The following is a 115,343-nucleotide window of genomic DNA, read 5'->3' on the forward strand; positions in this document are numbered from 1 at the left end:
CACGTTGTACAGGCCAGACAAAATAACGTTCAGGATAACGCTCGGCAATAATTAAATAATTTAATTGCGCCTGTTGTGACTCATCTAAAGGCGTCGCTTTTAGCTTTTGATAAGCTTGGTGACGTGCTTGCAAATAACTTTCAGAGAAAGGCCAGCTAGTAGCTTCAGTTTGCAGTTCTTGATTAGATAATAAATTATTAATTCTTTGCAGCGCTTGCTGCCCTTCCCTAAAAGTCTTGAAACCTGAAGATTGCTCAGAGCAAGCTATCAGCATCACACTTGCGACAAGTAATAATACGATCTGTCTTAGCATTTTAAAATTCCATAAAAAAAGCCCCAGAGGGGCTTTTTAATTTAAAACAACATCAATTAGATTTTTACACCGTTACGAGCGGCTTTATCTTTGATGAAGGCTGACCAGCTCTTCGCGAAACGACGCGTGCGCGGATCATCCATTGCCTTAGTGATAGCGTTGTAAGCTTGCTTGTACTTCTCTTGGTAGTAGTAAGCTTCAGCTAAATCAGAATAGATAGTTCCTTTTTTATCAGAACCTAACTCTAATGCCTTGTTCAAACGAACAACGGCTGCACTATAATTTTGCGATTGTAAAAGTAATGAACCTGCTTTGCGGTAAAGCTCTGCATCGTCATCAAATTTAGCCGCTTCTTCATAGTATTTAGCTGCTTTTTCAATATCTTTAGAACGGTGGTAATTAGATGCCACTGCGCTGATATTTTGCTTGTTACGCTTAACTTTTTCTTCGTTGATTGCCTTTTCAAGCACGACTGCTGCTTTGTAAGGAATATCATTTAACGAATAGAAGTTAGAAAGTACTTTGTATTCAACTTCGTTTTCAAAATAGCCATTTTTGTAGGCAACTTCCATGGTCGCTAGACCTTTTTTGAAGTCTTCGGTTTGTAGGTAGTATTTACCTAAACCAACCCAGGCTTTTTTGTCTTCAGGCCAAACACGAACAATCTCTTCAGCTACTTCTACCATGTTTTTGTACTGTTTAAGTTCAAAATAGGCAGCTAGCTTTAATTGGTAAGAAGCTTTTGCAGGTTCTTTTGCCAATTCAATTGCTTTGTCTGCAGCAGGAAGAACGTCTTTGTAAAGTTTTAACTCGTAGTTTGCTTGCGCAATACGTGTATAAACTTTGTCGTCTTCCTCACCTGTGAAGTCCATCCAAGCTGCATAAGCTTCTTTCGCTTTTGCATATTGCTCAGTACCCGCGTACATATCACCTAGAAGTTTTAGGCCTTGCTCTTGGTCAGCAAAGTTTAAAACGTCAGGCTTAACTGCCGCTGAGATGTGCTTAATAGCCAATTGGTACTGCTCTTTTTGAGCGTACATCTGACCTAAGTAACGATCAACTGTTGCCTTATCGAAATCATCCGAAGGATCGATTTCTTTAAGTAGTGCAATCGCTTCATCAAGCTTATCTTCATTGTACAAGTCAAACGCTTTAATAACTTTCTTACCAACGCGCTCGCCCATAACTTTAGTTTTTGCTTTTTTACGCGCTTCAATCTTCGCGTAATCTGGCGCTGCTAAAGCAGGTGCAGTGAAAGCTACACCTGATAGAGACATAAGAAGCGCAAGTGCAGTTACTTTAGATAAATTTCTCATTACTCGCCTCCTTAGTTGCCTTGGTTAAGTTTAAAGTCTAATTGTACTTGAAGACCAAATTGCTTCTGTGGTTTACCATCGATGATTTTCGGACGGTACTTCCACTTACGTAGCGCACGTTTAGCTTCGCGGTCGAAGATACGTTTTGGATCGGCGTCGATCACTTCAACATCTTCTACACCACCAACTTCATTGATAGTGAATGAAAGTTGTACCCAACCTTCTTTACCATCACGCGCTGCTTGCGTAGGGTATTTTGGTTCAATACGAACGATAGGTGTCGCGTCACCATCACGTCCAAATGCACCTGGACCACTTAGGCCACCAGCTGTGCTACCCACATCGATGCTTGGCATATTAAATGACAAACCACCAGTGTTCGGGTTGCTGTTTTCCGGCTGAGGCGGCTGCGGCTTAGGCGGCTGCTTTGGCGGTGGCGGAGGCGGAGGCGGAACACGCTTCCTCTCCTGCACCTTAGATTCAGGCGGATTCGTCATAATTTCGACTACGATCTGTTCTTTTTGTTCAGTCGCACGATCAGCTCCACCGGAGATGAGGTACGCCATGAAGTAGAACAAGCCGAAAGTAACTGCCCCACCTGCAATCAGTGAAAACAGAAAACGAATCATTACTGATCTCCAGCTATTGAAATTTTAAGGTTATCACCCGTCGCTTTGATCTGGTCCATAACTTTAACCACTACGCCGTGTTTTGCTTCTTTATCAGCTTGCAAAATCACAACTTCAGTAGGTTGTTCTGCTAATAAACTTTCAAGTTTAGCTGATACACGCTCAACGTCTACTTGTTGTTTATCAATCCAGATCGCACCGTCAGCACGGATAGCAACAAAAATGTTTGCATTTTTTTGCTTCGTAGCTGCAGCTGCTTTAGGTTTATTGACTTCGATACCAGCCTCTTTAACGAACGATGTAGTTACGATAAAGAAAATAAGCATGATAAATACGATGTCAAGCATTGGCGTCATGTCAACCGCTGCTTCTTCTTCTTCACGAAAACGTTGTTTACGTGCCATATTTAATTCTCTCTCTAGTGATGAGGCATGCTATCTACAAGTTTAGCTTTCGCCATTCTCGCTCTCGCTTCTAGACGTGAGCTAAAGAATACTCCAGATAGTGCCGCAACCATTCCAGCCATTGTTGGGATTGTTGCCATTGAAATACCTGATGCCATTAAACGTGCGTTACCTGTACCTTGAGTAGCCATGGTTTCGAAAACCGCGATCATACCCGTTACAGTACCTAGTAAGCCTATTAAAGGACAAATAGCTACCAATGTCTTAATCAACAACATACGCTGATCTAATTTTTCAGACGCTTCAGAAATCCATGCTTCACGGATTCTGTGTGCGTACCAAGACGTAGTGTCTTGGCGGGCATCCCACTGAGCTACAATGTTCTTCGTCATACGAGGAAACTCAGCTAGTAGGAACCAATAGCGCTCAATCATTAAAACCCACATAAGAAAGAGTGCTATCGCGACCACGTATAAAACCTGGCCGCCTGTGCCAACAAAATCCCTGATAGATTCCCAGATCTCCATCAGGACTAGCATTAGGCTTTCTCCTTCTCCGCGTGAGCAGCGATGATACCTGCGCTTTGCTCATCAAGGACATGTAGAACCGACTTACTACGACCCGCAACAATTGAGTGAAGTAGAATAAGTGGTAGAGCTGCAATTAGACCTAACGCTGTAGTAACAAGTGCTAGAGAGATATTACCAGCCATGATCTTCGGATCACCTGTACCGAACAATGTGATTGTTTGGAACGTAAGGATCATACCGATTACCGTACCTAGTAGACCTAGTAATGGAGCGATTGCTGCCAAGATCTTGATGATGTTGATACCAGCTTCAATGCGAGGCGTTTCACGTAAGATTGCTTCGTCAAGTTTAAGCTCAAGGTTTTCAACGTCTTGATTCTTGTTGTCAGCATAAACCTTAAGAATACGACCCAGTGGGTTGTTTGTATTCGGAGTAGAAAGGTTTTTAAGCTGGCTCTTAATCTTAGTGCTAGTAAGCGCAAGATCAATGAAACGAACGATGAAGATAAGTAGACCAACAACAAGTAATACTGTGATGATGTAACCTACTTCAGCACCTTGCTCGTAGTATTCCATTAACGATTTCTTCTGCGTGTTGATACGTAAGATCGCGCCACGAGTCGGGTCGATGTATACGCCAGCATAGTTGTCAGAAGAAGTATTTTCTAAATCGCTGATACCAGCTAGGATGTAGCTATCAGGTTGCTTACCTAGTGGTTGGATTGCTTTAGTTTCTGGTGAGTAGATTAAATAACCATCGTCAGTTACTAAGTTGAAGTTACCGATACGCGTTACTTTCTTCACAGAAGATGAACCGTCAAGACCCGCAACTTCAGTTTCGAAAGTTGAAACTTTAGCTGACTCAGTCATTTCAGTTTGAAGAGAAATCCAAAGCTCTTCAAGTTCACGTACAGTTGGAAGTTCTTTCGCAGCAGCTAGTGAGCGAAGTACTTCAGCACGTCCTGGTTTTTCAGCAGAAACAAGTGATGCTTCGATTGAACCGATTGCATCAGCAGCTGCACGACGTACAACACCGAACATCTCACCTAACGTACCTTGAGCGTTTAAAAGAGCTTGCTCTTTCTCAGCTAAAGTATTTTCGTTTTGTGCATATTCTTTAGCTAAACGATCACCACGAGCTTTTTCAGCAGCTAGGTCACTTTTAGCTTTGTTAAGTAACGCTTGCTTATCAGCACGAGCTGAAAGGAACTCTTGTTCACGTTGCTTATTTAATTTGCCTTCAGAGATACGTTCTTGCTTAACTTGCTCAAGAATTTTGTCTAAAGCATCAGTGTTTGCATGTGCATTAAGCGCGGTACCTGCAGAAACAGATAGTACTGCTGCAACAGCAAAACCTTTAAATAGTTTCTTCATTATTGATTACTCCGCGCCAAAGATTGGTAGTTTAACAAGTTCTAATGTCGCTTGTTTACGCGCCATACGAATAACTTCTTTAACAGGTTTTAGGTATTCTTCACCTAATTCTTTCCACTGTTTAGTGTTGTTATCCCACACCCACGCGTGCTTAAGGTCAAAAGACTGAGCAACGTAAGTGATACGACCTAAACGACCGAAGTCAACGTTGATGCTCTTACCGTCGATCTCAAGAGTACCTTGTGAAGCAGTTACAGCTGAGCTGTATGCAGTTTCAACAGTGTAAGCTTCAAGAACTTGGCGGAATTTTTCAGATGTAGTAACTGATGCTGACGCCATGATGTCACGAAGTCTTTCAACACGTGCTAGACGGTTTTCAAGATTGAACGGAACGTCCGCTTTGATGAATTGCTCAAGCGTATCGATCATGCGATACATCAAAGGCACAACGTTTTGTTTCGTGTTATCGATAGTTGCGATTTGACGGTCAAACGACTCGATTGAAGCATTTTGGTCAGCGACCAAACGTGCTACGTGATCGTTATAAACCTTCATTAGCTCAGTTTCGTCAACAACGCTACGGTACTCAGCGATTAGCTCTTGAGTTTGACCATATACATTGTCAATTTTAGTTTGAGACTTAACAGCAGCCTTTTGAATTTGTTGACCTGCATCTTGCACATCTTTCAAAGGATCTGCAATCACATTGCTGCTTGCAAATGCAAAAGCGCCAACCAACGCTGATGCTACAAGACTCTTTCTGATTTTAACAGACATAGTTCCCAACCAATTAAGTAATGTTACTTTTATAATTTAATTACCCCCCGAAGAGGACAACCCTGATATCTTTTAATAGATATCAACCCTCCAATAATGCTAAATGCATCAGAGTCTGTCAACTTGATGTTCGGCTTTCGTCGGAAAAATTTGGTGACTCGTCGTTGAAAGGAAAAGAACCAAAACAACGAATTAACAAAAATATAACAGAGGTGTTCATATGATACTTCTATAGCCCTTTGCTGGCGAACATTGCATTCATATTAGGTTCAACCTTAAACATAAATGTAACATTTTATGAAATCTGAAAATGCTGAAGAAAAATGAAAAAAAAATTCCGTTTATTCATCTAAAAAATCTATTTTGAAGAATTTTTATGCACTCGCCACGTGTAACCGCTCAATAAGCAGCCAAATCAGGCACTAAACACAAGAATGAGAGAGTTGAAATCTCTCACCGCTATGGGTGAGAGAGTTAAAATATTGCGCGGTCTTTTACAAGCTTGGCAAGTGAAATAATTGAATCAACTTCAAGCTTTTCAAATATTTTCGCTTTGTATGTACTTACTGTTTTGTTACTAATAAAGAGCTTTTCACCGATATCTTTGTTCGATAAGCCTTGTAGTAAATAATTCATCACCGCAAGCTCACGTTCAGTTAATAACTCGTCGATGTCTTTTTCCGAAGCGATTAAGTGCTCTTGCGGGAAGAATGTATAACCACGCAAAATCATTTCAACGGCTGAAGAGATATCTTCAAGGCTTTCTGCTTTGTTTACAAACCCCTGCGCACCAAGTTTTGCAGCTGTACGGATAATATGCTTGTCTTGCTTAGCTGATAGAAACAACACTTTACCAGTAAAACCACTACTGACGGCGCGCTTATATAAACTAAAGCCATCGGAGTCTTCTAACTCGATGTCTAAAATCGCTAGCGCTACATTATTACTTTTTAAAAACTGCAACGCTTCTTTTTGACTTGCAACAGCTTGTACTTCGTTTACTAGTGTAGACTTGGCAAGTGCCATTTTAATTGCTGTTGCCACCATTGGGTGGTCGTCTACCAAAAGTATATTGTTTCCTATGCTCATCGATTAGTAAACCTTCATTATATTTCATCAAACAAGTATAAGTTACTCAGCATTATTTCCACATGTGGATAAGTTAAGTTTAGCGGGTTATTTCTAGTTTGGTGAAAAATAACTGTAAACATTTTGCTGCTAACTTTCGAGTTCAATCAAAACTACTAACTAACATAACAGACGCTGTTATGTTTAATAAATTACATCGTTACAGCATATAATACTTTAGTTATGGAGAGTAGCTTTTAGAGCATAGATCGTGAAGTTCTAGCTTATCTTCTGATTAAATTAGTCGTTTTCAATGCCTTTGGAGGAATATAATTTCGGTACAGCTAATTAATGTTTGGTGGATATGAGTGTTGCGATTTTTTGTGAGGTAATGATGAATTTTGGTGAAACAGAAACTGTTCCACCAAAATGAGAGGTTCACATAATAAATTATGCTACTTCTACGTTCTCAGCTTCAGGGCCTTTTTGACCTTGTTTGATGCCGAAAGATACTTGTTGACCTTCGCTAAGAGTGCGGAAGCCTGTACCTGTGATAGCACTGAAGTGTACGAATACATCAGGGCCATTTTCTTGTTCAATAAAACCGAAGCCTTTAGCTTCGTTGAAGAACTTAACTTTACCAGTAACCGTGTTTGACATACCAAATTTTCCTGTAAGTCAATTATTAAAATTCAGCCATAATGGCTCTATCCTCCCTGAGTGAATGCCCAATAAACTTGGGGTAAAGTACAGGAAGAACCAATAACCTAACCGGTAACCGTACAGCCGCACATTATCCGTAAATTCAATACGCAAAAACTCAAAGCAATTTAAGACTAACACATTAAATAGTTTTTAGCTCTATTAATCGAAAATAATTTTAAGGTCAACTGCCGAAACAAAAATATATGACAGTATTATTTATAAACAATTAATAATAAATGAAAAAAAGCCCATCAAAATGATGGGCTTCTAATTTTCAAGAAAAGAGTGCTATTGCTTTAGATTATTTTACTTGCCAGTCCATTTTCGCTTCAGCTTTGATTGGCACCACTTCTGAATCACCTAGTTTATAGCTTGCTGGTACTGTCCAGCTTTCTTTAAATAGTGTAATAGTATCTTGGTTACGAGGCATACCATAGAAGTCTGGACCAAAGTGGCTTGCAAAACCTTCTAGTTTATCTAAAGCCCCCGCTTCTTCAAATGCTTCAGCATATAACTCAATCGCAGCATGTGCTGTGTAAGCACCTGCACATCCGCAAGCTGCTTCTTTTTTATCTTTGTAGTGCGGAGCAGAATCAGTACCTAAGAAGAACTTTTTACTACCACTTGTTGCAGCAGCAATCAACGCTTGTTGATGGATATTACGCTTCAAAATAGGTAAGCAGTAATAATGAGGGCGAATTCCACCCGCTAACATGTGATTACGATTATAAAGTAAGTGATGAGCAGTAATTGTTGCTGCTACATTTTCAGGTGCATTATTAACAAACTCTACCGCATCTTTTGTTGTGATGTGCTCAAGCACAATTTTTAAGTTAGGGAAATCGTTCACTACGTCCGCTAAAATTGTTTCTAGGAACACCTTCTCACGATCAAAAATATCAATAGATGAATCTGTCACTTCACCATGAACAAGCAACAACATACCCACTTCTTGCATTGCTTCAAGTACTGGGTAGATGTTTTTGATTGAAGTAACACCTGAATCTGAGTTTGTAGTCGCACCAGCTGGGTACAACTTAGCTGCAACAATTTTACCCGTTGCTTTCGCTTTTTTGATTTCTTCTGGCGTAGTTTTATCTGTCAGATAAAGCACCATTAACGGTTCAAAGTTACCCTGTGGGCCGGCAGCTTTAATTCGCTCATAGTAAGATAACGCAGTTTCTGTACAAGTTGCCGGTGGAACAAGATTAGGCATGATAATTGCGCGACCCATGTAACGGCTTGCGTCACGAACGGTATCAACGAGTTGCTCACCATCACGTAAATGAATGTGCCAATCATCAGGGCGTGTAATTGTTAGAGTTTGCATCGAATTTAAATCTGACATTGCTTGTTTCCACGGCTAAAGTTAGGGGGATAGCGTAAACTTTGAGCAAATAACCTTGCTAAATTACCCAAGTTCATATTCAGGTGCCTAGTTTACACCAGTTCCAGTTTTTTTTGAAAATAACTTTGTGGATAGTTTGATAGTAGGTTAACGTAATAAATTAATACAACATTTCGGTTACCTTTTATTCTATGCCTAAGAGTTTAGACACTGCTTTTGCACTTGAGGTCAAAACAGACCAACTACATATAATTAATCAATTTTCATCATCTGTAATGCAATTAGACACAGTTGAAGAATTATTAGAATATGTTACGTCTGAAGTGGTTAGCCGCCTAGGCTTTATTGAATGTGTAATTTACCTCGCAGATGATAAAACTCGCACCCTAAAAGAAATGGCTTCTATAGGCACAGCTGGCAGCCATGATACTTACCATATTGACCGTACAGAAATCAGCTTTGATCAAGGCATTACGGGTTATGTCGCAAGTACTGGTAAACCTTTGATGATTGCTGATGTTAGCCAAGATCCACGTTACATCGCAGATTCTCGCCCAGCTCTTTCTGAGCTTTGCGTACCATTAGTTTACAAAGAAAAAATACTGGGTGTGATTGACTGTGAGCATCCGCAAAAAGATTACTACAATGACGCGCATTTAGAGATTTTATCAACTGTCGCGCATTTATTAAGTGCCAAGATCAATCAGGTTCGCACCATAGAAAACTTACAGCAAACCGTCATGCAGTTAAACGATGCGCAAAAGCTAGAACGATCGATGCTGCAAATCGCCAATTTGACGTATCAATCAAGTGAACTAGATAGTTTTTTTGAGTCATTACACGGCATTATTACTTCTTTACTCAGGGCAGATAATTTCTTCATCGGCCTTTATGACAAGCAGCTCGATGTGCTCGATTTAGTTTATATTATTGAAGAAGGCGTGCGCTCAAATGCTCATAAAAAAATATCGAAAGAACAACTAAAAGACACTGCGTCTTATTACTTACTAAATATAGATCAGTCACTTCTTTTTACTAAAGAAGAATTTCAGCAGCACATTGATGCTGGGCATTTTAAAATGGTCGGTCGTCAGGCTGAGTCTTGGCTAGGTGTACCGTTTAAAGTGAATGAGCGTATTAGCGGTGTCATTGCCGTACAAAGCTACAGTAAAAGTTACCATTATGACGAGCATGATCGTGCCTTACTCACTTATGTTAGCCGTCAAATCAGCATGGCAATAGACCGTCAATTATCAAGGCAAGAGCTTGAGCATCGAGCTCTTCACGATGAATTAACAGGACTTGCTAATCGTTCTTTACTGATTGAGCGAATTAAACATGCAATACTTCGCCTTGCAAGAGCAAATAAGCAACATAAGCATGCCCTACTCTATTTAGACTTTGACCGCTTTAAAAGTATCAATGATTCGTTAGGCCATGAAGTTGGTGACCATTTTTTAGTTAAAATTTGTGAATTGATCTTAAGCACTATTCGTAACACCGACACCTTCGCCCGCTTAGGAGGCGATGAGTTTGCCATTTTTATGGAAAACATTACCGATAAACAACAAATAAATGATGCCCTTGAACGGATCCAGCATGTGCTCGCACAGCCCCTTGATATTGATGGACACCTTCTACAAGCATCGACTAGTATAGGTGTTGCTTTTTGTGAAAGTAGTCGCGATCAAGCGTATAAGCTATTGCAGCATGCTGATGCAGCAATGTACGAGGCGAAATCATCTGGCCGTGGTAAAGTTAAGTTTTTCAACAATACAATGCGTAAAAAACTTAAAAATCATGCCGATATAGAAAATGATTTACAGCATGGCATTGAGCATGACGACTTTGAACTTTACTACCAGCCAATTTTTACTATTCAAGACACAAGAGTTGTTGGTTTTGAGGCCCTTGTGCGCTGGCATCACCCAAGCAAAGGCTTTGTCTCGCCAAATGATTTTATTCCGGTAGCAGAAGACACAGGTCAAATTATCAACCTAGATTTACATTTACTTCAGCTTGCTGCAAAGCAAATTGCAAAGTGGACGAGTGAAGGAAAAGCATTTGGCCGAATTACCGTAAATGTGTCATCGCGTCACTTTGCTAGCCTCGATTTTGTGGAACAAATACATGCCTTATATAAGCAATATAAGTTACCTCTTGGCTCACTATGCTTAGAAATAACCGAATCTGGACTTATCGGTAATCTAGAGCTGGCGACAAAAATCATCAAGGGTCTTGAGCCTCTTGAAGTGAAACTGTGTTTAGATGACTTTGGTACAGGCTATTCCGCGCTTGGGTATTTACACCAATTACCGATTCATATAATGAAAATTGATAAAAGTTTCATTGACCATTTAAACAAAGCGCACAACCCCTTAGTCGATGCTATTTTATCGTTAGCGCAATCATTAAAGCTCGATGTAGTCGCAGAAGGAATTGAAACGGAAAAACAATTGGCTATTTTAAAGCAAACTCAATGTAAATTTGGCCAAGGCTTTTTAAAAGCAAAGCCTATGCCCGCTAGTGAAGCAGAAAAAGTGATAGCAAACGGCCTGTAACTAAGTATAAAAAAGCCTTGCGAATGCAAGGCTTGGCTCTATTAAATATTAGGAACGTTTACAGCTCCCCAGGAGCGAAGTTATCCACAGCTATCGCTTTTTTGCGCAGCTCATTGGCTTTGTTCATTCGCTCAGCAACGGTTTCGTTAATCAAGTTTTTCTCTGCCGCTACGACTATTGCATCCTCAAGTTCAAGGTTTTTAGCAATAGTGCCTTCTTTTTGCCATTTACGAAGCTGCTTAAAGTCATCGTGGGTATCAATCATGGCTAGAAAGGCATTTTCCATCACCCCTGTACCGGCATTTTCATCAACATAACAAAGGTGAGTTAATCTGTCTCTGAAAACACCTGGCTTGCTCATGTGCTCACACATAGTTTGTGCTAACTCGTCACTTGGGCGGTGATAATGATTACCTACCGGGAACACAATGCGTTTCAGTAAGAAATTAATAACAGGATTAGAGAAGTTTTTAAAGAAACCATCGAATGCCTGACCTATGCAAAATAACGAATGCTCAACAGCATATTGTACAAATGATAAATCAGCTTGTTGGCGGCCTTCATCTTCGTAGCGTTTCAGTACACATGAAGCTAAATATAAGTGACTAAGCACATCACCTAGGCGCGCCGAAATCATCTCTTTACGTTTTAACTCACCGCCTAAAACCAGCATAGCAACATCAGTACAAAACGCTAAGCCACGACTCATGCGGCTTAATTGTTTGTAATACACAGCTGTTGCACCAGATACCGGCGCTTTTGCGAAGTAACTACGTGTTAACCCGTGTACAAACGCCATACCTGCGTTGCTACCAGCAAACAAAATATGTTGCAGTAGTAATGAGTCAAACTCTTTTAAAGCAACATCATGATCTTCCATTGCAGCCGCTTCCATTTCTTTAAGAACAAAAGGATGGCAACGCGTAGCACCTTGACCAAAAATCATCAAATTACGAGTGAGAATGTTTGCACCTTCTACAGTAATCGACACCGGGATCCCCATATAGCCATGAGCTAAATAGTTATTTGGGCCCACTTGGATCCCTTTACCTGAGTGAATATCCATAGCGTCATTCATAACAGTACGACCCATTTCTGTCATATGATATTTTGCAATTGCAGTAACCACAGACGGACTCAACTTCATATCAATCGCGCCTGCAGTCATTAGTCTTGCAGACTCTAAGGTGTAAGTTAAACCACCTATGCGCGCAAGAGCCTCTTGCACTCCTTCGAATTGTCCAATTGAAACACCAAATTGTTGACGCACAGTTGCATAGGCTGATGTCATTCTTGAAGCCAAGTGGCCTGTTGCTGTACTAAGCGCAGGTAACGAAATACCTCGGCCTGCACTTAAACACTCAACTAACATGCGCCAACCTCTACCTGCGCCTTTTTCGCCACCAATGATCCAATCAAGTGGAATAAACACATCTTTACCGTAAGTTGTGCCATTCATAAATGCCATATTCAACGGGTAATGACGCTCACCTGTCTGTACACCTTCGTGATCAGTAGGAATTAGCGCACATGTAATGCCAAGCTCTGTTTTATCACCTAATAAGCCGTCAGGATCGTACATTTTAAATGCAAGACCCAGCACTGTAGCAATTGGCGCAAGCGTGATGTAGCGTTTTGACCAGTTAAGTTTTAAGCCAATCACTTCTTCACCGTTATGCATGCCCTTACAAACTACACCAGTATCAGGAATACTACCCGCATCAGAACCCGCCTCAGGGCCCGTTAAAGCAAAACAAGGCACATCATCACCTTTCGCTAGGCTTGGTAACCAACGCTCTTGTTGCTCGGTAGTACCATAATGAAGCAGTAATTCGCCTGGGCCTAAGCTATTTGGCACCATGACGGTCACCGCAGCGGTTAAGCTCTTAGTGGCAATTTTCGATACGATGGTTGAATTAGCTATGGCTGAAAACTCACGGCCACCAAATTTTTCAGGAATAATTAACGCAAAGAAACCTTCTTTTTTTAGGTAGTCCCACACTTCTTTTGGTAGGTCTTTATCTTTTTGCACGATTTGATAGTCATCAAGCATAGCTAACAAGGTTTCGACTTGCTCGCTCATAAATGCGCGTTCTTTTTCGCTAAGTTCGGGTTTAGGGAAACGATGCAGCTTTTGCCAATCAGGGTTACCGCTGAATAATTCACCATCCCACCAAACATCACCTGCTTCCATGGCTTCACGCTCTGTTTGCGATAATGGCGGCAAAACTTTTTTAAACATACTAAACGTAGGTCGTGTAACAAGATTGATGCGAATGTCTTTCACAGCAAAAATTACAATCACAGCAACTAGTAACAGAATGATTACGGTCGTCATTGTGCAATCCTTTTATTTTATTTAACTGCTTCAAGTATGACTGATCGTGCCATAAATACAACGTAAGCAGCTCTTACTAAGGTTGTTTTTAGCGATGCTGTTTGTTGTTTACTAAGACACTGCTATTATGCATGTGCAATAAATAACAATAAACTTCTAGGGAACGTTATGAAAAAGACTCCATTTAAGCTCAGTATGAGCGCACTTATGGTAGCGAGTGCTCTTGCACTTACTGGCTGTAATGATGACGCTGCGAGTACTAAAACGACAACGACTGAAGTCCAAACAAGTCAAGTAACCGCACAAGATGCCGCTAAATTTATCGCCGATACTGAAAAAGAATTAAGTGCGCTTTATTTAGAAGCAAGCCGCGCTGAGTGGATTTATGCCAACTTCATCACCTATGATACTGCTGAGCTATCTGCTGAAGTTAATCGCAAAATGACCGAAGCCGTTGTACGCCTTGCTAATGAAGCTGCAAAATTTGATAGTTTAGAACTTGATTACGATGCACGCCGTAAACTTGATAAGCTAAAACTAGCGCTCACTTTACCTGCACCACAAGATGCTGAAAAAACAGCAAAACTCTCGCAGTTAGTTGCTGAGTTAGGTGGTATATATGGTAAAGGTAAATACTGTAAAGAAGATGGTAGCTGTTTAAGCCTTGGCGAAATGACCGCTAAAATGGCAACGAGCCGTGATTACAATGAATTGCTTGATTTATGGCAAGGTTGGCGTCAGGTTTCAAAACCAATGCGCCCACTATATGAACAACAAGTTGCTTTAACCAATGAAGGCGCAAAAGAGCTAGGTTATGCGGATACAGGTGCTATGTGGCGTAGTAAATACGACATGCCAGCCGATGATTTTGCAAAAGAACTCGACCGCATTTGGGGCCAAGTTAAACCGCTTTATGACTCATTACATTGTCATGTTCGTGCCAAGCTAGGTGAAAAGTATGGAGAAGATAAAGTACCTCAAGACCAACCTATCCCAGCACACCTTTTAGGTAATATGTGGGCACAGACTTGGGGTAACATTTACGATGTTGTCGCACCTGAAAATGCCGATCCTGGTTATGACGTAACAGAGCTATTAGCTGAGCACGATTACGACGAACTTAAAATGGTACGTGGTGCTGAGAAGTTCTTTACATCGATGGGCTTTGCGCCACTGCCAGATACTTTCTATGAACGCTCACTGTTTACTAAACCACAAGACCGTGACGTGCAGTGTCATGCTTCAGCATGGGATATTGATAGCAAAGATGACCTGCGTATTAAGATGTGTATTCAACGTACAGGTGAAGAATTCTCTGTTATTCACCACGAGCTAGGCCATAACTTCTATCAACGTGCATACAAAAATCAGCCTGTTTACTATCAAGAGAGTGCGAACGATGGTTTCCACGAAGCGATTGGTGACACCATTGCGCTTTCGGTTACACCGGGTTATTTAAAAGAAATTGGTTTATTAGACGAAGTGCCTGATGAGTCAAAAGATATTGGCCTACTAATGAAAATGGCATTAGACAAAGTAGCATTTATCCCATTTGGTTTATTAGTAGACCAATGGCGCTGGAAAGTTTTCTCAGGTGAAGTAACGCCAGAGAACTACAACAAAGCGTGGTGGGAATTACGTGAAAAATACCAAGGTGTACAAGCGCCTATCGCACGTAGCGAAGCAGACTTCGATCCGGGTGCAAAATATCACGTACCAGGTAACACGCCTTACACGCGTTATTTCTTAGCACACATTTTACAATTCGACTTCCACAGAAGTTTATGTGAAATTGCTGGTAACAAAGAAGCGATACACCGCTGCTCAGTTTACAACTCTGCTGAGGCGGGTGAAAAACTAAATGCGATGTTAGAAATGGGTTCAAGCCGCCCATGGCAAGAAGCTCTTGCGACGATCACTGGTAAAGAAAAAATGGATGCAACAGCAATCTTAGATTACTTTGCACCGTTACAAAAATACCTTGATGAGCAAAATGAAGGCCGCCAGTGCGGTTGGTAATGATAAAAACGAAAAAGCCCGCATAATGCGGGCTTTTTTATGTCATCAAATTAATGATTAAAACTGTAAGCTTACGTTTGCAAAGTATGCATCGTAATCTGAGTCATCCCAGTTGTTTGCATAACCTGCTTTTAAGCCAACGTTTTTGTTAAAGAAGTGCTGTGCACCAAAGCTGTAGTCATCTTCTTTATTAAAGGTTACAAAAGCTGATGTTGCTTTAGAGAAGTAGTAGTTTGAACCTAGTTCCCAAGAGCTACCGCTATCGTCTGTATCTAAGATTGTACCTTCAATTGTTAGGTAGTTACCTTGTTTAAGATCCATGAAGTATTTCGCATTTACTGCACGGTAATCAAACTCGTCGTCAGCTGTGAAAGTAAAACCTAAGTAATCAGTGCTGTTAAGCTGATGATTGTACTTAAGGTCAAACATTACTGTGTTATCACCGTCTTCTACGTCAATAAATGTCGCTTTAAGAAGAAGGTTAGGATTAAAGAAGTAACCTGCAGACACGTTGAATAAATCAGTATCTGAACCGTAATCGTAGTTGCTGTAACCTGCACCGATTACGAAATCTTGTACGAAGTATTCACCACCGATGTTAGTCACATCACCAAAGTCATCATCAGCGTACGAACCAAACACGTTGGTTGTTCTGTTGATGTATTCAAACTGGTCGTATGGACCCATTGTTTTCTTTGGTGCGAAGTAATATGTTGAATCAACACTTACTGTGTCGTTGCCATCGGTGTCCATGTACCCTAAATGGCTGATTGATTGGTAACTATCCGCAGCAGTCGCGGCAGTTGACAGAAGCATACTCGAAATAATAACTGCTAACTTTTTCATAAACAGATTTCCCTATTAACATTGTTTCATTGCTGTTGAAAACTAGCCTGATGGCTAAGTTGGGCACATGCTAACGTGAGAAAACTGAATGAGAACTTAACTAAGCATTTGTTTTTACTTGATTAATTGTAATAAAGTGTCGGCAAATGTAAAGAAAAAGTTGGCCGAAACTTTCGCCTCTGAGCCAACTTTCAAAGAAAAAATAAAGTGTGTCAGTACCTTATAAAGCAAACTGGCTTATAATTCTATAAACCTCATTAATGTTATCTCCTGCTTTAAAGTCTTTACTAATTGGTGTTGGATCTGAACCAACCCAAATTTTCAGTTCAGCATCTAGGTCAAAATGCCCGGCACTTTCTTTACTAAACTTAGTAATTTTTGAGTAAGCAATGCTCAACATTTCAACTTTTGAACCAGTAACACCTTGTTTATCAATGATAATCAATCTTTTATTTGTAAAGATGAACATATCACGAATGACTTTATAGGCTCTTTGTACTGTTTCACCATCAATCAGGGTATTGGCAAGCAGTTCTTCTAAATCGTCGTTATCAACTTCACTTGCGTTACCCATTAATCCACTTAATAGCCCCATAACTAGCTCTCCTTATGAAAGATTTGGTTTTCGAGTGTGTGACCATTCACCAGTTGACGATACTGCCAACCTTGTTGATAACAAAAGTGTAGAAGATTGATATCAAAAGGCTCGGCTGTTTTCTCAAACTCGATCACATATTCTTTTGCTTGGCTCATATAAACATGATGTACGTGGGCAAGGCCAGCAAGCTTTGCTTCTACATCATCATATTGTTGATTCAACTGTAGCGTAATAAAGTGTTTGTTATCTTGAGTGCTTGAACGGGCTTGATGTTCACTTAAAATACCTTTATCAAGGTGTAACACCTGAGAACATAAACGCTCAAGCTCAGTCAAGTCATGGGAGCTTAAAATAAATGTTGCTTCGTTACTTAAAGAACTTACCAGCTCTCTCACCTCACGAGCATGAATTGGGTCAAGGCCCGCAGTTGCTTCATCAAGCATCACTATTTCTGGTGAACCAATCAAGGCTTGTGCAATCGTCACTCGCTTACGCATACCATGAGAAAGGTCATCTGGTCGCTGCTTAGCCACTTCTGACAAACCAACGAGCTCTAAAACACGAGCCGTTTCTTTTTTACGAACCGCACCACTTAGCCCTTGTAATTGACCATAAAAGTTAAGTTGATGCGCAATACTAAAGCGAGGATCAAGCTGTGCATCTTGTGGTAATGCCGTTAGCTTACCAAATAACTCCGCACTCCCTGGGGTATGTCCCATTACCGATAATTTGCCTGAACTAGGTAAAATATAGCCGCATAACAAGCTAAATAAGGTCGTTTTACCCGCACCATTTGGACCAACCAGCGCCACTGGAGCCCCTTTATTTATTTCAAAGCTGACGTTATCTAGCGCTCGTTTAGCCCCATAGTTTTTTGACAAACCTTGTGCTTGAATTAAAACGGTCATAGTGAGCTCCTCGAAAAAATTCGTTCACCAGCAATCAATAACACTGCAGTTTGTAAGAGTGGTAAACCAAGAGCAAGTGTTACGCCGGCACGTTGACCAGCCATTAAATCAAGTTGATAGCCCGGAAATATGTAATTTAAAACCTCAAATGCAGGCCATTGCCATGTTAGTAAGCCAATCACAATATTACCGCCAGCAAAGAACAAAATAGCCAATACAAATGCAAGCCGCGATGAACGAGCAAAGGTATTCAAAAAGCTCATTAGGGCAATAAAAGGCATAACCGCAACAAGCAAATAAAATAACAACATAAAGCTTCGCGATAAGCCAGAAAGCAGCAAACTTGGCTCACGATAACCGAGCATTGCAACCGTTGCCATCAAAGTAACAAACAACAGTGCCGCTAAAATTAATAGCTGTCCTAAAAAGCGGCCAATGATAATTTCTGAGCGAGTGGCTCTAAGTGATAAAAAGCGTAACGTACCTCGTTGTCTGTCGCCCACTGTCTGGTCACTACATAAAAACAAACAAAAGCTTGGGAAACTAAATAAAGCAATCAGCCAATAAACGGCCAGTTCAGATTCAGGCCAATCAAGTAATTTACTGATGCCAATGGCGCCAAATGCCTGCCTAGCAAAGTCGGCAAAATCAGGTGAGCTAATCAAGGTCACAGATTGGGCAATGGGATAGCGTAAAATAAGTAGCCAACAAATGGCAAAAGCGGCAACCGCCAACAAACCACGCTTGGTCAAAAATAGTCGTACCAGCTCAAATTGGGCAATTTGTGCAAGACGTTTAGGATGTAACTGCGTCACTCATAATCCTTAATGAATTTTATTATTAGAATTACACTAAGTTGAAACAGCTTGAATTACCAGAAAAAAAAGACCCGACTAGCAGGTCTTATGTAACAAAGTATAAACTTTAACCTAGAGGTGGCTTTCGTACACAGCCAGTGCTTGATCAAGGTCGGCTAGTAAATCAGCCACATCTTCAAGACCAATGTGTAGCCTTATCACTGGGCCCTGCGACCAACCAGTTTCAGAGCGAAGACCTTTCATGCTCAAGTTTGCCGTGACTAAGCTCTCATAACCGCCCCATGAAAAGCCCATTTTAAAATGGTGCAGGCTATCTAAAAAGGCATCAATCGCTTGTTGATTACCCTGCTTCATTACAAATGAAAATAAGCCGTTACTGCCATCAAAGTCTCGTTTGAAGAACTCATGACCAGGGCACGTTGCAAAGGCTGGATGGCGAATATGATCAACCAAAGGGTGTGTTTCAAGCCATTTAGCCACTTCTATGGCTGCTTGTTCATGTTGTTTTAAACGCACAGCCATAGTACGCAGACCACGTAGCGCTAAATAGGCATCATCTGCAGAGGTACATTGACCAAGTAGGTATGAATTTTCTCGAAGTGTTGGCCAATACTTTTTGTTGGCAACAGCAACACCCATCATCACATCTGAGTGACCAACAATGTATTTTGTAGCCGCTTGAATACTAATATCAACGCCATGCTCGAGCGGTCTAAAATGCAGACCATTACCCCAAGTGTTATCTAGCATGGTCATAACACCGCACTCATTTGCTTTAGCAACCATCGCTGGGACATCTTGCACTTCCATGGTGATTGAGCCAGGTGATTCTAAAAACAATACACGGGTGTTATCTTTAATAAGCTCACTAATCCCTGCGCCGATCCCCGGCGGGTAATAGGTTGTTTCAATCCCTAAGCCAGCAAGTATTTTGTCACAAAAATCACGGGTAGGTTCATAAGCTGTATCCACCATTAAAATATGATCACCCGTTTTCACAAACGATAGCAAGGCATTACTGATTGCAGCCGCACCTGATGGGTAAAGCGCACAACCCTCACCACCTTCAAGCTCTGCAATTGCTTCTTGCAGAGCAAAATGCGTCGTCGTACCGCGACGGCCATAAAATAAAGTTTTATCGCCACGTTTCTTCGCCGCTGCTTTTAAGTCGGCAACTGAGTCAAATACCACAGTTGATGCACGTTGTACGACAGGGTTCACAACCCCTTGTGTATACGCTTTTTTACGCCCTGCAGAGACGATTTGGGTATTTTTATTTGTCTTTGTCATAATTTGTCCAAGCTGTGCTTTACAGGTTGCGCCAGTGCTCAACCAAAAATCGAGAAATAGAATCTTGTCGGGTTAGTTTAAGATGACTACCCTGCTCATGCCATTGGCCGAATTCATTAAGTTCAGCACGGCTAAACCATCTTGCATCGTCTAACTCGTCTTTATCTACCTGAATATCTTCTGAGACCGCTGTGGCCATAAAGCCAAACATAATTGATGATGGAAATGGCCAGGGCTGTGAAGCTATATATTGAATATCTGTAACAGCAACACCCGCTTCTTCCATTACTTCACGGGCAACGGCTTGCTCTAGTGTTTCACCTGGGTCAACAAAACCTGCAAGTGTTGAAAAAACACCCTCAGGCCAGCTTGCTTGACGGCCCAGCAGGCAACGCTCTATTCCGTCTGAAAAAGTTTTCGTAACGATCATAATAACGGCAGGATCGGTTCGCGGAAAAGTTTGATGCTGACAAGTTTGGTTTTCACATAAACGCGAATGCCCAGCTTCAACCATATTATTTTCATGACCACAACGACCACAAAAACGGTGCGTTGCGTGCCAAAAACACAAGCCTCTTGCCAGTGCTGCAATTGAGCCTTGTTTAAGCTCAACTTGTGGGCCCAACTTGCGAATATCAACAAACTCAGCGCCGTTGAGCATTGGCTCAATAAGTGAGTCTGGTTCATGGCTGACATCTAATGCAAAATGAGCCACATCATCGTCGTCTAACCCCAATAAAATGCCTTTTGATAAATCGAGATGATCCACTTGAGATAAGCGTAAATAACACACTTCAGGACTGTCTTTAACAAATAAACTTTGATTGTTATTGACTAATAACCAGCGACTCTGAGAATTCATTTGAGCCTTTAGCCACTTAGGATCTTTGCGGCGATTTGATGCACGATCCAATGGCATTTGAGAGTAATTCAGCATGGCGTTCCTTGAAAATAGTTTACTTAGTAAAACTACCATAAGCGGATGATAAACCCAATTTATTACAGGCATAAAAAAAGCCCAACAGGGCTTTTTTATTCTCTCTCACAATTTTACAAGGTCGCTAGATGCGCTTGTAGTTTTTGGTTCTCAGCTTCAATATGCCGATAGAACTCTAAATCTTCTAATTTACTCGCTGCTGCTTTATCAATGATGATTACGGCATCTTTATGAAGTTGCAGTGCTGAGGCTGGGCATTTAGCCATTAACGGACCTTCAACCATGGCGTGAACGGCATCTGCTTTACTTGCACCGGTTGCTAAAAGTACCACTTTTTTAGCTTCTAAAATGGTGCCAATACCCATAGTGATTGATAAATGTGGTTGATATTCGCCTTCGGCAAAAAATCGTGCATTGTCTTCAATTGTCGCTTTCGTAAGTGTTTTAACACGCGTGCGTGATGTCAAACCTGAAGATGGTTCGTTAAAACCAATATGACCATTACGGCCAATACCAAGTAGCTGTATATCAATACCACCAGCTGCTGCGATTTTTTGTTCGTATTCAGTACAAGCAACAAGCGGGTTTACTGCATCACCCGGCGGTACATGGGTGTTCTGTTTGTCGATATCAACATGGTTAAACAGCTGCTCATTCATAAAGTAGCGGTAACTTTGTGGATGTTCGCCAGTTAAGCCTAAGTATTCGTCTAAGTTAAATGTTGTCGCTTGGCTAAACGAAATATCGCCTGCTTTATTTTTTTCGATCAGTTGTTGATACAAGGCAACGGGTGTTGAACCTGTAGCAAGGCCAAGCACTGATGCTGGTTTTTTTAGTAATTGTTTAGCAAAGATGTTGGCACCATAAGCTGCAACTTGGGCTGCATCATCAAGAATCACTATTTGCATATCGATTAGCTCTAATTATAAGTTGGAAAAAAATGGGACCTAAAACCCAACCCCACGTGCAATCGAGCTGGGTTTTAGATCAAACCACTGCCAGGATACGATGCAGTAGCTATAACCATTATGACAACGCTGTCATTATCACTTCTAGTTTTACCTTTGTAAAGTAAAAGTGAATAAAAAATTACTCTTTTTGTTAGTGTTTAATAATTATCAAACACTAACAAAGATCTTACGGCGATACATCCAATGCAATACCAGCATTTGTACTGCTAATAACGCAATCACCGCCATCAGGGGTTGCCATACCTCTGGCACAGCTCGAACCACACCACCAAAAACGCTTTGGCTTACATAACCCCAATTCACAAGACTTGAGGCTAAGTAAATAATAATTGAGTTTGCACCTATGATCACAAAAGGATACGCGGCGCGCTGGCCCGGCAGAATATCAACCAGTGCATAAAATACGGCTAGCAACATGGCACTCCAACCAACCGTTACAAGCACAAATGAACTGCTCCAAAGCTCTTTATTTACTGGGAACTGTAAGTCCCATAACCAACCTAAACAGACACTTACAATCCCTGCAGCAAACAATAATGCGGTCATTTTCCACTCGCCAATTTGCTGAGCACGGGCGACTAATTGACCTGCAAACACGCCCATTAAAGCATTGACAATCGCTGGGATATTCGACAATACACCTTCTGGGTCTACCACACGGTTTTGATAACTAATACCTGGCAGTAAGTGTGCATCAAACCATGCATTCCAACTCCCTGCTGCTGAAAGGTCACCAGCACTGCCGCCTGGCACAGGCACAAAACAAAGCAGTAACCAATAGCCCACTAAAATAGTCGCTGCGGTTATAATTTGCGTTCGTAAACTGGTGTGCCAAACCAACATAGCACAGAAGAACCATGCAATGGCGATTCGCCCAAGTACACTGGCATAGCGAATTTCATCCAAAGCCATTGGCATTCCAGTGCCCCAGCCGTGGTTATACAAAATACCTAATAAACACAATAGTAAAAGGCGTTTTCCCGCCTTACGGTAATAAACTTTGCGTTCCTCAAAAGGCAAATGGTCAATGCGTTTCGGGGCTAGCCCCATCGCCACACCCGATAAGAAGATAAATAATGGGAAAATCAGATCGTAAAATGTGAAGCCATGCCAGACGCTATGTACTGTATGTGCTTCAAAAACTTTCCAGCCAGTCCAGCCTGTTAAAACGAATAGCGCTGCGAATAGTGACTGTCCGCCTAATATCCAAAACATATCCATGCCACGCAATGCATCCAGCGATGCCAAACGTTTTCTTGTTGGTTGTGTTGTTGTCATTGTTTACCTTTAATACAAAAAGCCCCGCGATACTTCGGCGGGGATTTTTCCAGGGAAGTTCTTACAAAGCCTTACCAGCTATATATGTCGCTTTTACATATTGATTATCATCTAGCACAACAAAATCAGCATCAAACCCGCTCAGCAAGCGACCTTTTTTATGTAAACCTAAATATTGTGCAGGATAAAGTGATGCCATACGTAAGCTCTCAGCAAGGCTAACATCCAATGTATTCACTGTGTTGCGCACCGCACTTGCCATATCAAGTACGCTGCCTGCTAATTCACCGGTAGTTGAATTTAATCGATCGCCAGTACGAATGACTTTACGACCATCAAAGAAATCAAACTCCATATCGTCAGTACCCACAGGTGGCATTGCATCTGTGACTAACATAATTTTTCCGCGCTGCTTGGTGCGAATTGCTAATTTTGCTGATGATGGGTGTACATGATGACCATCAACAATTAAGCCGCACCAGCTGTTATCATCCCAAAGTGCTGCACCAACAACACCCGGTTCTCGTGATGTAAATGCTGACATAGCATTAAATAAGTGGGTGAATCCATCAGCACCAGCAGCAAGTGCTGCATTGGTAGTCGCAAAGTCCGCATTAGTGTGGCCAATAGATACTTTTACGCCACACTCAACTAAGCGAGCGATATCATCAGCACTAACATTCTCAGGTGCCAAGGTAACGATTTTAATGCCTAGATCTTGGCGTGCATAAATTGCAAATTCTTGCTCTGTGATTGGACGAATGAATTGCTCGCTGTGGGTACCTTTTTTAGGAAAGGAAAGATGTGGCCCTTCAAAGTGCACGCCCATAACGCCCGGAACCCCTTCAGCAATTGCTTGTGCGGTTGCATCAGCGGCCTTTGCCATTACTTCTACTTTGTCGGTAATAAGCGTTGGCATAATCGCTGTTGAACCAAACTGACCATGCGCTTTGGCTATTCTATCTAAGCAATCTGGCGTTTGTTCTGCATTAAAAAATGCCCCGCCACCGCCATTAACTTGAACATCAATAAAACCTGGGGTAACTAAACCTGTTAATTCAACAGCATCAGCATGTGCTTCAACACGTTTAAAGACACCATTGTCGACGCTAAAATACACATCTGATAAAAATTCTTCACCGGTAAACAATTTACTCGCATGATAAATCGTCATTACAAACCTACCTCTTGACTTTGTTCTAGTACAGATTGCTGAGCAAAATAAACAGCGCCCATTTCAGGTGGTTGAATAGGTGTCTCAACTCGTTTAGCAATATCTTCTGCAAGCCACTTATTCAGAGGCTCAGCTAAACCGCCAATCATAGATAAACGTGGAGGCTTATTCTCAAGTAAGCGCTGCGCTAATTTGCTCACGTAATCTGCGCCTTCTTTGACTATCGCAACGGCAACTTTGTCATTGTTATTGGCTGCTTCAAATACATAACGGGCTAATTTAGCAAAACTGCTCGAAGGCTGACCAGACATTTGCTCAACAATTGCCATCGCATTATCAGCAGCAAAATGCTCAGTGATCACTTTAGTTAAATTTGTTGATTCGCCTAGACCATCAAGGTCTAGCAAGGTCGCTTTTATTGCTTCAAGCCCCATCCATGCGCCACTGCCTTTATCTCCTAGGGCAAAACCATGACCACCAAAGTTAGTTGTACGACCATTTACACATGAAAAACCACAAGAGCCCGTGCCAGTGATAATCACCGCACCATCACTGCCTTCATGTGCACCAATGCAAGCAGTATGTAAATCAGTCGTGAGGAACATTTGTTTGAATGGATGTTCCCATTCCATAATCTTGTCATACAAGCTAGGTAGGTTAACACCCGCCAGACCTAAGCCGGCATAAAGCTGATGAACTGTATCAAGTGGTAAACCAGCATCACGAAGCGCTAATTGTGTTGAGACCATAATTGATTCGAGAGTACGTTCCAAACCATGTAATGGATTTGCAGGACCACCTAGGCCAGTTCCTAATACACCTTGTTTAACAGAGTAGATAGTTGCTCGACATTTCGTTCCGCCACCATCAATACCAATAAACAATTGGTCCTCATTCACACTCTTCGCCATCATTTAACGACCCCTAGCCTTCGTTTAGTTTTTATCTAAATCGCATTATTTTTATTATCTGAATGCGAAATTATCTCAACCTTTGTTGATTTAATGTTACACAACAAATGACAGCGTTGTCATTATATTTTTTATAAAATTTCGTATAACTTTTATATTTATTTTTAATTTGTTGAATTAAATAGCTTTATTTAATAGAAAAGAAAATTAGAAACCACATCAACGATGTCTTATAACACCTTTAATTATACTTTTTTGCATAATTTAACGCATTGTGAGTGACTATTCTTTTATTCATCATCAAGTTTAACTAATGCAAGCTTAGCCGAAATAATACTTTAGTTAAACATTTTATTTAAAATGGAATATTTTTTTCTACCTTGATAACAACAGTGAATCGTCAATACAGTGAAATTCAGCTGCGGCTTGCTTTAAAATATCGGCAGTGAGGTGCTCTGCCCCATAGACATCACACGGTAGCTGATACTTATTCGCTAAATGGCCAAGCAATAACGCAAAATCTCCATCACCCGAAAGTAATACCATTTTATCGAGCTGCTTGGCATGCTCTAGCATATCAATGGTAATGCCAACATCCCAATCGCCTTTCGCACTACCATCTCTGCGCTGAATAAAAGGTTTCAGTTTTACCTCAAAGCCAATTGCGCGCAGAATATTTTGAAACTGCGATTGCTTTTCATCTCCACGATAAATTGCATACGCAATGGCGCAATCAATTTCATAGCGTTCGCTCATCTGTGCCCAAAAGGCATTGTAATCAAAGTTTTTCTTGTAGCTTTCTTTACAGGTGTAATAAATATTTTGTACATCTACAAAGATACCGACTCTTGGCTTATCAACTGCTGACATAATTTTTCTGTTTTTAGTGATTTGTGTTCACTGTAGCATATCTAGGTTGATATTTACGAAAAAGTAACCTAAATTGGTTACATAAAACAAAGTAACCAAATTTGGTTACTTAACGCGATGTAACTAAATTAAGTTACTTAACCTAAGGGATCATAATGATTGCGGTGATCAGCGGTGATTTAATTAAATCACAAAAAATTCCACAACAAGAATACGATGCCATGCTGTATCAGCTTGATCAAAGCTTACGCTTTGTTGCCAAGCGCTTTAATGCAAGTTTTAGCATATATCGTGGCGATGCATTGCAAATACAGTTAACAGAGCCAGAGCAGGTCTGTCATGCTGCAATTTTGTTGTATTTGCAAATGAAAGCAGCCAATTACGAACTGCGACAAAGTTTGGCTATTGGCTCACTCGAGAACTCCCGTGCCGATATAAAAACAGCCACAGGCAGCGCCTATACTCTATCTGGCCGGGGGTTAGATAATATGGGCCATCAACGGCTCACTTTACAAATAGACAATCAACCCCTTGAAGAGGGTTTTTTACTCAATATTGAACTAATAGAAGTATTACTTGAAAAAATGAGTCAAAAACAAGCAAATGCATTGTTTTATTATTTAACAGCAGAACACAACAACCATGCCGAACTTGCTAAAGAACTCGCAACAAGCCGAGCCAATGTCACAAAGCTATTAAATTTGGCTCACTACCAATTAATTGAACGTTTTATACAGTACAGCCAAACCACACTCAAAGGAATGACAACATGAGTTTTTCATTACTTATCGTAAGCTTAATTTTAGCGCATTTAATTGCCGACTTTTACTGGCAACCTATGAGCTGGGTACATGACAGAAATACGCGCCACTTTCGTGCCAGTAAACTTTACTTGCACGTGCTCATCCACGGTGCTAGCTCATTTTTGGTACTATTATTTTGGGAGTTTAATTATGGCTGGCAAGCGCTTTCAAACGTCGTTATCGCCACGGCAGTGATTATGGTTACACACTATCTAATCGACCTTGCTAAATCTTACTCAAGTAAAGGTGTGGTTCCTTTTATTGTCGACCAACTTGCACATTTAGTTATCTTGTTCTTACTGGCTATATGGTTAAGCGAAAACGATGAGTTTTTTACACATAGCTGGCAATGGCTGATGCAACCGGCAACATTATGGGTGCTGTGTGGCTATTTATTAATTTTAAATCCAACAGCAGTGTTTATTCGAATGATGTTAGAGCGGATCACATCTGGCTTTAGCACCACGGGCAGTTTACCAGCTGCGGGGCAAAGTATCGGCATGCTTGAGCGGGTATTAATGCTAACATTTATCTTACTGGACCAATTTTCAGGCGTTGGCTTTTTACTTGCGGCAAAATCCGTATTCCGCTTTGGTGATTTAAGTGCCAGTAGAGATAAAAAACTGACTGAATACGTTATGCTCGGTACCTTACTCAGTGTCAGCGTGACTTTATTTATTGGTTTAGCCGTTAATTACCTTAAAGCCGTGTGACTTTGCAGACCCATAAAAAAACGCGCCAACACAGGCGCGCTTTATATTAATTAACCAATAAATTAGCTGTTATTTGAGCCATCATTCTTAGGGCGACGTCTGCGCTGAGAATTCCCCCCTACAGACTGACGCTTAGCCCATGGGCTTTGTGTTTGCTCGTCACTTGCTTTCTTGGCATTAGATTTTTTCCCAGAACCACCACGGCGTGGACCTATGCCACTGCCATTGCTATTTGGTTTTTTACTATCCGACTTAGGCTTAGAAAACGGCTGTTTGGCTTTTTTCGGCTTTTTGGGTTTAATTGGGCGTGCATCAAGCTCTCGTTCAGGCACGGGATTGCTTGGTTCAAAACCTGCTTCAGTCGCGCGTGGGATCAATTCACCAATAAAACGTTCAATACCGTAAAGATCAACTGCATCTTCAGCTGTCACAAACGAAATAGCATGACCCGATGCACCTGCTCGGCCTGTACGGCCGATACGGTGTACGTAATCTTCATAAATATTCGGTAAATCGTAGTTAACAACGTGAGGTAGCTCAACAATATCAAGACCTCGGGCAACGATATCGGTTGCCACTAGTACGCGCACTTCACCTGATTTAAAGCCTTCGAGTGCTTTAACACGAGCGCCTTGCGATTTATTTCCGTGAATGGCAGCACCCACAATATCATCGCGTTCAAGCTGCTTAACTAAACGGTTAGCACCATGTTTGGTACGACAAAATACCAATACTTGTTGCCAATCGTTAGTACGGATCAAGTGGCTAAGTAATGCTGTTTTGCGCGATTTATCTAGCGCATAAACTGATTGAGTAACCGATTTAGCGGTCGTGTTTTTTGCTGCAACTGAAATTTCAACCGGATCGTTAATTAGCCCTTTTGCAAGTTCACGAATTTCATCAGAGAAAGTCGCTGAGAACATCAGGTTTTGACGTTTAGTTGGCAGTTTAGCAATGATACGTTTGATATCATGGATAAAGCCCATATCAAGCATACGATCAGCTTCATCAAGGATCAGTACTTCTAAATCATCAAACTTAAGAGCATTTTGATTGTGTAGGTCTAATAAACGACCTGGTGTTGCCACTAAAATATCGACACCTTTGCGAAGGCGCATCATTTGCGGGTTAATTTTAACACCACCATACACTACAAATGAGCTGACATTTGAATGCTTAGCATATTGCTCAACATTTTCGCTTACTTGCAAAGCAAGCTCACGAGTTGGTGCCAATACTAATGCACGTACTTTATTGCCACCTGCTTTAGGGCCTTTTGACAAGCGCTCAATTAGCGGCAGCGTAAAACCCGCGGTTTTGCCTGTGCCAGTTTGCGCTGCGGCCATAACATCGCGACCTTCAATGATCGCAGGGATAGCTTGTGATTGAATAGGCGTTGGTGCTTCATAGCCCTTTTCTAAAACTGCATTTACTAAAGCTGGTGATAAACCTAACCCATCAAAACTCATACTATCTCTCTTTAAAAAATTCAGCCGATACGGCGAAGTGGGCGCATTATACCTAGGATAGTCAATAATGCATGGAATTATTTACAAACTAGTTCTTAATGGTGGATTTAGCAGAATAATTTTAGGTATAAAAAAAGCGGCTCTGATGCCGCTTTATCTTATTATACCCAAACCACCTTGAGGTGGTTTGGGTATAGCTAATCTTTACTTAACACCAAGTTCGCGTAAACGCTCTTGTAAATAGCTGTCTGCAGTGTAGCGCTCAGAAAGCACAACATCAGGACGCGGGTGTAAGAATAGTGGTAACGAAATACGTGATTTCGTTGACGCTTTACCCGTTGGGTTGATCACGCGGTGAATAGTTGATGGGAAGTAACCACCTGACGCTTCTTGTAGCATGTCACCAATATTGATGATCAGGTTACCAAAATCACATGGTACGTCTAACCAACCACCATCTGTTTTTTGTACTTGTAAACCGGGTTCATTCGCCGCTGGTAATACAGTTAATAAATTGATGTCACCGTGTGCTGCCGCACGGATTGCACCAGGCTCTTCATCACCAGTCATTGGTGGATAGTGAAGAATACGCAGAAGTGTTTGCTCAGAGTCAGCAATCATATCTTTAAGGTCGATAGAGAACTTAGCACGCACCTCTTCAGGTGCTTCTGCCTGAACCCAACTTAATAATGTTGCCGCAAACTCATTGGCTAAGCGATAGTACTCACGGATTTCTTCTTCTAGCTGTGCTGGAACACGGCCTTTTGGATAAACGTGGTAGTACTCTTTAATATCTTTAACGGTAAAGCCTTTTGCAACTTCTGACACTGATGGTGGGAAGTAACCATCTTGTGTTTCTTTTGAAAATAAAAACTCATGCTTTTGCTCAGAATTAAAGAATTCTTGCCAATTTTTGTAAATAGACTCAACTAATGACTGAGGTATTGGGTGGTTTTTTAATACACCGAAACCTGTGTTTCTTAGTGACTCAACAAATTGAGCGGCCGCATCGCTCGCTTTATAATCAACGGTAGGTAAATGTTGCATTGTCTTTTCCAGTGAATAAGGTTCTAGAAGTCTGTGCTAAGCATAGCATTTCTTCATTATAGCGCTTCGCGAGAATAGAGAAACACAAGCAAAAACATAAGGACTTATGTCCGCCCCTGCCTAGCTTAGCTCCTTAAGTTTGATACAGATCAACTAAGCCTTTAAGTAGTATAATGCGTACTATTACATAAACTTTGATATGGTTAATAAGACACGTTTCAACACGAAAGGATCGCTTATGTTCACAAGGCTGCAAATTTTACTTTTCAGTGCGCTCATACTCGTTACCAATCCGGTCATCTCAGCTGTGCAAGCAAACTATAAAGTCGAAAATATTAAAGATAATGTATATCGCTTTACTGCCGGCCATTATCATAGTGCTTTTATGATTGATGATAACCTTGCCTTGGTAACGGATCCTATTAATAGCGATGCCGCAAAATACTTAAAACGCTATATAAAGAAAACCTTTAACGCAGATATCAAATACATGCTATACAGCCATAGCCATGTTGACCATGCGATGGGCGGTAATGAGCTAATCGATACCAACACAACTGTCGTCGCTCATCAGTTTGCAGCTGAGGACCTTAAATTGAATAAAGTGCCTACTGCCCTGCCTGATCTTACTTTTACCGATACACTCAAAGTCGATTTAGGTGATAGCTACGTGCAGCTTAATTACTATGGGCCAAATAATGGCCGTGGTAATGTCAGTATGCGCTTTATGCCTGCCAATGTACTTTATGTTGTTGATTGGATTGTACTTGGCCGCATGCCATATAAAAATCTGATTGGTTACGATATTAACGGCATGCTGCATTCAACCAAAGCCGTGTTAAATGAACCTGCGTTTGCTGCATTTATAGGTGGCCATGCTGATACAGGCAACCGCGATGATGTTGTCTCTTACTTACACTACATTGAAGACTTACACACTGCCGTTCGCAATGGCATGTTAAAAGGTAAAAACCTTGCTACCTTACAAAAAGAAATAAGCTTGCCCCAATACAGCCATTTAAAAATGTACCAGCAATGGCTACCACTGAATATTGAGGGTGTGTATAACAACCTTGTCGAGATGGGCTATTTTAATTTTCGCAGCGATATTGATGCTCAGTTTTAACTGAGCATCAAAAACGTGCCAAAAACGTATTAAGTTCTTTACTCATACGTGCGACAAGCGCTTCTGGGCCACCATCATACATATCGTTATGGCGCGAATCTTTAAGCTTAATTTGCGTCACTGGGTATACAGCGAGTTCTTGCTGCGTAAGCAATACGTTGTCATCTGCTGGGTAATCGCTACCACGTAGTGTCAGTACAGCAATATTTTTGTTCCTTGGGGTCAGCATACGACGATGATCGAGGGTGATCAATTTAGAAACCTTAGCGGGATAAATAGCGGCATATAATGCTGCAATATCACCCCCATTTGAATGACCAAATAAAGTGAGCTGATTAAAGTCATACTCAGCATAACGCTTTGCAAGTTCTACGGCTAAAAACTCAAGGGTTTGTACACCACGGTGCCAGTTTTCCATGCGTGTGGTCATGTATGGTGGCTCAGGGTTTAAACTCGGATCGCCTTTTAACTCATGAGCAACTTCAACCGTTAAATAACCATGCTGATGGAAGGCCTGCTGGGCAAATTGATAGTCTGTATGCGCCATACCATAGCCTGCCCCAATAAACGCCACTGGGCATTTTTTCTTTATCGTGCATTTGCTATCGGCTACTGTAATGGTCACCGGAATATGGCGAGCTCGCTGTGTATCAAACAGTATCTCTGTTTGATTAGCAAAGGCTGTCTGTCCGCTAAGGGTTAACGCGAGCATTAGCGCCGCCTTTTTAATATTTAACATGCTATGACTTCTCTAATTTGAATTCTAAGCTGCGTTTAACCATCGGCCACTCACCATCAATAATTGAAAACACCACGGTGTCGCGTACACATCCATCGGCCATTATTTGGTGATTACGAAGAACCCCATCTTGTTTTGCTCCTAAGCGAGCAATGGCATTGCGCGAAGCCTGATTATGCCAATGGGTACGAAACTCAACAGCAATCACATTAAGCGTTTCAAATGCATAACTCAGCAGCAGTTTTTTACATTCAGTATTAACCCCAGTACGCTGAAAACGCTTGGCATACCAGGTATAGCCAATTTCTAAACGGCGATTTTTACTGTCAATATTACAAAAGCGAGTTGAGCCTATCACCTCATCAGTGTGTTTATCGATGACAGCAAATGGTAATGCGCGACCAAGTGACTGTTGCTCAAACGCCATAGTTAGATAATCGTCCACACGCTCTTCATTGGGCACCGAGGTAAACCACAGGTCCCAAAGCTTTCCATCTGAAGCGGCGCTTACTAAAGCATCACGGTGCTCAAGCGTTAACGGTACTAATTTAACAAATTGACCTTGCAAGGTGATGGGGCTTAAATCCATAACTTTCCTTAACTTTAATCCACCAGCTCGATGTCGAGCCCTGCTAATAAATCCAAAGCGGCATAACGTTCAAATTTGGCCTTACTGATATTGTTAGCTGTTATATCAATAGCAAAGTGACTAGCACCTATAAAATTAGCTTTACTGAGATTGGTTTGTTGAAACAAGCTGTCACGAAAATCAGTATCAGTAAAATCAGCAGAAGATAAATCTGCATGTCTAAAATCAACATCTTTGGCAAAACAGCTACGCATTTTTAAAGCTTTTAAGCTAAGCTCAAAAAAGCTGCTGTGGCTAAGCTCACAGCCAATAAAACTCACTGGAGCACGGCTAGCGAGTAGCGGCCAATCAACATCAGTAAAGCGTACACTGGTTAATTTACACTGTTTAAAGTTCACTTCTTCGAGTGAGGTGTATCTAAGCCCAAGCGCAGCTAAATTACAGTTTTTAAACTCACACTCTATAAACCGGCAGTTTTCAAACTGACTATTGCTAAAGTCACAGTCGATAAATTCACATTGCTCAAATTCGCAATGCGAAAATGTTTGGTCTTCTAGGTTTACTTCAAAGGTGTGTTCAAAATAAAGCGAGTGGCTTACGATCACGCGGTGGTCTCAATATCTTGTTTAAGCGCAAGAACTGCAATAAAAATAAGACCAAACAAGGGAATAAGCGCTAATAATCCACCAATAACGGCCACCACGATTGGTGTTGAGGTTTTACGCTTGCCTAAGTAATAGCTGATAGCGGCAAACACAGGGATTAAAATAACAATTATTTGGCCGATTAAAGTTGCATTGATATTCATTTTCTCTCCTTGAAGAACATACTAAATATTCATTTAAGCACAAAAAAACCCTAAGGCATATACCTTAGGGTTATTATTCATTAAGTCTTATAATTCAGTTTATTATGAATTATTCAGCGTCTTTCGCTACAACATTAATTGCTAGCTCAGTTAATGCATCTGCATTTGCTTTGCTTGGTGCATCTGTTAATAAACATGATGCTTGCGTTGTTTTAGGGAAAGCAATCACGTCACGAATGTTGTCAGTACCACATAACAGCATAACTAAACGGTCAAGACCAAACGCAAGACCCGCATGCGGAGGTGTACCGTACTTAAGTGCATCAAGTAAGAAACCAAACTTGTCTTGTTGCTCTTGTGCATCAATACCTAAGATTCTGAATGCTGTTTCTTGCATATCGGCATTGTGAATACGTACCGAACCACCACCAACTTCGTAGCCATTTAATACCATGTCGTATGCATCTGATAATGCTGCAGCTGGGTTTGCTTCAAGCTCTTGGGCAGAAATACCTTTCGGTGCAGTGAATGGGTGGTGAACCGCATGCAATGTACCTTCGTCGTCTTCTTCGAACATTGGGAAGTCAACAACCCATAAAGGTTTCCAGCTATCAAGATCAGTAATGCCTAAATCAACACCAATCTTAAGACGTAGTGCACCCATTGCTTCGTTTACAACGTTGCGCTTATCAGCACCGAATAAAATGATATCACCAGATTGCGCATTAGTACGCTCAAGTAATTGGTTGATCACCTCTTCGTTTAAGAATTTAGCGATTGGTGATTGCACACCTTCAACGCCCGCAGCACGGTCGTTCACTTTCATCCAAGCTAGACCTTTCGCACCATAGATACCGATGAATTTAGTGTAATCGTCGATTTGTTTACGAGAAAGCTCAGCACCGCCTGGTACAGTTAATACTGCAACACGGCCTTTTTCGTCATTAGCAGGACCTGAGAATACTTTAAACTCAACGTCTTTTACTAAATCAGCAACGTCAACAAGCTGCATTGGGTTACGTAGGTCTGGTTTATCAGAACCATATAAACGCATTGCTTCGCTGTATGGCATCACTGGGAAGTCGCCTAAGTCAACGTCTAATAATGATTGCCACATTTCTGTAATCATTTTCTCTGTCATTGCACGCACTTCATCAGAGCTCATGAATGACGTCTCTAAATCGATTTGTGTGAATTCTGGCTGACGGTCTGCACGTAAGTCTTCGTCACGGAAACATTTAACAATTTGATAGTAACGGTCAAAGCCCGACATCATTAATAATTGCTTAAATAACTGTGGCGACTGAGGTAAAGCGTAGAAGCTACCTTTATGAACACGGCTAGGTACTAAGTAGTCACGCGCACCCTCTGGTGTTGCTTTTGTTAGTACCGGTGTTTCGATATCTAAGAAACCGTTGTCATCCAAGAAACGACGCACAAAGCTGCTCGCTTTTGCACGAAGTTTGATACGGTCGCTCATTTCAAGACGACGTAAATCTAGGTAACGGTATTTTAAGCGGCGCTCTTCAGAGTTTTGCTGATTAAAATCAAGTGGTAATGGCTCTGAACGGTTGATGATAGTTAAGCTTGTGCCTAAAATTTCAACTTCACCTGTTGCCATGTCTTTATTTACTTGGCTTTCAGGGCGTGCGCGAACAACACCTTTTAACTGCACACAAAACTCTTGACGTAGTTTATTCGCAGTATCCATTAATCCTTCTACTTCAGGATCAAAAACAACTTGTACTAAACCTTCTCTGTCACGTAAATCGACGAAGATAAGGCCACCAAGGTCACGGCGTTTGTTGATCCAACCACATAGTTCAACTTCTTGATCTACGTGAGATTTATTTAGCTGTCCGCAATATATAGAGCGCATAGTATTCCTGTCAGTTAAAGACTTATAGCCGCCTGCTCTTAAGAGTTCGCTATTTTGAGAGCAAAAGCCACTATACAAAGTAATCATTTAAGGCAGAGCATTATACCCAAACCATCTCAAAATGCGAGTGCCAGCAGTGCCTGTCGGGGGCTAAATATACACCCCGACTTCTGAGCAAACATTTCTTTTGTTACACTAGGCATAACTTAAATTTATTGGTTGATTTAATGCTGTACTTAGGTTGTCCGCAGTGGTCTAGCACCGCATGGAAAGGAAATTTGCTCTCTAGCCACTGTAAAAGTGCCGACATGCTCAGTGAGTATGCGCAATGCTTTAACTCAGTTGAGGGCAACACCAGTTTTTATGCTGACCCAAGTCATGAGTCATTAGTGCGCTGGCATGATGCGGTACCCGAAGATTTTAAATTTACTTTTAAGTTTCATCGTCGTTTTAGTCACGAATTACAACTGACAAATATAAATAATGAACTTAATGCATGGCTAAACTTATTTGAGCCAATCTTTGCTAAAACGGGGCAAGTCATGTTGCAGCTACCCCGCGCCTTTGGACCAGAAGCACTGCCACTGCTTGCTAATTTTATTGCACAACTCCCCAAGCAACTTAGTTACGGTGTAGAAGTACGTCACCCAGGCTTTTTTAATAAAGATGATGCTGAAATTCGTTTAAATCAGCTATTAATTGAAAACAATATAGACCGCATCAGCATGGATACCCGCGCTTTATTTGCTGTTCCCGCCGATACCGATGCACTCATTGATGCGCAAAAGAAAAAGCCTTATTTACCTGTGCATGCCATTGCAACAGGAAATCAGCCAATGCTGCGCTTTGTGATTGCCAGTCTTGAACATGAATACAAGTCGTATTACCAGCCATGGCTGAAAAAAGTAAAGCAATGGCTTGATGAAGGAAAATCACCCTATTTGTTTTTCCATACCGCAGATAATCGCCAGTCACCACTTTTAGCAAGACAGTTTTGCCAAGATTTAGGTTACAATCACCCCGTGCTTGCGCCGTTTTTAGGTGAACGCGAAGCAAGCCAAAGCAGTTTATTTTAGCGCCCGATTTATTAGAGAAAAGATGAAAGATTACAGCCGTTATTTTCAAGGTTACCCGCCCCATATCATTGAGCAAGTGTTACAGTTATTTAAGGGTGACAGAGCTGCCAAATACCTAAAAAGCAAATACCCAGATGCACATAGCATTACCAGCGATAAAGCTTTATACAATTACGCCACTGAATTGAAAAAGCGTTACCTTAAAAATGCCCTGCCATTTGGCCGTGCCGCGTTCAAAAAACAAGGCGATATGGTCACAAATGCCTTAGGCACCCATACTTTCCGTATGCAAGGTAAAACCCGAAAACACGACCTTGCCATTAATAGCGATCTACTTCGCGCACCTGAACCACTTCTCAAAGCACTCGTCGTACACGAGCTGGCTCATTTTAAAGAAAAAGACCACAACAAAGCCTTCTATCAACTTTGCTGCCACATGGAACCGCAATACCATCAACTAGAACTGGATTTGAGAATATTCAGTGTGTTGGTAGGTGAAGGGAAAAATCCGTACTAAAGCTATCAGCTAAAAACATAAAACCTGAGGAATGAATGTTAAGCTATTGTTGTTCAAAAACACTAATAACTATCCTCCATCTCAATCAGCTAAAAACTGACGGCTGAAAGCTGACAGCTAGACTTCAATTACCTCAAACCTTTTCTGTCCTATCAGCTGACCTGACTCGGTAACCACTTTAACGACCCATTTTCCTGCAGCATTAGCAGGGAAATTCGTTTTATGGCTCCACGCTCGATAGCCCTCTTTACGACCACCAGAAATATCCAAGGCTATGCGGTCAACTTCTTTACGATTATGTACCCATACATGGAAGATTTTTTCATCTAAACCTCGAGGGGCTTTTACCGCACTAAAACTATATAAACCTTTTCCATGCAAGCTCTGCTCATTGAGCTCTGTAATTGGTGCAAGCGGTTTACGGGCTTGTTCATCAAGCTGATGCGACATGCTCATATCGGTTAAACGCAGTGCCGCAGGTGGCACAAAGCTACGTAATTGCCAAAGCCCAGCACTTAAAGCGCAAAGCAATAACACCAACAGTGGGAAACGCCACCATTTCGCATTTGGCATCAAATTGCCAAGACTTGGAATCGTTAAAATAACAGCCGTGATCAGCGCAATTTCAAAACTCTGGCTGGTCGTTAACTTTAATAAAATAGGTAAGGTAACCGACAGCACGACAAATAAAGAAAAGCTATGAAACACACTAAACCAGACACTGTGCCTTGCAAGCTTTTTGTAATAGAGGGGATCAACAACAGAAACGAACGCACAAAGTATAATTAAAGCGGTAAACGCGGCCTGACCATGGTCCCAAGTTGTCACCGCCAAGAAAAATGGTAAGGCAAAAAACAAACTTTCTTGCTGCACAACTTGCAGCGCAAAGCGCATCACGTTGGGCGACACCGCCACACCAAAACGCTCCTCGACTTTATCTCTTAGCCAGTTATCTATTAACAACCACAACCAAGTAACTAATAACAAAATAGAGATAAGCTGCGAAAACGATTCTTTTCGCTCAACAAAGACAAAACTTGCCACACCACTGCAAAAAGCCAACACAGCCATCAACCCCGGCCGCTTCTGCATCATGAAAACAAATTTAGTTATAAAGTTTTTTAAGTAATTCATGCAATCATCAAATCCATTTAAGGCTTAATGAGTAAAGCATAAATTGGATGAATGTAGGCTTTAAAAGGAGCTTTAAGTTCAGCTTTAAGCTGTAAACCAAGACTAGTTACTCAACTGCATCGATTATGAGGGGTCGTAAATAACAATTTCACTCAACCACCAGTTAAGTTCATCGTCAATTTGCCATACCTCACATGAATTCAGCTGTTTTAAAATTACCTGCCTACCAGACTGACAACTAATTGCTTTTAATACAAGATTACCATTTTCCCAAAGTGTTGCTCTTGCTATAAGGTCATTGCCTTTAATTTCAATGTATTGAGCTTTAATTGGCTCACCCAATTGAGCAGAAATAACAATCTTGAATTTTTCAGTTGTCAAAATTTTAGATTTTGAACTTCTCCAATGTTCTAATTCTTGCAGCACGATTTCCCTCAAAAAAGAATGTAAGTAATTGCTAACATGGATATATATTTTGTTCATACCAATATAGCTTAAAAGACCTTTAAGCTAATGAGTCAAAACAAATTTCCGTATAACTCTCATGTGAAATACCTAGGGTAAATTTGCCATACTCAGCTTGATTAGATTCGGTATATTCGAGCCAAAGTTGTTTTGCTTCTAACAAATCGGAAATATTATCAGTCTCTCGGACTCCATTAAGTACAACATATAAAGTCTCTGATTGAGCTTGGAATGTCACAAACACTTGAAACTCATTCCCAGTGCGTTTTAACTTCACTTCATCGACAATAATATCTTGGTATATGTGATTAAATTTCAATTCAACTGCCTATTGAGTTATTTCAGTTATTTAATTTATGTATAACGCACCAAAACATTAACTTAATAAAAGCTGCAAAACCATATTTCAAACTCCGAGTTTAGTGCCCTCAATTGAATTTTACAGTTGCAATAAGCTTAATATAAAGCACTGAGTGTTTAGCATTTTAAACACAAAAAAGCGCGGTCTGACCCGCGCCTCTATATTATCTGATGGCTGAAAGCTGATGGCTGACAGCTCAAGTCGTTGGGTTACAAACCAAGTTCTGCCATAAAATCATCATCTGCATCGTCTGCTTGTGATGATGCTTTTTGCTTTTCAGCTTTTTGTTTAGCTTCGTTCTCAATGATGTCATCTGGGTCAACGGCTTCTGAAATATCAAAGTCATGTAGCTTGATGAATTCAGTTTTATCCATTGCCAGCTCAAGATAGAAGATATTTTGCTTAGCTGTGGTGAATGTCACACGGCGTGCTTGCGGTCTATCCATGGTAGTATCAACAGAGATTTGCACCTGCTTGTTAATTGCCATCATCTTAGGTTGGTTTTGCGTGATAGAAGTATGCAGCTGGTCACGTACTTTTGAAGTAAAGTCACCAACGATTTGGTTCATCAGCTCTCCGAGTACGTTCGCCACATCATCTGATAAATGGCTTTGTGCAATTTCGTCTTCTGGCATACCCATGTTACGCATGTAATCATGGTAAATTTCCATGGCTGCTTGCGCTGTGAAGTTTGTTACCACAAGACCGGTAAAGCCACCATCGAACAATACAAAACAGCCAATATCTGGGCGCATACAGGTGCGGGTGATTTTTTGAACCATAGCAGAATAACTAATACCGTTACCACTTGCTGAAGACAGAACTCCAGTCACTGAATGACACAGAGTTGATAAGATATCTTCTGTACTGATCACTTTGCTTTTTGTCATTAAACTTCTCTTTTTTGTACTTGTTATTGATAATTCTAGCCAAGCTACTGAATTTATCACTGACTATCCAGTTAAAAATGCTAAAATAGCGGTATTATTTTTTAAAGAGACTGTTCACGTGACGCAAAAAGACAGTATTTATGCCACTGAGCAAGCGGTTAAAGACTTTAGCTTTGACCAACATGTAGTAGAAGTTTTCCCTGATATGATCCAGCGTTCGGTGCCGGGTTACGCAACCATTGTTAGCACCATAGGTAAACTGGCTGGCGAGTACGCGCAAAGTAATTCAAACCTATACGACCTAGGCTGTTCACTTGGTGCTGTAACGTTAAGTATGCGCCGTAATATTCGCACCGATAACTGTAATATTATTGCCGTCGATAACTCAGAAGCGATGGTTGAACGCTGTAAATTACATTTACAAGGTTTTCGCTCTGACGTGCCGGTCACTGTCACGCTGGGTGATATAAACGATTTAGCAATCGAGAATGCTTCTGTGGTAGCGATGAACTTTACACTACAGTTTATTCCACCTGAAAAGCGCCAAGCAGTGCTTGAAAAGATTTATGCAAATTTAAAACCTGGCGGCGTTTTGCTGCTTAGCGAAAAAATTAGAGGTGAAAATGAGCAATGCGATAATTTGCTCATTGATTTGCACCATGATTTTAAACGTCACAACGGCTATTCAGAACTGGAGATCAGCCAAAAGCGCACGGCTATCGAAAATGTCATGCGCCCTGATCATTTATCTACCCACTTAAACCGATTAAGTGAAATTGGTTTTAGCCAAACGCAAGTGTGGTATCAATGTTTTAACTTCTGCTCGATGATTGCAATCAAGTAATCATCACAACGATATAAAGAGTATTTCATGTCTCAATGGTTTAACCAATTTTACGCTGCGATTGCACAAAGCCCGCTTAGCCACTGGCTCGAAACTTTGCCTGGCCAATTAAAGCACTGGGAACTAGAAGCTAGCCACGGTGATTTACCAAAATGGCAAAAAGTGCTGAAAAACTTACCTGAGGTAAGCACAAACCATGTGAACCTTCAGGATAAAGTACAAATTGGCACCGGTGATGAGCTATCTGAAGGCCAGCAAAAACAGTTAACGCATTTATTAAAGCGCATGATGCCATGGCGTAAAGGACCATTCAGCTTACACGGTATCGAGATTGATACTGAGTGGCGCAGTGATTGGAAATGGGATCGTTTACTGCCTCATATCGAACCGTTAAAAGGCCGCACTGTGCTTGATATTGGCTGTGGCTCAGGTTATCACTTGTGGCGCATGCGCGGTGAAGGCGCTAATTTTGTAGTGGGCATTGATCCATCCGATTTGTTCTTATGCCAATTCCAAGCGATAAAGCATTATCATCAAGATGACAACGTGCACTTATTGCCGCTAGGTGTAGAAGCCCTGCCAGAGCTAAAAGCATTCGATACAGTATTTTCGATGGGTGTTTTATATCACCGTCGTTCACCTATCGACTTTTTAGCACAATTAAAAGCACAGCTTCGCCCAGGGGGTGAGTTAGTTCTTGAAACTTTGGTTGTTGAAGGTGACGAACACACAGTTTTAGTGCCAACCGACCGTTATGCGAAAATGCGTAATGTATGGTTTATCCCAAGCACCGCCGCATTAAAACTATGGATGGAGCGCGTTGGTTTTAAAGATGTGCAAGTAAAAGACTGCGCAATCACAACGCTTGAAGAACAACGCAAAACCCAGTGGATGGAAAACGAATCATTAGTCGACTTTTTAGACCCAAATGACACCAGCAAAACCATCGAAGGTTACCCAGCCCCTCTTCGCGCTATTTTAACCGCGAAAGCTTAACAAATATCAGTTACAAGGCTGAAGGGTCATTTGCTTGATACTTTAGCCTTGTAACTTGAAAGCAAAAAAAACCGGACAACTGTCCTTGTCAAGTCGGTTAAAGTGATTTTTCAACTAGCCGCGCCATTGCAATTGTTGTAAAATACGCGCGTTTCTAAGCAACCCACATGCAACTTTTTTGAGGAAAACCTGTGAGCGAACAAAAACAGTCTCTTAGCTATAAAGACGCGGGCGTAGATATCGATGCCGGTAATGCACTTGTTGAGCGTATTAAAGGCGTAGTTAAAAAAACCAGACGTCCTGAAGTAATGGGCGGTATCGGTGGTTTTGGCGCACTTTGCGAACTACCAACTGGCTATAAAGAGCCTGTACTGGTTGCTGGCACAGACGGTGTTGGTACAAAACTACGTTTAGCAATCGATCTTAAAAAGCACGACACAGTGGGTATCGACCTTGTTGCTATGTGTGTAAACGACCTTATTGTACAAGGTGCAGAGCCACTATTTTTCCTTGATTACTATGCAACTGGTAAATTAGACGTAGATACTGCGGCTGATGTTGTAACAGGTATTGGTAAAGGCTGTGAGCTTTCTGGCTGTGCATTAATCGGTGGTGAAACTGCTGAAATGCCAGGTATGTACGACGGCGAAGACTATGACATGGCTGGTTTCTGTACTGGTGTGGTAGAAAAATCAAAAATTATCGACGGTACTAAAGTTGCTGCAGGCGACCAATTAATCGCACTTGCATCAAGTGGTCCTCATTCAAACGGTTTCTCATTAATTCGTAAAGTCCTTGAAGTATCTGGCGCAGACACAAGCGCTGAACTTGAAGGCAAAGCACTTGGCGATCACCTTTTAGAGCCAACTCGCATCTACGTTAAACAATTACTTGAGCTATTCAAGCAAGTTGATGTACACGCGTTATCTCACATCACAGGTGGTGGCTTCTGGGAAAACATCCCGCGCGTACTTCCTGAGTCTGCAAAAGCAGTAATCAAAGGCGACAGCTGGGAATGGCCTGTAGTTTTCAACTGGTTACAAGAAAACGGCAACATCACAACACACGAAATGTACCGTACATTCAACTGTGGTGTAGGCATGGTATTAGTTGTTCCAGCTGACAAACTTGAGCAAAGCTTAACAATTCTTAAAGATCTTGGCGAAAATGCATGGCATATCGGTGAGATCCAAGATGCGAAAGCAGGCGAAGAGCAAGTAGAAATTTTAGGTGGTCGTGACTAATGACCCCTTGTCGTCTTGTTGTATTAATTTCTGGTAGCGGTTCTAACCTTCAAGCCATCATTGACGCGTGTGCGCGTGGTGAAATTAAGGCCGAAATCGCCGCTGTAATTAGTAATAAAGCCGACGCCTATGGCCTTGAGCGAGCAAAAAATGCAGGTATACAAACTCGTGTACTTAGCCATAAAGATTTTGACTCGCGCGAGGCCTATGATGCTGAGTTAATGGACATTATTGACAATTTTGAACCAAATCTAGTTGTATTAGCTGGTTTTATGCGTATTCTTACTCCTAGCTTAGTGCAAAAATTTAAGGGAAAAATGTTGAACATTCACCCTTCTTTGTTGCCTAAGTACCAAGGGCTGAATACCCACCAACGAGCGATAGATGCAAAAGATGACGTTCATGGTGTTAGTGTTCACTTTGTCACAGAAGAGCTAGACGGCGGTCCCGTTGTTCTTCAAGCCAAAGTTCCGGTACTCGAAAGCGATACCGCAGAGACACTCGCACAACGTGTTCATCAGCAAGAACATATAATCTATCCATTGGTGGTCAAGTGGTTCAGTGAACAACGACTCAAGATGGAAGCAGATTATGCAGTTTTTGACGAAAAGAAACTTCCTGCACACGGCGCGCACTACCCAGAATAAAAATCTAAGTGCCCTACTTGCTTGTGTGGGCACTTTATTACTTCCTACCAGTGTTTTAGCTGGCGACCTCACTCAATACCAAGCAGAATACGATGTACTTCGTAAAGGCGAAACCCATGGTAAAGCAGTCCGCGAGCTTAAAAGAGCCGCAGACGGTAATTACGTGATCACTTATCACAGTGAAATCGAATGGATGATTTTTTCGGACTCACGAAAAGAAACATCAATGTTTACTTATCATGATCACAAAATCTCTCCAGTAAGTTACACTATGGAGCGCTCGGGAACAGGGCCTGATAAAGAATACAGCTTAAAATTTGATTCAACTCAAAAGCAAGTGCAAAGCAATCAAAGTAAATACCCACTTAAAATTGATTGGTCTGATGATTTTCAAGATTCACTGTCTTATCAAGTACAAGTTCGCGAAGAACTAAAACAAGGCAAAACGCAATTATCGTATCCATTGATTGATAAAAAAGGTAATCTGCGAAATTACGACTTTGAAGTTGTGGGCACAGAAATGATTTCGCTGCCAATTGGTAATGTAGAAGCCATTAAAGTAAAACGTTTATACGATAACGATAAGCGTCAAGCGCTAGCTTGGTTTGCTCCTGAAATGGACTACATGTTAGTTCGTATGTGGAAAGGTGAAAAAGGGGTAGAACAATTTGAAGTGCAACTTAATTCATTCACTGTGACCACGCCAGTCTCGTTAACAAATGAAGAAAGTAAAGAAGCGCCCTAATAGCGCTTCATTCTTTTTTAGATTTTTTCGCCCATTTTAAACAGTGCAAACTCACCCGGTTCCATTTTTTGCCAGCGCTCGTCATTGGTGAGTGGTCTTGTCGCAATGACAGTAACCACATCATTCGGTGTGGTTTCTTTTTGAAAATCGACCACCATATCAGCATCAATTAATGTTGCTTTACCAAACGGTGCTCGACGAGTGATCCAATGTAAGTTATTGGTACAATAAGCTAAAACATAAACACCATCGGTAAGTAGCATGTTAAATACGCCTTTTTCACGCAGTGTGTGAGCAAGCTTAGCAGCATAACGAAATACAGATGCCATATTTGATGGGCGCTTAGGGTATTTTTCGCGAATTTTATCGAGCAACCAACAAAACGCTAGCTCACTGTCGGTATTACCCACTGGCCGATAATAATCTGGCTTTAAATCATGATAATTCGATAATTGCCCGTTGTGAGCATAGGTAATTTCGCGTCCCCACAACTCTCGGGTAAATGGATGAGTGTTTTCAAGACATACACGGCCACGATTACCTTGGCGAATATGACTTATCACCGAAATACTTTTTATTGGATACGCTTTAACGAGTTTAGCAATTTCTGATTGGCAACTTGGCTCTGGATCTTTAAATGTACGACAGCCTTTACCTTCATAAAAGGTGATGCCCCAGCCATCTTTATGTGGGCCAGTATTACCACCCCGCTCTAATAATCCTGAAAAACTGAAACAAATATCCGTTGGTACATTGGCCGACATGCCAAGCAACTCACACATAGAACTCTTAACCTATAAAACTAATCGAAGGAAAGGCATGATGGGCTGATCCCTGCCTGCGCTCATTGTTAAACATAGCGCTAAAGATGGCAACTGCTATGCTGAGATTTTCAGAACTATCTGAGCAATTCACAACTAATAGCTGTTTTAGCGGCGATGATTATCAGTAATTACTCAACAATTTCTAATTTGCTGTAAATCTTTTTGCACTGATAGTCATTTTTAAATGAATAAAACTCACTGAACAGACTGTTTTAATCTCTGTTCTGCTCTTGATAATTCGCTTTTCTAGCGCTACTCTAAAAGAGGTGGTCTGACCTCTATTAAGGAATAATCAATGACTCTCATATTTTTACTTGGTTTACTCGTGCTGCTTAGTATTGCGAGTTACCACAGAGCAAGCTGGAATACCTGCTTAGGTATTACCATTGCGACTTTACTTGTTGGCACATTTGCTGGCGCGTTTGGCGCAATTAGTTGGCTACTATTCTTACTTATCGCTGTGCCACTTTCTGTGACTGGCGTTCGTCAACAATACATCATTAAACCTATTTTTGCTGCTTTCAAAAAAGTAACACCGACTATGTCGGATACTGAAAAATCAGCAATCGATGCCGGTACTACGTGGTGGGAAGCGGATCTGTTTTGTGGTCGTCCTGACTGGAACAAATTACACCAATACCCAGCTCCTAAACTGACTATCGAAGAACAAGCATTTATTGATGGTCCTGTTGAAGAAGTGTGTAGTATGCTAGATGACTGGCACGCAACTCACGAACTAACTGATTTACCGCAAGATGTTTGGCAATATCTAAAAGATAATAAGTTCTTTGCCATGATCATCAAAAAAGAATACGGCGGTTTAGAGTTTTCTGCCTATGCACAATCATGTGTACTGCAAAAACTAACAAGTAAATCAACGTTGCTATCTTCTATCGTAGGTGTACCTAACTCATTAGGTCCGGGCGAATTACTTCAGCACTATGGTACTAAAGAGCAAAAAGATCATTACTTACCACGCTTAGCGAGTGGTCAAGAAATTCCATGTTTTGCGCTAACCTCACCAGAAGCAGGTTCTGACGCAAGTGCAATTCCTGATTACGGTGTTGTTTGTAAAGGTCAATGGAACGGTGAAGAAGTTGTTGGTATCAGCCTAACATGGAACAAGCGTTATATTACTCTTGCTCCTGTTGCAACTGTACTTGGCCTTGCATTTAAATTGCAAGATCCTGACGGTTTACTAGGTGATGACAAAGAACCTGGTATTACCTGTGCGCTGATCCCAACAGATACTCCGGGAGTAGAAATTGGCCGTCGTCACTTCCCGCTAAACGTACCATTCCAAAATGGTCCTACTCGCGGTAAAGATATCTTTGTACCACTTGATTACATCATTGGTGGCCCGAAAATGGCAGGTCAAGGCTGGCGTATGCTTGTTGAATGTTTATCTGTTGGTCGTGCAATCACATTGCCGTCTAACTCTACAGGTGGCATAAAAACAATCGCGCTTGCAACAGGCTCTTACAGCCGTATTCGTCGTCAATTCCGTTTACCAATTGGTCAAATGGAAGGTGTTGAAGAATCAATGGCAAAACTTGCAGGTTACGCATATAGCTCTGATGCTGCAGTTAGTATGTCTACAGGGGCTGTTGACCTTGGTGAAAAACCATCGGTTGTATCTGCAATTATTAAATACCACTTAACTGAGCAAATGCGTGAAGCGACTATTCACGGCATGGATGTTCACGGTGGTAAAGGCATCATGCTTGGTCCAAACAACTATTTAGGTCGTGGCTACCAAGGTGCGCCAATTGCGATTACCGTTGAAGGTGCAAATATCTTAACACGTAACATGATCATCTATGGTCAAGGTGCAATTCGTTGTCATCCATTTGTGTTAACTGAGCTAGGTGCTTGTGCAATTGAAGACCGCGAAGAAGCCCTTGCAGTATTCGATAAAGCGTTAATGGGTCACGTTGGCTTTACTATTTCGAACCTTGTTCGCACTAAGTGGTTAGCATTTACAAATGCACGTTTTACGAGTACGCCGTACAAAGATGAAACCGCTGAGTTTTATCGTGTTGCGTCACGTTTCAGTGCATCGTTAGCATTAATGTCAGATATCAGCATGGCGGTATTTGGTGGTTCATTAAAACGTAAAGAGCGTATCTCTGCACGTTTAGGTGACTTACTAAGCTACTTATACCTTGTATCTGCAACACTTAAACGTTACAACGACGAAGGCCGTAAAAAAGAAGATTTTGCGCTTGTTCAATGGAGCTGCCAAGATCACCTTTACCACTGCCAACGTGCACTAGCTGACTTAATTAACAACATGCCATCTGCCCCACTTCGTGCGATGCTAAAAATCATGTTATTCCCATTCGGTCGTCCAGTTCGTAAGCCTACAGATAAGCTTGAGCACAAACTTGCTCACTTATTACAAGTACCAAGCGAAACTCGTAACCGTTTAGCTAACTACATTTACCTTAAAAACGAGCCGCTTAACCTTGTGGGTCGTCAGGAGCAAACGCTTAAAGACATTCTTGAAGTTGAGCCTTTGTTTGACAAGGTATGCCGTGAAAAAGGCGTGAAACTGCCTTTCTTCCAGCTTGATAAAGTAGCGCAAATGGGCCTTGAAGCAGGTATTTTAAGCCAAGCTGAAGCCGACAAATTAGCTGCTGTTGAGAAAGCCCGTCTTGATGTTATTAACGTTGACGACTTTGACCCAGCGGACTTAGTTGCCGGTAAGGTAGCCCGCGGCGAGAGCGATAAAAAAGCAGACGCCGCTTAAGCTAGCAAAACAATTCCAATTGTTATGAAAAACCAAACCAGCGCAAATTGCGCTGGTTTTTTCGTTTAAAAACTCTCTAGCACACTCATGTACCTATTCATTTACATGATTTGTAACAAATATCGAACGGGTAAAACTTGCGTTTAGATTATGAACAGGCAACACTTTATAACGAAAAATTAACAAGGAATAATTACAATGAAACCGAGTTTTCAAATAGCAGCCGTTGCATGTGCACTTAGCCTTGCACTTGCAGGATGTTCACAATCAACCCCATCAACTAGCATCACCGAAAGCGTGCAACAAAGCCAAACTGTTAAACAGTATGATGCTGAAACTTTTTTTGATACAACCTCAATTATGGGCAGCAGCTTTTCACCTAAAGGCGATAAAATACTCGTTAGCAGTGACGAAAGCGGCATTTATAGCCTGTATGAAGTAGATATAAAAACCGCCAAAAAAACCCGCTTAACAGACTTTGAAGACAGTACTTATGCAGTGGCTTATTTCCCTCAAGATGAGCGCGTATTATTTACTAAAGACTCAGGCGGTAACGAGCGTTATCACATCTATGTTCGCGAAACAGATGGCACAGTGAAAGACCTCACCCCTGGTGAAGAAACCCGAGCAGGGTTTGCTGGCTTCACCGAAGACGGTAAACAGTTTTTTATAACCAGCAATCAGCGTGATGCTAAGTTTATGGACCTATATCGTGTTGATGCTAACAGCTATGAAGTAACACCTGTTTATCAAAATACCATGGGCCTTGATGTCGGCGCAATCAGCCCTGATGGCCGTTTTATTGCTTTATCGAAAAACAATTCGAACAAAGACAGCGATGTATTCATACTTGATACTCGTAAAAAAACTCTGAAACCAGAGCTCATTACCCGCCATGACGGCGACGCTAAATACGGCCCTGAAACATTTTCAAGAGACAGTAAATCATTGTACTACTCAACTGATGCTAAGGGTGAGTTTGCAGAAGTATGGCGTTATGATTTAACTACCGGTGAGCACAGCCCTGCCCTCAAAGATGAGTGGGATGTAAGCTTTATTTACTTCTCTAAATCTGGCCGTTACCAAGTAAGCGGTGTTAATGCTGATGCAAGCACTAAGGTGTCGATAATCGATACCACCACAGGTAAAGGTATTGCCATGCCATCACTGCCTGCTGGTAACTTACGCGGTGTAAATTTTTCAGCTGATGAAAAAACCATGGCGTTTTACCTAAATTCAGACACCTCTCCAAGCAACCTATTTGTATGGCAAGTCGGTGAGTCGAAAGCTAAACAATTAACCAATACATTAAGTGATGCAATTGATCAAAGTGACTTGGTTGAAAGCACCATCGTGCGCTTTAAAAGCTTTGATGGTTTAGAAATTCCGGGAGTTTTATACAAGCCTAAGCAAGCCAACAGCAACAACAAAGTACCTGCTTTAGTATGGGTGCATGGCGGCCCTGGTGGACAAAGCCGCACTGGATATAGTGCTATGCAGCAACATCTAGTAAATCATGGTTATGCCATTTTTGCAGTCAATAACCGAGGTAGCTCAGGTTACGGTAAAACCTTCTTCCATTTAGATGACAAAAAGCATGGCACTGACGATTTACAAGATATCGTTTACGGTAAAAAACACCTGCAAAGCCTAGATTGGGTCGATGCTGATAAAATTGGCATCATAGGGGGCAGCTATGGTGGTTTTATGACTGCTGCTGCACTTGCATTCGAACCTGAAGAGTTTAAAGTCGGCATTAATATTTTTGGTGTAACGAATTGGGTTAGAACCTTAAACTCGATTCCACCATGGTGGGAAAGCTTTAAAAAGGCGCTGTATGACGAAATGGGCGACCCCGCGACAGATGGTGAACGTCACCGTGCAATTTCGCCACTATTTCATGCTAAAAACATCACTAAGCCTTTAATGGTGATTCAAGGTGCTAACGACCCTCGCGTTTTACAAGTTGAAAGCGATGAGCTCGTTGCCGCTGTAAAAGCAAATGGTGTGCCTGTCGAATATGTATTATTCGATGATGAAGGCCATGGGTTTACTAAAAAGGAAAACCGTATAAAAGCCTCAAACGCATATCTTGAGTTTTTAAATACCTACTTAGATAAATAGCAGAATTACAAAGATTAAGAGCCGGTTTCTATACCGGCTTTTTTATGCAAAATACCTGTATAGAAGCAAAACTTAGCTATTTAGACAGTACTGTATAAAACACTGTATAGCTTTAGCGGTAAATTTCTCACCTTTTTCAACCTTCAAAACAAAACCATAACCAACTGTTTAATAACAACTAAATTATTTTAAATAAAATAAAACTGAATTATTGGTTAAAAAATAGCAAAAAAGTACTTGCGCAAAAATACTGTATAAACTACTGTATACACATACTGTATAAACAACCAGTGAGTGAAAGTTATGTTACAGCCAATTACCTTAAGAACAGTTAAAAGCTACCAACAAGATAACGACAAAGCGTCTGTTAACTTAATTCAAATTGAAGATGAAATATCAGCAACCTTTGAACTATTAAAGGTATTGCATCATTACAATAGCCAAAATGCATGGACCCTATTAATTGCTCCTGATCATGTTCCTAGTAAAGCGTTATTAGATTCGTGTTCGATTGATACCAGCAAACTGCTTGTAATAAGACAAAAGCATTTAGTTAACCTTGAGTATGTACTTAGCTCAGCATTACATAACGGTAATTTTGCTGCTGTAATCACATGGACAGATATTGTAAGCAATCATCAACTTGATTCGATGAACTTAAACCTTGAGCAGGCATCTGCTAAGTTTTATTGTTTTACAAAAAGCGCCCAATTAAACAATTTAGTACCGCAGCCACAATAGGCTTGTTAAAATAACAATTTATAGTTTTAGGTAAGTTGTTATGACATCACTCACACACTCCCTTTGTCCTTGTGGCAGCGAATTGACTTACGAGCTTTGCTGCCAACCTTTTCATACAGGTGCAAGCCAAGCTGATAACCCAGAGCAACTTATGCGTTCTCGTTTTAGTGCCTACGCGCTAAAAGATGCTAAATATGTATTTAGTACCTATGCACAAAGCCAGCAAGCCGCTAACCCGGTTCGCGAAATCAAAGATTTTGCTAATAGCTGCCGTTTTACCAAACTCAGTGTTTTAGATACTGAACATAATGATCAAGAAGGTTTTGTAGAATTTAAAGCAAATTACTTTTACCAAAACTTGTATTGTGAGTTACACGAAAAATCGCGTTTTATTAAAGAAGATGGCCTATGGCGTTACCTAGATGGTGATATAACGCCAGTTGCAGATATTAAAATTGGCCGTAATGATGAATGCCCTTGTGGTAGCGGCAAAAAATATAAAAAGTGTCACGCTCTTTAGTTATCATTAACCTGGTAAATCCAGTCTAAGGCTTGGGTAATCGTTGTTGGGAATGCTGTTGCATGGCGTGCCTGAGGGATAACAAATAAATTTGTTGTAACCAGCGCGCCGCTTTGTTTATTAATTTTAGCTGCTAATTGCCTTGCGCCCGAAACCATTTGTTCACCTTCACTTTCTTCAAGTTCTCCGATACCAATATACACTTTAGTTGTTTTGCTCGTGGGCACCACAGGTAAAGCTAAAAGGTCATGCTGCTTAAACCACACTGAAGGGCTACCTATGACATAACTAGAAAAAAGCGTAGGCTCAGTAAACAAGGTATAGGCTGCAAATAAACCACCAAGCGAGTTACCGACCAAGGTGTTTTTTTGGCTTGTTCTGTAGTGAGCATCAATATAGGGCAATACGGATTGTTTTAAATAATTGAGGTAGTTTCTTGCTCCCCCAGTCTGTCGCTGCCAATTTTTATCTTCAAATGGGGTGTAGTCATAAATACGGCTATTAAGCCCAGACATGCCTTTTTGGTATCCTATAGCAACGATAATCACCTCTTCAATGGACCCCGAATTCATCATAAAGCGACTAGCACCAGAGGCAATTGGCAAACTATAATTTGCATCTAATAGATACACCACAGGGTAGCGTTTATGACTTTGCTTTTGGTAGCTAGGTGGCAGTTTAATAGTGATTGGGTATTCGTTGTCTGAATGTTTATCTTTAAGCAAAACTGTATCAGTGCGCGGCAACGTAAACGGCTCAGCATCGCTTGAAAAGCTTATTCCGAAAACACTAATCGCTAAAAATAACAATATATAAGGCATAGTTAATCCTTTAGCCACTTCTTAATAGGTAACACCCATTCATCTTTTGGCTTATAAAATGCGCCATGTGAAAGCCCTGTATTGATGCTTATTTCTTCGAACTTGGTTACCTCATTCCTATCAATTAAAAATTGGCAAGAGCCAACCTGATCTGAACGTTCAAAGATAGAGTAAACCTTGCCGTAAGCTTTAACTGATGGGAGCTTTTTAATTAAACCAGCACAACCAGCTAAAATAATTAAGTTGATATTTGTACGTTTAAGTTCATTGGCTGCCATTATCGACAATGCCCCACCCCTTGAAAAACCAACCAAACTGATGTTTGATTCAGCAACACCGGCAGTTATTAATGCTTCAACGTCTGCCGCAAGCTTTTTCGCAAACACAAAAGGTTCAGTGCCTTTTGGTCTATGGTAAGCAATTAAATGATAGCTCTCATCTGCAAGCGCTTCTTTTACGGCAACAAAATCATAAATCCCAAAGGTTTTGTGAACAGGCTTAGGGTTATGCCCTTCTACAATAAAACCATGTGAATAAAAAACATAGTGACCATGTGGGTCAATTTCTGTCGGAAACTGGCTGTTAATAGTGCCAGCAAAAGCAGGCATAACCCAACAAGCACAGAGTAAAAATACAGTACGCAACACAGACATCCCTATGAAAAATAAAACTACCATTGTTTTAGATAATAACATTATAAAAAATAATACCTTAGCGAACAGCTCTACCCTACTACTATTAATTGAAAATAAATATCAAGTTAGTTCTCGCAAGCTATAACACTGTTAAAATAGCAAGTTTCAACTTGAGGTAAATTCATATAATTTCATAACTAAAATACAAACAATTACATGACAACGCTGTCATTTTTTTACAGAAAGGCGTATTGTAAAAAAGCGGTTAAATTAATCGCCAACTTTAGACGTCTAGACGTTGAAAAAAAGAATTCTAAGGCGTAGTATGTTCGTAATCTGAGTCAGACTCACATTTTTCATGAGATTTTTTAAAGATGATTGATATAAAACACTTAAAAACCATAGCGACCCTTAAAGAAACAGGCTCTTTGGTCAATACAGCGCGTGAGTTATTTCTAACTCAATCGGCTTTATCGCATCAAATTAAAGATCTTGAGAATAAGTTAGATTGCCAACTGTTTGAACGTAAGACACAGCCTGTGCGCTTCACACCACAAGGTATGTTACTTCTGGAGCTTGCTAACGAGGTATTACCTCGAGTTGAAGCAACGAAATGTCGCTTAAAGGAAAGCCTGAATCAGCCAATATCAAATTTACGTTTAAGTGTTGAGTGTCATGCCTGCTTTCATTGGTTGCTACCAACCATAAAAGAATTTAATAACTTTTGGCCTGATATTAAAATTGATTACGAGCGCGGCTTTAGTTACGACGCTATCCCAGATTTAATTAATGATGAATTAGATCTAGTGCTGACTTCTGATATTCGTGAACCCGATCAGCTTGAATATGCTCACCTGTTTGATTTTAAATTAAAACTAATCGTTGCACCGGATCATGAATTGGCAAAAAAAGCCTATGTCACGGCCCTTGATTTAAAGAACGAAACAATTATTTCTTACCCTATTCCGCGTGAGCGCCAAGATATCTTTAAACATTTCATTCAAAATGCACGATTTGATGGCACCCTTAAAACTGTTGACCAAGGCTTATTGATTTTCCAATTAGTGAGCGCAGGTATGGGAGTTGCTGCATTACCAGATTGGCTAGTCACCCCTTATGAAAGCCAAGGGCTTATTAAGTCTATTCCGTTAGGTGCATTAGGTCTTACACGCCCTATGTATTTAGCGATGAAAAAAAATATGAAAGATAACCCTGTTTATCGCCACTTTTTAAATACGTGTAAGCAAAATAACGGTCGCTAAAGCAAGGCAAAATAACTAACATAGCATTATCTGTCACAGACAATAGCATTGATATATGTTTGAAATTAAAAAGATCATTGGCTCATTATTAATGCCCCTGCCGTTGTTGGGGCTGCTTACTTTAGTGATGGTATTTTTAGCCATTACACATAAACGCAAAGCACTCTATTTTGGCTTTGTTAGCATTTTAACTTTAATGCTGATAAGCACGCCATTTATTGGCCAGTCATTGATAGCTACAAGCAATAACCCTGCATGGCAATTTAACCAAGCAAAACATCCTAAACTTGATAATATTGTGGTACTTGGCTGCTCAATAATGCCCAACTCGCGCCTTCAAGCAAACCACCAGTTAGGCGATTGTGCGCTTGCTCGCTTACTTGAAGGTGTTAAGCTTGCTCACCACTACCCAAATGCCATCCTCTATGTATCAGGGGGCGGTTTTGCTAATACCACCAATAGTCAACTCATGTTTGAAACAGCAAAAGCGTTAGGTATTTCTGCAACGAGAATTAAACAAAATCCCCTCGCTATGGATACCGCAGAAGAAGCGAAACGACTTGCCAAATATTTAGTCGATAGAAAAACAGCGCTTGTCACCTCAGCAAGCCATATGCCGCGAGCGAAAGACTTATTTAATGCACAAGGTGTTAATGTGATCCCAGCGGCAACCGACTTTCAAGATTTTAGTCAGTATCCAACATATAAGCAGTTTATACCTGATGACGATGTACTTGTTGCAGTGACCAGAGTTGCTCATGAGAAAATTGGCAGTGCATGGGTGAGTGTGCGCCGCTGGATTGATCCAGAGGCGCTATAGACTTAATCAGACTGGATTGTCTACATCGATAAACGTTACATTAAAACCATGCTGCTCAGCTAAAAGTTCGCCTAAGGCTTTAATGCCATAACGCTCAGTAGCATGGTGTCCTGCTGCAAAAAAGTCGATGCCTTGCTCACGTGAACTATGAATAGTCTGCTCAGAGGCTTCACCAGTAAGATAAGCATCAATACCTTGAGCAGCCGCTAAATCAATATACCCTTGTCCACCTCCTGTACACCAAGCGATGGTTTCGATTTTCTGTTCTCTAACCAAGCTAGTTAATGGTGCACGGTTAAGTACTTGAGTAATTTTATCGGAAAACTCTTCACCGCTTAACGGTGTTTTTAAACGTCCCTTTACTGGCACACTATTTGGACCTGATTCAAGCCCGCCTGTGAACTCAATATCGAGTAACTTTGCCAATTGTGCGTTATTACCAATGTCGGGGTGAATATCTAGCGGTAAATGATAGCCATATAAATTAATATCATTTTTTAAAAGTGCCGCTATACGGCGCTTTTTCATGCCCGTGATTGGCTGTGACTCCCCTTTCCAGAAATAACCATGGTGTACCAAAATAGTATCTGCATTTTGTGTAATAGCAGCATCAATCAATGCTTGACTTGCTGTGACACCCGTCACTATTTTTTTTACTTCGCTCGCACCTTCAACTTGTAAGCCATTTGGGCAAAAGTCAGCGATAGAATCAGGTTTAAGAATGTCGTTTAATAATTGAGTAAATTGTTTGCGTTGCATATAAAAATCGTCCTTCAACCCTCTATTTTGTGCAAATTTTGGCGTTTATGAGTGAAAAATGGAAGGAAAATCGCAAAAAATTGAAAAGTAAGCTGAAAATAGGTATAAATATATATTCTTAATCTGTGTTTACAACGTATAGGGTCTCTGATGAGCAAACTAGACAAAACAGAAGTGTTAAATGCCTTCGAAGCAGCATACGAAGCAGCGAATGGTAAGAAACCTGAAATCACAACAAAACCTGGTTGGTATAGCATCGACGGTGGCAAAAATATGCGCCTTGCTGATGTTGCAGCGCTGACTGAAGAGCTCACTTCTGGTAAAACAGCTGAGCCTAAAGCAGAAGAAGCACCAAAAGCACCAGCGAAAAAAACCAAAACTAAAACCGCTGCGCCGGCTAAAACAGCTAAGAAAGCATCGTTCACTGTTGTTACAGCAAACGATGATGGTTACAAAGCTGAAGAGCTTTGGATTGTTAACCTAGCTGAAAAAGACCACGATTGTCGTTTACCGCGTGGTGTTGTGTAATTTAATTACACTTAAAAATTTTAAAAACCGCTACTCGTTAGCGGTTTTTTTATGCCCATTCAACTGAATATTTAATAGCCATTGACTTAAGTAACCAAATAACACAATAAACACAGTTCCAATCAGTACGGGCATCACTAAAAAATCCCAACTTTGTAAAGATTGCATAATCAAAATTGGGTTAGCGCCTGCTGCGGGATGAATTGTATCTGTCAACATCATCAGGCTAATTGCCAACCCTGTGGCTAAAGCAATTTCAACAGGCCCTACTCCAACATAATTTACAAATACAACGCCGATTAAAGCAGTCAAAATGTGCCCGCCGATGACATTCTTCGCTTTCGCTAAAGGACTGTGCGGTACACCAAACACCAGCACCGCAGTTGCACCAAATGGCGCCATCAACCAAACACCATAATTTCCTAATTGCTGCAAATACGCTAAAACAAAAATTGCCATACAAGCAAATATGCCAGCAATAGCAGCTTTACGAAATTTATTTTCCATAACACCTCCAAAAGTAGACCGAGTTGTCTACCTCGCAAATGGTAGACAACTCGGTCTACTTCTGTCAAGCTATCATTAGTCACCCAATGAGGCTTTGTTATGGATAAACGAACACATATTATTTTGACTGCCCTGTCACTTTTTTATCAAAAAGGCATTCATAGTGTGGGAATAAACGAAATTATTAATGTGGCTGGTGTCGCCAAAAAAACCATGTACCACCATTTCGCAAGTAAAGATGAATTATTACTTGCGTGCCTTAGTGAGCGACATAACAGATTCTTAAATTGGTTAACGCATGCCACCAGCAAGCTAACCACTGTTGAAGAATTTAAAGTAGCTTTGATCAGCTGCCATGAAGCTTGGTTTAATTCTGAGGTGACTGAGTTAGGTGATTTCAATGGCTGTTTATTTATTAACACTGCAGCCGAGTTTCCTGATCCTACTAGCCCGATAAATCAAGCCTGTAAAGAACATAAAATGGCCATACAGCAGTTAATTAAACTGCGTCTGTCATCGTGTAATAACATGGAAAGTGCGCAGCTGGACACGCACAGCTACTATTTAATGACGCTCGTTGAAGGCATGATCTGCCAAGCAAAACTAATAGGAACTAAACAGTTTCCTCACTTAAAACAATAAGTAAATCATAAAAAAAGCGGCACAATGGCCGCTTTAAGTTAAACCTTCTCTTTGTTAGATTTTTTCGAAATATAACTTTTCACGTTTTTTCTCACCCACTTCGTTCATTGTTGCAGCATCAAATAAACGACCATTAATCATGGTGTAATCTATTTTATCTGTATCACGAATATTAGTTAGCGGGTTACCGTCAATAACGATTAAATCGGCAAGTTTACCCGGTTCAAGAGAACCTATATTTTTATCAAGGCCAATGTATTTAGCGGGATCTAGCGTTGCCGCACGAATTGCTTCTAGTGGCGTCATACCACCTTGAGCAAACATCCAAATCTCCCAGTGTGCAGCTAAACCTTCACGTTGACCGTGTGCTCCCAGATTGACTAAAACACCTAAGTCCTGTAGCTCTTTGGCAACACGGGCATTGTTAAAGTGATTATAGTGATGATCGGGAGCCTTAACACGACGCATTGAACGAGGTAATAGCTGATTCTTTGGTACAAACTTACTTAAACGCGGGTGATTCCACACATCAGTCTTATCGTACCAATAATTTTCACCCCAAATGCCACCGTATGCTACACCGAGTGTCGGCGTGTAACCAACATCGCTTTGTGACCAAAGCTGGCGAATATCATCGTATATATTGGCTACAGGAATTGAGTGTTCAATACCCGTATGACCATCAACCACCATGGTTAAGTTGTGCTGCAGTAATGATCCACCCTCTGGCACAACCATCATTTCAAGTTCACGGCCTGCTTCAATTACTTGCTGGCGCTGTTCACGACGCGGTTGGTTATATGATTTAACACTAAACGCGCCCACTTTCTTTAAGCGCTCAAGGTGGAACTTAGCATCTTCTAGCGAGTCAATGTGCGATGTATAACCTGGCATATTCGCACCATATAAAATGGTACCCGTAGAGAAGATACGAGGGCCGACAATCATGCCTGCTTTTTGCATTTCACTTGCAGCAAAAATCTCAGTGGTGTCGTTTGATGGATCATGAATCGTTGTCACACCTAACGCTAATCCAGCTAAGTTCTTCCAGTTTTGCTGTGGAATGATCTCATCGCTACCTTGCGAGCCATGTGCATGCGCATCAACAATACCCGGCATAATTGTTTTACCAGTCACATCAATTACTTCTGCGCCTTTAGGAATATCAACACTGTCTTTACTACCTACAGCTTTAATATGCTTACCGTCGGTAACAATAACGCCGTTTTCAATGACCTGCTCACCATTCATAGTAATAATGCGCGCGCCAGTTAACGCAAATACAGATTTAGGCTCCGCCATGGTTTTTGTAAAACCGATATTGTCGCCACTTTTAACTTTAAAATCAGTCTCAGCATTTTGGTTAATATCAAATAAACCCGCTAGGCTTGCATGATATAACTCAGGGCCCAAGCTCCAATAAAGTTTATCGCTTGTACCACTCCAACTGATATTTTCACCCGCACGAACAGAGAGCTGCTCAATTGGGAATTGGCTATCTTTCGGGCCAATATTAATGGTTTTACCACGTTCAACAAATGGCGTGACAAACACTTTAAATCGCTCTGCAAACGCTAAGTATTTACCATCTGGTGATACTCTAAACTCTGTTGCATGCTCTGATTCATAAAGTTTACGAATTTGTTTTGATTCAAGTTCAACAACGCTTAATGTTGGTTTTGGCCAAGGACTCATCACATAAATACGGTCGTTTGCTACACCAAATTGTGGTTGATAGCCTGATTTAGTGATAAGCGTTGCTTTACCGCCTTTAGCACTTACTGAGTAAATACCTGGCTCTAATGACCATGTAGGATTAAGAATACTGCCGCCTGACGCTTTACGGTAAACAACCGTTTTGCCATCTGGGCTAAATGTTGGCTCTACATATTTACCCGGCTCTTTGGTAATAGTATCGCCACGACCACTACGCGCAGATACAACACGTACTGAGCCCTGCTCATTATCATCCCATGTTGTGTAAACAATTTTCTTTCCATCACGAGAGAACTGTGGGAATAATTCAAAGTGATCGTCTTGCTTAGTTAAGCGCTTCACTTTGCCAGACTCTAAATCACGCTTATAAATATGACCTAGCGCTTCAAATATAGCCGTTTCACCATCTGGTGAAATTTGTACATTGCGCAGCATTTTCACATCAAAATTATCGCTATCGATGTTTTGTGTAAAACGCACTGCTTTTTGAATTTGCTTATTGGTTTCAACTTTAAATGGAATAGTCGAAACAGACTTATCATCGACATCTAGCTTATGGATAGTACCACCAGCCCAAAATACCAATTGTTCGTTATCTGGTGTCCAAGCGATTGTTGGATATACGCCATGAATAGCCCATGTCTCTTGCATATCGCGCTCAAGCTCGCCATACAGCTTAGTATGCTCACCGGTGTGAAGGTCATATAAGTACAAGCTTGTTTGAAAATCATCACGCTTGATGTAAGCAAGCTTTTTACCATCTGGCGAAGGTGTAGGACGAATAGCCCCGCCCATGCCATCGATAATTGTTTCAATATCGCCAGTTTCACGGTCATAGCGTTTAATTTTATAAATACCCGCTACAGAGTCTTTAGAGTAATGAAATGTTTTACCCGGCGTTGCATCATGAGAGAAATAAACATAACGCCCATCTGGCGAGAACATTGGCTCACCTAAGTCTTTTTGGTCGTTTTCGCGTGCAGTTAGCTGTACACCTTTACCACCCGCTTTATGGTATAGCCATACTTCACCTGCACCCAAAGAGCGGCTTGCAGTAAAGTGCTTACGAGCCACTAGGTAGTCTCCATCAGGGCTCCAAGCTGGGCTATTTAATAAACGAAATGTTTCATTCGTTACTGCCTTTTGGTTTTCACCATTTAAATCCATAACCCAAATGTTGTCGCCACCACCTTGGTCTGAAGTAAATGCAATGTGCTTACCATCAGGGCTAAAGCGCGGTTGCATTTGCCATGCTATATCACTGGTTAATTGCGTTGCAGTACCACCAGACATTGGCATGGTATAAATATCGCCGAGTAGGTCAAACACGACTGTTTTACCATCAGGGCTAATATCAACATTCATCCACGTGCCTTGCTCAACACTAATTTTAGCGTCTAAGAATTGGCCTTTTGGTGCGTCTACCTGCCATTTGTCATCATTTGATTGCTCAGCTGCAGCCACTTGCCCTGTTAAAGCAAGTGAAATCGATACAGCAAGCGCTGTATGAAGCATTTTCTTCATTGAAATCTCACTTTTTTATTGTTTTGCTTATATGCACACTTTTAGGATTGCACCAAATAGCATAGCAAGATTCCAGTGATTCGTGTTAAACAGACGTAAATAGTCGACTAATGCCACGCAATCGGATCAAACTGATAAAAGCCAACCAGTAAATGGTATATTTCTGGGTCAAACTGTCTGAGTTCAGCAGGCTTTTCTAAAAAGGTTTCAGTAATAACAGCAAAAAACTCTGCCTCATTGGTCGCGCCATAGCTGTGAATAACATGAGGCATGCCATAGGCTAAATGGGTTTTTAATTGATTAAACGCACGGCTAAATACTTTTGCCCACTTTTGGTAATCATCATTACTCGAAAGCAATGGCGTGCCTGTAGTTTTGCCGGTTTCTTGGTCGAGCTGATGGGCAAATTCATGAAACACCAAATTATGACCATCACTTGGCAAGCGATTCCCCTCAAGGACATCATGCCAGCTCAATACCAGCGTTCCGCCCGGCCATGATTCACCTTGTCGCACAGTATTGTGATAACTGACAAGCCCAGCATTATCACGAGAAGTTTGCGGGGCATAATACGCGCTTGGGTATAAAAGGATCTCTTTTACATTACGATACAATGGCCAAGGTTTATTAAGCACTAAAACACAGGCATCTGCCGCTACAATCAGCTTCATTGCATCATTAAGCTCAAGGCCATCACAACCAATAAAGCGTTTTTCATTTAAAAACCAAACGATGTGACGCTCCAGCTTTTCACGATCGGCATCCGTCATCTTTCGGTAGATAGGCATATATTTTAACAGCAGATTTTTTTGCTGAACATTGAGGGAGTTATTGAGGTATTTTTTCTGCCAAAAGTGATTACGGATGTCGTCCCAGCGCCAGTAACACACAACAAAAATTATTAAAAAAAGTATCAAAACCACGTTAAGCATTACTATCGCCTAAAAAACAATCTTGATACTTTAATGTGTGCAAACAAGAAAAGATCAATTGTTTGCACACATTTTTATTTTCAGATTGGCTAATCTAGCGCAGTGCAACCTTGATTATAAATAAAAATTTTATTACGCCCGTTGTTTTTAGCGTTATAAAGAGCTGTATCTGCATGTGATAATAAACGGTCATAATCAGTAACTTCTGCATTATCTGCAACGCCAAAACTAACCGTCACTGAGAGCTCTTGTGCTAATTCTGAAAAATCGTAATCGGCTATTTCTAAACGGATAATTTCACACATTTTTGCAGCTTCTTCAGCATTTTTATATGGGAACAGCAGAGTAAACTCTTCACCGCCCCAACGAGCGGCATAACCTTCATCAGGAAAGTTCAGGCGCAGCAAACGAGCAATTTCACATATCACTTTATCGCCAATTAAGTGCGAGAAGTTGTCATTAATAAGTTTGAAATGATCAATATCCATAATGGCAATACTAAGCGTTTTATTATCACGCTGAAATTGATTAAAGTTTTCAGATAACCAGCTATCGAAAGCTCGTCTGTTCGGTAATTGCGTTAACTGATCATGGTTCGCTAAATGAGCAAAAGCATCCGCTTGGGTTTGTAAATCATGCATTTGCTGTTCAACTTTTTCGGTTAACTCAATTTCAATACGCTTATAATGATATAAGCGGTATTTATAAATGACATAAGCAGTAAAAAGTACGGCAATTAAGATAAATAACTTAAAGCTAGTTTTTTGCCAAAAATAAGGGGCGATTTTAAAACGCAGTACTTGCTCATTATTTTGCCAATCACTATTAGGATACCCTGCACGCACTTTAAAGGTATATTCACCCGGCGGTAAATTGGTGTACTCCGTAATGGCCAGACGCCCCCTGTCTACCCATTGTTGATTATAACCACTTAATTGAGTTTGGTAGTTTAAACGCCCAGGCATGATAAAACTAAGCCCTGCATAGTTAAACGAAACACGAGAAACACCAGCAGGTAAACTCAAAACTTCATTACCAACAGGTAAAGTCATTGGTTTGCCATCGACTTCAAAGCTTTCAATAACCGTCGATAATCGTCGTTTACTAGCTTCTTTTAAGCGCTCTGGTGTTACGATAGCGACACCTTTAGCAGTAGCAACCCATATTTGTCCATCGGAATGAAGAACAGCTGCAGGGTTTGAACCGCCATTTGCTTGCGCGCTCAACATGCCATCGCCTTCATCATAAAGCTGCATCGAAATGCTCATTGGTTGAACTTTTTCAGGGTTATCTAGTATTGCAACTAACTGAGCTTTGTTGACTTGAATAACACCACGGTTACTGGTCAGCCATAATGAGTCACCTTGCTCAATTACTTGGAACAGCTTATCAACTGGTAAACCATGATCTCGACCAAACAAGCTCATTTTATCTGTGCTGAGATTGTAGCGAACTAGGCCTCTATCAGTAGCAAGCCACATAGTATCGTCATCTAAATAAAAGCCGAATGCATACTCAGTACTGAACTGCTTTGGAAACTCTAGAGTTTTAAACTGCTTTGTTGCTGGGTCATAAATTGAAACACCGACCCCCGTACCAACCCATAACCTGCCATGGTCATCTTCGACAAGGGCCATAATGAAATCACCAATTAAACCATCTTCTGTGGTGAATAATTCAGTTTGCCCGGCAGGATCTATTTTGGTTAAACCACCCGCAGTGCCAATCCATAAGTTATCCATTTTATCGAACAACACAGCGCGAACTTCATTACTAATCAAACCATTACTGCGATTTCTTACTGGGTAAATTTGTTTGTTTACCACTTTCATTAAACCTGCAGTATAAGTGCCTAACCACACTGTGCCTTGTTTATCTTCGGTTAAACTTAAAACTGATAGCGGGTCTTTTTCATAGGCTTGGCTAAGAGTTGTGAGCTTGCCATTTTCAATACGGTTTAAACCATTACTACTGCCCACCCACAAACTACCATCAGAATGCGATAACACGGTACGCACATAGTCAGATGCAAGCCCACGACTTTGACTCCAATTTGTAAATGGCGCTTCGCGCAGGCGAAATAAACCAGCATTAGTGCCAACCCAGATACTTTTTTCGCGATCTTGCAGTAAAGATAAAATACGGTTGTTGGGTAAACCATCATCGGCGGCCAAGTTTTCAAGTCCTACACTGCTGAGTCTGAACACCCCTTTATTGATGGTACCAAACCACAAATCGCCTTCACTATCTTCAAGTAAGCTAGAAATAGATTCTTTATTCAGTACAGGGTCAACAGAAATGAATTTGTCTTGCTGCTTTTTCCATACTCCCTTTTCGGTCCCAACAATTAAGGTACCTGAACTAGTGAGTAACAAAGTAAAGACAGAGGCGTCAGGTAGGCCTGATTCTTGACCTACTCTACGAACTTGATTATTAATAATTTGATAGAGTCCATCACTGGTAGCAGCCCAGATCACCCCAGTTTTGTCCTGTAAAAGACGATATGCGCTCAGCTTATCAAGTAACTTTTGCTCAGTGGCATTTTCAGAAGCACGATAAGTAATGCCTTGTCCTTCTAGTGCTAACCAAAGCTCACCTTGTTCAGTGACAAGCGCATGATTTACCATCGCAGAAGAACTGGGTAATGCGCGCCACCCACCTTGTGAGCGAAGAGCAATACCACCTCGCGCACCAACGATATATAAATCTCCATTATCCATGGGAATAAGGCTACGTAAGCCTGAATCTGGTAAACCAGGAATTTCTGTGCGAGTGAAAAGTTTAAACTCACGGCCATTAAAGCGAGAAAGGCCTTCCCAAGTCGCTATCCAAATGTAGCCATCTTTAGTTTGCGTAACGCTATTAATACTATTATGAGGAAGTCCGGCGCGAGTGCTCCAAGTCTCTGTAAAGTAGTCACTCAGAGAGAGGCGTGCAGAGTCTGCAAAAGCGCTGAAACATAAGAAAAGAAAAATACAACTAACTACCCGCACCATAAAACTAAAACCCTGATATTTATTATCGTTCTATTCAGTGATGTAGCTCTGTGAAGCCAAAGTCATCGCTAACTTCAGATAATACTACATTAGTTGCAATTCTTACTCACTTTAATGACATTTAGCAACAATCAATTACAAAAATTCGTAATTTTATCTTGCAGTATTTTCACAAATCGCGCCACATGTAAGCCATCCATCAAAGCATGATGCACATCAATTGAGAGTGGCATCTTGCCAGTTTTCGAGTCATATTGACCAAACACAAACTTAGGTATACCAAGGCCGTGCCCCTCACTCACGGCATGCGAGAAGCCTGTGAAGTTTAACCATGGAAGCACTGAGATATGAATAAGATCAGGCTGCCCTTCTGTTGCAGCAAATGCATCAGAAAAAAATGGCTTTGCTTTACTTGTTTTGCTCGCTGCAATGGCATGTTTTGAGAAATCGTCCATCGACGCTTGTTTTTCAAAATAACTAAAGCGGAATGTTTCATCTTCAGCAAGCTCTACAACACTGCCTCTTACCGATGACAGTTGTACTGGCAAACAATCAATAATACGTTGACGCATCGGCGCATAATCATGGCATGCTTCAAGTGTTAGGTAGACATAGCAGTGAAAAAACGAATAAGACTCTGTTTTACATTTAGTGTAGAGAGCTGCCATATCGAGCGAAACACACACATTAAAATAAGGCAGAGAAAATTCTTTGAAAAAAGCAAAATGCTGTTTACGAGGCCAAGTCGCTAGATCAATAGGCGTGATTTCACAAGATGGAGCTTTCATTAGGTGTCCTCGAAATTTAAAAGCTGAGTGTACCTAGCAAGCTTAACTTCGTCACCTTGATGCGATAAATAACAGATACAAAAAAGGTGCGACTTGCGCACCTTTTTAACTATAAACTTAGTCGATTTACTAAATTATAAGCCGTTTTCGATGATTTCTAATGCTAGCTCATCTGCAATTAAATGCGTCGACTTTTGCTCTTTTTCAGAGCGAGCAAAGATTTCAGTTAGGGTATCAAAGATGCCTTCAACGTGTTTCGTTGATGCTTCTGCACTATAACCTTCTGGCGCTGTTTCGTAGTAAACGTTGATGATACCACCTGCGTTAATTACGTAATCTGGAGCGTATAAGATACCTTTTTCACGAATAATTTCACCGTGACGAGACTCTGCTAATTGGTTATTCGCACAACCTGCAATAATCGTTGCTTTTAAACGAGGGATAGTCGTGTCGTTTACCGTTGCGCCTAGTGCACACGGTGCATAAACATCGACATCTAAGTCGTAGATTTCATCAATACCAACAGCCGTAGCGTTAAAGTCATTAACAACACGCTCAACAGCTTGCTCATTGATATCTGTTACAAATAACGTTGCGCCCGCTTCGTGTAAATGCTTACATAGGCCATACGCCACCGCACCTAAACCTTGAACTGCTACTTTAACACCTGCTAGGTCTTGGTGACCACGTTGATGTTGTAATGCAGCTTTAATACCTAAGAATGTACCATAAGCAGTGAAAGGTGATGGGTTACCACTTTTACCTTCAAGACCTAATACATAGTTAGTTTCTTTATTCATAATAGCAACATCGTCACAGGTGATGTTCACGTCTTCAGCTGAATAGTAGCTACCGCTTAATCGCTCTAATTGACGACCAAATGCACGGAAAAGTTGCTCTGATTTTATTTCTTTTGCATTACCAATAATCACTGACTTACCGCCACCAAATGGTAAGCGTGCCACAGCATTTTTATACGTCATACCTTTTGATAAACGTAGTGCGTCAGTTACAGCATCTTCATCTGTTGAGTAGTCCCACATTCTGCAACCACCAACTGCTGGACCTAACTTGGTATTATGAACCGCGATAATAGCTTTTAGGCCTGATTCTTTATCTGAACAAAACACCACTTGCTCGTGGTTATCAAAGTCGACTTTATTAAATACAGCCACAGTTAAATACTCCGAAATTTTCTTACCCTAAGGGGTGTGAGCGCTGAAAGTGCCGAGACTTTATCACTTCGTTTGCTCCCTTGCCACTATATGAGATGATAAAACTAAGCAAAGTTCTCCTGCCGAAATAACAACTCAAAAAATAACACTTTAAAGAAAAAACACACCATAAAAAGCACACTTTAAGCATTGTTAATTCAAAACAAAATATTAACATTGCATACTTAATTACGTGAACGTAAAGGTAAAGTATAGCGTAAAGAAAATATTACAAAGAAATTGTATCGATAAAGCCAAGAAATATATGCTTTTTAAGGGTATGGTGAAGAAATAACTAAGACTGGTCAGAGCTGAAAAAAACGGCGCTGTTGCGCCGTTTATTTAAAGAGTTACAAGATGGTTATTTTAATTTGCCATCAAGTTCTTCGATCTTTGCTTTCCAAATAGCTGGACCTTGCGTATGCGCATTCGCACCTTCACTATCAACAGCAACGGTTACTGGCATATCTTCTACTTCAAACTCGTAGATTGCTTCCATACCTAAATCTTCGAACGCAACAACACGTGCTTTCTTGATTGCTTTAGAAACAAGGTAAGCTGCACCACCTACCGCCATTAAGTAGATAGACTTATTGTTTTTGATTGATTCTACTGTAGCAGGACCACGCTCAGCTTTACCAATCATACCGATGATGCCTGTGTTTTCTAACATCATATCGGTGAATTTATCCATACGAGTCGCAGTTGTAGGGCCTGCTGGGCCTACTGCTTCATCACCCACAGCATCTACAGGGCCAACGTAGTAGATAAACTTGTTATCAAAATCAACGCCTTCTGGTAAACCTTCACCTGATTGGATCATGTCTTGTAGACGCTTATGAGCTGCATCACGACCCGTTAAGATAGTACCAGACAGAAGTACAGTTTCACCCATCTTCCATTCTTGCGTATCTTCTTTAGTCAGTGTGTTTAAATCAACGCGACGTGTACCTTCGCCAACTTCAAAAGTTACTTCTGGCCAATCTTCTAGTTTCGGTGCTTTAAGATCAGCAGGGCCTGAACCATCTAACGTAAAGTGAACGTGACGAGTTGCTGCACAGTTAGGGATCATAACCACTGGTTTAGAGGCTGCGTGAGTCGGTGCCGTTTTGATTTTTACATCAACCACTGTTGTTAAACCGCCTAGGCCTTGTGCACCAATACCTAATTTATTTGCACGTTCGAAGATATCGATACGCATTTTTTCTTCAGTCGTTTCTGCACCACGCTCAATAAGCTCGTGAATATCAACTGGGTCCATTAGAGATTCTTTCGCAAGAACAGCTGCTTTTTCTGCAGTACCACCAATACCTATACCAAGCATGCCAGGTGGACACCAACCCGCCCCCATCGTTGGTAATGTTTTTTCAACCCATGCAGCCACATCATCAGACGGGTTAAGCATAACCATTTTCGTTTTATTTTCTGAACCACCGCCCTTCGCTGCCACCATTACTTCAACTTCAGCGCCTGGCACTAAGTCTATATGAACAACTGATGGTGTATTGTCTTTGGTGTTTTTACGCGTACCAGCAGGGTCTGCAACAATTGATGCACGTAATGGGTTATCTGGGTTTAAGTATGCGCGACGGGTACCTTCATCAACCATTTGCTGAACAGTCATGTCTGTTTTATCCCACTTAACATCCATACCTACTTTTACGAAACAAGTAATGATACCTGTATCTTGGCACAGTGGACGTTTACCTTCAGCTGACATACGAGAGTTAATTAATATTTGCGCAATGGCATCTTTTGCCGCTTTGCTTTGCTCTTTATTGTAAGCTTTTTCTAAGGCTTGTACGAAATCGAGAGGGTGATAAAAAGAAATGTATTGCAATGCATCTTCAATGCTATCAATGAAGTCTTGCTGACGAATTGTACTCATTACGGGTTCCTTAAGTTTTTATCGCGTAGCGCTGTACGTGATCCTGAGTAAACCGGTGACGAAGATTTACTCTACGGGTTAGTCATGGCATCACTATAAAGGAAATCATAACGCTGCCAATCAAATTTAACTTATGATACCCTCCTCGCCCGTTTCGGGCTAGTTATTCAGGGCAATGTAGATGATAAACGATGAAAATTTATGCATTAAATTAGAATTAAGCGGTGATTGCATCACGCTATTTACTCATTTCGCTCATTTGCCCCACGCCGTGTTACTTGATTCAGCTAATAGCGAGCATGTGAATAGCCGTTTCGATATCATTGCCATTGCGCCATTAAAGCAATTAGAGGTGCGCGACAATCAGTGCTTTGTAGATGGTAAATTACAATCAAGTGATTGCTTTAGTTTGATGAAATCTGGTCTTAGGGAGTTTAATCACACACCAAACTCAAACAACCTACCTTTTACTGGTGGTTGGCTTGGTTATTTTGGTTATGATTTAGGTCGCGTGATTGAAAGCATGCCGACTACTGCCGAAAACGATATTAATATGCCGCAAATGGCAATAGGTCTTTATCCTGATGCCCTTATTTTTGATAAGCAACAACAAAGCTGGTTTTACGTCTGTCAGCCAAATCATAATCGCTTAGCACTCTATCAACAGCAGCTAAACGAAACACCAGAAAGTGCAGAGTTCGCTCTAACAAGTGACTGGCACTCAAATATGACCAAAGCCAGCTACAGCGAAAAGTTTGAACAAATTCAAGCTTATTTAAAAAGCGGTGATTGCTACCAAATCAACCTTGCTCAGCGATTTAAAGCTGAATTTTCGGGTTCAACATGGCAAGCCTATAAACAGTTGCGAGAAGCCAATAAAGCACCATTCTCAAGCTATATAAACCACCCTGATGGCGCTATTTTATCAATCTCGCCTGAGCGTTTTATTTCAGTTAATCAGGGCCAAATAGAAACCAAACCAATTAAAGGAACGCTTCCTCGTTTGGCCGACCATGAACAAGACCAAGCGCAAGCTTCTCGCTTACAACAATCTGAGAAAGACCGTGCGGAAAATGTCATGATTGTCGATCTTTTGCGTAATGATTTAGGAAAAGTTGCCCGTCCAGGTAGTGTCACCGTGCCGTCCTTATTTGCCATAGAGAGCTTTCCGGCAGTACATCACTTAGTAAGTACTGTGCGCGCAGAATTAACGGATGGCAAAGATGCCGTTGACCAAATTCATGCTGCTTTTCCAGGCGGTTCAATTACTGGAGCACCAAAAATTCGTGCAATGGAAATTATAGAAGAGCTTGAACCGCATCGTCGTAATGTTTACTGCGGCTCAATTGGCTATTTGAGTGCCTGTGGCAACATGGATACTAGTATCACAATTCGTACTTTAGTGTGTCATCAAGGTGCTATCTATTGCTGGGCTGGCGGTGGCATTGTGGCTGATTCAAAGGTCGACTTGGAGTACCAAGAAACTTACGATAAAGTAAATAAAATACTGCCTTTGTTAAAGTAAAAGTTGAAGTAACTACCTTGAATAGTCAGCAAATAATAGCTCGTTTTAGTTTAAGTAAAACCACACAGAGCCCTAGCACCATTCGCTTTAATGCCGAAAAGCGCGCCAGTGCCGTGATGCTACCATTGCTTGATGTAAATGACGAAGCACATTTATTACTATGTAAACGACCAAGTTATCTGCTTCACCACCCGGGGGAAATTTGCTTACCAGGTGGTAAGTATGAAAAGCATGATGACTCTTTGATGCACACAGCCCTTCGAGAGCTCAATGAAGAGCTCAATATTGCGACACATCAAGTGACGGTTCACGGTAAATTACACCAATACGCGACCCTAACCGGTTTCACTATTGAGCCATTTGTTTGTGTCCTTAGCGAAGGCACAACATGGCAGGCAGATCCCAACGAAGTTGCTGCTAGCTTTTTACTGCCTTTATCTTATTTGAGTAATCAACAAAATTGGCAGCCCCTGCCCTTTGAACGAAATGGTAAAATCATTATTTTACAAGGCTTAATGACCCCGCATGGTCTGCTTTGGGGGGCAACAGCCAGCATTATTAATAACTTTATCAAACAGCTCGCCCTACCAGTTTAATTATCCTGCTTTTAGGGTTACACAGACACGTTTAAACGTTATCATGTGGCACCGTTCAAAGGCAGGTAGTATGCCGTTAATAGAAAAATGAGTAGCAAATTATGATCAGTGCATTCGATATGTTTAGTATTGGTATTGGCCCATCGTCATCTCACACTGTTGGCCCAATGCGCGCTTCGCGTTTATTTGTAAACGAATTAGAAGAAAAAAACTTACTTGCAAACGTGACCGATATTAAAGTTGAGCTGTTTGGCTCATTAGGGCAGACAGGTATTGGCCACGGCTCTGGTAAAGCCGTAATATTAGGTCTTGCTGGTTATGATCCAGAAACCATTGATGCTGATTTAGTAGACGATATCCTCGCAAAAATCGAAAAAGAACAGGTTATTTATTTAAACCAAAGCCATAAAGCCAATTTCCCAAAGCAAGGGGCGATTGTATTCCACCGCCGTAAAACACTACCAAAACATTCAAATGCAATGGAAATCATTGCCAGCCAAAATGGCGAAAAATTATTTAGTAAGGTGTATTACTCAATCGGTGGTGGTTTTATCGTAAGCGATGATGAGTTCGAGAACGAAAAACAAAAAGCGCTCGAGATACGCGAAGAAAACCCAGCTCCTTACCCGTTTAATACTGCAAAAGAGCTATTAGATCTATGCCGTGAATCAGGTTTTAGTGTATCAACGCTTATGATGCACAACGAAAAAACTCTACGCAGCGAAAAAGACATTAAAGATGAGCTGTTTAATATTTGGCAAGTAATGAAAGCCTGTATCGAGCGAGGTATGCGTACAGAGGGTATCTTACCAGGTGGTTTAAAAGTAAAACGCCGCGCACCAAGCTTACACCTTAAATTAAATATTGAGGTTAATAATGACCCATTGCGCGCAATGGACTGGGTTGATTTGTTTGCTCTTGCAGTAAATGAAGAAAATGCAGCAGGTGGCCGTGTTGTTACCGCACCAACCAATGGTGCTGCGGGTATCTTGCCAGCGGTATTAATGTATTATCACACTTTCATTAAAGAAGTAGACCGTGATATTGCAACACGTTATTTATTAACAGCTGCAGCAATTGGTATTTTATATAAAAAGAATGCTTCAATTTCGGGTGCTGAAGTAGGTTGCCAAGGTGAAGTGGGCGTTGCCTGCTCAATGGCCGCTGGTGCACTAACTGAAATAATGGGTGGTAATGTTGTGCAAGTTGAAAATGCCGCTGAAATCGGTATGGAGCACAACCTGGGTTTAACTTGTGACCCCGTTGGCGGTCTTGTGCAAGTTCCGTGTATTGAACGTAATGCGATGGGTTCAATTAAAGCAATTAACGCATCACGTTTGGCAATGCGCGGTTCTGGCGAGCAAAAGGTTACGCTTGATAAGGTCATTAAAACCATGCTCGACACAGGAAATGATATGAAAACAAAATACAAAGAAACCGCGCGCGGTGGCTTAGCTGTTAATATCATCGAGTGTTAATTTATAGCACCTTTTGAGCACAATAAAAAAGCCGCTTTAACGCGGCTTCTTTATATCTATTTTACTGGTAATTCAATGTTTTCGAAGAGCTTATCAACATCTTCTTGATTACGTAATAAGCTTGCTTTTTCCACTAACTCTTTAGTTAAGTGTGGTGCAAAACGCTCAATAAAATCATACATGTAGCTGCGTAAAAAGCTGCCTTTTCTAAAACCAATTTTGGTAGTGCTCGCTTCAAATAAGTGGCTTGCATCAATACACACTAAATCAGAATCAGTTATTTGATCAATCGCCATAGACGCCACAACACCCACACCGAGCCCTAAACGGACATAGGTTTTGATTACATCAGCGTCGGTTGCAGTAAATACAATATGCGGCTCAAGGCCATGAGCATTGAAGGCTTTATCTAATTCAGAACGACCAGTAAAACCAAACACATAAGTAATAAGTGGGTATTTAGCCACATCGGCAACGGTTAAATTATCAGCCTTTTGCGCGAGCGGATGTGTTTTTGCCACAACAATACTGCGATTCCAGTGATAACAAGGCAACATGACTAAATCAGAATATAAATGCAATGCCTCAGTCGCAATGGCAAAGTCAGCATCGCCGCGTGCTGCAGCATCTGAAATTTGTTGCGGCGTACCTTGATGCATGTGCAGCGAAACAGCTGGGTACTTTTTCATAAAACCTTGAATAACATTCGGCAATGCATAACGAGCCTGAGTATGAGTAGTCGCAATATTAAGCTTACCTTGATCGGGTAAGGTATGCTCATTGGCAACCGCTTTAATACCTTCAACTTTCGACAGTATTTCCCGTGAGATATTAATAATTTCGTTACCTGCACTGGTTACATGGGTAAGGTGTTTACCACTGCGGCCAAAGATCTGTACACCGAGTTCGTCTTCAAGCATACGAACTTGTTTCGAGATCCCCGGTTGCGAGGTAAATAAACTTTCTGCTGTTGCGGATACATTCAGTTTATGATTTTGGACTTCGACTATATATCTGAGTTGTTGTAGTTTCATGGCTGCATTGTAGACGTTGTTATTGTTTATTTATAAAGGCTGTAAAGCGCAATGCCAAGCGATATTTCATCGCGCTATACATTTATATCGATTGTTTCTAAGGCTAACACATTAAATTACAGCTCGGTAGCGGTGTTTACTCGCAAAATATTCAATAAAGGTGCTAGTTTAAGGCTATACTCATTATAAAGTAGTAAGTGTAAGAAGTTTATTCGAGATAACTAACCGCAAAACTGTTCAGATCTAATCTTTTTAATGTAAGATAAAAAAATTAGATAGTTAAAACTGAGATTTAGTAATGATTGTTTCTATCATCATCATGCTCATTGTTGCATTAATTGTGATCGCACTATGGGTCAGTGCAGTGCAACAACATAAAGAAAAACAAGAAGCAGAGCGCCGTAAAGAGCTTACAAAACAGAAAAAAATCATTGAAGAAGCAGAGGATGTACTGCTTAACAGTGCCAATATCCCAATGTCTGAAAATATCCTACGTATTATTCAGCGTCGTATTTATGATGCTTTAGCAGGTATGGTAGAGCTCTCTCCAAGCTCAAAAGAATTGAAAAACAGATTAAAAGAATCAAAAGAACGTTTAGCCTCTCCTATCGAAGCTAATAATAGTGATGCATTAGCCCTACCAGATAACGACAAACAACTGATTGCCCTAATTCAAGGGATAAAGAAATTACGTGCCTTACTTCGCTCAGAGCATGGCAAAGGTAAAATAGATAGCCAAATATTTGTTGCTGAAGATAAACGTCTTGAAAAGTTACAACTGCGAATCAATGTAGAAAGCCAAATTAAGCGTGGTATCTCTGCCCGTTCAGCAAACATGGTGGGTTCTGCCAGACAGTATTTTGAAAAGGCACTTGCGACTCTCAGCGCAGTTAGCTATAGCGATGATTATGTTAATACCAAAAAGCAAGAAGTAGAGAATTATCTAGAAACGATTAGTTCTGAATTAAAAGCATCAAATGCAACGTCACTGAAGAAAAAAGCAGAACAAGAGCAAGACGATTTAGATGTATTATTCGCACCAAAGAAAAAGTGGTAAACCACTTTTTCTTTGCTTTGTGCTAATTAAGATAAAAACGCAAACTTAACAATAAACAGCGCTGTTAATACCCACACACTAATACTGATTTCATCTTTTTTACCACATACCAACTTCACTGCAGTATACGAAATAAAACCAAGTGCAATACCGTGTGCAATCGAGAAAGTGAGCGGTGTCATTAATAATACCACGCTGACAGGGATTGCATCTGTCATATCATCCCAATTTACCAGCTTTAAGTTTTGCATCATTAAAACAGCAACATACAAAATCGCACCCGCAGTTGCATAAGCTGGGATCATACTAGCAAGTGGCGCAAAGAACATCATTAACAAAAAACAAATGCCTACAACCACAGCAGTAAGACCTGTACGGCCGCCCACTGACACACCTGCTACTGATTCAATGTAAGACGTTGTTGTTGATGTACCAAGCATTGAACCTGCAATGGTAGCTGTGCTGTCGGCACTTAATGCACGACCTAAACGAGGCATTTTACCTTGTTCATCAGCAAGACCTGCTTTTTGCGTTACAGCAACTAAAGTGCCTGAAGTATCAAACAAATCAACAAATAAGAACGCAAAAACCACTGTTAGCATTGAGATTTCGAATGCGGCTGCAAAGTCCAATTGCATAAAGGTTGGTGCAATTGAAGGCGGCATTGAAATAATTCCTTGATATTCCACAAGGTCTAAACCAAGCGCAATAGCCGTTACTAGTAAAATACTAATAAGCACGCCGCTTTTCATATCGCGATATAACAGCGCAGCAATAACAAAGAAGCTAAAAATCGCAAGTAGTGGACCTGGGGCTGTGATATCACCTAACTGCACTAAGGTTGCAGGGCTTGCTACGATAATCCCAGCGTTTTTCAATGCAATAAGCGCTAAGAAAGCACCGATACCTGTGGCAATGGCACGCTTTAATACCAGTGGAATAGCATCAATGATCCACTCTCTCACCTTAAATAGGCTTAAGAATAAGAAAATACAGCCAGACATAAAAACTGCACCTAATGCAGCTTGCCAAGTGTAGCCCATGCCCAAAACAACACCATAAGTGAAGAAGGCGTTTAAGCCCATACCCGGAGCCAGTGCTAATGGGTAGTTTGCCCATAAACCCATGATAAAACAGCCAATTGCAGCAGCAATACAGGTTGCTACGAATGCCGCACCTTGATCCATTCCCGCTTCTGCTAGCATGGCAGGGTTAACAAATACAATGTAAACCATGGTAATGAATGTTGTGATGCCAGCAATAGTCTCGCGGCGCACAGAGGTGTTGTTTTCAGTGATTTTGAAAAGTCTTTCGAACATGTTGAACTTTAAGTTGAGATTAATTGGCTAATTTTATCATATTTTATCTCAATAAGAGGACATTTTGCCTTGCAATGTTCTAAACTAATAAGGTCTTTTAATTCAAGAAAATAACTAAACTATGTCTGATAATTCGCCAGTAGGCTTAGATTTAGAGCAACAGCTTGATAATGTACTTGCCTTTATTACCCAACCCGATAAAGGGTCGGCGCCAGATAAAAGTACTCAATCTGTTGAAAACGTACTAAACAAAGCTTTGTATTATTTAAAAAATGAACAGCCTCCCCTTGCAGCCAAATGGATGCGCCTAGCTGCTATGGCAGGTAATCATAGAGCGCAATTCTACATGGGGCTATTTTTTATCAAAGGGCAAGGTGTTCCGCACAGCGTATTTCATGGTGCGGTTTGGCTAAGTTTGGCAAGTAGTCAAGGATATGAGCCTGCAACCGCTGCTCTTGATGACCTTAGAAAGCACATTAGTACTCGCCGATTACATGATGCGCAAAGCTATGCAGCGACCTTATACGAACAAATCCACCAGCAACAGTTTGCTCATTTAATTCCTCGTGACCCTGACGCCAGCTAACACGCGTCAGGTTCTGCAACTCATTAATGCTGTCTTGTCAGTTTACTCTCAAATGTGATGAGACCTGCACCAACCACAAGCAATAAGATACCTAAAAACTCAAGCCACACATGGCCTTTATGCGGCTTGATAATAGGTGTTTTTGAAGTAAGGCTGTATAAGCGTCTGCTGTCTTGCTCGCCAGGCTCTACAAACGAGATGCCCTTATAGTCAGCTGAGATAATAAATTTAAAATCATGCCTGCTAATCATTTCTCGACGTTTTGCATCTATTTTCTCGCGGCTTTGTTCAACGAGTAGCGTTCGCCAATCATGAAAAATGCCATCTGGTTCATTATCTTTCACTACACCGTATGATTTGTACTCATAGAACATTGTATTGAATAGCTTTTCTTGATGCCCTAAATAAAACATGGCACAGCCTAGCGCACTCAACAGTATGGCAACATATATCAATGAGCGCTGTTTAATGAATTGTTTATTACTTTGTCGCTTATACCAAGCTTCAATGTCAGGCACATTAATCAATCTCGCTTTATCTGCCGAGTGTTTTAATGGCTCCATAAAGTCACAAATTGTTAGGTTGAGCGCCGTTAGTATCGAACGAAATGTGTCATTTGAAGGCACTGATTTATCGTTCTCAAGTTTTGAAAGGTAGCTTTGTTCTATCCCAACTTGCTCAGCAAATTCTGGTTGGCTTAGTTTTAGCTCACTGCGATAGTGTTTTAGTTGTGTTCCAAATGTACTCATAATGCATTTCCTTTTTGTTGTGGAGCCGCCATTCTTTGCTATTCATGCAGATATAAGAAGCTGAATAAATAGGAATAATGAAGAATATTAGCAAGATAGGATGAAAGATACGAGATACGAGATACGAGATACGAGATACGAGATACGAGATACGAGATACGAGATACGAGATACGAGATACGAGATACGATGTCAGTATAAGAGAAAAGTACGCTGTAATGTAAAGATTTATCTAATCATTTGTTTGAGGAAAACAAATGGCGGAGTGGACGGGACTCGAACCCGCGACCCCCGGCGTGACAGGCCGGTATTCTAACCAACTGAACTACCACTCCGCAGTGGTATGTGCATGGGGTAATGCACTTAATTTGTTTATGATATCAAATGGCGGAGTGGACGGGACTCGAACCCGCGACCCCCGGCGTGACAGGCCGGTATTCTAACCAACTGAACTACCACTCCGCAGAGATATCATTGTTATTACTTAATTTGTTGGCGGAGTGGACGGGACTCGAACCCGCGACCCCCGGCGTGACAGGCCGGTATTCTAACCAACTGAACTACCACTCCGCGATACAAATTTTGTAATAAAATAGCGTTTAAATAGTGGCGGAGTGGACGGGACTCGAACCCGCGACCCCCGGCGTGACAGGCCGGTATTCTAACCAACTGAACTACCACTCCGCAGTATCTAATGCTATTTATTTTCCTATTGGCGGAGTGGACGGGACTCGAACCCGCGACCCCCGGCGTGACAGGCCGGTATTCTAACCAACTGAACTACCACTCCGCAAAGGAAAATGTTTTACAACCATAAGTTGTGCAAGTAATTGGCGGAGTGGACGGGACTCGAACCCGCGACCCCCGGCGTGACAGGCCGGTATTCTAACCAACTGAACTACCACTCCAGCGCATACTTACAAATTGTCGAAAATTGGCGGAGTGGACGGGACTCGAACCCGCGACCCCCGGCGTGACAGGCCGGTATTCTAACCAACTGAACTACCACTCCACATTTTCGTTGCTGACTGAGTCTCCCCTGACAGCGGCGTGAATAATACGAATCACCCTCTGGTTCGTCAAGGGGTTTTTTGTATTTTTACAGGTTTTTTAGTCATCTGACATCGAAAGGTTTAAAATTTCACCTGATTTGTCATTTTTTGAGCCGTTTTTGCCAACTTCATTTTCATTCGTTGCTTGCTCATCATTTTCGGTTTGATTTTTTTTCTTTAAAAACGGTAACGAGAATTTAAATTTAAGCGGTTTCTTTTGAACAAAAATTCTAATTGCTAGCCAACCCAATAAAAGTACGGTTAAATTTCCAACAACAATTAAGGTCACCATGAGCATGGTGGATGTTTTTTGTTCTTCTTCAAGAATTCGTTGTTGCTCCGCTTGCGCTTCTAAATCAATTTCAGGGCGAACAATTTCTGGTACAGCTTCAATTGGGCGCTCTATTTCAAATTTATAAGTAGGTAAAGTAGCCATAAATTCACGGTCATTTATATTGCTACCAAATACAGAAAGCTCGACACTGTATCGACCCCAATCATAATTTTTAATGGCAAGCTCACGTGTTTGCGATTTATCAGCATCTAAAGAGAACATTTGCTCTTCATTATTGGGGTAATATATTTTTCCTTGAATAAGCACTGTTTCTGGTTTGACGATTTCAGGATTTAAGGTGATCGTTAAAATGTGATCATCTTCATCTTGCTCAGCAAGTGCTATTTCGTAAGCAAAAGGCGGTTCGTGCACGACAATGGGTTTTTGTACCACGGTACGCTTTAATATAGGGGTTTCTATATAAAGCTCGGGTTGCCACTCCCCGGCTGGGAATATCAGCTTAAATTCACCGGTAAACACACCATCAAGAGGACGCTCATCAAAGCCACGCCCATCATCTCTAAAATCGGTAACACTTTGCGTACCTGCGCCAAAGTTTGCGAAATCACTATTATTCGTGCTGACAAAATCAACGTGTAGACTTATTACATCACGAAACTGGCCAACTTCTATAGGCTCACCATCATTTAATACGCGGCCAGTCAGTTTGACTGTTTCTCCACGAAACAGCATAGGCGGGAGTGGATCAACATTAAGCTCAATTTCACCCAGCACCATTATACGGCTATCTGGCAAAATGCTGCCGACTACTTGCCAGGGACCAGGCATTGGGTTGCTGATGGTGATCAAGTCATAGCTTAATTCATCATGCCAGTCGAGGTCATCATTTTTGACTGAGTCAGTAGCATAGTACTTGGTACCATCAGGGCGAACTAAAACAACGGCAGGCGCACCGCGCTTACGAAAGAAGAGTAAAGTAACTTTATCGATTTTATGGTCAATACGAAAACGGTTCTCTAGCAGGGGAATTTCATTTTGCACCCCATCACGTTCTAATGGGGTTATTTTATCTTGCTCGTTGGCAAATCCCGTTAAGGGAATTAAACACACTAATCCTGCTAGTAGTTGTTTTCTCATTTTATTACCCTATTCTGCACGCCATAAGCATTGACCACCTTTAGCGACCAAGTCTAAACGCTCTTCATGAGCGGCGTGCTCTTGTTCTGTTGCTCTTAATACGACAAGCGGTGCTCTATCAGCACTAAGTCGGCGAATACCACCAGCTTGTTGTGTTGAGCTTTCATCTTTATTTTGATTAAGATTCAGCTTTACTTGTCCACCCGTCATAGAAAGGTAAACATCTGCTAGAATTTCGGAATCCAGCAGTGCGCCGTGTAAGGTACGCTTTGAGTTATCAATATCGTAACGACGACAAAGTGCATCAAGGTTATTCTTTTGACCTGGATGCAAGTCACGCGCCATTTTCAAAGTATCAAGTACACTACATACATCGGCAGTATTCGGAAAACCTTGATTTAACAATGCAAATTCATTGTCCATGTGACCGATATCGAACGCAGCGTTGTGGATTACAAGCTCAGCGCCGCGAATATATTCTAAAAATTCATGAGCAATCTGGTGGTATAAAGGCTTATCACGCAAAAATTCATTGGTTATACCGTGAACGTCTATCGCTTCTTCTTCTATTTCACGCTGTGGATTGATATACACATGAAAGTTGTTGCCAGTAAGGCGGCGATTAACAAGTTCAACACAACCGATTTCAATAATGCGGTGGCCTTGCTTTGGGTCAATACCCGTGGTTTCTGTATCTAAAACTATTTGTCTATGTGCCATATCGTCTTAAGCCTGACTCTGGTATCTTTCTATCATCACTTTATTGTACACAATATCAAGGTAAAACAGTGCAGAAAACCGTAGAGATTTACACCGATGGATCATGTTTAGGTAATCCAGGGCCTGGAGGTTATGGCATCGTGATGCGATACAACGGTCACGAGAAGCAATTAAGTCAAGGTTATACCCTAACAACAAATAATCGGATGGAAATGCTCGCAGCTATCGTTGCACTAGAAACCCTCACCCGCTCTTGTCACGTCATTCTCACCACCGATAGCCAATATGTGAAACAAGGGATTGAGTCATGGGTCGAAAATTGGAAAAAACGCGGCTGGAAAACAGCAGCAAAAAAGCCAGTCAAGAATGTCGATTTATGGAAACGACTTGATGCAGCATGCCAACAGCATGACGTAGAATGGCGCTGGGTAAAAGGCCATAGCGGCAATAAATATAATGAAATTGTTGACGATCTTGCTCGCGAAGCTGCTGGCAGCGATGAATTACTTGAAGACACAGGTTACGACGGTAATTAAGGTGCCTTGAAATAAACTTGGCGCAGGCCGTTTTATATTTTTGTTATATGTTATAAGATTTGGCTATAACGAATTATAAAGGACTCATTATGGCTCTGCGCATTCACTCTTTTTATCATCAACAAAGCGCCACTCTCTGTTATTTAGTTAGTTGTGAAAGCACTAAAGATTGCTTGCTGATTGATGCACCCGCTGATTTTGATATGCCAAGTGGTGAGTTAAGTTTTACAACAGCCAATGAGATCATCAGCTACATAAAGACTGAGCAGCTCACATTACAATGGCTACTTGAGACCCATGCACATGCTGACCATATCACCGCAGCAAGTTATATAAAGCAACAATTACAAAACACACATCCCTGTAAGCTTGGTACAGGCGAAGGGATCACACACGTTCAAAAACACTTTAGCCAACTTTATAATCTAGATATGCCATGTAATGGTGAACCGTTTGATGCCTTATTTGCTAATAAAGCACAATTTCAGTTAGGTGATTACACGGTTGATGTGATTGCCACACCGGGCCACACTCCTGATAGTGTGTGTTACCACATTGATGGCAATGTATTTGTAGGTGACACCTTCTTTATGCCAGACAGCGGCACAGCCCGCTGTGACTTCCCTGGCGGTAGTGCAGCCGAGTTATATGATTCACTACAACGTATTTTAGCTTTACCTGACGACACGGTACTTTGGATGTGTCATGACTACCAACCAGATGGCCGCCCTCTCGCGAACAAAACCACAGTGAAAGAGCAGCGTGAGCAAAACATTCATTTAAAAGGCGATAAACAAAGCTTTATTGCAACTCGGGAAGACCGCGATGCAACCTTAGCTGTACCAAAGCTGCTGCACCCTTCTATTCAATTAAATATTCGTGCAGGCCAATACCCAAGCAAAACGGATACTCACCAACACTATTTAGCTATCCCGCTCACAGTGCTGCTTTGATGTTTGTCTAAGCCCAGCTCCTTTTACCGGCGAAAATTGCGGCCTTGCATGCCATTTAGGTTTAATTGGTGTAAGCGGGGCCACACGTTTTCGAGCCACCAGCATATAAACACTCCCCATTGGCTTTAAATATTGTTGACCAAAACTACGCCAAGCAGCAAAGCGTGATAAACGGCTCCCTCTTGCAAGCGATGAATGGATAAATCGCTCATCCGAAATAATCTCAAAACCCAATAGATTCAGCCAATCTTTTACTCGCGACGGTGTAAAAAAGCGCCCTGTCCAAGGAAGCTTTTGGCGACTAAAAGGTAAAAGCTGCGCCAATCCACACAAGCTAAACGGGTTAAAGCCCGTGATCACCAGATAGCCACCGGGAATTAAAGTACGGTGTGCTTCGCGTAAGATGTGGTGCGGATCAGAATGATATTCTAAGCAATGCGATAAAATACATGCATCAACACTGTGCTCATAAAAAGGCAGTTCGTCTACATCCGCAATTACACCGGTAAATAACCCCTGCTCTGCTACACAAACTTGATGCTTAATAGGACTTTCACTGGTTGCCAGCTCACCACTTAAATTACCAAGTTTGAGCATGTGATAGCCAAACATGCGTGGCAGCCATGGCGTTAGCTTACGTTCAATTTCAGCACGTAAATAGTCACCATGAGGGAACTGCTGCCAAGAGTATGGCTTAGGACCTTCTTGAAAACTAAGGGCTGGTTTCATTTTCTGAGCTCGTTATACTGTGTGTTAACTGTCACTTTATAGAGCAATTAAACATGGTGCAAGTTAAAGCAATTAAAGCCTTTTCTGATAATTACATTTGGTGCATCAGCAATGAGGCTGAGCAAACTGCATGGGTTGTAGACCCAGGTCAAGCAGAACCTGTTTTAAACTACCTAAACGAGCAAAACTTAACACTTTGCGGTATTTTGATTACCCATCACCACTATGACCATACCGATGGCGTTGCTGCACTGGTTAAGGCATTTCGTGATATTCCGGTTTATGGGCCAAGACACAGCCCTTTTAAAGGCATTACTCATGGCGTATCAGAAGCGGATAAAGTCACTGTGTATGATTACACTTTTACCGTGCTTGCGACACCCGGTCATACCCTAGACCATGTTTGTTACATTAATGACGAATTAAGTTTTACTGGCGACACCTTATTTAGTGCTGGCTGCGGACGATTATTTGAAGGCAGTGCTGAGCAAATGTGGCACTCACTATGTAAATTAAGAGCCCTGCCAGATGAGTGTAAAATCTATTGCACTCATGAATACACGCAAGCCAACTTAGCCTTTGCAAAAGCCGTTGAACCAAATAATGAATACCTACTCAACTACAGTGATAAAGTAGATATGCTGCGTGCCAACGGCGAAATAAGCCTGCCAACTCAGTTAGGCGTTGAAAAACAAATAAATCCATTTTTGCGTAGCAACGTAGCAACTATCACCGATGAGCTGCCTGATGAGCTAAAAATTAATTTGGATCTGAATGAACCTTGGCAACGCTTTTCAGGTCTCAGAGCTTGGAAAGATAACTTTTAAATAAACGTAAACGCGAGTGTTTACAATTTTGTATATTTAGATCAGCATCTTGCAATAATAAGCTGACATAAACTGGTCATAAAGTGGCAATATGTTCTCAGAGCAGGTAATATTCGCCGAGTTTTTTTACCTGATGTATGGGTATATATGTATAAGTCTCCTTTAGTTTTATCACTTGCGCTGATTTTAAGTGGCTGTCAATTAACAGCCTCTGACTCAGCAAGTACAGATGTTGCGAACAATAATGTTGAGCAACAATTAGACGGCGCAAGTCCGAGCGACATCAATGATGCATTGATGATCAACGCTCAGTATCAACAATTAACCGATATTGATGAGCCGCCTCCTGTATTTGATGATGTATGGGAACGTATTCGCTACCAGCTTTCGATTGATGTGCCACAAAACCGCCCTGTTGTTGCTGAGCGTAACTATTATGCGCGTCATCAGGCCTATTTAGATCGTATCTCGAAGCGAGCTGAGCCATACCTATACTTCATTGTTGAAGAAGTCGAAAAACGTCAAATGCCAATCGAAATTGCCCTTTTACCCATTGTAGAAAGTGCATTTGACCCATTTGGCTATTCGCACCGCAGTGCTTCAGGTATCTGGCAATTTATGCCACAGACCGGTGAGCGTTTTGATTTAAAACAAAACTGGTGGTATGACGGTCGTCGTGACATTGTGCAATCGACCCGTGCAGCCCTTGATTACTTATCATATTTACACAAAACCTTAGAAGGCGATTGGCTAAATGCCATTGCGGCCTATAACTCAGGTGAAGGTCGTTTACTTCGCGCCATTAAAAAGAACCGTAAAAAGCATTTACCAACGGATTTTTGGTCACTTGATTTACCAAAAGAAACCACTTCGTACGTACCAAAGCTGTTAGCGCTGTCTGATCTAGTAAAACGCAGCGACGAGTTTGGTGTGAAGTGGCAGCCAATTATTAATGCTCAAGTAGTTGAAGCGGTTAATGTAGGAAGCCAAATCGACTTGGCACTCGCTGCTGATATGGCAGATATTAGCTTAACTGAACTTTATCGTTTGAACCCTGGTTTTAATCGCTGGGCGACTGATCCAAATGGACCGCACTTTTTATTATTACCGTCAGATAAAGTTGAATCGTTTTCTGAGAGACTAGCAAAAACAGAGCAAAAAGACCGACTGCGCTGGCAGCAATATGTGGTTGCACGTGGTGACAGCTTATCTGTGATTGCGAAGAAGTTTTCTACAAGTACAAATGCCATTAAAACGCTGAATAAACTTTCATCGAATACTATTCGTGTTGGTCAGCAATTACTTGTGCCACTAAGTGATGGTGAGATAAATAGCCAGCATTTACCAAAATCAGTACGTATGGCAGCGAATAAAGCAACGCGTAAAAAGCTAAGCCATAAAGTCGCCAGTGGCGATACACTTTGGGATATCAGCCGTGAGTACGATGTGACTATTGCAGAACTAGCAACATGGAATAAGCTGAAAAAAAATTCAGTGCTTCGTCTTGGTCAAAAGCTAACTGTATATAAGGAAGAAAAGTCACAACTTGCTGCGACACAAACCAAAGAGCGAACAATTACCTATAAAGTTCGTCGTGGTGACTCGTTAGCGCGAATTGCCGCTAAGTTTAATGTTTCTGTGCAAGATATTATCAAATGGAACTCATTAGCTGGACAAAAATACATTCAGCCTGGGCAAAAGCTTAAGTTAAAAGTTGATGTACGAAGCGCATAACGGCTTCATTTTATGTTAAAAAAAGAGCGCCTTTAGGCGCTCTTTGTCTCTCTCACTTAGTATTTATGCTTTAAAGCCCATAAGTGTAATAACTCATTGGCAATGGTCGCTGCGGCAATCGCGGTTAATTCACTTTGATCATATGATGGCGATACTTCAACCACATCCATACCGACCATATTAATGCCCTTCAATGCACGAAGCACCTTAAGCACTTTATCGCTTGTTAAGCCACCACACACAGGTGTGCCTGTCCCTGGAGCGAATGCAGGGTCAAGGCAGTCAATATCAAAGGTTAGATACACAGGTAAGTCACCCACGCGTGCTTTGATTTGCTCAGCGATATCTTGTGCAGGTAAATCATTGGCAGCCATTGCATCAATCACCGCAAACTCATGTTTGCTCTGATCAAAGTCAGTACGAATACCAATTTGAATACTGTGTTCAACATCAATGAGTCCTTCCATCGGCGCATGATAAAACATGGTACCGTGATCATAACGTGAGCCATTGCTGTAAGTATCTGTGTGAGCATCAAAATGAACTAATGCCATCTTACCGTATTGCTTAGCATGGGCGCGCAGTAAAGGCAAAGTCACAAAATGGTCGCCACCTAAGCCTAATAATGTTTTACCTTGACGAAGAATTTGCTCAGCCGCTAATTCTAATTGCGCTGTAAAATATTCTGGGTCACCTACTGGGTAGGTAAAATCACCAGCATCAGCTAATTTTAAACGCTCAAACAACGGGAACGTCCACGGGTACTTGATTTCTTCCCACGCAAGGTGCACAGAGGCACGACGAATTGCATCAGGGCCTAAACGTGCACCTGGGCGACCCGAGGTCGCCAGGTCAAATGGTAAACCTAGCACCACTACATCGGCATCGATTGCAGTGATGTTTTGCACCATCGGCTGACGTAGAAACGTCATGCCGTTTGAATATAACGAATGATCTGTGTGGTCAAACAATGTCGACATTGCTTATAACTCTTCTAAATAAGTGTAACCATTTAAGCCAGTTTGCAACTCATCTAATACGCTTTGCTGCTCTGATTCTGGTAATTTTGCCGCTACCAGTTGGGCGTAAGATTGCTGAAAACCTTCTACATCTAAATGTACATAACGCATCATGTCAGCAACGGTATCACCCTCGTTAACTTCAGTGATTTTCGCCTGACCCTGCTCGTCCATTTTTATAATTGCACTGTGCGTGTCACCAAATAAATTATGCATATCACCTAAAATCTCTTGGTAAGCACCCACTAAGAAAAAGCCCATTAAATAAGGTTTTTCTTCGCTAAATGCTGGTACCGGCAAGGTGCTTTCAATACCTTGACCATCGACATAGTGCTCCATAGCACCATCTGAGTCGCAGGTAATATCAAGTAACACTGCACGCTTTTGTGGTGCCTCTGTTAAACCACTTAAAGGCAAAACAGGAAACACCTGGTCAATACCCCATGCATCCGGTAATGACTGGAACAATGAAAAGTTCACAAAAAACTTATCTGCTAAACGCGCATTTAATTCATCAATAATCGGACGATGAAAACGGTTTTTGTTATCCATATGTTTGTTAAGTTCATAACATACACGTAAGTTAACTTGCTCCGCCCATGCTCGCTCTGTTAAATCTAATAAGCCAAGTGCAAATTGATTATGTGCTTCGGCTAAATCACCTTGGCTATCATGATAAATTTCAATTAATGCACGGTCGTCATTGTCATCACTTAACTGCTGCCATGATGTCCACATGTTTTTTAATAATAGTGGTGCATCAGCGGCTGGCGCTTGAATGTCTTCTGGTACATAGCTTTCGGTACCAATAACATTCGAAATCAATACAGCATGGTGCGCTGTTAACGCACGACCTGATTCAGAAATAATGCGCGGCATTGGTTGCTCATATAACTTACAGGTATCACCAATGGTGTATACAATGTTATTAGCATATTCACTTAAGCTGTAGTTCATTGAGTTATGAGACTGGCTACGTGTACCGTCATAATCTACCGCTAAACCGCCACCTACATCTAAACAATCAATTTGTGCACCTAATTTGCGTAACTCACAGTAAAAACGCGCAGCTTCACTCACACCTAAGCGAACATCGCGGATGTTTGCCATTTGCGAGCCAAGGTGAAAGTGTACAAGTTGGATCAGATCAAGTTGATCAGATGCTTTTAAACGATTAACCACACTGAGTACTTGCGATGCCGACAAACCAAATTTTGATTTTTCGCCACCACTTGCTTGCCACTTGCCCTTACCTTGCGACGCTAAACGTACACGAATACCAATGCGTGGCTTTACGTTTAACTCTTTTGCTTGGCTAAGCACCATGTCTAGCTCAGACAGTTTTTCAAGAACAATGTAAACCTTGTGACCTAGCTTCTCGCCAATCAGTGCTAAACGAATGTATTCTTGGTCTTTATAGCCATTACATACAATTACAGCACTGGTTTTTTCAGCCATGGCTAAAACCGTTAATAGCTCAGGTTTACTGCCCGCTTCTAGACCCAATTGCTTCTTTTCAATATCAGCTTGGCTTGCAACTATTTCTTCAACAACTTCGCGTTGTTGGTTTACTTTAATTGGATAAACAAGCAAATAGTCTTTCGGGTACCCATAATTTTCAATTGCCGTGTTAAATGCCTGACATAAGCTATGTACACGATGATGTAAAATTTGTGGAAAACGAACCAACGCAGGCAAGCTTAAGCCTTTGTCTTGTAATTGCTGTGCGATATCGATTAGTGCAATGGTTTGCTCTGGGGCATGGGCCTTTGGCGCAACATACACATCACCTTGATCATTAATACCAAAGAAACCTTGGCTCCAATGACGAACATTGTAACTCGTGCGAGCTTGTTCTAGTGATGTTGTCTCTTTCATCTATCTTTCTCTTTTATTTTAGTAATGCCAAAAACGGCAAGGGTTGTTGCCGCGCATTAAAAGAAAAATAGTGATTCAAGTCCAACAAGAATTTTTACTCGTAACGAGTGATTTTTAATGTGAAAAACGAATCGATAATTCCCTACCCATACTCAAAATTATTTAAGGACAGGCACTGTAAACAAGAATACATATTAGTGGACTGTTTTTCATTTTAGAGTATTTTAGAGGACAGGCATTTTAGAGGACAGGCACTACTTTTGTGATTTCATCTGCTTTTGTTGAGTTCGATCCCAAGCGCCTCCATGCCTCACATTGCTCGTTATCATGCCACGTAATACCGATGTACTCTTGCCAATTTTCAAAGTCCTTTGTCCGAAATTTTTCAACCCCACACCCTCCTGCACCAAAAGATGTGCGGCAAATTTTTACAGTAAGATAAGTACCATCAAAATTAAGCTGTGATTGTTTATCAGTGCAAACACTTAAAGGCCGATAAGGAAATGTAAGAATAACTTTTGATTCTATAGTGCCATTATGATTGAAGACACCAGTTAGGGAGTGACATGAGTTTAAGTAGAACTGGGTGGTATCAATAGTAAAGTCGGGTTGCTTACTCTTAGAAGTAATAGATACTTGTGACTTATCACCACAGGCAGTAATCAAAAAAATCGTAACAAAACATATGAATTGTAAGGAATATTTATAAATTAGGATAACCTCAATAAAACATGGCTTAATACCTAACTTACTGGTTAAGCCCTAACTCCATAAATAAACTTTGTGGATTTTCGCTATAGTTACCAAACGGACCACAACGATTGAAGCCTAAGTTTTCATATAGGCTAATGGATTCTGTTTGTTTAGGGCCTGTTTCTAATCGAATAAGCGGAATTTGCTGCTCACCTGCGTGATGCAAGAGTATTTGCATAATTCGACGTGATAAACCTTTACCACGGTAACTTGGTTTTACATATAGGCGGCGGATCTCACCATATGGAGGATTGCCTTCTTGCATCACGATTGCACCACAAGCAACGATACCATCTTCATTTTTCAAGCCAATGGCATAAACATTAGGTTCAGCAAGTTCTTCAACACTTAAGGATTGAGCGGTTGCAACAGGATATAATGAGTTTATGAGTCGGTCTATATCAGAAAACACGTGTACTACTTCAGGATCATGTGGATTTAAATCGACTAACTGCATAAAACTCCCATTTTTATATGTCGTTTTTGTTAATAATGTTAACAATGATATCGGATATTAGTTTAATCCTCTACTGTTGTTTTCAATATTCATTTTTATAGGTACTGTTCAGACCGCCATACTATCGCTTAGTTCAACAGTATGTAACTGAAAAAACGCCCAGTTGATAAAAATTAAAGTCCAACCTACACCGCTCAATTAAAGATTAATGATTTTTACTGAAAACTTTAAGAAGACAGTCACTTTAGTTTTTAATTTAACTAAAATGGACAGGCACTTAAAAATAAAAACCTTAGACTTAGGTTAAAACTCCTCTCAATCTCTCTAAACTTGACCTTGCAAAGCCCGCTTAACTTTAAAGGTCTTTCTTTTCCTTTAATCTTAAAACTGATTTTGATTAATTTGAGAAACGCTAGCCATTTCAAAGCAATGGTTTTAAAAAATAATATTACAAAAATCACATAAAAGAATTAGCTAGCTAACAGTAATAGACTATTAGTCCTGTTACTTCGCCGCTTTCGAGCAGTTTTACTACAGTAGTTTTCAATAGCTTGTATTCGACCTACAGCACCGTGAAATAAATGTTCAAACTGTGTTGTTAATGTTAGCCAATTTGTTGGCTCGAGATTAAGCCTCTCAAGGATAGGAGGTAAATGATGATCTATATATCCGCGTTTATCCGTGCTAATACAACGCCCTGTCTGTTCTACAAGTAACAGGTATGACTTTAACTCAAAAGGTATTCCCTTTGATTTATTCTTGTTCATACCACCAACAAAACGAGCTAGTAGCTTAGGTTGTTTTGAATTCTTCGCACTTTGGCTTCGCTTTTTAAAGCTTGTATAGTTAGATTGCTCTGGGGTCCTCGCAACCTCTGCACGAACAGGGTTTAAATCAACATAGGCCATGCACGCTAAAAGAGCAGATTCATCAAGTAGTGCTTGGCTCTTGAAGCGCCCTTCCCAAAAATGCCCGGTACATTCGTCTTCTTTATTTGCACGCCTGGCAATATACTCATTAAGCATTCGCATGAACCAACTAATACTAGAAAGGCGCGCTCTGTATTCTACAACCTCTTTATTTAAAAAGGCCTGTTGAACGTCACTCAAGTGCTCACCACGGAGGAAGTTTTGACCTAAAGGCGTCATTTTACTGAGCTTATTCCAGCGTAGAAGAACGGCCTTATCGGTTAACCTATTTGCTTTTTTATCATCTACATAAAGCACAATATGAGTATGATTACTCATCACGGCATAAGCACACACATCAATACAAAATACCTTCGCAAGAACAAGCAGACGATCTTCAACCCACCCTCGGCGATGTTCATATGATTTACCTGTGAGAGTATCTTCTCCGCAAAGGTAGGCGCGTCTAACGCATCGGGATACACAGTGATAGTATTTAGTATTCGACAAACAGATTTGCCGCTTCCTTGCTATAGCCATCGTCCACTCCTTGAACCGATAATTTAAAATGCATGGGCTGTAACTAAAGTGTAGACAAAAACTCTTGTGCTGCAAAAACAGTTAAGTGTAATGACTGTCTATTTAAATTTCTTCCCTTGGAATACAGCTGAGAGCTAGGCTTAAAGTGACTGTCCATGTAAAGAGTTAGTCCATGTAAAGAGTTAAACACTTTGTTACGGAAAAAAGCTGTTCAAATATCGTTAAAACCATATACTGCAAACAACAAGAAAAAAGATGAGGTTTTCTCGTGCAGTTCACTCAAGGTATGGAATACTTCTTTTCTGGCTTTAAGTTAATTAGCCAAAAGGGGTTGAAACGTTTTGTACTTATTCCTTTAACAATCAATATCCTGCTTTTTGGTAGTTCGCTGTTCTTTTTGTACGGTTGGCTCACTGATGGCTTTGCTTACATGAACTCGTTATTACCAGAATGGCTTAGCTGGCTCGAATGGCTAATGTGGCCGATTGCCGTGCTGGTGATTTTATTTAGTTACAGCATGCTCTTCACGGTTATTACGAATTTTATAGCAGCCCCATTTAACGGCCTGCTCAGTGAAAAAGTTGAGCTTTACTTAACTGGGCAAAAAATTAATGACGATAGCCTTTTCGATACAATGAAAGATGTGCCACGCATGCTAGGACGAGAGTGGACAAAACTTTGCTATTACCTACCACGCGCTATTGGCTTTTTTATTTTATTGTGGATTTTACCTGTGATCGGGCAAGTTTTATGGGTGCTTTTCACCTGTTGGATGTATGCCGTTCAATATGAAGACTACGCTTTCGATAACCATAAAATTAGCTTTAATGAAATGAAAGGTGACTTAAAGCAAAAGCAAACCTTGTCCTATGGTTTTGGTTTAGCTGTAATGATTTTAACAGCAATACCAATTGTTAACTTAATTGTCATGCCTGTTGCAGTATGTGGAGGCACACGTTTATGGGTCGATAATTACCGAAGTAAATATCGAACTTAAGTTAGATGTTTAATCGTCTAATTAAAAGGCCAATAGTTTTAGCTATTGGCCTTTTTATTTTCAAATTGATGCTAACTGTAAAGGCTTTGTGGAACCTTAGTTACATTCAAATGTACTGTGACCTCTTCACGATCGTGATACAAATGCTTGGCTTGCAGCTCGTAGCTCACTCCATATTTATCAAGCTCTTCTTTGATCATTTTCAAACATTCGTAAACGCTGTCAAAACGTTTTTTCATAGGCAACTTGAGATTAAAGATTAGCTCTTTAGCGTAGGCATTAACTGCCCAATCAATCATAAGATTAGTCACTTTTGTCGGCTTCTCTACCATGTCACACACTAACCACTGAATATTGCGCTTTTCAGGGCGATATTTAAAACCATCTACTCTGAAGTGCTTAACCTGCCCTGTTTCCATCAAATCATCATTCATTGGGCCATTATCGATTGCGCTTACAAACATTCCACGGCGCACCAGCTGATAAGTCCAACCACCTGGGCAAGCGCCTAAATCAACGCCTCGCATGCCAGGTTGCATACGTTCTTCGGCTTCATGGGAGGGAATAAACACGTTAAAGGCTTCATCGAGTTTTAAGGTAGAGCGGCTCGGCGCATCATTAGGCATACGTAAGCGCGGAATACCCATAAAGAAAGGCGAGTTGTTAAATGTATACGAATAGCCGACATAAGCACTGTCATTTGCTAAAAATAACACATGCATTACTGGTTTCTTCTCTGCAAGCTCGCGTGTTACCTTTGAGCGCTTTTCAAGCGACTTTTTCAGTGGCGTCGAAATCTTTTTGCAGAACTTAGACAGCTCTTTACCTTCGTTAGTATCGGGCGTTTCTACGCGTAAGTCACCACATTCAGGAAAATCAGCGGCAGCATCAACAATGGCACTAACACGGTCTTCAAGTGGCATATTATCCACTAGAATGCCAGTAAACCATTGACGCGCAAATACCATATTTTTGAAGTCGACTTTTTTTATGATTTCATCGCCGTGACTTGCATCAAAACATTCATAAACAACAATACCTGTATTTGGTTTTGTTTTAACGTAACCTGCAAAGCCTTGTTCAGCAGCTTGAAAGGTAATTTCAGCAGCGGCATCATTTTCAAAACCACTGCGACAATAAATAATTACACTCGACATAGATAACCCTTAAAACTTATATCGTGCGGCTTGAACTAACAAAATAGCCCAACCAATAATAAAACAAACGCCGCCAATAGGGGTGATAGGCCCAAGCCATTTCATGCCCGTTAATGCGAGTAAATACAAACTACCACTAAATAGAAACGTACCTGCTATAAAAAATCCACCAGCCCAACTTAGGTTCATGCCCCACTTAATTAAGATAGCAATAGCTATAAGTGCAAGGCCATGCACCATTTGATACTCAGCAGCTGTTTTAAAAATCCCAATTGCGTATTCCGAGACACGGTTTTTTAAACCATGAGCGGCAAATGCACCAAGCATCACCGAAAACATGCAGAATAAGCTGCCAACCATTAAATATAGTTTGATCATTGCTCATCTCCTGCCACTAAATTAATAATAAACTTTGCTGCATAATCAGCAGCTTGCTGTAGATTCTCTTCTTCAGTAATTCCACTTTTTTTACGTGGTTTTAGTGAATGATCACCATCTTTGAAAAATTTGATTTCTGGCGGATTAATCATTTTAAGATCAGCGAGCTCTTGCTGATTTCCAAATGTATCGCGCTCACCTTGCAGAACTAAAAAAGGACATGGTATGTCTGCAAAATGCTCTATACGAAGTTTTTCAGGTTTTCCTGGTGGGTGAAACGGATAACCAAAAGCCACAACTCCGGCTATTTTAGCTAGGCTCTGCTCGGTACAAAGCATAGAAGCCATACGCCCCCCCATTGATTTACCACCGATAAATAAAGGCAGCTCTGGCTGTCTCTCTCTCAGCACCTCTGCAAAGTATGCAAGCAACTTAGGAGCACGCTCTGGCGGTCTTCGCTTGCCTGTCTCTTTTGCAATTTGCATATATTGAAAATCAAACAACGCCACATCAATATTGAACTGACTAATAAGTTTAGCCATTGTTTGCATAAACTCAGAGTCGCTGCCCGCCCCTGCGCCGTGTGCAAATATAAACTGTGCACGGGCATTGCCTGTTGCACTTTTAAACCACTGTAACATGTTAATACTCTTGTTCTTGCTCTACTAAGCTCAGCATCCAGTCTTTGAAAGACACTATTTTACCAAGCTCTGTTTGCGATTCGCGGATCACTAAATAGTAAGCATTTTTACTTTCTAATGAGTGATTAAACGGTATGACAAGTCGACCTGCATCAATATCAGGTTTAGCTAATACGCTATTACCAATAGCAACACCCTGACCATGCACCGCAGCTTGTAATACCATCGATGAGTGACTAAAAATTGGCCCTTGGTTAACTTGCACATTACGCACACCAGCCGTTTTAATCCAAGTTTTCCAATTTTTACGGGTCGTATCATGCAATAACGTATGATTCGCCAAATCACTTGGTTGATTGAGTGGCTTAGGGCCTGTTAATAATAATGGGCTACATAAAGGCACCAGATATTCAGTGTGCAGCTTATAAGTTTGCACCCCACTCCAGTGACCTCGCCCATAATAAATGGCAATATCGACATCGTCAGAAAGTGAATTCTCATCCTGATCTTGCGCTTTAATTCGCACATCAATCTCAGGGTGTAATTCATTAAATAAACTAAGTCTGGGCACTAACCATTGAATCGCAAAACTTGGCGTTAAGCTCACTGTCAGTGAACCTTTCGCACCTCGTGCAAGCAACTTTTCTGTAGCATCAATCAGCTGGGTAAAAATCTCTTTAATATCTAAAAAGTAACCTTGCCCTTCTTCGGTCAGCAATAACGAGCGATTTTTACGCAAAAACAGTTTTAAACCTAAATGCTCTTCTAGGGTTTTAATTTGGTGACTCACCGCTGCTTGCGTTACATACAGTTCTTCTGCCGCTTTAGTAAAGCTCAAATGACGAGCCGCAGCTTCGAATGCTTTTAGCGCATTTAAGGGAGGTAAACGACGAGACATAATCACCAAGCTTAGAATTAGTTTTTCTTATGCGTCGATTATAGCGATACAAATAAAAAAAGGCGACCATGGTCGCCTTTTTCATACTTAAATAGCAAGATTACAAGTCACTAGCGCTAGTATCTAGTGGTGCAAAGCTCTTAACCAAGTCATCAACCGCTTTCATTTGCGATAAATAACCTTCTAGTTTACTTAGTGCAAGTGCACAAGGACCATCACATTTTGCTTCATTAGGATTAGGGTGTGCTTCAATGAACAGACCTGCAATGCCTAATGCCATACCACTACGCGCAAGCTCTGCAGCTTGTGCACGGCGACCATCCGCAGAGTCAGCACGACCACCAGGACGCTGTAATGCGTGTGTTGCATCAAAGATAACCGGCGCCATAGGCTTCATGTCATCCATACCTAGCATATCAACCACTAGGTTGTTATAACCAAAGCTTGTACCACGTTCACACAGCGCAACGTTGTTGTTGCCCGCTTCATTAAACTTTTTAATGATATGGCGCATTTCATGTGGCGCTAAAAACTGTGGTTTTTTCACGTTGATAATGGCGCCAGTTTTTGCCATAGCAACGACTAAATCAGTTTGTCGAGCAAGAAAAGCAGGTAATTGAATAACATCAACAACTTCAGCCACAGGTGCGGCTTGATGTGGCTCATGTACATCAGTGATTAAAGGCACATTGAAAGTAGATTTAATTTCTTCAAAGATTTTTAAACCTTCTTCCATACCTGGGCCACGGTATGAATTAATTGAAGAGCGGTTTGCTTTATCAAAAGATGCTTTAAACACATATGGAATGTTTAGCTTTGATGTTACTTCTACGTAATGCTCAGCAATACGCATCGCTAAATCACGTGATTCAAGTACATTCATACCACCAAACAGCACAAATGGCTTGTTGTTGGCTAATTCAATGTCGTTAATTTTAATTAACTGGTTGTTCATTTCTATTCCTTAAGGTGCAACAGCTTGAAGCATTAATCCACAAATATAAGCCATGTAAGTACCTACACCGTAACCCAAAACAGCAAGTAAAACACCTACTGGCGCGAGAGACGGGTGGAATGCTGATGCAACAACAGGTGCAGATGCTGCGCCGCCTACATTCGCTTGAGAGCCTACTGCCATATAAAACAGTGGTGCTTTAATTAGTTTCGCGACGATTAACATTAAGCTTGCATGAGTAATCATCCAAATCGCGCCCAGTACAAAATACATTGGCGAGTCAAAAATCGCGGTAATATTCATATGTAAACCAATTGAAGCAACAAGAATGTATAAAAAGCTTGATGCTACTTTTGAAGCACCAAAGGCTTCAATATGGCGAACTTTAGTAAATGATAAACTAATACCTATGGTGGTAGAAATAACAATCAACCAAAAGAATTTACTATTTAAACTATACTCTTGCGCCCAAGGGAAATTAGCCCCAAAAAACGGACCTAAAAAGTCTGCACAAAAATGAGCAAGGCCAGTAATACCAAAGGCAATAGCAATAATCGTCATGTAATCATTTAAGGTTGGCATACGCGCATGCTCAGCATGATACTTTTCAACGCGCTCTTTTAAATCTTCAATTGCACGAGTATCTGCCCCTGTTTTGGCATCAATCGCCTTATGATTAGCTGCCATTAATAACAACACCGCCATCCATAAGTTCGCCACGATGACATCAACAGTTACCATTGCAGAGAAAATATCACCGCCCACTTCAAACATTTCTTTCATTGATGCTTGGTTTGCACCACCACCAATCCAGCTACCAGCAATGGTCGTCATACCGCGCCATACAGCATCAGGGCCATGGCCTCCGACAGCTTCAGGGTAAACCGCACTCATTACTAAGATAGCGAGTGGTCCACCAATAACGATACCCATGGTACCCGTTAAAAACATTATTAATGCTTTAGGACCAAGGTTAATAATGGCTTTTAAATCAATACTAATGGTCAGCAATATTAAGCAGGCTGGCAGTAAATAACGTGATGCAACAAAATAAACATTTGAAGAGTGACCATCAACAATACCAAAGGTATTCAGTAATGATGGTAAAAAGTAGCAAAGTAATAATGCCGGTACGTATTTATAAAATTTTTGGCACGCAGCATTATTACTGTGAGAGGTTTTAAAAATAAACCCCAAAATAACGGCAAGCAAACCAAGTACGACTGCGTCATTGGTAATTAGCGCACTGTGGGCGTCAGTCATAAATGTTCCTTTAAAATTAGTGGTGTGTATTATTGTTGTCTTCTATTTCAGCAATTTGATGCTGAATAACTTCGATAGCAGGATCATCTGGGCACTCGTTAATAAAGTACTGCAAATCATCGCGGGCCATTTTTGGGCAATCTAGCTGATTAAGTAAATAACCACGGTCACGACGCTCATAAGGGTCATCACCAAGTAATTCCATCAACATTTCAACACAATGCAAAGCATGACCAAATTTACTTTCGCTAATAAAAGACCATTTTTGCTGAGCTAAATATAATTTATATAGCTCTTCATCAAAAATCAGCTCAAGAGGTTCTTGTTCATCACCATTTTCTTCACACGCATTCTCTGGTGTTATATACCAGCTCTGCTGTCCCGTGCTGGGCTCAATTAAATAACCTTCTTCATCACTCATACCAACATGAACGTGCACGTCTCCTTGACTAAGAGTAACAGTCGCGTCCAATTCAGCATGTTGCAATAAATGACAAAGTAAAACTGCCAGCGTGGTTTGTGTACCACTGCGCATGGTAATGGTGTAGCTAAAACTATTTAACGTATACTCAGGCACTTTTAAGCTTGATGAGCTAAATAGCCATTGTTGATAAAAGGTATCAAGTAACTTATCGAGACGCTCATGTGGCTCTTTTAATTCAGCGCAAAGAGCTGTTACCGTGTCTTCAAGCTCATTGAGGGTGTCATAACAGGCTGTTAAATCAGCTTGATGATCCCACTTCAATTCAGCGTCGATACAACGATAAAGCACTTTCGAAGAAAATGCGTCAAAGGCCTCTTCTTGATAGGATTCATTTTGATCTTCAAACCAAGGGGTGGTCATTTATACTGCTACATCTCTTACAAAAACGAACAGCTAGTTTACCTACTTTTCCCCTAAGTTACCAATACTGAGCGATGAGATATAAAAAAGCGGTATGACAACCTAGGCCATCAAATACCGCTTAGAGATTCTTAAAGAAGAAGTGCTGTTTTAGCAGAGGCTAAATAGCCAATTGCCAATAAGATGAGTGTGGTGATTACAAGTAATACGAGCTTCGCACTTTTTGCATTTTGCTTAGCAGCAACAACACCTAACACAATGTATGCAATAACTAAGATTATCTTTTCTAATAACCAAGACTGCTCTAAAGGGTTAAATCCTGCCATCACAATCAATACCACTGCAGAAACTAGCAGTAAAGTGTCGATACTATGACTACCAATAAATACCACTTTATTTTTTGCCAAAGTGCCCGATTTTAAGCGTGAAAACGAACGAACGTAAAATAAGATAATACTCAACACGGCAAACAGCATGTGAGTATGTTTTACTGCTAAATAATCCATATGCCCCTAATTTTGTTTTAATTAATCTGGATAACGTACAAGTACGTCTTCTATTTCTTTAACCCGCTGATTAAACACTTCAATTAACTTCGGATCAAATTGTTTGCCCTGTTGCGAGTTAATTTCCTTGATTACATCTTCAAGTGACCACGGCTCTTTATAACAGCGTTTATGACGTAGCGCATCAAACACATCAGCTAATGCTACAATGCGACCTGCAATTGGAATTTCCTCACCTTTTAAACCTTTCGGATAGCCTGAACCATCCCAACGCTCATGATGTGATAAAGCAATAATGGCTCCTGTATTAACAATGTCACGATTTGAATCTTTTAAAATTAAATGACCTTTTTCAGCATGCTGCTGCATGATAGCCCATTCTTCGTCGTTGAGCGGCCCTGGCTTATTTAAAATTGCATCAGGAATACCCACTTTACCTACATCATGTAGGGGCGCTGCTAAGCGAATAAGTTCAGCTTCGCGTTTAGGTAAACCATAGCCCAAGGCCAATTCATAGCAAATGTGCGAAACACGTTTTACATGGTTACCGGTTTCCGTTGAGCGTTGCTCTAACGCTTCACTAAGCCTAAATACTAACTCTTGCTGTGTTGCTTCAATTTCAGATTGTAACTGTACATTTTCATACGCCAACTGCACATTTTGTGAAAAAATTTCAATCAGATGACGCTGAGTGTCTGTTAAATGCTTAGGGATACCGGAAATAAATAACATCGAGTTGTGATTACATTCACTACAACAATAAGCAAATAAATAATTTTCACGGTAGACGATGGTTTTTTCGTTCAGTGCTTGCTGGCAGGCTTGCAACTGCTCATTATCTAGGACTTCTTCGATAGCCTTACCTTCACTACGTTCAAACTCACCACGCCCCGAAAATACCACTAACTTCTTTTGATTATCCTGCGGGTTACTGGCAACTAAGCTTGTTGCATACATTGCTTGATCTACAGTACCGAGTAATGAGGTGAGTTGTTGCATCACCCCTTCAATAAAGCTCTCAAGTGAATGAGTTGAGAAAATATCACGTGATGCTTTAATAATTTTTTCAAGGCCTTGACGAGATTGCTCAATCGATAAAATGTCACGGTAAGAACGTAGACTCGACATAACCACGGTAAAAAGTTTTTGTGCAGTTAGCTCAGTTTTTGACTTGTAGTCATTGATATCGTAGTTAACTATCACTTGTCGCTCAGGTGCTTGACCTGGCTGACCGGTACGAAGAATGATACGAATGTGATTATTTTTTGCAGTTTCGCGAATAAACTTAGCAACCTTAAGGCCTGCGTCGTCAGTTTCCATTACCACATCAAGTAATACGATGGCAGCATCTGGATGCTGCTCAATTACCTCTTTGGCTTCTTCACCCGAATAGGCACTAATAAACTCTAAGCGTTTATCTTGAAATTCAAAGTCACTCAACGCAAGCTTTGTTACGGCATGTACTTCTGGCTCATCATCGACGATGATGACTTTCCAACTACCCTGAACCACCTCATTAACTTCATCAAGTGCTTCATCCGAAAACAAAAAATCATCCATTGTATGGGACCCTCAAAGGCTATGTACGCACAGTGCTCTTCATGATTATTTAGGCCATTGTGCTAAGGTTACACGGTCATTACCGCCAAGATCTTTAATTGTAAGTATATGGCTATACGACATTTGTGCAAAAAATTCTTGTACCTTCACACTTTGTTTGTAGCCATGTTCAATTAAAAGATAGCCATTTGTCGTTAAATAGTCACGCGCGCTAGTAATAATTTGTTTAATATCAGCCATACCGTCATCATCTGCAACTAATGCAGAGAGCGGTTCAAAGCGAACATCACCTTGGCTTAAGTGCTCATCATCATGTTCAATATACGGAGGATTGCTGACAATTAGGTCAAACTTTTCTGTACTTACTGCACTAAACCAATTGCTCAACGTAAAAGTGGCGTTGTTAATACTAAGTCGTTGTTTGTTCTCTTGGGCAAGCTCAACTGCATCAGCAACTCTATCAACCCCTGTCACCTGCCAATTTGGCATTTCACTGGCTAATGCTAAGGCAATTGCCCCTGTTCCCGTGCCTAAATCAAGCACCTTGGCATCAGCAGGTAATTCAAGACCTAAAGCATACTCAACTAAAGTTTCGGTATCGGGTCTTGGGATCAAAGTCGTTGGGTTAACCTTCAAAGGAAGGCTCCAAAATTCACGAAAGCCAACAATGTGAGCAACGGGTTCACCATTTAAACGGCGCTGACATGCTTGTTCAAAATCAAGTTGTTGCTGTTCGGTAAGTTGTTTTTCTGGCCAGGTAAATAAGTAACTGCGTGGTTTATCAAGAATGGATAATAAGAGGACTTGTGCGTCTAGCTTAGCACTGTCGCTGCTAGGCGTTAATAACGCCGTTGCAGCAACAATTGCTTGTTCAATGCTTTGCGGCACGATTATTCATCGCCCATCGCAGCAAGTAAATCAGCTTGGTGTTCTTGCATTAGAGGTTCAATAACACTGCCCAAATCACCTGCAACTACTTCATTTAAACGGTAAAGCGTTAAATTAATACGGTGATCTGTGATACGACCCTGCGGGTAATTATAAGTACGAATACGCTCAGAACGGTCACCACTACCTACTAGGTTACGACGCTCTGATGCTTCAGCCGCTTGACGCTTTTCATCTTCAGCTTGTTGTAAGCGCGCACCAAGTACTGACATCGCTTTAGCACGGTTTTTATGCTGTGAACGTTCATCCTGACACTCTACAACTACGCCCGTTGGAATATGCGTAATACGGATTGCTGAGTCAGTTTTATTTACGTGCTGACCACCGGCACCCGATGCACGGAAAGTATCTACTTTAATATCCGCAGGATTAATCTCAATTGCTTCCGCTTCAGGGATTTCAGCCATGACTGCTACAGTACACGCAGATGTATGAACACGGCCTTGCGATTCTGTCTCTGGTACACGTTGTACACGGTGCGCACCTGATTCGAACTTCAGCTGACCATAAACACCTTCACCTGAGATATGTGCAATCACTTCTTTATAACCGCCGTGCTCACCTTCATTAGTACTAACGACTTCCACTTTCCACTTTTTAGTTTCAGCGTAGCGACTGTACATACGGAATAAGTCACCTGCGAAGATAGCAGCTTCATCACCACCGGTACCGGCACGAACCTCTAGGTAGACGTTATTATTGTCTTTAGGGTCCTTAGGTAACATTAGAATTTGGATTTCGTCTTCTAAAGCAATTATTTGTGCTTTTGCTTCTTTATATTCTTCTTGCGCCATTTCACGCATATCAGGATCAGAGTCTTTTAACATTTCTTCAGCAGTAGCAACATCATCTTGTGCTTGTTGGTAAGCTAAAAATGCTTTTACGATTTCTTCTAATTCTGAGTATTCTTTAGATAAGGCACGAAAGCGATTTTGGTCGCTGATCACAGAGGGGTCGCTTAGTAGCGCTTGCACTTCCTCATAACGCTCAACTAAGGTTTCTAATTTTCTATAAACAGACTCTTTCATTTAACGACTATTCCTGATCAATACCTAACATTTTCTTTAATTGGCTTAACTCCGCTGCTTCACCTTTTTTAGCAGCATCTTGAATGGCACGGGTAGGTGCGTGCATCAAGCGGTTGGTCAGTTTGTTTGCCAACTCGAGTATAACTTTTTCAGCTTCTTTACCTGCTTGCAGCTGGCCTAAAGCTTTTTCGACAAGTTCTGACTTTATATCTTGTACATCGTTGCGATAATGGCGAATTAAATCCACCGAATCGAGTGAACGCAACCACATAGCAAATTCATCGGTACGTGAGCGAATAATAGCTTGTGCTTGCTCAGCAGCCTGCTCACGGGCGGCGATATTCTCGCTTACTATGGCTTGTAAGTCATCAACTGAATACAAATAGGCCGCATCTAATTCGCCTACTTGGCTCTCGATATCACGTGGTACTGCAATATCAATAAATAACATTGGTTTGTGACGGCGCTTTTTCAGCGCTTGTTCTACTACCCCTTTACCAATGATGGGCAAAGTACTGGCGGTTGAACTAATTACAATATCTGCATCATGTAAACGCTCAGGTAACTGAGCTAATGCAATGACATCCGCATTAACATCATCTGCTAACGTTTTAGCTCGTTCAATAGTACGGTTAGCAACTGTTATTTTTTGCGGATCATTTTGGTATAAGTGTTTAGCAACCAGCTCTATCGTCTCACCAGCCCCAATAAGCAATACATTGGTTTTATCTAATTTGCCATAAATGTGCTTAGCAAGATTAACAGCTGCATAAGCAACAGATACCGCACTGGCACCAATATCAGTTTCGGTACGAACTTGTTTTGCAACTGAAAATGTTTTTTGAAATAAACGGTCGAAGGTTACACCTATCGCATCATGGGTTTTCGCATTATGGTAAGCTTGCTTTATTTGCCCTAAAATTTGCGGCTCACCGAGTACTAACGAATCTAAACCACATGAAACCCGCATTAAATGGTTAATTGCTTCATGATCTTCATGATAATAAACATTATTGCTCAGTTCCTGTTCATCCAACCCATGGAAACTGGCTAACCAGTGCAACAGGGTTTGGGAATTACGCTCGGCAAGGCTACAATAGATTTCAGTTCGGTTGCAGGTCGAAACAATAACCGCCTCATTAAAATGCGAGTGACCACTTAATTGCTGCAACGCCTCAGACATTTGCTCTGGCGAAAAAGCGACTTTTTCACGTAATTCTACGGATGCGGTTTTGTGATTTATACCAAGTGCTACGATGGTCATATGTACCAAATATTGCTAAGCCCAGCTGTAAAGGCGTTAATTTTACCAAAAATCAGCGGAATATGGAAAGTAAGGAACGACATTTGATTAAACAATATTTGATTTTATTCATATTTTTTTTATTTATAGGTGGCTGTGCGCAAAAAATTTCAACAGTTGATTACATTTATCCCGACTGGAAAAGCCGATTAGAACAACAAGCTCAGTGGCAAGTACAAGGCAAAATGGCATTTATTAGTACAGAGCAACGCCAATCCGCCAATTTAAATTGGCAGCACGATGAGCAGCACAGTGAAATGGTACTCACCAGTTTTATTGGTACTCGCATCCTATCTTTAAAACAAAATGCACAAGGTGCTGAACTTGAATATGACGGCGATGTTTATACAGATAGTGATGCCTCAATGTTATTATATCGCCTAACAGGTTTTTCAATCCCATTAGATAACGCGGCAAAATGGCTAAAAGGAACTGTAGAAAACGAACAAGCCAGCTTTGATGAGCAAGGTCGTTTAAAAAAACTTATATGGCAAGCTCAAGATGGTCAGCAATGGCAGATTAGCTATTCAAATTACATCAAACATAATGGCTATTGGCTTCCTGTTAAGCTAAGCCTTAAAAACCAAAAAATTCGTATTAAAATTCAACTTAATGATTGGCAGTTAAATTAATAATGACGCAAGCTTCAACCGCCCCGCTAACTTTAATAGCACCAGCAAAACTTAATTTATTTCTTCATATAAATGGTCGCCGTGAAGATGGCTACCATGAACTAGAAACTTTATTTACCTTTTTAGAATTTGGTGATGACTTAACATTTACAGTGACCAATGATCTGGACATAAATGTAAAGGGTGATACCAGCGGCATTAAGTTAACAGACAATCTTATATACAAAGCAGCCCGTTTATTACAACAGCATTGTGATTGCCAACAAGGCGTTTCTATAGAATTATTAAAACGCTTGCCTATGGGCGGTGGCGTCGGTGGTGGTTCATCCGATGCGGCCACTACCCTATTAGCTCTCAATAAGCTATGGGGCTGTGATTTATCACTCGCAGAGTTAGCAAAACTTGGAGTAACATTAGGCGCCGATGTTCCGGTGTTTATTAATGGTCACAGCGCGATTGCTCATGGTATTGGCGAGCAGTTAGAAAATGTTGAATTACCGCGAAGCTGGTTTTGTGTTATTCATCCAGGGGAACATGTCAGCACCGCGAAAATTTTTACTCACCCTGATTTAAAACGCGACACTCCCAAGCTAAAAGCAGACTGGCAAATAGAAAATTTAGGCAACGATTGTGAGGCTTTAGTTAAAAAGCTCTGCCCCGAGGTTGAAAAAGCCCTGCAGTGGTTGCTAAAATACGCACCGTCAAAGATGACTGGTACAGGCGCTTGCTGCTTTGCTGAGTTTTCAACCGAGGCAGAAGCACAACAAGTTTTAGCTCAATTACCAGAAAAATGGACAGGTTTTGTTGCAAGTAGTGCTACACTTTCACCTGCTCATACAGCATTAAATGCTCACTTTGAAATGAAGTAACGTACAAGTAAATGTTAACCTGCTTTGGTGCCTACCATAGCCTGTTAGTCCCAAAATTCAGTGCCTGAGGAACCCTACCGTGCCTGACATGAAGCTCTTCGCTGGTAACGCAACACCTGAGCTAGCTCAAAAAGTTGCAAAACGTTTGTATATTGAATTAGGCGATGCTGTTGTTGGCCGTTTTAGTGACGGTGAGATCAGTGTTCAAATTAATGAAAATGTTCGTGGCTCTGACGTTTTCATTGTCCAATCAACCTGTAACCCCACTAACGATAACCTGATGGAGCTTATCGTTATGGTTGATGCCCTACGTCGTGCATCTGCTGGACGTATTACCGCAGTTATTCCTTATTTTGGTTACTCACGTCAAGACCGCCGCGTGCGTTCTGCGCGTGTTCCAATCACAGCTAAAGTAGTTGCAGATTTCCTTTCAAGTGTTGGGGTTGACCGCGTTCTGACGGTTGATTTACACGCTGAACAAATCCAAGGTTTCTTCGACGTACCAGTTGATAACGTATTTGGTAGCCCAGTGCTACTTGAAGATATGAAAGAACGCGACTTCGATGATGTTGTGGTTGTTTCTCCTGACATCGGTGGTGTTGTTCGTGCTCGTGCAATCGCTAAGCTATTAAACGACACAGACCTTGCTATTATTGACAAGCGTCGTCCGCAAGCAAACGTTTCACAAGTAATGCACATTATTGGTGACGTTGAAGGTCGTGACTGTATCATCGTTGATGATATGATCGATACTGGTGGCACTTTATGTAAGGCAGCGGCAGCACTTAAAGAGCACGGTGCAAAACGCGTATTTGCTTACGCAACTCACCCTGTGCTTTCAGGTGATGCAGCTGAGAACATCCGTAATTCAGTGATTGACGAAGTTATCGTAACTGACTCAATTACATTAACTGATGAGCTTAAAGCAATTGATAAAATCAAAGTGCTCACGCTTGCAGATATGCTTGCTGAAACAATCCGTCGTATCAGCAACGAAGAATCTATTTCAGCGATGTTTGAACACTAATCAAAGTCACTGAAATACTATAAAAAGCACCGCCTAGGTGCTTTTTTTGTAGTCGTTATTTATTTTCCCTGAAAGGGGTGGTATGATAGCGCGCCTTTTGGCTGGGGACCTTGGTCGCAAAGGCCCTAAGACTATTAATTATTGGAGACATTATGTCAACTTACACATACAATGCAGAATTACGTACAGAAACAGGTACTGGTGCGAGCCGCCGCCTACGCCGTGAAGATAAAGTTCCTGCAATCCTTTACGGTGCTGACAAAGAAGCTGCATCAATCGTTCTTGCACACAAAGATATGATCAAAGCGCAAGAAGACGAAGGTTTCTACACGCATATCCTTACTTTAAACATCGGTGGCGAGTCAGTTGAAGCTATCCTTAAAGATATTCAACGTCACCCGTTCAAGCCTAAGATCACTCACTTAGACTTCCAACGTGTAGATGCTACTCACAAACTTCACACTAAAGTGCCAGTACACTTCATCGGTGAAGACAAAGTAACTAAAGCAGGCAACACAGTTGTTCACCAATTAACTGAAATCGAAATCACGTGTCTTCCTAAGTCACTTCCTGAGTTCGTAGAAGTTGATGTTGCTGATCTAGTAGCAGGTGATTCAATCCACCTTTCTGACCTTAAACTTCCTTCAGGTGTTTCATCTGTTGAGCTAGCTAAAGGCGCTGATCACGATCAGTCAGTTGTTACTATCAAAGCTAACAAAGCAGCTCCTGCTGAAGACGAAGCTTCAGAAGACGCTGCAGAATAATTTTTAAGGTGTAAACACCTTGAATTCTATTCAAATGCTTGTGGGCCTGGCTAATCCAGGCCCCGAATACGCAAATACACGCCATAATGCAGGTGCTTGGTTCATCGAAGAACTGGCTGCACGTTATAACTGCACACTCAAACATGATCCAAAATATCACGGCCTCACTGGCAAAGTGATTATTCAAGGCCAAGAATTTAAATTACTGATCCCTACGACTTATATGAATTTAAGTGGTAAAGCGGTGAGTAGTCTCGCTAATTTCTTTAAAATTCCTGTAGAGAACATTCTCGTTGCACACGATGAAATGGACTTAGAACCAGGGGTTGCAAAACTTAAAAAAGGTGGTGGCCACGGCGGTCACAACGGTTTAAAAGATATTATTGCGAAAATGGCAAACCAAAAAGATTTCATGCGTCTTCGTATTGGCATTGGTCATCCTGGTCACCGAGAAATGGTAACAGGCTGGGTGCTAGGTAAAGCTGCGAAAGACGATCAAGAAAAAATGGACGCCGCCGTTGACGAAGCAGTTCGTTGTATGGAAATACTTGCAAAAGATGGTGTGTTAAAAGCACAAAACAGACTACATTCATTTAAACCTTAATCCGTTTTAATGAAATTACACAAGGTATCTTACTATGGGTTTTAAATGTGGCATCGTTGGTTTGCCAAACGTTGGTAAATCAACACTATTTAATGCACTAACTAAAGCGGGTATTGAAGCCGCTAACTTCCCTTTCTGTACCATCGAACCAAATACGGGTGTGGTACCGGTTCCTGATGCGCGCTTAAATGATTTAGCCGCTATCGTAAATCCTCAGCGTATTTTACCAACGACGATGGAATTCGTTGATATTGCCGGTCTAGTAAAAGGTGCATCTAAAGGTGAAGGTTTAGGTAACCAGTTCCTAGCAAACATTCGTGAAACAGATGCGATTGGTCATGTTGTTCGTTGTTTTGAAGATGAAAACATTGTTCACGTTGCTGGCACAATTGACCCTGCTGATGATATTGATGTAATTAACACTGAATTAGTACTGGCTGATATGGACAGTGCTGACAAAGCCATTTTACGTAATGCTAAAAAAGCTAAAGGCGGCGACAAAGACGCTAAAGAACAAAATGCTGTTTTAGAAAAAGTGAAAGTACATCTAGATGAAGGTTTAACGTTACGTTCTTTAGAACTAACAAAAGAAGAACAGGCTGCAATTAAGCCTCTTAACTTCTTAACAATTAAACCAACTATGTACATTGCTAACGTAGCAGAAGATGGTTTTGAAAATAACCCTTACCTAGATAAAGTACGTGAAATTGCTGCTGCAGAAGATGCCGTTGTTATTCCAGTATGTGCTGCTATTGAATCTGAGTTATCTGAGCTTGAAGAAGAAGATAAATTAGAATTTATGGCTGACTTAGGTTTAGAAGAGCCAGGTCTTAACTTAGTGATCCGCGGTGGTTACGAGTTACTTAAATTACAAACATACTTCACTGCAGGCGTAAAAGAAGTACGTGCATGGACAATCCCTGTAGGTGCAACTGCGCCACAAGCTGCGGGTAAAATCCACACTGACTTTGAGCGTGGCTTTATCCGTGCACAAACTATCGCATTTGATGACTACATTGCGTTTAAAGGTGAAAGTGGTGCTAAAGAAGCAGGTAAAATGCGCCAAGAAGGTAAAGAATACATCGTTAAAGATGGTGATGTAATGAACTTCTTATTTAACGTATAAGCATTTTCGCTAGTTTTATTTTAAAAGGCTCGTTATTACGAGCCTTTTTTATTACCTAAGTTTTGCTAGCTTTGTAGATAATGCTAGCCTTAAAGATGCCTGTCACTTTAGGGGATTAATGTTCTTTAATTTACGTGTATTGATTGCAAATCGTATTTTTACACATATGAGTTAAGCAAGCTGATCTCAACAACAGTTTAACCATAAAGTTAATAAGGTCAGTATCAATTCAATCTACCCTATTGCTGAATTAATGAACCAATAATAGGTAAAAGTGCAAACTATTTTTAGCTAAAGTGCTTATTGAAAACCCTTAACTTTGACTTTTATGCGATTAAACAGCCTAAAAGAACACACTAACTAATTTTGTAACTTGATTTTTGTTTAAAAATCAATCAGATTAAAATCAGTGTAATAGCAACCTCAAAGCAGATTGCAGTTTTAAATTGGCAAATAGCTGTCAAAAAAACAGCAATTCAAATGAAATTTAGCCACTTAGCTTAATTTTAGCGCAAACAAACACAGATAAGCGTTTTTTTGCAAAAAAGGTGTTGACGGATTTAGGTCATATCAGCATAATACGCCCCGCACTCAGCGATGAAGTGCTAACAAAAAAGATGGCTAAGTAGCTCAGTTGGTTAGAGCACATCACTCATAATGATGGGGTCACAGGTTCAAATCCCGTCTTAGCCACCATTCTTTTTGTTGCTCAATGAAGAGTTTAAAATAACTACCAGTACTTTAAGTACAAATGATGCGGGAGTGGCGGAATTGGTAGACGCGCTGGATTTAGGTTCCAGTAACTTCGGTTGTGAGAGTTCAAGTCTCTCCTTCCGCACCATGTTCTTGATAAGAACTAAAACTATCAAGCTTTTGTTGGGATATCGCCAAGCGGTAAGGCAGCAGGTTTTGATCCTGCCATTCCCAGGTTCAAATCCTGGTATCCCAGCCACAATGGCTAAGTAGCTCAGTTGGTTAGAGCACATCACTCATAATGATGGGGTCACAGGTTCAAATCCCGTCTTAGCCACCATTCTTTCTTTAGAATGGCTCTACAGGAGTTTAAACTGTACTCAATGAAGAGTTTAAAATAACTACCAGTACTTTTAAGTACAAATGATGCGGGAGTGGCGGAATTGGTAGACGCGCTGGATTTAGGTTCCAGTAACTTCGGTTGTGAGAGTTCAAGTCTCTCCTTCCGCACCATGTTCTTGATAAGAACCAAAACTATCAACTTATTCTTTGTTGGGATATCGCCAAGCGGTAAGGCAGCAGGTTTTGATCCTGCCATTCCCAGGTTCAAATCCTGGTATCCCAGCCACTTTCTCTACCAAGAGAGTGTTGAAGAATGTCTCTAGCTAAGAGTTGAAAGTAGCAACCCTTTTGATGCGGGAGTGGCGGAATTGGTAGACGCGCTGGATTTAGGTTCCAGTAACTTCGGTTGTGAGAGTTCAAGTCTCTCCTTCCGCACCATGTTCTTGATAAGAACCAAAACTATCAAATTATTCTTTGTTGGGATATCGCCAAGCGGTAAGGCAGCAGGTTTTGATCCTGCCATTCCCAGGTTCAAATCCTGGTATCCCAGCCACTTTCTCTACCAAGAAAGTGTTGAAGAATGTCTCTAGCTAAGAGTTGAAAATAGCAAATTCTTTGATGCGGGAGTGGCGGAATTGGTAGACGCGCTGGATTTAGGTTCCAGTAACTTCGGTTGTGAGAGTTCAAGTCTCTCCTTCCGCACCATGTTCTTAAGTAGAACTAAAACTCTTCAAGTTTAGCGTTGGGATATCGCCAAGCGGTAAGGCAGCAGGTTTTGATCCTGCCATTCCCAGGTTCAAATCCTGGTATCCCAGCCAACTAACTTCCCTTTCTAATTTCTAACTTCCCTTTCTAATTTCTAATTTCTAATTTCTAATTTCTAATTTCTAATTTCTAATTTCTTCAAAATTGTACTCGATTATATCTACATAAAAAAACGGGCTAATTTTCATTAACCCGCTTGTTAGTATTGATTACGAATTTGTATTAATCTAATGTCCCGCTGATAGCATACTTTAACACCCAGTTTTTTGCAGGACCTGTATTATTTGCAAGCTTTAAAAACTTACTGCGCACCCAGCTAAGTGGTTTAACCTCATTTGAAAAGCCAAAGTAACACGCATCCATCATACTCATCATTAGTAAATTAGCGTGACGGCGTTTTTTCTCATAGCGTTTTAATAAATCATGGTGACCAACATCCTGTTGTTCTGCCAAAATATCAGCCAACGCGACGACATCCTGAAAACCTAAGTTCACGCCCTGACCTGCAAGTGGGTTTATTGTGTGAGCCGAATCGCCAACCAAAACTAAACGCCCCTGTGAATAATCATTAGCATGTTGGCGTGCAAGTGGAAAAACGGCATGTTCAAGTACCTCAAAGTCGCCTGGTAGCTCAGGAAAGTGCTCTATAAGCTTTGCTTTCAGTTGTTCATTTGAGAGTTTATGCCATTGCTTTAATACCGCAGCGTCGTGATAGCAAATTAAATTGGCATACGGTGCCTGCATTGGCAAAAACGCCACAGGTCCGGTTGGGGTAAATTGTTGCCATGTTTTTACTTGCTGCGGTGCATCTAATTTGATTAAAACCCCCATGCAGTGTTGGCCGTACTGCCAACCCGTTACACCTAAGCCAGCTTTGGTACGTAATTGGGACTGTCCGCCATCTGCAGCAACAACTAAATCAGCGGTATATTTAGTATCACCATAATGTAAGGTAATTGCATCAGGCGTTTGACTAATATCTGTGATTAGTGACGTTTGTTCTATTACTTCAATGTTGTACTTAGCAAATTGTTGCCAAAGACTGGCTTGTATTAAATTATTTTCTATTAAATGACCTAAATGTGTTTCGCCAATATCTTTGCAATCAAACAATAGATTCTCGTCTTGCTGCTGGTAGGCTTCAAGCTGTTGATAAGGCGCGATGCGATTTTGCCTAAGTAACGGCATTGCACCTAGGTCGTCGAGTAAGTTTTCTGAAAAACGATTAATAGCCGAAATGCGAATATCTACTTTATCTGAACTAAGAATGTGATCAGCATCGATAAGGTGCTTTTCAATGACGGTGACATCCCTACCCTGTTTAGCCAGTGTTACCGCTGTAGCAGCGCCGACCATGCCACCACCGACAATTATTACCTTATTTTTATTCATTTAATATTCGCTCATTTGGCTATTAAAATACGCGACAAATTGTAACGTAATTCAATATTGCGTGTCAGTGCATTTACCGCTTATGAATTTCAAAACAGTAACTTGTTTGATTTCACACCACAAAGATAAAAACTATACTTGGATCTGTGCGGGTATCCAGCTAAAATACGCGTCCTTTAGGTCGGCATACTGCCACTTAATCCTGTTTCTAACACATTTTTGTGTCACTACCGAATTGAAAACGAGGCTATATTTCAATGAGTAAAAAGCTGCATATTAAAACCTGGGGTTGTCAGATGAACGAGTACGACTCTCAGAAGATGGCTGATCTACTAGATGCGACTAACGGCTATCAGTTAACTGAAGAAGCTGAAGACGCAGACGTGATCTTACTCAATACCTGTTCAATCCGTGAAAAAGCACAAGAAAAAGTATTCCATCAGCTTGGCCGTTGGAAACTGTTAAAAGACGACAAACCAGAATTAATCATTGGTGTTGGTGGCTGTGTTGCCTCGCAAGAAGGTGACTCGATTCGTCAACGTGCGCCGTTTGTTGATGTAATCTTTGGCCCGCAAACATTACACCGCTTACCAGAAATGATTAAGCAAGTGCAAAGTGGCGACAGCAGCTCGGTAGTTGACGTTTCATTCCCTGAGATTGAAAAGTTCGACCGTTTACCTGAGCCAAAAGCGGAAGGCCCTACTGCGTTTGTATCAATTATGGAAGGTTGCTCTAAATACTGTACATTCTGCGTAGTACCTTATACGCGTGGTGAAGAAGTAAGCCGTCCACTTGATGACGTATTACTTGAAGTAGCACAACTTGCAGAGCAAGGCGTTCGTGAAGTGAACCTACTTGGACAAAACGTAAATGCGTATCGCGGTGAAACTCATGACGGTGAGATTTGTTACTTCTCTGACCTACTACGTTATGTAGCTGCAATTGACGGTATTGACCGTATTCGTTACACCACATCGCATCCTGTAGAATTTACGCCAGATATCATTGATGCGTATGCAGACGTACCTGAGCTTGTTGATCACCTACACTTACCAGTACAAAGTGGTTCAGACCGTATTCTTAATTTAATGAAACGTGGTCACACTGCACTTGAGTACAAATCTACAATCCGTAAGCTACGTAAAATTCGCCCTAACCTAAGCATGTCATCTGACTTCATCATTGGTTTCCCTGGCGAAAGTAAAGCTGACTTTGAAGCAACCATGAACCTAATTAATGATATTGGTTTCGATATGAGCTTCAGCTTTATCTACAGTGCGCGACCTGGTACTCCTGCTGCTGATTTACCTGATGATGTGACAGAGCAAGAGAAAAAAGAGCGTTTATACCTTCTACAGAATCGTATTACGCAAATGGCACAACAAATCAGCCGACAAATGTTTGGTACTGAACAACGTATTCTAGTTGAAGGCCCTTCTAAAAAGAATCCTATGGAATTACGTGGCCGTACCGAGAATAACCGTGTGGTTAACTTTGAAGGCCCTCACTCAGTGATCGGTCAATTCGTTGATGTGCGTATTACAGAAGCATTGCCAAACTCTTTACGTGGTGAGTTAATTCGTACAGAATCAGAAATGAACTTACGTCGTGATGTGGCACCTTCAGCTATTTTAAGTAAAGCTGCTGAAGCTGAGGCCGCTGCGGCCCCTAACGAAATTGGCGTTGCTACTTTCGTACCTTAGGGTGACACTTGGTGCAGGCACTGCCTGCACCCATCAATAGGAAGCAATTTTGAGTAATCAGTTAAAAACATTAGAGATTTATTTAGAACCCGCCGACAACAAACGCCTTTCATCTTTATGTGGTCCGTTTGACGAAAACATTAAGCAAATTGAACGCCGCCTTGGTGTTGAGATAGCACACCGTGATAATTTCTTCAGGGTAACCGGTAAACTGCACCTTGCAGCAGCGGCTGTTGAGATCCTAAAAAACCTCTATATTGAAACTCAACCTATTCGCGGCCTGATTGGCGAAATTGAACCTGAAGCCGTACATTTGGCGATTAGCGAATCAAATGCTCTTGAGCAAGATGAAAATCCAGGTGTATATGGCAAAGACATGGTGATTAAAACTCGCCGTGGCGTTATTAAACCGCGCAATGATAATCAAGGCGTGTATGTTGCTAATATTTTGCATCACGATATTACTTTCGGTATTGGCCCAGCCGGTACAGGTAAAACTTATTTAGCCGTTGCAGCAGCTGTTGATGCCTTAGAGCGTCAAGAAATTCGCCGTATTTTATTAACCCGCCCTGCAGTTGAAGCAGGTGAAAAGCTAGGCTTTTTACCGGGTGACTTAAGCCAAAAAATCGACCCTTATTTACGCCCATTATACGATGCGTTATTTGAAATGCTTGGCTTTGAGCGAGTTGAAAAGCTGATTGAGAAAAACGTGATTGAAGTAGCGCCCCTTGCCTACATGCGTGGTCGTACACTGAATGACGCGTTTATTATTCTTGATGAAAGCCAAAACACCACAGCAGAACAAATGAAAATGTTCTTAACCCGTATTGGCTTTAACTCAAAAGCGGTAATTACTGGTGATATTACACAAGTCGATTTACCCCGTGGTGCTCGTTCAGGTCTTCGCCATGCCATCGAAGTATTAAACGGTGTAGATGAAATTAGCTTTAACTTCTTCCAATCACACGATGTGGTGCGCCATCCGGTTGTTGCCCGTATCGTTGAAGCTTATGAGCGCAACGATGAAGCAGAGCGTTTAAAACGTGCTGAGAAACAACGTGCGAAAGAAGCGCAAGCAAACCAACAAGAAGCAAACTCGTGACCGAATTAGATTTACAAATAGCCTGTGAGTTTGACGACTTACCAAGCTTTGAACAATTCCAGCTGTGGGCTGACAAAGCCCTTAGCAATCACCGTGAAGATGCAGAACTGACCATAGTGATCAGTGATGAAGCGCAAAGCCAGCAGCTCAACAATGATTACCGCGGCAAAGATAAACCGACTAATGTCTTATCTTTTCCATTTGAAGCACCACCGGGCATTGAGTTACCTTTAGTAGGTGATTTAATCATTTGTCCGGCCATTGTTTTAGCCGAATCAATTGAGCAAGAAAAGACCTTTCACGACCATTTTGCCCATATGGTTATCCATGGATGCTTGCATTTACTTGGATTTGACCATATAAAGGACGAAGATGCACTTGAAATGGAAAGCATAGAAAAGCAATTACTTGCCGATCTGAACATCGCTGACCCATATCGAGACGATATTTAAATTAACGGAGCAATTAGACGCAATGAGCGACGACAACTCGCAAACTAGCCAGGGTTCTTCTGGCAAAACGTGGCTGGGCCGCATAGCCCAAATGTTGCAAGGGGAACCCCAGAATAGAGAAGAGCTGGTAGAAGTAATTGCCGATGCGCAAGAACGCGACCTTATCGACCCTGAAACCAAAGACATGATTGAAGGGGTACTAGGTGTATCAGAGCTAAAAGTGCGTGACATCATGATCCCACGCTCGCAAATGGTGACCTTAGAGGTTGATACACCTTTAGAAGAACTATTGCCTATGATGGTTGATTCAACACATTCACGCTTTCCAGTGGTGTGTGAAGACAAAGACCATGTTGAAGGTATTTTATTAGCAAAAGATTTATTACCACTGATCATCAATAAAGATGATCAACTACCTTCATTACGTGAATATTTACGCCCTGCGGTTGTAGTGCCTGAAAGTAAACGTGTTGACACGCTCCTAAATGAGTTTCGTCAACAACGTTACCACATGGCTATCGTTATTGATGAGTATGGTGGTGTGTCTGGTCTTGTAACTATCGAAGATATTCTTGAAATCATCGTTGGTGAAATCGAAGACGAGCACGATGAAAGTGAAGACCTACAAGATATTCGCCAAGTTGCAAAGCACGTTTACGCTGTGCAAGCACTGACTGAAGTTGATGACTTTAACGAATATTTTAAAACCGGTTACAGCACCTCTGATGCTGACACCATAGGTGGTATTGTTTTACATGCATTTGGCCATATGCCAAGCCGTGGTGAAACCATCGAAGTAGAAGGCTTACACTTTAAAGTCACTAACTCAGATAACCGCCGCATCTTACAATTGCAAGTCACCATTCCAAAGGCTGATGATAACGACAGTGAAGAAACTGCTAACTAACCTAAGCCACCTTGCAAAAGATAAAAAAGCCTGGCTCGCACTTGTTGCGGGCCTCTTTTTAACCTTAAGTTACGCACCCTATAACCTATGGTTTATAACTTTTCTTTCTCTTGGTGCCCTGCTCTACTGCATAAACCCACTCGCAAACGGTAAATTAGCTGCTAAACAAAGTGCTAAATATGGCTTTATATTTGGTTTAGGCTGGTTTGGCGCCGGCATAAGTTGGGTTCATGTATCAATAGCGACCTTTGGTGGTATGCCGTTAATAGCATCACTATCATTAATGGTGCTGCTATGTGCTTATTTAGCTCTGTATCCTGCATTAGCCGCTTGGCTGACTACACGCCTTGCTAAAGGCCCATATAGCTTTATCTGTTGGTTACTAGCCGCTATAGCAACCACAGAGTACTTACGTGGCACATTGCTGACAGGCTTTCCTTGGCTTAGCTTTGGTTACACGCAAACAGACAGCCCACTTAATTTCTTAGCGCCCGTAATTGGCGAGTTCGGTATCACGCTTGTATGCATGTTAATTGCG

Annotated in this window: 108 protein-coding genes and 17 tRNA genes (2 of these 125 cut by a window edge); 51 read left to right on the forward strand and 74 right to left on the reverse strand. The window is 41.2% G+C overall.

The features are described 5' to 3' along the window. The 10 genes from QUE86_RS01195 to pyrC form a co-directional block, all read right to left on the reverse strand. Window positions 1-313: the 5' end (the start) of a hypothetical protein gene (locus QUE86_RS01195; protein ID WP_286258709.1), read on the reverse strand. It extends 692 nt beyond the left edge of the window; the window shows 313 of its 1,005 coding nt (coding positions 1-313); it begins with the start codon at window positions 311-313; the stop codon falls past the left edge of the window. A 56-nt stretch (window positions 314-369) separates the two neighbouring features. Next, complete coding sequence (locus QUE86_RS01200; RefSeq protein ID WP_130051253.1) at window positions 370-1,629, reverse strand: tetratricopeptide repeat protein; 1,260 nt, start codon at window positions 1,627-1,629, stop codon at window positions 370-372. 11 nt (window positions 1,630-1,640) lie between these two features. Then, window positions 1,641-2,258 carry an energy transducer TonB gene (locus QUE86_RS01205; RefSeq protein ID WP_054551556.1) on the reverse strand — a complete coding sequence of 206 codons (618 nt, stop codon included), beginning with the start codon at window positions 2,256-2,258 and terminating at the stop codon, window positions 1,641-1,643. Next, entirely contained in the window at window positions 2,258-2,662 is a 405-nt protein-coding gene (locus tag QUE86_RS01210) for an ExbD/TolR family protein (RefSeq protein ID WP_054551557.1), read from the reverse strand. Before QUE86_RS01210 ends, QUE86_RS01205 begins: the two co-directional genes overlap by 1 nt. 14 nt (window positions 2,663-2,676) lie before the next feature. After that, window positions 2,677-3,201: a MotA/TolQ/ExbB proton channel family protein gene (locus QUE86_RS01215; RefSeq protein WP_062570716.1), complete on the reverse strand. Its 525-nt coding sequence runs from the start codon at window positions 3,199-3,201 to the stop codon at window positions 2,677-2,679. Then, the gene (locus tag QUE86_RS01220) at window positions 3,201-4,565 is read right to left on the reverse strand and encodes a MotA/TolQ/ExbB proton channel family protein (RefSeq protein ID WP_130051252.1); all 1,365 of its coding nucleotides are present in this window, start codon (window positions 4,563-4,565) and stop codon (window positions 3,201-3,203) included. Before QUE86_RS01220 ends, QUE86_RS01215 begins: the two co-directional genes overlap by 1 nt. Before the next feature lie 6 nt (window positions 4,566-4,571). Further along, window positions 4,572-5,342, reverse strand: a complete 771-nt coding sequence (locus tag QUE86_RS01225) for a DUF3450 domain-containing protein (protein WP_054551560.1) — start codon at window positions 5,340-5,342, stop codon at window positions 4,572-4,574. A 474-nt stretch (window positions 5,343-5,816) separates the two neighbouring features. Further along, a complete protein-coding gene (locus tag QUE86_RS01230; RefSeq protein ID WP_130051251.1) occupies window positions 5,817-6,431 on the reverse strand; it encodes a response regulator transcription factor in 615 nt (204 codons plus the stop codon). Between the two features lie 429 nt (window positions 6,432-6,860). Then, window positions 6,861-7,070, reverse strand: coding sequence for a cold-shock protein (locus tag QUE86_RS01235; RefSeq protein WP_036967526.1), 210 nt, complete (start codon window positions 7,068-7,070; stop codon window positions 6,861-6,863). Window positions 7,071-7,416: 346 nt separating this feature from the next. Beyond that, complete coding sequence (pyrC, locus tag QUE86_RS01240; RefSeq protein ID WP_130051250.1) at window positions 7,417-8,463, reverse strand: dihydroorotase; 1,047 nt, start codon at window positions 8,461-8,463, stop codon at window positions 7,417-7,419. A 191-nt stretch (window positions 8,464-8,654) separates the two neighbouring features. On the opposite strand from pyrC, the gene QUE86_RS01245 reads away from it, so the two are divergent. Beyond that, the gene (locus QUE86_RS01245) at window positions 8,655-11,024 is read left to right on the forward strand and encodes an EAL domain-containing protein (protein ID WP_130051249.1); all 2,370 of its coding nucleotides are present in this window, start codon (window positions 8,655-8,657) and stop codon (window positions 11,022-11,024) included. A gap of 58 nt (window positions 11,025-11,082) precedes the next feature. On the opposite strand, the gene QUE86_RS01250 is transcribed toward QUE86_RS01245, so the two are convergent. Then, on the reverse strand, window positions 11,083-13,362 hold the full coding sequence (locus tag QUE86_RS01250) for an acyl-CoA dehydrogenase (RefSeq protein WP_130051248.1): 2,280 nt from the start codon (window positions 13,360-13,362) through the stop codon (window positions 11,083-11,085). A gap of 168 nt (window positions 13,363-13,530) precedes the next feature. Here QUE86_RS01250 and QUE86_RS01255 point away from each other — a divergent pair, with 168 nt between their 5' ends. After that, complete coding sequence (locus tag QUE86_RS01255) at window positions 13,531-15,381, forward strand: M2 family metallopeptidase (RefSeq protein ID WP_286258728.1); 1,851 nt, start codon at window positions 13,531-13,533, stop codon at window positions 15,379-15,381. 57 nt (window positions 15,382-15,438) lie between these two features. On the opposite strand, the gene QUE86_RS01260 is transcribed toward QUE86_RS01255, so the two are convergent. From QUE86_RS01260 to QUE86_RS01310, 11 genes are all read right to left on the reverse strand, one after another. After that, entirely contained in the window at window positions 15,439-16,227 is a 789-nt protein-coding gene (locus QUE86_RS01260; protein ID WP_130051246.1) for a putative porin, read from the reverse strand. Window positions 16,228-16,447: 220 nt separating this feature from the next. Beyond that, on the reverse strand, window positions 16,448-16,822 hold the full coding sequence (locus tag QUE86_RS01265; RefSeq protein ID WP_130051245.1) for a PH domain-containing protein: 375 nt from the start codon (window positions 16,820-16,822) through the stop codon (window positions 16,448-16,450). A gap of 2 nt (window positions 16,823-16,824) precedes the next feature. Then, the gene (locus tag QUE86_RS01270) at window positions 16,825-17,733 is read right to left on the reverse strand and encodes an ABC transporter ATP-binding protein (RefSeq protein ID WP_130051244.1); all 909 of its coding nucleotides are present in this window, start codon (window positions 17,731-17,733) and stop codon (window positions 16,825-16,827) included. After that, complete coding sequence (locus tag QUE86_RS01275) at window positions 17,730-18,548, reverse strand: ABC transporter permease (RefSeq protein ID WP_167657779.1); 819 nt, start codon at window positions 18,546-18,548, stop codon at window positions 17,730-17,732. Before QUE86_RS01275 ends, QUE86_RS01270 begins: the two co-directional genes overlap by 4 nt. Before the next feature lie 114 nt (window positions 18,549-18,662). Then, window positions 18,663-19,841 carry a cystathionine beta-lyase gene (locus tag QUE86_RS01280; protein ID WP_130051242.1) on the reverse strand — a complete coding sequence of 393 codons (1,179 nt, stop codon included), beginning with the start codon at window positions 19,839-19,841 and terminating at the stop codon, window positions 18,663-18,665. A gap of 19 nt (window positions 19,842-19,860) precedes the next feature. Next, a complete protein-coding gene (gene nudC / locus QUE86_RS01285) occupies window positions 19,861-20,778 on the reverse strand; it encodes an NAD(+) diphosphatase (RefSeq protein WP_130051241.1) in 918 nt (305 codons plus the stop codon). Window positions 20,779-20,891: 113 nt separating this feature from the next. Beyond that, on the reverse strand, window positions 20,892-21,686 hold the full coding sequence (gene nagB / locus QUE86_RS01290; protein ID WP_130051240.1) for a glucosamine-6-phosphate deaminase: 795 nt from the start codon (window positions 21,684-21,686) through the stop codon (window positions 20,892-20,894). 210 nt (window positions 21,687-21,896) lie between these two features. After that, entirely contained in the window at window positions 21,897-23,027 is a 1,131-nt protein-coding gene (gene nagX / locus QUE86_RS01295; RefSeq protein WP_130051239.1) for a transmembrane glucosamine N-acetyltransferase NagX, read from the reverse strand. A gap of 61 nt (window positions 23,028-23,088) precedes the next feature. Beyond that, a complete protein-coding gene (gene nagA / locus QUE86_RS01300) occupies window positions 23,089-24,201 on the reverse strand; it encodes an N-acetylglucosamine-6-phosphate deacetylase (RefSeq protein ID WP_130051238.1) in 1,113 nt (370 codons plus the stop codon). Continuing rightward, on the reverse strand, window positions 24,201-25,115 hold the full coding sequence (gene nagK, locus QUE86_RS01305) for an N-acetylglucosamine kinase (protein ID WP_130051237.1): 915 nt from the start codon (window positions 25,113-25,115) through the stop codon (window positions 24,201-24,203). Before nagK ends, nagA begins: the two co-directional genes overlap by 1 nt. A gap of 372 nt (window positions 25,116-25,487) precedes the next feature. Beyond that, a complete protein-coding gene (locus QUE86_RS01310) occupies window positions 25,488-25,982 on the reverse strand; it encodes a LabA-like NYN domain-containing protein (RefSeq protein ID WP_167657775.1) in 495 nt (164 codons plus the stop codon). Window positions 25,983-26,137: 155 nt separating this feature from the next. Here QUE86_RS01310 and QUE86_RS01315 point away from each other — a divergent pair, with 155 nt between their 5' ends. Both QUE86_RS01315 and QUE86_RS01320 read left to right on the forward strand, forming a co-directional pair. Then, complete coding sequence (locus QUE86_RS01315) at window positions 26,138-26,755, forward strand: hypothetical protein (protein ID WP_239977635.1); 618 nt, start codon at window positions 26,138-26,140, stop codon at window positions 26,753-26,755. Further along, a complete protein-coding gene (locus tag QUE86_RS01320) occupies window positions 26,752-27,498 on the forward strand; it encodes a DUF3307 domain-containing protein (protein ID WP_167657773.1) in 747 nt (248 codons plus the stop codon). The genes QUE86_RS01315 and QUE86_RS01320 overlap by 4 nt, the downstream gene beginning before the upstream one ends. 62 nt (window positions 27,499-27,560) lie before the next feature. On the opposite strand, the gene QUE86_RS01325 is transcribed toward QUE86_RS01320, so the two are convergent. Then, window positions 27,561-28,967, reverse strand: coding sequence for a DEAD/DEAH box helicase (locus tag QUE86_RS01325; RefSeq protein ID WP_130051233.1), 1,407 nt, complete (start codon window positions 28,965-28,967; stop codon window positions 27,561-27,563). Between the two features lie 204 nt (window positions 28,968-29,171). Next, window positions 29,172-30,014: an isopenicillin N synthase family dioxygenase gene (locus QUE86_RS01330; protein ID WP_130051232.1), complete on the reverse strand. Its 843-nt coding sequence runs from the start codon at window positions 30,012-30,014 to the stop codon at window positions 29,172-29,174. Between the two features lie 238 nt (window positions 30,015-30,252). On the opposite strand from QUE86_RS01330, the gene QUE86_RS01335 reads away from it, so the two are divergent. Then, on the forward strand, window positions 30,253-31,140 hold the full coding sequence (locus QUE86_RS01335) for an MBL fold metallo-hydrolase (RefSeq protein WP_286258734.1): 888 nt from the start codon (window positions 30,253-30,255) through the stop codon (window positions 31,138-31,140). A gap of 7 nt (window positions 31,141-31,147) precedes the next feature. On the opposite strand, the gene QUE86_RS01340 is transcribed toward QUE86_RS01335, so the two are convergent. From QUE86_RS01340 to aspS, 5 genes are all read right to left on the reverse strand, one after another. Then, on the reverse strand, window positions 31,148-31,852 hold the full coding sequence (locus QUE86_RS01340) for an alpha/beta fold hydrolase (protein WP_372799662.1): 705 nt from the start codon (window positions 31,850-31,852) through the stop codon (window positions 31,148-31,150). 28 nt (window positions 31,853-31,880) lie between these two features. Further along, a complete protein-coding gene (locus tag QUE86_RS01345; RefSeq protein WP_250661013.1) occupies window positions 31,881-32,468 on the reverse strand; it encodes a GNAT family N-acetyltransferase in 588 nt (195 codons plus the stop codon). A gap of 14 nt (window positions 32,469-32,482) precedes the next feature. Continuing rightward, entirely contained in the window at window positions 32,483-33,073 is a 591-nt protein-coding gene (locus QUE86_RS01350; RefSeq protein WP_434784467.1) for a pentapeptide repeat-containing protein, read from the reverse strand. Next, complete coding sequence (locus QUE86_RS01355) at window positions 33,070-33,276, reverse strand: hypothetical protein (protein ID WP_058585269.1); 207 nt, start codon at window positions 33,274-33,276, stop codon at window positions 33,070-33,072. The genes QUE86_RS01350 and QUE86_RS01355 overlap by 4 nt, the downstream gene beginning before the upstream one ends. Before the next feature lie 109 nt (window positions 33,277-33,385). Continuing rightward, window positions 33,386-35,155, reverse strand: coding sequence for an aspartate--tRNA ligase (gene aspS / locus QUE86_RS01360; RefSeq protein ID WP_286258741.1), 1,770 nt, complete (start codon window positions 35,153-35,155; stop codon window positions 33,386-33,388). A 227-nt stretch (window positions 35,156-35,382) separates the two neighbouring features. Here aspS and QUE86_RS01365 point away from each other — a divergent pair, with 227 nt between their 5' ends. After that, entirely contained in the window at window positions 35,383-36,231 is an 849-nt protein-coding gene (locus QUE86_RS01365; RefSeq protein ID WP_286258743.1) for a DUF72 domain-containing protein, read from the forward strand. Between the two features lie 22 nt (window positions 36,232-36,253). After that, window positions 36,254-36,748 carry a M48 metallopeptidase family protein gene (locus QUE86_RS01370; protein ID WP_130051226.1) on the forward strand — a complete coding sequence of 165 codons (495 nt, stop codon included), beginning with the start codon at window positions 36,254-36,256 and terminating at the stop codon, window positions 36,746-36,748. Window positions 36,749-36,865: 117 nt separating this feature from the next. Here the strand turns inward: QUE86_RS01370 and QUE86_RS01375 are convergent, their stop codons facing one another. From QUE86_RS01375 to QUE86_RS01390, 4 genes are all read right to left on the reverse strand, one after another. Beyond that, window positions 36,866-37,882: a DUF5924 family protein gene (locus tag QUE86_RS01375; RefSeq protein WP_256854830.1), complete on the reverse strand. Its 1,017-nt coding sequence runs from the start codon at window positions 37,880-37,882 to the stop codon at window positions 36,866-36,868. A gap of 123 nt (window positions 37,883-38,005) precedes the next feature. After that, the gene (locus QUE86_RS01380) at window positions 38,006-38,308 is read right to left on the reverse strand and encodes an immunity protein TriTu family protein (protein ID WP_256854829.1); all 303 of its coding nucleotides are present in this window, start codon (window positions 38,306-38,308) and stop codon (window positions 38,006-38,008) included. 79 nt (window positions 38,309-38,387) lie between these two features. After that, window positions 38,388-38,666 (reverse strand): hypothetical protein, encoded by a 279-nt coding sequence (locus QUE86_RS01385; RefSeq protein WP_256854828.1) that lies wholly within the window; start codon window positions 38,664-38,666, stop codon window positions 38,388-38,390. Between the two features lie 251 nt (window positions 38,667-38,917). Further along, window positions 38,918-39,598, reverse strand: coding sequence for a DUF3334 family protein (locus QUE86_RS01390; RefSeq protein WP_063705977.1), 681 nt, complete (start codon window positions 39,596-39,598; stop codon window positions 38,918-38,920). Between the two features lie 118 nt (window positions 39,599-39,716). Here QUE86_RS01390 and cmoA point away from each other — a divergent pair, with 118 nt between their 5' ends. From cmoA to QUE86_RS01415, 5 genes are all read left to right on the forward strand, one after another. Continuing rightward, window positions 39,717-40,442 carry a carboxy-S-adenosyl-L-methionine synthase CmoA gene (gene cmoA, locus QUE86_RS01395; RefSeq protein WP_063706202.1) on the forward strand — a complete coding sequence of 242 codons (726 nt, stop codon included), beginning with the start codon at window positions 39,717-39,719 and terminating at the stop codon, window positions 40,440-40,442. Between the two features lie 27 nt (window positions 40,443-40,469). After that, entirely contained in the window at window positions 40,470-41,438 is a 969-nt protein-coding gene (cmoB, locus tag QUE86_RS01400; protein ID WP_130051225.1) for a tRNA 5-methoxyuridine(34)/uridine 5-oxyacetic acid(34) synthase CmoB, read from the forward strand. A 191-nt stretch (window positions 41,439-41,629) separates the two neighbouring features. Continuing rightward, window positions 41,630-42,682, forward strand: a complete 1,053-nt coding sequence (gene purM / locus QUE86_RS01405) for a phosphoribosylformylglycinamidine cyclo-ligase (protein ID WP_130051224.1) — start codon at window positions 41,630-41,632, stop codon at window positions 42,680-42,682. Beyond that, the gene (gene purN, locus QUE86_RS01410; protein ID WP_130051223.1) at window positions 42,682-43,329 is read left to right on the forward strand and encodes a phosphoribosylglycinamide formyltransferase; all 648 of its coding nucleotides are present in this window, start codon (window positions 42,682-42,684) and stop codon (window positions 43,327-43,329) included. Before purM ends, purN begins: the two co-directional genes overlap by 1 nt. Continuing rightward, window positions 43,274-44,074: a DUF3108 domain-containing protein gene (locus tag QUE86_RS01415; RefSeq protein ID WP_130051222.1), complete on the forward strand. Its 801-nt coding sequence runs from the start codon at window positions 43,274-43,276 to the stop codon at window positions 44,072-44,074. The genes purN and QUE86_RS01415 overlap by 56 nt, the downstream gene beginning before the upstream one ends. A 17-nt stretch (window positions 44,075-44,091) precedes the next feature. On the opposite strand, the gene QUE86_RS01420 is transcribed toward QUE86_RS01415, so the two are convergent. After that, window positions 44,092-44,856: a class II glutamine amidotransferase gene (locus QUE86_RS01420; RefSeq protein ID WP_138599717.1), complete on the reverse strand. Its 765-nt coding sequence runs from the start codon at window positions 44,854-44,856 to the stop codon at window positions 44,092-44,094. A gap of 337 nt (window positions 44,857-45,193) precedes the next feature. Here QUE86_RS01420 and fadE point away from each other — a divergent pair, with 337 nt between their 5' ends. The 4 genes from fadE to QUE86_RS01440 all read left to right on the forward strand — a co-directional run bounded on the left by fadE (window position 45,194) and on the right by QUE86_RS01440 (window position 51,035). Beyond that, window positions 45,194-47,650 (forward strand): acyl-CoA dehydrogenase FadE, encoded by a 2,457-nt coding sequence (fadE, locus tag QUE86_RS01425; RefSeq protein WP_130051220.1) that lies wholly within the window; start codon window positions 45,194-45,196, stop codon window positions 47,648-47,650. A gap of 198 nt (window positions 47,651-47,848) precedes the next feature. Beyond that, a complete protein-coding gene (locus QUE86_RS01430) occupies window positions 47,849-49,774 on the forward strand; it encodes a S9 family peptidase (RefSeq protein WP_239977641.1) in 1,926 nt (641 codons plus the stop codon). 303 nt (window positions 49,775-50,077) lie between these two features. Beyond that, entirely contained in the window at window positions 50,078-50,515 is a 438-nt protein-coding gene (locus tag QUE86_RS01435) for a SulA-like leucine-rich domain-containing protein (protein ID WP_130051218.1), read from the forward strand. Window positions 50,516-50,555: 40 nt separating this feature from the next. After that, window positions 50,556-51,035: a YchJ family protein gene (locus QUE86_RS01440; protein WP_130051217.1), complete on the forward strand. Its 480-nt coding sequence runs from the start codon at window positions 50,556-50,558 to the stop codon at window positions 51,033-51,035. Here QUE86_RS01440 and QUE86_RS01445 read toward each other — a convergent pair. Then, the gene (locus tag QUE86_RS01445; protein ID WP_286258760.1) at window positions 51,032-51,856 is read right to left on the reverse strand and encodes an alpha/beta hydrolase; all 825 of its coding nucleotides are present in this window, start codon (window positions 51,854-51,856) and stop codon (window positions 51,032-51,034) included. The two genes, QUE86_RS01440 and QUE86_RS01445, sit on opposite strands and share 4 nt — an antisense overlap. Window positions 51,857-51,858: 2 nt before the next feature. Further along, entirely contained in the window at window positions 51,859-52,503 is a 645-nt protein-coding gene (locus tag QUE86_RS01450) for an alpha/beta fold hydrolase (RefSeq protein ID WP_240701309.1), read from the reverse strand. Between the two features lie 362 nt (window positions 52,504-52,865). On the opposite strand from QUE86_RS01450, the gene QUE86_RS01455 reads away from it, so the two are divergent. Both QUE86_RS01455 and QUE86_RS01460 read left to right on the forward strand, forming a co-directional pair. After that, complete coding sequence (locus QUE86_RS01455; protein WP_054551603.1) at window positions 52,866-53,753, forward strand: LysR substrate-binding domain-containing protein; 888 nt, start codon at window positions 52,866-52,868, stop codon at window positions 53,751-53,753. A 55-nt stretch (window positions 53,754-53,808) separates the two neighbouring features. After that, on the forward strand, window positions 53,809-54,573 hold the full coding sequence (locus QUE86_RS01460; protein WP_286258766.1) for a YdcF family protein: 765 nt from the start codon (window positions 53,809-53,811) through the stop codon (window positions 54,571-54,573). 6 nt (window positions 54,574-54,579) lie between these two features. Here the strand turns inward: QUE86_RS01460 and QUE86_RS01465 are convergent, their stop codons facing one another. Next, window positions 54,580-55,332, reverse strand: a complete 753-nt coding sequence (locus QUE86_RS01465) for a Nif3-like dinuclear metal center hexameric protein (RefSeq protein ID WP_286258767.1) — start codon at window positions 55,330-55,332, stop codon at window positions 54,580-54,582. A 150-nt stretch (window positions 55,333-55,482) separates the two neighbouring features. Here QUE86_RS01465 and QUE86_RS01470 point away from each other — a divergent pair, with 150 nt between their 5' ends. Further along, a complete protein-coding gene (locus QUE86_RS01470; RefSeq protein WP_054561783.1) occupies window positions 55,483-55,860 on the forward strand; it encodes a hypothetical protein in 378 nt (125 codons plus the stop codon). 30 nt (window positions 55,861-55,890) lie between these two features. Here the strand turns inward: QUE86_RS01470 and QUE86_RS01475 are convergent, their stop codons facing one another. Further along, window positions 55,891-56,367: an HPP family protein gene (locus tag QUE86_RS01475; RefSeq protein ID WP_130051213.1), complete on the reverse strand. Its 477-nt coding sequence runs from the start codon at window positions 56,365-56,367 to the stop codon at window positions 55,891-55,893. 99 nt (window positions 56,368-56,466) lie between these two features. On the opposite strand from QUE86_RS01475, the gene QUE86_RS01480 reads away from it, so the two are divergent. Further along, window positions 56,467-57,009, forward strand: coding sequence for a TetR/AcrR family transcriptional regulator (locus QUE86_RS01480; RefSeq protein ID WP_286258772.1), 543 nt, complete (start codon window positions 56,467-56,469; stop codon window positions 57,007-57,009). 54 nt (window positions 57,010-57,063) lie between these two features. Here QUE86_RS01480 and QUE86_RS01485 read toward each other — a convergent pair whose 3' ends face one another. The 6 genes from QUE86_RS01485 to QUE86_RS01510 all read right to left on the reverse strand — a co-directional run bounded on the left by QUE86_RS01485 (window position 57,064) and on the right by QUE86_RS01510 (window position 68,067). Further along, window positions 57,064-60,249, reverse strand: coding sequence for an amidohydrolase family protein (locus QUE86_RS01485; RefSeq protein WP_286258774.1), 3,186 nt, complete (start codon window positions 60,247-60,249; stop codon window positions 57,064-57,066). 107 nt (window positions 60,250-60,356) lie between these two features. Beyond that, window positions 60,357-61,181 carry a M90 family metallopeptidase gene (locus QUE86_RS01490; RefSeq protein WP_286258776.1) on the reverse strand — a complete coding sequence of 275 codons (825 nt, stop codon included), beginning with the start codon at window positions 61,179-61,181 and terminating at the stop codon, window positions 60,357-60,359. Window positions 61,182-61,270: 89 nt separating this feature from the next. Continuing rightward, window positions 61,271-64,177, reverse strand: a complete 2,907-nt coding sequence (locus QUE86_RS01495; protein ID WP_286258778.1) for a ligand-binding sensor domain-containing protein — start codon at window positions 64,175-64,177, stop codon at window positions 61,271-61,273. Window positions 64,178-64,308: 131 nt separating this feature from the next. Further along, the gene (locus QUE86_RS01500; RefSeq protein WP_167657757.1) at window positions 64,309-64,965 is read right to left on the reverse strand and encodes a CatA-like O-acetyltransferase; all 657 of its coding nucleotides are present in this window, start codon (window positions 64,963-64,965) and stop codon (window positions 64,309-64,311) included. A gap of 134 nt (window positions 64,966-65,099) precedes the next feature. Then, a complete protein-coding gene (locus QUE86_RS01505) occupies window positions 65,100-66,140 on the reverse strand; it encodes a Leu/Phe/Val dehydrogenase (RefSeq protein WP_130051207.1) in 1,041 nt (346 codons plus the stop codon). Window positions 66,141-66,540: 400 nt separating this feature from the next. Then, window positions 66,541-68,067 (reverse strand): fumarate hydratase, encoded by a 1,527-nt coding sequence (locus tag QUE86_RS01510; RefSeq protein WP_062570698.1) that lies wholly within the window; start codon window positions 68,065-68,067, stop codon window positions 66,541-66,543. 181 nt (window positions 68,068-68,248) lie between these two features. On the opposite strand from QUE86_RS01510, the gene pabB reads away from it, so the two are divergent. From pabB to QUE86_RS01525, 3 genes are all read left to right on the forward strand, one after another. Beyond that, a complete protein-coding gene (pabB, locus tag QUE86_RS01515) occupies window positions 68,249-69,592 on the forward strand; it encodes an aminodeoxychorismate synthase component I (protein WP_286258782.1) in 1,344 nt (447 codons plus the stop codon). A 17-nt stretch (window positions 69,593-69,609) separates the two neighbouring features. Further along, window positions 69,610-70,188 (forward strand): NUDIX hydrolase, encoded by a 579-nt coding sequence (locus tag QUE86_RS01520; protein WP_130051205.1) that lies wholly within the window; start codon window positions 69,610-69,612, stop codon window positions 70,186-70,188. Between the two features lie 101 nt (window positions 70,189-70,289). Further along, window positions 70,290-71,666, forward strand: coding sequence for an L-serine ammonia-lyase (locus tag QUE86_RS01525; protein WP_130051204.1), 1,377 nt, complete (start codon window positions 70,290-70,292; stop codon window positions 71,664-71,666). Window positions 71,667-71,722: 56 nt separating this feature from the next. Here QUE86_RS01525 and cysB read toward each other — a convergent pair whose 3' ends face one another. Then, on the reverse strand, window positions 71,723-72,700 hold the full coding sequence (gene cysB, locus QUE86_RS01530; protein ID WP_130051203.1) for an HTH-type transcriptional regulator CysB: 978 nt from the start codon (window positions 72,698-72,700) through the stop codon (window positions 71,723-71,725). A 298-nt stretch (window positions 72,701-72,998) separates the two neighbouring features. Here cysB and QUE86_RS01535 point away from each other — a divergent pair, with 298 nt between their 5' ends. Beyond that, window positions 72,999-73,757 carry a hypothetical protein gene (locus QUE86_RS01535; RefSeq protein ID WP_130051202.1) on the forward strand — a complete coding sequence of 253 codons (759 nt, stop codon included), beginning with the start codon at window positions 72,999-73,001 and terminating at the stop codon, window positions 73,755-73,757. Window positions 73,758-73,783: 26 nt separating this feature from the next. On the opposite strand, the gene QUE86_RS01540 is transcribed toward QUE86_RS01535, so the two are convergent. Next, the gene (locus QUE86_RS01540) at window positions 73,784-75,076 is read right to left on the reverse strand and encodes an NCS2 family permease (RefSeq protein WP_167657755.1); all 1,293 of its coding nucleotides are present in this window, start codon (window positions 75,074-75,076) and stop codon (window positions 73,784-73,786) included. Window positions 75,077-75,197: 121 nt separating this feature from the next. Here QUE86_RS01540 and QUE86_RS01545 point away from each other — a divergent pair, with 121 nt between their 5' ends. Further along, complete coding sequence (locus QUE86_RS01545) at window positions 75,198-75,662, forward strand: SEL1-like repeat protein (protein WP_119852042.1); 465 nt, start codon at window positions 75,198-75,200, stop codon at window positions 75,660-75,662. Window positions 75,663-75,685: 23 nt separating this feature from the next. Here QUE86_RS01545 and QUE86_RS01550 read toward each other — a convergent pair whose 3' ends face one another. The 10 genes from QUE86_RS01550 to dnaQ all read right to left on the reverse strand — a co-directional run bounded on the left by QUE86_RS01550 (window position 75,686) and on the right by dnaQ (window position 79,615). After that, window positions 75,686-76,411, reverse strand: coding sequence for a helix-turn-helix domain-containing protein (locus tag QUE86_RS01550; protein ID WP_286258794.1), 726 nt, complete (start codon window positions 76,409-76,411; stop codon window positions 75,686-75,688). A 258-nt stretch (window positions 76,412-76,669) separates the two neighbouring features. After that, a tRNA-Asp gene (locus QUE86_RS01555) sits at window positions 76,670-76,746 on the reverse strand. Between the two features lie 50 nt (window positions 76,747-76,796). Continuing rightward, window positions 76,797-76,873, reverse strand: a tRNA-Asp gene (locus QUE86_RS01560). A gap of 31 nt (window positions 76,874-76,904) precedes the next feature. Next, window positions 76,905-76,981: transfer RNA gene (locus tag QUE86_RS01565), tRNA-Asp, on the reverse strand. Between the two features lie 37 nt (window positions 76,982-77,018). Beyond that, window positions 77,019-77,095: transfer RNA gene (locus tag QUE86_RS01570), tRNA-Asp, on the reverse strand. Window positions 77,096-77,124: 29 nt separating this feature from the next. Continuing rightward, window positions 77,125-77,201: transfer RNA gene (locus tag QUE86_RS01575), tRNA-Asp, on the reverse strand. Between the two features lie 41 nt (window positions 77,202-77,242). Beyond that, a tRNA-Asp gene (locus QUE86_RS01580) sits at window positions 77,243-77,319 on the reverse strand. A gap of 27 nt (window positions 77,320-77,346) precedes the next feature. Beyond that, a tRNA-Asp gene (locus tag QUE86_RS01585) sits at window positions 77,347-77,423 on the reverse strand. Between the two features lie 98 nt (window positions 77,424-77,521). Further along, window positions 77,522-78,895, reverse strand: coding sequence for a TIGR03503 family protein (locus QUE86_RS01590; protein ID WP_178927157.1), 1,374 nt, complete (start codon window positions 78,893-78,895; stop codon window positions 77,522-77,524). 9 nt (window positions 78,896-78,904) lie between these two features. After that, window positions 78,905-79,615: a DNA polymerase III subunit epsilon gene (dnaQ, locus tag QUE86_RS01595; RefSeq protein WP_130051199.1), complete on the reverse strand. Its 711-nt coding sequence runs from the start codon at window positions 79,613-79,615 to the stop codon at window positions 78,905-78,907. A 68-nt stretch (window positions 79,616-79,683) separates the two neighbouring features. On the opposite strand from dnaQ, the gene rnhA reads away from it, so the two are divergent. Continuing rightward, window positions 79,684-80,151 (forward strand): ribonuclease HI, encoded by a 468-nt coding sequence (gene rnhA / locus QUE86_RS01600; protein WP_130051198.1) that lies wholly within the window; start codon window positions 79,684-79,686, stop codon window positions 80,149-80,151. Between the two features lie 89 nt (window positions 80,152-80,240). Then, window positions 80,241-81,104 carry an MBL fold metallo-hydrolase gene (locus QUE86_RS01605; RefSeq protein WP_130051197.1) on the forward strand — a complete coding sequence of 288 codons (864 nt, stop codon included), beginning with the start codon at window positions 80,241-80,243 and terminating at the stop codon, window positions 81,102-81,104. On the opposite strand, the gene QUE86_RS01610 is transcribed toward QUE86_RS01605, so the two are convergent. Beyond that, window positions 81,075-81,833, reverse strand: a complete 759-nt coding sequence (locus QUE86_RS01610) for a class I SAM-dependent methyltransferase (protein WP_130051196.1) — start codon at window positions 81,831-81,833, stop codon at window positions 81,075-81,077. The genes QUE86_RS01605 and QUE86_RS01610 overlap by 30 nt on opposite strands. 53 nt (window positions 81,834-81,886) lie before the next feature. Between QUE86_RS01610 and gloB the strand changes: the two genes are divergently transcribed. After that, the gene (gene gloB / locus QUE86_RS01615; protein WP_130051195.1) at window positions 81,887-82,660 is read left to right on the forward strand and encodes a hydroxyacylglutathione hydrolase; all 774 of its coding nucleotides are present in this window, start codon (window positions 81,887-81,889) and stop codon (window positions 82,658-82,660) included. A gap of 147 nt (window positions 82,661-82,807) precedes the next feature. After that, the gene (locus QUE86_RS01620; protein ID WP_286258800.1) at window positions 82,808-84,394 is read left to right on the forward strand and encodes a LysM peptidoglycan-binding domain-containing protein; all 1,587 of its coding nucleotides are present in this window, start codon (window positions 82,808-82,810) and stop codon (window positions 84,392-84,394) included. Between the two features lie 56 nt (window positions 84,395-84,450). On the opposite strand, the gene speB is transcribed toward QUE86_RS01620, so the two are convergent. The 4 genes from speB to QUE86_RS01640 form a co-directional block, all read right to left on the reverse strand. After that, window positions 84,451-85,374: an agmatinase gene (gene speB / locus QUE86_RS01625; protein WP_130051193.1), complete on the reverse strand. Its 924-nt coding sequence runs from the start codon at window positions 85,372-85,374 to the stop codon at window positions 84,451-84,453. A 3-nt stretch (window positions 85,375-85,377) separates the two neighbouring features. Further along, window positions 85,378-87,291 carry a biosynthetic arginine decarboxylase gene (speA, locus tag QUE86_RS01630; RefSeq protein ID WP_130051192.1) on the reverse strand — a complete coding sequence of 638 codons (1,914 nt, stop codon included), beginning with the start codon at window positions 87,289-87,291 and terminating at the stop codon, window positions 85,378-85,380. Window positions 87,292-88,039: 748 nt separating this feature from the next. Beyond that, complete coding sequence (locus QUE86_RS01635; protein WP_105174581.1) at window positions 88,040-88,501, reverse strand: GNAT family N-acetyltransferase; 462 nt, start codon at window positions 88,499-88,501, stop codon at window positions 88,040-88,042. 470 nt (window positions 88,502-88,971) lie between these two features. After that, on the reverse strand, window positions 88,972-89,949 hold the full coding sequence (locus QUE86_RS01640) for a transposase (RefSeq protein WP_286258805.1): 978 nt from the start codon (window positions 89,947-89,949) through the stop codon (window positions 88,972-88,974). 286 nt (window positions 89,950-90,235) lie between these two features. Here QUE86_RS01640 and cysZ point away from each other — a divergent pair, with 286 nt between their 5' ends. After that, the gene (gene cysZ, locus QUE86_RS01645; protein WP_175580518.1) at window positions 90,236-90,946 is read left to right on the forward strand and encodes a sulfate transporter CysZ; all 711 of its coding nucleotides are present in this window, start codon (window positions 90,236-90,238) and stop codon (window positions 90,944-90,946) included. A 71-nt stretch (window positions 90,947-91,017) separates the two neighbouring features. Here cysZ and rlmM read toward each other — a convergent pair whose 3' ends face one another. The 12 genes from rlmM to hemA all read right to left on the reverse strand — a co-directional run bounded on the left by rlmM (window position 91,018) and on the right by hemA (window position 102,388). Next, on the reverse strand, window positions 91,018-92,103 hold the full coding sequence (gene rlmM / locus QUE86_RS01650) for a 23S rRNA (cytidine(2498)-2'-O)-methyltransferase RlmM (protein ID WP_286258808.1): 1,086 nt from the start codon (window positions 92,101-92,103) through the stop codon (window positions 91,018-91,020). Window positions 92,104-92,112: 9 nt separating this feature from the next. Continuing rightward, window positions 92,113-92,481 (reverse strand): DUF423 domain-containing protein, encoded by a 369-nt coding sequence (locus tag QUE86_RS01655; RefSeq protein ID WP_167659218.1) that lies wholly within the window; start codon window positions 92,479-92,481, stop codon window positions 92,113-92,115. Further along, window positions 92,478-93,122, reverse strand: a complete 645-nt coding sequence (locus tag QUE86_RS01660) for an alpha/beta family hydrolase (RefSeq protein ID WP_286258810.1) — start codon at window positions 93,120-93,122, stop codon at window positions 92,478-92,480. Before QUE86_RS01660 ends, QUE86_RS01655 begins: the two co-directional genes overlap by 4 nt. A 1-nt stretch (window position 93,123) precedes the next feature. Further along, window positions 93,124-94,020: a transcriptional regulator GcvA gene (locus QUE86_RS01665; RefSeq protein WP_286258812.1), complete on the reverse strand. Its 897-nt coding sequence runs from the start codon at window positions 94,018-94,020 to the stop codon at window positions 93,124-93,126. 100 nt (window positions 94,021-94,120) lie between these two features. Then, window positions 94,121-94,975 (reverse strand): 3-deoxy-8-phosphooctulonate synthase, encoded by an 855-nt coding sequence (gene kdsA / locus QUE86_RS01670; RefSeq protein ID WP_130051186.1) that lies wholly within the window; start codon window positions 94,973-94,975, stop codon window positions 94,121-94,123. A gap of 9 nt (window positions 94,976-94,984) precedes the next feature. Next, a complete protein-coding gene (locus QUE86_RS01675; protein ID WP_130051185.1) occupies window positions 94,985-96,238 on the reverse strand; it encodes a DUF819 family protein in 1,254 nt (417 codons plus the stop codon). Window positions 96,239-96,254: 16 nt separating this feature from the next. Further along, on the reverse strand, window positions 96,255-97,082 hold the full coding sequence (locus QUE86_RS01680) for a tetratricopeptide repeat protein (protein ID WP_130051184.1): 828 nt from the start codon (window positions 97,080-97,082) through the stop codon (window positions 96,255-96,257). Window positions 97,083-97,213: 131 nt separating this feature from the next. Then, window positions 97,214-97,588: a SirB2 family protein gene (locus tag QUE86_RS01685; RefSeq protein ID WP_130051183.1), complete on the reverse strand. Its 375-nt coding sequence runs from the start codon at window positions 97,586-97,588 to the stop codon at window positions 97,214-97,216. A gap of 21 nt (window positions 97,589-97,609) precedes the next feature. Next, window positions 97,610-99,148, reverse strand: coding sequence for a response regulator (locus QUE86_RS01690; RefSeq protein WP_130051182.1), 1,539 nt, complete (start codon window positions 99,146-99,148; stop codon window positions 97,610-97,612). Window positions 99,149-99,193: 45 nt separating this feature from the next. Continuing rightward, window positions 99,194-100,036 (reverse strand): peptide chain release factor N(5)-glutamine methyltransferase, encoded by an 843-nt coding sequence (gene prmC, locus QUE86_RS01695; protein WP_286258816.1) that lies wholly within the window; start codon window positions 100,034-100,036, stop codon window positions 99,194-99,196. Between the two features lie 2 nt (window positions 100,037-100,038). Continuing rightward, on the reverse strand, window positions 100,039-101,124 hold the full coding sequence (prfA, locus tag QUE86_RS01700) for a peptide chain release factor 1 (protein WP_054551648.1): 1,086 nt from the start codon (window positions 101,122-101,124) through the stop codon (window positions 100,039-100,041). A 7-nt stretch (window positions 101,125-101,131) separates the two neighbouring features. Next, window positions 101,132-102,388 (reverse strand): glutamyl-tRNA reductase, encoded by a 1,257-nt coding sequence (gene hemA / locus QUE86_RS01705; protein WP_175580517.1) that lies wholly within the window; start codon window positions 102,386-102,388, stop codon window positions 101,132-101,134. A gap of 83 nt (window positions 102,389-102,471) precedes the next feature. Here hemA and lolB point away from each other — a divergent pair, with 83 nt between their 5' ends. The 16 genes from lolB to QUE86_RS01785 all read left to right on the forward strand — a co-directional run bounded on the left by lolB (window position 102,472) and on the right by QUE86_RS01785 (window position 109,302). Then, a complete protein-coding gene (lolB, locus tag QUE86_RS01710) occupies window positions 102,472-103,059 on the forward strand; it encodes a lipoprotein insertase outer membrane protein LolB (RefSeq protein WP_130051179.1) in 588 nt (195 codons plus the stop codon). 2 nt (window positions 103,060-103,061) lie between these two features. Next, complete coding sequence (gene ispE / locus QUE86_RS01715) at window positions 103,062-103,928, forward strand: 4-(cytidine 5'-diphospho)-2-C-methyl-D-erythritol kinase (protein ID WP_286258819.1); 867 nt, start codon at window positions 103,062-103,064, stop codon at window positions 103,926-103,928. Window positions 103,929-104,007: 79 nt separating this feature from the next. Continuing rightward, a complete protein-coding gene (locus QUE86_RS01720; RefSeq protein ID WP_130051177.1) occupies window positions 104,008-104,955 on the forward strand; it encodes a ribose-phosphate pyrophosphokinase in 948 nt (315 codons plus the stop codon). A 152-nt stretch (window positions 104,956-105,107) separates the two neighbouring features. Continuing rightward, complete coding sequence (locus tag QUE86_RS01725) at window positions 105,108-105,719, forward strand: 50S ribosomal protein L25/general stress protein Ctc (protein WP_130051176.1); 612 nt, start codon at window positions 105,108-105,110, stop codon at window positions 105,717-105,719. A 19-nt stretch (window positions 105,720-105,738) separates the two neighbouring features. Continuing rightward, the gene (gene pth / locus QUE86_RS01730) at window positions 105,739-106,323 is read left to right on the forward strand and encodes an aminoacyl-tRNA hydrolase (protein ID WP_082874093.1); all 585 of its coding nucleotides are present in this window, start codon (window positions 105,739-105,741) and stop codon (window positions 106,321-106,323) included. A 34-nt stretch (window positions 106,324-106,357) separates the two neighbouring features. Further along, the gene (ychF, locus tag QUE86_RS01735) at window positions 106,358-107,449 is read left to right on the forward strand and encodes a redox-regulated ATPase YchF (protein ID WP_130051175.1); all 1,092 of its coding nucleotides are present in this window, start codon (window positions 106,358-106,360) and stop codon (window positions 107,447-107,449) included. A 619-nt stretch (window positions 107,450-108,068) separates the two neighbouring features. Continuing rightward, window positions 108,069-108,145: transfer RNA gene (locus QUE86_RS01740), tRNA-Met, on the forward strand. 60 nt (window positions 108,146-108,205) lie between these two features. After that, window positions 108,206-108,290, forward strand: a tRNA-Leu gene (locus tag QUE86_RS01745). A 36-nt stretch (window positions 108,291-108,326) separates the two neighbouring features. Further along, window positions 108,327-108,401, forward strand: a tRNA-Gln gene (locus tag QUE86_RS01750). 4 nt (window positions 108,402-108,405) lie between these two features. Then, window positions 108,406-108,482, forward strand: a tRNA-Met gene (locus QUE86_RS01755). A gap of 88 nt (window positions 108,483-108,570) precedes the next feature. Next, a tRNA-Leu gene (locus QUE86_RS01760) sits at window positions 108,571-108,655 on the forward strand. A gap of 40 nt (window positions 108,656-108,695) precedes the next feature. Then, a tRNA-Gln gene (locus QUE86_RS01765) sits at window positions 108,696-108,770 on the forward strand. A 67-nt stretch (window positions 108,771-108,837) separates the two neighbouring features. After that, window positions 108,838-108,922, forward strand: a tRNA-Leu gene (locus QUE86_RS01770). Window positions 108,923-108,962: 40 nt separating this feature from the next. Next, window positions 108,963-109,037: transfer RNA gene (locus tag QUE86_RS01775), tRNA-Gln, on the forward strand. Between the two features lie 67 nt (window positions 109,038-109,104). Beyond that, a tRNA-Leu gene (locus QUE86_RS01780) sits at window positions 109,105-109,189 on the forward strand. Between the two features lie 38 nt (window positions 109,190-109,227). Continuing rightward, window positions 109,228-109,302 (forward strand) — tRNA-Gln (locus QUE86_RS01785). Between the two features lie 169 nt (window positions 109,303-109,471). Here the strand turns inward: QUE86_RS01785 and QUE86_RS01790 are convergent. Beyond that, a complete protein-coding gene (locus tag QUE86_RS01790; RefSeq protein ID WP_130051174.1) occupies window positions 109,472-110,641 on the reverse strand; it encodes an FAD-dependent oxidoreductase in 1,170 nt (389 codons plus the stop codon). Between the two features lie 257 nt (window positions 110,642-110,898). Between QUE86_RS01790 and miaB the strand changes: the two genes are divergently transcribed. The 5 genes in view from miaB to lnt are tightly spaced (at most 49 nt apart) and all read left to right on the forward strand, a layout consistent with a single transcriptional unit that may run on beyond the window. Continuing rightward, the gene (gene miaB, locus QUE86_RS01795; RefSeq protein ID WP_130051173.1) at window positions 110,899-112,344 is read left to right on the forward strand and encodes a tRNA (N6-isopentenyl adenosine(37)-C2)-methylthiotransferase MiaB; all 1,446 of its coding nucleotides are present in this window, start codon (window positions 110,899-110,901) and stop codon (window positions 112,342-112,344) included. A gap of 49 nt (window positions 112,345-112,393) precedes the next feature. Next, entirely contained in the window at window positions 112,394-113,446 is a 1,053-nt protein-coding gene (locus QUE86_RS01800; RefSeq protein WP_054551658.1) for a PhoH family protein, read from the forward strand. After that, on the forward strand, window positions 113,443-113,898 hold the full coding sequence (gene ybeY, locus QUE86_RS01805; protein ID WP_286258827.1) for an rRNA maturation RNase YbeY: 456 nt from the start codon (window positions 113,443-113,445) through the stop codon (window positions 113,896-113,898). The genes QUE86_RS01800 and ybeY overlap by 4 nt, the downstream gene beginning before the upstream one ends. Window positions 113,899-113,920: 22 nt before the next feature. Next, window positions 113,921-114,805, forward strand: coding sequence for a CNNM family magnesium/cobalt transport protein CorC (gene corC, locus QUE86_RS01810; RefSeq protein WP_130051171.1), 885 nt, complete (start codon window positions 113,921-113,923; stop codon window positions 114,803-114,805). Next, on the forward strand, window positions 114,786-115,343 hold the 5' end (the start) of the coding sequence (gene lnt, locus QUE86_RS01815; RefSeq protein ID WP_286258829.1) for an apolipoprotein N-acyltransferase. The gene runs 990 nt beyond the window's last position; 558 of the gene's 1,548 nt are visible here — the first part of the coding sequence; the start codon lies at window positions 114,786-114,788; the stop codon falls past the right edge of the window. Before corC ends, lnt begins: the two co-directional genes overlap by 20 nt.

The organism is Pseudoalteromonas apostichopi, from assembly GCF_030297135.1.
GTDB lineage: Bacteria > Pseudomonadota > Gammaproteobacteria > Enterobacterales > Alteromonadaceae > Pseudoalteromonas > Pseudoalteromonas apostichopi.

Coding starts and splice junctions, on each gene's coding strand:
- QUE86_RS01550 (WP_286258794.1), bottom strand. CDS start 76,411: ATGAGTACATTTGGAACACAACTAAAACACTATCGCAGTGAGCTAAAA.
- QUE86_RS01440 (WP_130051217.1), top strand. CDS start 50,556: ATGACATCACTCACACACTCCCTTTGTCCTTGTGGCAGCGAATTGACT.
- QUE86_RS01390 (WP_063705977.1), bottom strand. CDS start 39,598: ATGACAAAAAGCAAAGTGATCAGTACAGAAGATATCTTATCAACTCTG.
- nagB (WP_130051240.1), bottom strand. CDS start 21,686: ATGCAAATAGTGATTCTTGATGATGCAGCCCAAGTTGCAGCTTATGGT.
- QUE86_RS01345 (WP_250661013.1), bottom strand. CDS start 32,468: ATGGATTTAAGCCCCATCACCTTGCAAGGTCAATTTGTTAAATTAGTA.
- purN (WP_130051223.1), top strand. CDS start 42,682: ATGACCCCTTGTCGTCTTGTTGTATTAATTTCTGGTAGCGGTTCTAAC.
- cysB (WP_130051203.1), bottom strand. CDS start 72,700: ATGAAACTACAACAACTCAGATATATAGTCGAAGTCCAAAATCATAAA.
- kdsA (WP_130051186.1), bottom strand. CDS start 94,975: ATGAACAACCAGTTAATTAAAATTAACGACATTGAATTAGCCAACAAC.
- QUE86_RS01245 (WP_130051249.1), top strand. CDS start 8,655: ATGCCTAAGAGTTTAGACACTGCTTTTGCACTTGAGGTCAAAACAGAC.
- QUE86_RS01495 (WP_286258778.1), bottom strand. CDS start 64,177: ATGGTGCGGGTAGTTAGTTGTATTTTTCTTTTCTTATGTTTCAGCGCT.
- cmoB (WP_130051225.1), top strand. CDS start 40,470: ATGTCTCAATGGTTTAACCAATTTTACGCTGCGATTGCACAAAGCCCG.
- ychF (WP_130051175.1), top strand. CDS start 106,358: ATGGGTTTTAAATGTGGCATCGTTGGTTTGCCAAACGTTGGTAAATCA.
- hemA (WP_175580517.1), bottom strand. CDS start 102,388: ATGACCATCGTAGCACTTGGTATAAATCACAAAACCGCATCCGTAGAA.
- QUE86_RS01435 (WP_130051218.1), top strand. CDS start 50,078: ATGTTACAGCCAATTACCTTAAGAACAGTTAAAAGCTACCAACAAGAT.
- QUE86_RS01690 (WP_130051182.1), bottom strand. CDS start 99,148: ATGGATGATTTTTTGTTTTCGGATGAAGCACTTGATGAAGTTAATGAG.
- nagX (WP_130051239.1), bottom strand. CDS start 23,027: ATGACAACAACACAACCAACAAGAAAACGTTTGGCATCGCTGGATGCA.
- QUE86_RS01230 (WP_130051251.1), bottom strand. CDS start 6,431: ATGAGCATAGGAAACAATATACTTTTGGTAGACGACCACCCAATGGTG.
- QUE86_RS01535 (WP_130051202.1), top strand. CDS start 72,999: ATGATTGTTTCTATCATCATCATGCTCATTGTTGCATTAATTGTGATC.
- fadE (WP_130051220.1), top strand. CDS start 45,194: ATGACTCTCATATTTTTACTTGGTTTACTCGTGCTGCTTAGTATTGCG.
- QUE86_RS01200 (WP_130051253.1), bottom strand. CDS start 1,629: ATGAGAAATTTATCTAAAGTAACTGCACTTGCGCTTCTTATGTCTCTA.
- QUE86_RS01665 (WP_286258812.1), bottom strand. CDS start 94,020: ATGTCTCGTCGTTTACCTCCCTTAAATGCGCTAAAAGCATTCGAAGCT.
- QUE86_RS01265 (WP_130051245.1), bottom strand. CDS start 16,822: ATGGGGCTATTAAGTGGATTAATGGGTAACGCAAGTGAAGTTGATAAC.
- miaB (WP_130051173.1), top strand. CDS start 110,899: ATGAGTAAAAAGCTGCATATTAAAACCTGGGGTTGTCAGATGAACGAG.
- QUE86_RS01210 (WP_054551557.1), bottom strand. CDS start 2,662: ATGGCACGTAAACAACGTTTTCGTGAAGAAGAAGAAGCAGCGGTTGAC.
- QUE86_RS01635 (WP_105174581.1), bottom strand. CDS start 88,501: ATGCAGTTAGTCGATTTAAATCCACATGATCCTGAAGTAGTACACGTG.
- QUE86_RS01415 (WP_130051222.1), top strand. CDS start 43,274: ATGCAGTTTTTGACGAAAAGAAACTTCCTGCACACGGCGCGCACTACC.
- QUE86_RS01480 (WP_286258772.1), top strand. CDS start 56,467: ATGGATAAACGAACACATATTATTTTGACTGCCCTGTCACTTTTTTAT.
- QUE86_RS01315 (WP_239977635.1), top strand. CDS start 26,138: ATGATTGCGGTGATCAGCGGTGATTTAATTAAATCACAAAAAATTCCA.
- QUE86_RS01355 (WP_058585269.1), bottom strand. CDS start 33,276: ATGAATATCAATGCAACTTTAATCGGCCAAATAATTGTTATTTTAATC.
- QUE86_RS01370 (WP_130051226.1), top strand. CDS start 36,254: ATGAAAGATTACAGCCGTTATTTTCAAGGTTACCCGCCCCATATCATT.
- QUE86_RS01320 (WP_167657773.1), top strand. CDS start 26,752: ATGAGTTTTTCATTACTTATCGTAAGCTTAATTTTAGCGCATTTAATT.
- QUE86_RS01340 (WP_372799662.1), bottom strand. CDS start 31,852: ATGCTCGCGTTAACCCTTAGCGGACAGACAGCCTTTGCTAATCAAACA.
- QUE86_RS01500 (WP_167657757.1), bottom strand. CDS start 64,965: ATGAAAGCTCCATCTTGTGAAATCACGCCTATTGATCTAGCGACTTGG.
- QUE86_RS01620 (WP_286258800.1), top strand. CDS start 82,808: ATGTATAAGTCTCCTTTAGTTTTATCACTTGCGCTGATTTTAAGTGGC.
- QUE86_RS01205 (WP_054551556.1), bottom strand. CDS start 2,258: ATGATTCGTTTTCTGTTTTCACTGATTGCAGGTGGGGCAGTTACTTTC.
- QUE86_RS01525 (WP_130051204.1), top strand. CDS start 70,290: ATGATCAGTGCATTCGATATGTTTAGTATTGGTATTGGCCCATCGTCA.
- QUE86_RS01545 (WP_119852042.1), top strand. CDS start 75,198: ATGTCTGATAATTCGCCAGTAGGCTTAGATTTAGAGCAACAGCTTGAT.
- QUE86_RS01280 (WP_130051242.1), bottom strand. CDS start 19,841: ATGACAAAGACAAATAAAAATACCCAAATCGTCTCTGCAGGGCGTAAA.
- ispE (WP_286258819.1), top strand. CDS start 103,062: ATGACGCAAGCTTCAACCGCCCCGCTAACTTTAATAGCACCAGCAAAA.
- prfA (WP_054551648.1), bottom strand. CDS start 101,124: ATGAAAGAGTCTGTTTATAGAAAATTAGAAACCTTAGTTGAGCGTTAT.
- QUE86_RS01540 (WP_167657755.1), bottom strand. CDS start 75,076: ATGTTCGAAAGACTTTTCAAAATCACTGAAAACAACACCTCTGTGCGC.
- QUE86_RS01225 (WP_054551560.1), bottom strand. CDS start 5,342: ATGTCTGTTAAAATCAGAAAGAGTCTTGTAGCATCAGCGTTGGTTGGC.
- gloB (WP_130051195.1), top strand. CDS start 81,887: ATGGTGCAAGTTAAAGCAATTAAAGCCTTTTCTGATAATTACATTTGG.
- QUE86_RS01220 (WP_130051252.1), bottom strand. CDS start 4,565: ATGAAGAAACTATTTAAAGGTTTTGCTGTTGCAGCAGTACTATCTGTT.
- QUE86_RS01460 (WP_286258766.1), top strand. CDS start 53,809: ATGTTTGAAATTAAAAAGATCATTGGCTCATTATTAATGCCCCTGCCG.
- QUE86_RS01590 (WP_178927157.1), bottom strand. CDS start 78,895: ATGAGAAAACAACTACTAGCAGGATTAGTGTGTTTAATTCCCTTAACG.
- QUE86_RS01375 (WP_256854830.1), bottom strand. CDS start 37,882: ATGAATTACTTAAAAAACTTTATAACTAAATTTGTTTTCATGATGCAG.
- QUE86_RS01430 (WP_239977641.1), top strand. CDS start 47,849: ATGAAACCGAGTTTTCAAATAGCAGCCGTTGCATGTGCACTTAGCCTT.
- QUE86_RS01790 (WP_130051174.1), bottom strand. CDS start 110,641: ATGAATAAAAATAAGGTAATAATTGTCGGTGGTGGCATGGTCGGCGCT.
- QUE86_RS01310 (WP_167657775.1), bottom strand. CDS start 25,982: ATGTCAGCAGTTGATAAGCCAAGAGTCGGTATCTTTGTAGATGTACAA.
- QUE86_RS01725 (WP_130051176.1), top strand. CDS start 105,108: ATGTCAACTTACACATACAATGCAGAATTACGTACAGAAACAGGTACT.
- QUE86_RS01470 (WP_054561783.1), top strand. CDS start 55,483: ATGAGCAAACTAGACAAAACAGAAGTGTTAAATGCCTTCGAAGCAGCA.
- QUE86_RS01660 (WP_286258810.1), bottom strand. CDS start 93,122: ATGTTACAGTGGTTTAAAAGTGCAACAGGCAATGCCCGTGCACAGTTT.
- QUE86_RS01365 (WP_286258743.1), top strand. CDS start 35,383: ATGCTGTACTTAGGTTGTCCGCAGTGGTCTAGCACCGCATGGAAAGGA.
- QUE86_RS01465 (WP_286258767.1), bottom strand. CDS start 55,332: ATGCAACGCAAACAATTTACTCAATTATTAAACGACATTCTTAAACCT.
- QUE86_RS01255 (WP_286258728.1), top strand. CDS start 13,531: ATGAAAAAGACTCCATTTAAGCTCAGTATGAGCGCACTTATGGTAGCG.
- cysZ (WP_175580518.1), top strand. CDS start 90,236: ATGGAATACTTCTTTTCTGGCTTTAAGTTAATTAGCCAAAAGGGGTTG.
- dnaQ (WP_130051199.1), bottom strand. CDS start 79,615: ATGGCACATAGACAAATAGTTTTAGATACAGAAACCACGGGTATTGAC.
- QUE86_RS01420 (WP_138599717.1), bottom strand. CDS start 44,856: ATGTGTGAGTTGCTTGGCATGTCGGCCAATGTACCAACGGATATTTGT.
- QUE86_RS01680 (WP_130051184.1), bottom strand. CDS start 97,082: ATGACCACCCCTTGGTTTGAAGATCAAAATGAATCCTATCAAGAAGAG.
- QUE86_RS01250 (WP_130051248.1), bottom strand. CDS start 13,362: ATGACGACCGTAATCATTCTGTTACTAGTTGCTGTGATTGTAATTTTT.
- QUE86_RS01325 (WP_130051233.1), bottom strand. CDS start 28,967: ATGAGTTTTGATGGGTTAGGTTTATCACCAGCTTTAGTAAATGCAGTT.
- QUE86_RS01455 (WP_054551603.1), top strand. CDS start 52,866: ATGATTGATATAAAACACTTAAAAACCATAGCGACCCTTAAAGAAACA.
- QUE86_RS01270 (WP_130051244.1), bottom strand. CDS start 17,733: ATGACCGTTTTAATTCAAGCACAAGGTTTGTCAAAAAACTATGGGGCT.
- rlmM (WP_286258808.1), bottom strand. CDS start 92,103: ATGTCGAGTGTAATTATTTATTGTCGCAGTGGTTTTGAAAATGATGCC.
- QUE86_RS01685 (WP_130051183.1), bottom strand. CDS start 97,588: ATGGATTATTTAGCAGTAAAACATACTCACATGCTGTTTGCCGTGTTG.
- nagK (WP_130051237.1), bottom strand. CDS start 25,115: ATGATGGCGAAGAGTGTGAATGAGGACCAATTGTTTATTGGTATTGAT.
- QUE86_RS01335 (WP_286258734.1), top strand. CDS start 30,253: ATGTTCACAAGGCTGCAAATTTTACTTTTCAGTGCGCTCATACTCGTT.
- nagA (WP_130051238.1), bottom strand. CDS start 24,201: ATGACGATTTATCATGCGAGTAAATTGTTTACCGGTGAAGAATTTTTA.
- QUE86_RS01475 (WP_130051213.1), bottom strand. CDS start 56,367: ATGGAAAATAAATTTCGTAAAGCTGCTATTGCTGGCATATTTGCTTGT.
- speA (WP_130051192.1), bottom strand. CDS start 87,291: ATGAAAGAGACAACATCACTAGAACAAGCTCGCACGAGTTACAATGTT.
- pyrC (WP_130051250.1), bottom strand. CDS start 8,463: ATGTCAGATTTAAATTCGATGCAAACTCTAACAATTACACGCCCTGAT.
- QUE86_RS01610 (WP_130051196.1), bottom strand. CDS start 81,833: ATGAAACCAGCCCTTAGTTTTCAAGAAGGTCCTAAGCCATACTCTTGG.
- corC (WP_130051171.1), top strand. CDS start 113,921: ATGAGCGACGACAACTCGCAAACTAGCCAGGGTTCTTCTGGCAAAACG.
- nudC (WP_130051241.1), bottom strand. CDS start 20,778: ATGCTGAATTACTCTCAAATGCCATTGGATCGTGCATCAAATCGCCGC.
- QUE86_RS01655 (WP_167659218.1), bottom strand. CDS start 92,481: ATGATCAAACTATATTTAATGGTTGGCAGCTTATTCTGCATGTTTTCG.
- QUE86_RS01485 (WP_286258774.1), bottom strand. CDS start 60,249: ATGAAGAAAATGCTTCATACAGCGCTTGCTGTATCGATTTCACTTGCT.
- QUE86_RS01215 (WP_062570716.1), bottom strand. CDS start 3,201: ATGCTAGTCCTGATGGAGATCTGGGAATCTATCAGGGATTTTGTTGGC.
- QUE86_RS01490 (WP_286258776.1), bottom strand. CDS start 61,181: ATGCTTAACGTGGTTTTGATACTTTTTTTAATAATTTTTGTTGTGTGT.
- aspS (WP_286258741.1), bottom strand. CDS start 35,155: ATGCGCTCTATATATTGCGGACAGCTAAATAAATCTCACGTAGATCAA.
- QUE86_RS01445 (WP_286258760.1), bottom strand. CDS start 51,856: ATGCCTTATATATTGTTATTTTTAGCGATTAGTGTTTTCGGAATAAGC.
- QUE86_RS01605 (WP_130051197.1), top strand. CDS start 80,241: ATGGCTCTGCGCATTCACTCTTTTTATCATCAACAAAGCGCCACTCTC.
- pabB (WP_286258782.1), top strand. CDS start 68,249: ATGATAAACGATGAAAATTTATGCATTAAATTAGAATTAAGCGGTGAT.
- speB (WP_130051193.1), bottom strand. CDS start 85,374: ATGTCGACATTGTTTGACCACACAGATCATTCGTTATATTCAAACGGC.
- QUE86_RS01640 (WP_286258805.1), bottom strand. CDS start 89,949: ATGGCTATAGCAAGGAAGCGGCAAATCTGTTTGTCGAATACTAAATAC.
- QUE86_RS01675 (WP_130051185.1), bottom strand. CDS start 96,238: ATGACTGACGCCCACAGTGCGCTAATTACCAATGACGCAGTCGTACTT.
- QUE86_RS01235 (WP_036967526.1), bottom strand. CDS start 7,070: ATGTCAAACACGGTTACTGGTAAAGTTAAGTTCTTCAACGAAGCTAAA.
- QUE86_RS01260 (WP_130051246.1), bottom strand. CDS start 16,227: ATGAAAAAGTTAGCAGTTATTATTTCGAGTATGCTTCTGTCAACTGCC.
- QUE86_RS01510 (WP_062570698.1), bottom strand. CDS start 68,067: ATGAGTACAATTCGTCAGCAAGACTTCATTGATAGCATTGAAGATGCA.
- QUE86_RS01330 (WP_130051232.1), bottom strand. CDS start 30,014: ATGCAACATTTACCTACCGTTGATTATAAAGCGAGCGATGCGGCCGCT.